80 protein-coding genes and 1 pseudogene (1 of these 81 running past the window's edge) are annotated in these 87,109 nt (G+C 62.1%); 43 read left to right on the top strand and 38 right to left on the bottom strand.

Annotated features, from left to right (window positions below):
• Positions 1–116 precede the first annotated feature (116 nt).
• The 5 genes from purT to M5C71_RS18280 all read right to left on the bottom strand — a co-directional run bounded on the left by purT (position 117) and on the right by M5C71_RS18280 (position 3,313).
• The gene (gene purT, locus M5C71_RS18300; RefSeq protein WP_248768431.1) at positions 117–1,298 is read right to left on the bottom strand and encodes a formate-dependent phosphoribosylglycinamide formyltransferase; all 1,182 of its coding nucleotides are present in this window, start codon (positions 1,296–1,298) and stop codon (positions 117–119) included.
• A 116-nt stretch (positions 1,299–1,414) separates the two neighbouring features.
• Positions 1,415–1,882, bottom strand: a complete 468-nt coding sequence (locus tag M5C71_RS18295) for a VUT family protein (protein ID WP_103497017.1) — start codon at positions 1,880–1,882, stop codon at positions 1,415–1,417.
• Positions 1,883–1,945: 63 nt separating this feature from the next.
• Positions 1,946–2,152: a DUF1289 domain-containing protein gene (locus tag M5C71_RS18290; RefSeq protein ID WP_103497018.1), complete on the bottom strand. Its 207-nt coding sequence runs from the start codon at positions 2,150–2,152 to the stop codon at positions 1,946–1,948.
• Positions 2,149–2,673: a gamma carbonic anhydrase family protein gene (locus M5C71_RS18285; protein ID WP_100944707.1), complete on the bottom strand. Its 525-nt coding sequence runs from the start codon at positions 2,671–2,673 to the stop codon at positions 2,149–2,151. The genes M5C71_RS18290 and M5C71_RS18285 overlap by 4 nt, the downstream gene beginning before the upstream one ends.
• 40 nt (positions 2,674–2,713) lie before the next feature.
• Positions 2,714–3,313 (bottom strand): CoA pyrophosphatase, encoded by a 600-nt coding sequence (locus M5C71_RS18280; protein WP_103497019.1) that lies wholly within the window; start codon positions 3,311–3,313, stop codon positions 2,714–2,716.
• A 147-nt stretch (positions 3,314–3,460) separates the two neighbouring features.
• On the opposite strand from M5C71_RS18280, the gene M5C71_RS18275 reads away from it, so the two are divergent.
• The 8 genes from M5C71_RS18275 (at position 3,461) to M5C71_RS18240 (ending at position 13,242) form a co-directional block, all read left to right on the top strand.
• Positions 3,461–4,015, top strand: a complete 555-nt coding sequence (locus M5C71_RS18275; RefSeq protein WP_248745225.1) for an NUDIX hydrolase — start codon at positions 3,461–3,463, stop codon at positions 4,013–4,015.
• A gap of 42 nt (positions 4,016–4,057) precedes the next feature.
• Positions 4,058–4,561: a L,D-transpeptidase family protein gene (locus M5C71_RS18270; RefSeq protein ID WP_248745226.1), complete on the top strand. Its 504-nt coding sequence runs from the start codon at positions 4,058–4,060 to the stop codon at positions 4,559–4,561.
• A 174-nt stretch (positions 4,562–4,735) separates the two neighbouring features.
• Entirely contained in the window at positions 4,736–5,467 is a 732-nt protein-coding gene (locus M5C71_RS18265; RefSeq protein ID WP_248768430.1) for a GntR family transcriptional regulator, read from the top strand.
• A gap of 19 nt (positions 5,468–5,486) precedes the next feature.
• Complete coding sequence (gene nagA / locus M5C71_RS18260) at positions 5,487–6,593, top strand: N-acetylglucosamine-6-phosphate deacetylase (protein ID WP_103497023.1); 1,107 nt, start codon at positions 5,487–5,489, stop codon at positions 6,591–6,593.
• Positions 6,574–7,596 carry an SIS domain-containing protein gene (locus tag M5C71_RS18255; protein ID WP_248768429.1) on the top strand — a complete coding sequence of 341 codons (1,023 nt, stop codon included), beginning with the start codon at positions 6,574–6,576 and terminating at the stop codon, positions 7,594–7,596. Before nagA ends, M5C71_RS18255 begins: the two co-directional genes overlap by 20 nt.
• Positions 7,597–7,609: 13 nt before the next feature.
• Positions 7,610–10,126 carry a phosphoenolpyruvate--protein phosphotransferase gene (ptsP, locus tag M5C71_RS18250; protein WP_248768428.1) on the top strand — a complete coding sequence of 839 codons (2,517 nt, stop codon included), beginning with the start codon at positions 7,610–7,612 and terminating at the stop codon, positions 10,124–10,126.
• Positions 10,127–10,168: 42 nt separating this feature from the next.
• Positions 10,169–11,884: an N-acetylglucosamine-specific PTS transporter subunit IIBC gene (nagE, locus tag M5C71_RS18245; RefSeq protein ID WP_103497026.1), complete on the top strand. Its 1,716-nt coding sequence runs from the start codon at positions 10,169–10,171 to the stop codon at positions 11,882–11,884.
• A 284-nt stretch (positions 11,885–12,168) separates the two neighbouring features.
• The gene (locus tag M5C71_RS18240; RefSeq protein WP_248768427.1) at positions 12,169–13,242 is read left to right on the top strand and encodes a hypothetical protein; all 1,074 of its coding nucleotides are present in this window, start codon (positions 12,169–12,171) and stop codon (positions 13,240–13,242) included.
• 106 nt (positions 13,243–13,348) lie between these two features.
• On the opposite strand, the gene M5C71_RS18235 is transcribed toward M5C71_RS18240, so the two are convergent.
• Both M5C71_RS18235 and purL read right to left on the bottom strand, forming a co-directional pair.
• Complete coding sequence (locus tag M5C71_RS18235; protein WP_100944717.1) at positions 13,349–13,660, bottom strand: YqfO family protein; 312 nt, start codon at positions 13,658–13,660, stop codon at positions 13,349–13,351.
• 6 nt (positions 13,661–13,666) lie between these two features.
• Complete coding sequence (gene purL, locus M5C71_RS18230) at positions 13,667–17,563, bottom strand: phosphoribosylformylglycinamidine synthase (protein WP_248768426.1); 3,897 nt, start codon at positions 17,561–17,563, stop codon at positions 13,667–13,669.
• A 285-nt stretch (positions 17,564–17,848) separates the two neighbouring features.
• Between purL and mltF the strand changes: the two genes are divergently transcribed.
• Positions 17,849–19,309 carry a membrane-bound lytic murein transglycosylase MltF gene (gene mltF / locus M5C71_RS18225; protein ID WP_177099696.1) on the top strand — a complete coding sequence of 487 codons (1,461 nt, stop codon included), beginning with the start codon at positions 17,849–17,851 and terminating at the stop codon, positions 19,307–19,309.
• 170 nt (positions 19,310–19,479) lie between these two features.
• Here mltF and pdxJ read toward each other — a convergent pair whose 3' ends face one another.
• The 9 genes from pdxJ to lptF form a co-directional block, all read right to left on the bottom strand.
• The gene (gene pdxJ, locus M5C71_RS18220; RefSeq protein WP_177099694.1) at positions 19,480–20,226 is read right to left on the bottom strand and encodes a pyridoxine 5'-phosphate synthase; all 747 of its coding nucleotides are present in this window, start codon (positions 20,224–20,226) and stop codon (positions 19,480–19,482) included.
• A 72-nt stretch (positions 20,227–20,298) separates the two neighbouring features.
• Positions 20,299–20,988, bottom strand: a complete 690-nt coding sequence (recO, locus tag M5C71_RS18215) for a DNA repair protein RecO (RefSeq protein WP_100941843.1) — start codon at positions 20,986–20,988, stop codon at positions 20,299–20,301.
• 107 nt (positions 20,989–21,095) lie between these two features.
• A complete protein-coding gene (era, locus tag M5C71_RS18210; RefSeq protein ID WP_103497032.1) occupies positions 21,096–21,998 on the bottom strand; it encodes a GTPase Era in 903 nt (300 codons plus the stop codon).
• On the bottom strand, positions 21,991–22,680 hold the full coding sequence (gene rnc, locus M5C71_RS18205; RefSeq protein WP_103497033.1) for a ribonuclease III: 690 nt from the start codon (positions 22,678–22,680) through the stop codon (positions 21,991–21,993). The genes era and rnc overlap by 8 nt, the downstream gene beginning before the upstream one ends.
• Entirely contained in the window at positions 22,677–23,054 is a 378-nt protein-coding gene (locus M5C71_RS18200; RefSeq protein ID WP_103497046.1) for a DUF4845 domain-containing protein, read from the bottom strand. Before M5C71_RS18200 ends, rnc begins: the two co-directional genes overlap by 4 nt.
• A gap of 61 nt (positions 23,055–23,115) precedes the next feature.
• A complete protein-coding gene (lepB, locus tag M5C71_RS18195) occupies positions 23,116–23,970 on the bottom strand; it encodes a signal peptidase I (protein WP_248768425.1) in 855 nt (284 codons plus the stop codon).
• 5 nt (positions 23,971–23,975) lie between these two features.
• Positions 23,976–25,775, bottom strand: a complete 1,800-nt coding sequence (gene lepA, locus M5C71_RS18190) for a translation elongation factor 4 (protein ID WP_100941839.1) — start codon at positions 25,773–25,775, stop codon at positions 23,976–23,978.
• Positions 25,776–25,945: 170 nt separating this feature from the next.
• Entirely contained in the window at positions 25,946–27,007 is a 1,062-nt protein-coding gene (gene lptG / locus M5C71_RS18185) for an LPS export ABC transporter permease LptG (protein ID WP_178129896.1), read from the bottom strand.
• Positions 27,000–28,118: an LPS export ABC transporter permease LptF gene (gene lptF, locus M5C71_RS18180; RefSeq protein WP_152740166.1), complete on the bottom strand. Its 1,119-nt coding sequence runs from the start codon at positions 28,116–28,118 to the stop codon at positions 27,000–27,002. Before lptF ends, lptG begins: the two co-directional genes overlap by 8 nt.
• A gap of 300 nt (positions 28,119–28,418) precedes the next feature.
• Here lptF and M5C71_RS18175 point away from each other — a divergent pair, with 300 nt between their 5' ends.
• The 5 genes from M5C71_RS18175 (at position 28,419) to rlmF (ending at position 34,975) form a co-directional block, all read left to right on the top strand.
• Complete coding sequence (locus M5C71_RS18175; RefSeq protein ID WP_103497037.1) at positions 28,419–29,909, top strand: leucyl aminopeptidase; 1,491 nt, start codon at positions 28,419–28,421, stop codon at positions 29,907–29,909.
• 57 nt (positions 29,910–29,966) lie between these two features.
• A complete protein-coding gene (locus M5C71_RS18170) occupies positions 29,967–30,395 on the top strand; it encodes a DNA polymerase III subunit chi (RefSeq protein ID WP_248768424.1) in 429 nt (142 codons plus the stop codon).
• Between the two features lie 8 nt (positions 30,396–30,403).
• Positions 30,404–30,820, top strand: a complete 417-nt coding sequence (locus tag M5C71_RS18165) for a DNA polymerase III subunit chi (RefSeq protein ID WP_152740165.1) — start codon at positions 30,404–30,406, stop codon at positions 30,818–30,820.
• 151 nt (positions 30,821–30,971) lie between these two features.
• Positions 30,972–33,818: a valine--tRNA ligase gene (locus tag M5C71_RS18160; protein ID WP_248768423.1), complete on the top strand. Its 2,847-nt coding sequence runs from the start codon at positions 30,972–30,974 to the stop codon at positions 33,816–33,818.
• 119 nt (positions 33,819–33,937) lie between these two features.
• On the top strand, positions 33,938–34,975 hold the full coding sequence (rlmF, locus tag M5C71_RS18155) for a 23S rRNA (adenine(1618)-N(6))-methyltransferase RlmF (RefSeq protein WP_103497042.1): 1,038 nt from the start codon (positions 33,938–33,940) through the stop codon (positions 34,973–34,975).
• Between the two features lie 150 nt (positions 34,976–35,125).
• On the opposite strand, the gene M5C71_RS18150 is transcribed toward rlmF, so the two are convergent.
• A complete protein-coding gene (locus tag M5C71_RS18150) occupies positions 35,126–35,407 on the bottom strand; it encodes an HU family DNA-binding protein (protein WP_040064476.1) in 282 nt (93 codons plus the stop codon).
• 389 nt (positions 35,408–35,796) lie between these two features.
• Between M5C71_RS18150 and yejK the strand changes: the two genes are divergently transcribed.
• Positions 35,797–36,804, top strand: a complete 1,008-nt coding sequence (gene yejK / locus M5C71_RS18145; protein ID WP_103497043.1) for a nucleoid-associated protein YejK — start codon at positions 35,797–35,799, stop codon at positions 36,802–36,804.
• Between the two features lie 3 nt (positions 36,805–36,807).
• Entirely contained in the window at positions 36,808–37,161 is a 354-nt protein-coding gene (locus tag M5C71_RS18140; protein WP_103497044.1) for a glutaredoxin family protein, read from the top strand.
• Here M5C71_RS18140 and M5C71_RS18135 read toward each other — a convergent pair.
• On the bottom strand, positions 37,136–38,077 hold the full coding sequence (locus M5C71_RS18135; protein ID WP_248768422.1) for a glutathione S-transferase family protein: 942 nt from the start codon (positions 38,075–38,077) through the stop codon (positions 37,136–37,138). The genes M5C71_RS18140 and M5C71_RS18135 overlap by 26 nt on opposite strands.
• A 150-nt stretch (positions 38,078–38,227) precedes the next feature.
• On the opposite strand from M5C71_RS18135, the pseudogene M5C71_RS18130 reads away from it, so the two are divergent.
• Positions 38,228–38,783: pseudogene (locus M5C71_RS18130) on the top strand (hypothetical protein).
• Positions 38,784–39,012: 229 nt separating this feature from the next.
• On the opposite strand, the gene M5C71_RS18125 reads toward M5C71_RS18130, so the two are convergent.
• The 4 genes from M5C71_RS18125 to M5C71_RS18110 form a co-directional block, all read right to left on the bottom strand.
• On the bottom strand, positions 39,013–39,342 hold the full coding sequence (locus M5C71_RS18125) for a GIY-YIG nuclease family protein (protein ID WP_248745243.1): 330 nt from the start codon (positions 39,340–39,342) through the stop codon (positions 39,013–39,015).
• A 46-nt stretch (positions 39,343–39,388) separates the two neighbouring features.
• The gene (locus tag M5C71_RS18120) at positions 39,389–39,859 is read right to left on the bottom strand and encodes a nuclear transport factor 2 family protein (protein ID WP_121136941.1); all 471 of its coding nucleotides are present in this window, start codon (positions 39,857–39,859) and stop codon (positions 39,389–39,391) included.
• A 102-nt stretch (positions 39,860–39,961) separates the two neighbouring features.
• Entirely contained in the window at positions 39,962–41,269 is a 1,308-nt protein-coding gene (locus M5C71_RS18115; protein ID WP_248745244.1) for a CynX/NimT family MFS transporter, read from the bottom strand.
• Positions 41,259–41,918 (bottom strand): FadR/GntR family transcriptional regulator, encoded by a 660-nt coding sequence (locus M5C71_RS18110; RefSeq protein WP_248768421.1) that lies wholly within the window; start codon positions 41,916–41,918, stop codon positions 41,259–41,261. The genes M5C71_RS18115 and M5C71_RS18110 overlap by 11 nt, the downstream gene beginning before the upstream one ends.
• Before the next feature lie 169 nt (positions 41,919–42,087).
• On the opposite strand from M5C71_RS18110, the gene M5C71_RS18105 reads away from it, so the two are divergent.
• Together M5C71_RS18105 and M5C71_RS18100 are read left to right on the top strand one after the other, a co-directional pair.
• On the top strand, positions 42,088–42,399 hold the full coding sequence (locus M5C71_RS18105) for a type II toxin-antitoxin system MqsR family toxin (RefSeq protein ID WP_121136935.1): 312 nt from the start codon (positions 42,088–42,090) through the stop codon (positions 42,397–42,399).
• Positions 42,396–42,869 carry a type II toxin-antitoxin system MqsA family antitoxin gene (locus M5C71_RS18100; protein ID WP_152740155.1) on the top strand — a complete coding sequence of 158 codons (474 nt, stop codon included), beginning with the start codon at positions 42,396–42,398 and terminating at the stop codon, positions 42,867–42,869. The genes M5C71_RS18105 and M5C71_RS18100 overlap by 4 nt, the downstream gene beginning before the upstream one ends.
• Positions 42,870–42,933: 64 nt before the next feature.
• On the opposite strand, the gene M5C71_RS18095 is transcribed toward M5C71_RS18100, so the two are convergent.
• The 4 genes from M5C71_RS18095 to M5C71_RS18080 form a co-directional block, all read right to left on the bottom strand.
• The gene (locus M5C71_RS18095) at positions 42,934–43,698 is read right to left on the bottom strand and encodes an amino acid ABC transporter ATP-binding protein (RefSeq protein WP_103499298.1); all 765 of its coding nucleotides are present in this window, start codon (positions 43,696–43,698) and stop codon (positions 42,934–42,936) included.
• Positions 43,699–43,708: 10 nt separating this feature from the next.
• Positions 43,709–44,806, bottom strand: coding sequence for an amino acid ABC transporter permease (locus tag M5C71_RS18090; protein WP_248745247.1), 1,098 nt, complete (start codon positions 44,804–44,806; stop codon positions 43,709–43,711).
• 10 nt (positions 44,807–44,816) lie between these two features.
• Entirely contained in the window at positions 44,817–45,998 is a 1,182-nt protein-coding gene (locus M5C71_RS18085) for an amino acid ABC transporter permease (protein ID WP_103499302.1), read from the bottom strand.
• Positions 45,999–46,064: 66 nt separating this feature from the next.
• Positions 46,065–47,096, bottom strand: a complete 1,032-nt coding sequence (locus M5C71_RS18080) for an amino acid ABC transporter substrate-binding protein (protein ID WP_103499296.1) — start codon at positions 47,094–47,096, stop codon at positions 46,065–46,067.
• Between the two features lie 480 nt (positions 47,097–47,576).
• Here M5C71_RS18080 and M5C71_RS18075 point away from each other — a divergent pair, with 480 nt between their 5' ends.
• The 5 genes from M5C71_RS18075 to M5C71_RS18055 all read left to right on the top strand — a co-directional run bounded on the left by M5C71_RS18075 (position 47,577) and on the right by M5C71_RS18055 (position 52,859).
• A complete protein-coding gene (locus M5C71_RS18075) occupies positions 47,577–48,233 on the top strand; it encodes an alpha/beta fold hydrolase (protein ID WP_103499295.1) in 657 nt (218 codons plus the stop codon).
• Between the two features lie 82 nt (positions 48,234–48,315).
• Positions 48,316–49,788 (top strand): ATP-dependent RNA helicase RhlB, encoded by a 1,473-nt coding sequence (gene rhlB / locus M5C71_RS18070; protein ID WP_248764378.1) that lies wholly within the window; start codon positions 48,316–48,318, stop codon positions 49,786–49,788.
• Between the two features lie 140 nt (positions 49,789–49,928).
• On the top strand, positions 49,929–50,879 hold the full coding sequence (locus M5C71_RS18065) for an ornithine cyclodeaminase family protein (protein WP_248768420.1): 951 nt from the start codon (positions 49,929–49,931) through the stop codon (positions 50,877–50,879).
• Between the two features lie 56 nt (positions 50,880–50,935).
• Complete coding sequence (locus M5C71_RS18060) at positions 50,936–52,063, top strand: FAD-binding oxidoreductase (protein WP_248768419.1); 1,128 nt, start codon at positions 50,936–50,938, stop codon at positions 52,061–52,063.
• A 166-nt stretch (positions 52,064–52,229) separates the two neighbouring features.
• A complete protein-coding gene (locus M5C71_RS18055; protein WP_103499291.1) occupies positions 52,230–52,859 on the top strand; it encodes a PAS domain-containing protein in 630 nt (209 codons plus the stop codon).
• Positions 52,860–53,057: 198 nt separating this feature from the next.
• Here M5C71_RS18055 and M5C71_RS18050 read toward each other — a convergent pair whose 3' ends face one another.
• The 6 genes from M5C71_RS18050 to M5C71_RS18025 form a co-directional block, all read right to left on the bottom strand.
• The gene (locus M5C71_RS18050) at positions 53,058–53,834 is read right to left on the bottom strand and encodes an ABC transporter substrate-binding protein (RefSeq protein ID WP_103499842.1); all 777 of its coding nucleotides are present in this window, start codon (positions 53,832–53,834) and stop codon (positions 53,058–53,060) included.
• A 184-nt stretch (positions 53,835–54,018) separates the two neighbouring features.
• The gene (moaE, locus tag M5C71_RS18045) at positions 54,019–54,468 is read right to left on the bottom strand and encodes a molybdopterin synthase catalytic subunit MoaE (RefSeq protein WP_248768418.1); all 450 of its coding nucleotides are present in this window, start codon (positions 54,466–54,468) and stop codon (positions 54,019–54,021) included.
• A 1-nt stretch (position 54,469) separates the two neighbouring features.
• Complete coding sequence (locus M5C71_RS18040) at positions 54,470–54,712, bottom strand: MoaD/ThiS family protein (protein WP_248768417.1); 243 nt, start codon at positions 54,710–54,712, stop codon at positions 54,470–54,472.
• Positions 54,709–55,182 (bottom strand): cyclic pyranopterin monophosphate synthase MoaC, encoded by a 474-nt coding sequence (gene moaC, locus M5C71_RS18035; RefSeq protein ID WP_100941813.1) that lies wholly within the window; start codon positions 55,180–55,182, stop codon positions 54,709–54,711. The genes M5C71_RS18040 and moaC overlap by 4 nt, the downstream gene beginning before the upstream one ends.
• 107 nt (positions 55,183–55,289) lie before the next feature.
• Positions 55,290–56,684 carry a PhoH family protein gene (locus M5C71_RS18030; RefSeq protein WP_248768416.1) on the bottom strand — a complete coding sequence of 465 codons (1,395 nt, stop codon included), beginning with the start codon at positions 56,682–56,684 and terminating at the stop codon, positions 55,290–55,292.
• Between the two features lie 342 nt (positions 56,685–57,026).
• Positions 57,027–58,151 (bottom strand): polysaccharide deacetylase family protein, encoded by a 1,125-nt coding sequence (locus M5C71_RS18025; RefSeq protein WP_103498874.1) that lies wholly within the window; start codon positions 58,149–58,151, stop codon positions 57,027–57,029.
• Positions 58,152–58,278: 127 nt separating this feature from the next.
• Here M5C71_RS18025 and yaaA point away from each other — a divergent pair, with 127 nt between their 5' ends.
• The 13 genes from yaaA (at position 58,279) to M5C71_RS17960 (ending at position 76,755) form a co-directional block, all read left to right on the top strand.
• On the top strand, positions 58,279–59,058 hold the full coding sequence (gene yaaA / locus M5C71_RS18020) for a peroxide stress protein YaaA (protein ID WP_103499868.1): 780 nt from the start codon (positions 58,279–58,281) through the stop codon (positions 59,056–59,058).
• A gap of 996 nt (positions 59,059–60,054) precedes the next feature.
• Positions 60,055–61,371, top strand: coding sequence for a nucleotide sugar dehydrogenase (locus M5C71_RS18015; protein WP_177099649.1), 1,317 nt, complete (start codon positions 60,055–60,057; stop codon positions 61,369–61,371).
• 190 nt (positions 61,372–61,561) lie between these two features.
• Positions 61,562–63,046 (top strand): mannuronan synthase, encoded by a 1,485-nt coding sequence (gene alg8 / locus M5C71_RS18010; protein WP_247263319.1) that lies wholly within the window; start codon positions 61,562–61,564, stop codon positions 63,044–63,046.
• A 36-nt stretch (positions 63,047–63,082) separates the two neighbouring features.
• On the top strand, positions 63,083–64,261 hold the full coding sequence (locus M5C71_RS18005; protein WP_248768415.1) for an alginate biosynthesis protein Alg44: 1,179 nt from the start codon (positions 63,083–63,085) through the stop codon (positions 64,259–64,261).
• A gap of 165 nt (positions 64,262–64,426) precedes the next feature.
• Positions 64,427–65,803 (top strand): alginate biosynthesis TPR repeat lipoprotein AlgK, encoded by a 1,377-nt coding sequence (gene algK, locus M5C71_RS18000; protein ID WP_103499063.1) that lies wholly within the window; start codon positions 64,427–64,429, stop codon positions 65,801–65,803.
• On the top strand, positions 65,800–67,284 hold the full coding sequence (locus M5C71_RS17995; protein WP_103499058.1) for an alginate export family protein: 1,485 nt from the start codon (positions 65,800–65,802) through the stop codon (positions 67,282–67,284). Before algK ends, M5C71_RS17995 begins: the two co-directional genes overlap by 4 nt.
• A complete protein-coding gene (gene algG, locus M5C71_RS17990; protein ID WP_247263314.1) occupies positions 67,284–68,900 on the top strand; it encodes a mannuronan 5-epimerase AlgG in 1,617 nt (538 codons plus the stop codon). The genes M5C71_RS17995 and algG overlap by 1 nt, the downstream gene beginning before the upstream one ends.
• Before the next feature lie 11 nt (positions 68,901–68,911).
• Entirely contained in the window at positions 68,912–70,345 is a 1,434-nt protein-coding gene (locus tag M5C71_RS17985) for an alginate O-acetyltransferase (RefSeq protein WP_103499057.1), read from the top strand.
• Entirely contained in the window at positions 70,342–71,472 is a 1,131-nt protein-coding gene (locus M5C71_RS17980; RefSeq protein ID WP_103499056.1) for a mannuronate-specific alginate lyase, read from the top strand. Before M5C71_RS17985 ends, M5C71_RS17980 begins: the two co-directional genes overlap by 4 nt.
• 144 nt (positions 71,473–71,616) lie before the next feature.
• Entirely contained in the window at positions 71,617–73,167 is a 1,551-nt protein-coding gene (locus M5C71_RS17975; RefSeq protein WP_103499686.1) for an MBOAT family protein, read from the top strand.
• Between the two features lie 11 nt (positions 73,168–73,178).
• Positions 73,179–74,357: an alginate O-acetyltransferase gene (locus M5C71_RS17970; protein ID WP_103499685.1), complete on the top strand. Its 1,179-nt coding sequence runs from the start codon at positions 73,179–73,181 to the stop codon at positions 74,355–74,357.
• 14 nt (positions 74,358–74,371) lie between these two features.
• On the top strand, positions 74,372–75,040 hold the full coding sequence (locus M5C71_RS17965) for an alginate O-acetyltransferase AlgF (RefSeq protein WP_103499684.1): 669 nt from the start codon (positions 74,372–74,374) through the stop codon (positions 75,038–75,040).
• Between the two features lie 269 nt (positions 75,041–75,309).
• A complete protein-coding gene (locus M5C71_RS17960; protein ID WP_103499719.1) occupies positions 75,310–76,755 on the top strand; it encodes a mannose-1-phosphate guanylyltransferase/mannose-6-phosphate isomerase in 1,446 nt (481 codons plus the stop codon).
• A 132-nt stretch (positions 76,756–76,887) separates the two neighbouring features.
• On the opposite strand, the gene M5C71_RS17955 is transcribed toward M5C71_RS17960, so the two are convergent.
• A complete protein-coding gene (locus M5C71_RS17955; protein ID WP_103499718.1) occupies positions 76,888–77,691 on the bottom strand; it encodes a metallophosphoesterase in 804 nt (267 codons plus the stop codon).
• 846 nt (positions 77,692–78,537) lie between these two features.
• Here M5C71_RS17955 and M5C71_RS17950 point away from each other — a divergent pair.
• Positions 78,538–78,942: a thioredoxin domain-containing protein gene (locus M5C71_RS17950; protein ID WP_103498502.1), complete on the top strand. Its 405-nt coding sequence runs from the start codon at positions 78,538–78,540 to the stop codon at positions 78,940–78,942.
• 9 nt (positions 78,943–78,951) lie between these two features.
• Positions 78,952–79,776, top strand: a complete 825-nt coding sequence (locus M5C71_RS17945) for an SDR family oxidoreductase (protein WP_103498492.1) — start codon at positions 78,952–78,954, stop codon at positions 79,774–79,776.
• Between the two features lie 7 nt (positions 79,777–79,783).
• Here the strand turns inward: M5C71_RS17945 and M5C71_RS17940 are convergent, their stop codons facing one another.
• Positions 79,784–80,674, bottom strand: coding sequence for a LysR family transcriptional regulator (locus tag M5C71_RS17940; RefSeq protein WP_248768414.1), 891 nt, complete (start codon positions 80,672–80,674; stop codon positions 79,784–79,786).
• A 109-nt stretch (positions 80,675–80,783) separates the two neighbouring features.
• Here M5C71_RS17940 and M5C71_RS17935 point away from each other — a divergent pair, with 109 nt between their 5' ends.
• From M5C71_RS17935 to M5C71_RS17920, 4 genes are all read left to right on the top strand, one after another.
• Complete coding sequence (locus M5C71_RS17935; RefSeq protein WP_248768413.1) at positions 80,784–82,004, top strand: MFS transporter; 1,221 nt, start codon at positions 80,784–80,786, stop codon at positions 82,002–82,004.
• Positions 82,001–82,399 (top strand): DUF4440 domain-containing protein, encoded by a 399-nt coding sequence (locus M5C71_RS17930; protein WP_248768412.1) that lies wholly within the window; start codon positions 82,001–82,003, stop codon positions 82,397–82,399. Before M5C71_RS17935 ends, M5C71_RS17930 begins: the two co-directional genes overlap by 4 nt.
• Before the next feature lie 135 nt (positions 82,400–82,534).
• Positions 82,535–82,939 carry an antitoxin Xre-like helix-turn-helix domain-containing protein gene (locus M5C71_RS17925; RefSeq protein ID WP_248768434.1) on the top strand — a complete coding sequence of 135 codons (405 nt, stop codon included), beginning with the start codon at positions 82,535–82,537 and terminating at the stop codon, positions 82,937–82,939.
• Positions 82,933–83,625, top strand: a complete 693-nt coding sequence (locus M5C71_RS17920; RefSeq protein ID WP_103498497.1) for an RES family NAD+ phosphorylase — start codon at positions 82,933–82,935, stop codon at positions 83,623–83,625. The genes M5C71_RS17925 and M5C71_RS17920 overlap by 7 nt, the downstream gene beginning before the upstream one ends.
• Positions 83,626–83,680: 55 nt before the next feature.
• Here the strand turns inward: M5C71_RS17920 and M5C71_RS17915 are convergent, their stop codons facing one another.
• The 4 genes in view from M5C71_RS17915 to M5C71_RS17900 are tightly spaced (at most 10 nt apart) and all read right to left on the bottom strand, a layout consistent with a single transcriptional unit that may run on beyond the window.
• A complete protein-coding gene (locus M5C71_RS17915) occupies positions 83,681–84,541 on the bottom strand; it encodes an HlyD family secretion protein (protein WP_248746805.1) in 861 nt (286 codons plus the stop codon).
• A gap of 10 nt (positions 84,542–84,551) precedes the next feature.
• Entirely contained in the window at positions 84,552–84,752 is a 201-nt protein-coding gene (locus M5C71_RS17910) for a DUF1656 domain-containing protein (protein ID WP_040064387.1), read from the bottom strand.
• The gene (locus M5C71_RS17905; protein ID WP_248768411.1) at positions 84,742–86,916 is read right to left on the bottom strand and encodes an FUSC family protein; all 2,175 of its coding nucleotides are present in this window, start codon (positions 86,914–86,916) and stop codon (positions 84,742–84,744) included. The genes M5C71_RS17910 and M5C71_RS17905 overlap by 11 nt, the downstream gene beginning before the upstream one ends.
• Before the next feature lie 10 nt (positions 86,917–86,926).
• Positions 86,927–87,109, bottom strand: the 3' portion of a protein-coding gene (locus M5C71_RS17900; protein ID WP_103498500.1) for an efflux transporter outer membrane subunit. Its footprint extends 1,329 nt past the window's final position; 183 of the gene's 1,512 nt are visible here — the last part of the coding sequence; its start codon lies beyond the right edge, outside the window; it ends in the stop codon at positions 86,927–86,929.

Raw genomic sequence — 87,109 nt, 5'->3', positions numbered from 1 at the left:
GCATCCTTGAGATCAATGCAGCACTCAAGGGCCTCTTCGCGGGCAAGCCCTGCTCCTACAGTTCAGTGGTGAACGCGGATTTTGCGCAGGGCACAAATCCGCGCTCGTCAGCGTGCTTACAGCTCTACCACAACCGCCTGAGCAGCACGGGTCGCCTTGGCCCGCGCCGCTTCGATCGACTCGTCCCGCGCCAACGCCACGCCCATGCGGCGCTGGCCGTTGACTTCCGGCTTGCCGAACAGGCGCAAGGCGGTATCCGGCTCGCTCAACGCCGCACCGAGGTTGGCGAACGCGGTCTGGGTCGACTGCCCTTCCACCAGGATCACCGCCGACGCCGACGGGCCGAACTGACGGATCAACGGGATCGGCAAGCCGAGAATCGCCCGGGCATGCAGCGCAAACTGCGACAGGTCCTGGGAAATCATGGTCACCATGCCGGTGTCATGAGGACGCGGCGAGACTTCGCTGAACCACACCTGGTCGCCCTTGATAAACAACTCGACGCCAAACATCCCGCGCCCACCCAGGGCCTCGGTCACCGCCTTGGCGACCCGCTCCGACTCGGCCAGGGCCAACGGGCTCATGACCTGCGGCTGCCAGGACTCCTGATAGTCACCCTTCTCCTGACGGTGGCCGACCGGCGCGCAGAAGGTAGTGCCACCCACATGACGAACGGTCAGCAGGGTGATTTCGTAGTCGAAGTCGATAAAGCCCTCGACAATCACCCGGCCCTTACCGGCACGCCCGCCTTCCTGGGCATAGTCCCAGGCCTTCTGCACGTCGTCGACGCTGCGCAGCAGGCTCTGGCCCTTGCCCGAAGAACTCATCACCGGCTTGACCACGCAAGGGAAGCCCAGGTCCGTAACGGCCTGGCTGTAGGCCTCGAAGGTGTCGGCGAAGTGGTACGGCGAGGTCGGCAGCTGCAACTCTTCGGCGGCCAGGCGACGGATGCCTTCACGGTTCATGGTCAGTTGCGCGGCACGGGCGGTCGGAACCACGGTGAAGCCTTCGGCTTCCAGTTCCATCAGGGTGGCGGTGGCGATGGCTTCGATTTCCGGAACGATGAAATGCGGCTTCTCGGCCTCGATCACCGCCCGCAGGGCCGCGCCGTCGAGCATATTGATCACGTGGCTGCGATGGGCCACCTGCATGGCCGGCGCATCGGCGTAACGGTCAACGGCGATCACTTCGACGCCCAGGCGCTGCAACTCGATCACCACTTCCTTGCCCAGCTCACCACAGCCACAGAGCAATACGCGGGTCGCGGTCGACGACAGTGGAGTTCCGATACGGGTCATTTCAGGTCCTCAAGGAAGCAGATCAACGACGGCGCCTGGACAATCAGGCACCTGTCGGGAAGAAAGGCCGGCATTTTACATGAACTGAGCGGGACATGAACCGAACGGGCCTGACTTCAGCTGGAAAGCGCCGCCTTGCGCATCCGCCAGGCCATGGCCAGCCAGACGCAGGTCACCCCGGCGAATTTCGAACCCAGGGCGGTGAGGATCACCCCCGGGGTCAGCGCGCCGATCAGGCCGAAGAAGATAAAGGTGTCCAGCGGGATGCTGAGGGCCGAACTTATCCACAGGCGATCGTGCAGCGGGCGCTTGGTGATGCTGAAGACCAGCCAGTCGATGCATTCGGAGATGGCGAAGGCGGTGGCGCTCGCCAGGGCGATGGCCGGCTCGGAGGTGAAGTAGGACAGCAGCAGCGCTGCGATCATCGCGACAATCGCGCCGTGACCGAAGCGGGTCTGGACCATGTCCCGCAGGATAAATACCAGTCCGCCCCAGGCGGACCAGATAATGTCCAGGTGCGGCGCCGCGGAGAAGGCGAAATTGATCAGTACGACGCTGGCGATGTAGGCGAGAAGAAAGAGCATGGAGTGCAGACGACCTTGTCTATGAGCCCTACAGGGTACTTCAGCCACCGCACGGGGCCAAGCTCAAGACTTTGTCGGGATCCACAGCAAGCCGCTGGCCTTGGCCCGCCCATGACAACGCGCCAGCACCTCGCGGCGCTCGTTGTTGTCCATGCGGCTCCAACGGGTGATCTCCTCGACCGTACGCTGGCAACCAATGCAGATGTCCTGTTCGTCCAGCGCGCAGACACTCACACAAGGCGAGGCCACCGGACGTTCCGGCGTGCTCATGCTTCGTCAACCGCCAGGTCGCGGGCATAACGCTGGGCGTTGTGCACATAGTGGGCGGCGCTGGCTTCGAGCATTTTCTTCTGCGCCTCGGTCAACTCGCGGACCACCTTGCCCGGCGAGCCCATCACCAGCGAACCGTCGGGGATTTCCTTGTTCTCACCGATCAACGCATTGGCGCCGATGATGCAGTGCTTGCCGATCTTCGCGCCGTTGAGGATCACCGCGTTGATACCGATCAGGCTGTAGTCGTCCACCGTGCAGCCATGGAGCATGGCGTTATGACCGATGGTCACCCCGGTGCCGATGGTCAGCGGATAGCCCATGTCGGTATGCATCACCGTGCCATCCTGGACATTGCTGTTGCGGCCGATCAGGATCAGTTCGTTGTCGCCGCGCAACACCGCGTTGAACCAGACACTGGCGCCCTCCTCCAGCCGGACCTTGCCGACCAGGGTCGCATTGGGCGCTACCCAGCTCTGCGGATGCGTCTCGACCCGGGCATCGCCCAGACGGTATTTCATAGGGTTGTCCTCAAGGCTCACGACCACCTGAACGGCGGCTCTAGATGTTGATAAAACGTTCCGGGGGATTGTGCAGGCTGATCCGGGCGTCATACAACAGGTTGACCAGTTCGACGATCATGATCGCCGTCAGCCCCCAGATCTTGTACTCGCCAAAACGATAGCTGGGCACGTACCAGCTGCGGCCCTGGTAGTCGATACGATGGGTATGCTCACGCGGGTCCTGGCGGAAAAACTCCAGCGGTACATTGAACACCGCGGCGATCTCGGCGTCATTGGCCCGATAGTCGACAAAATCCGGCACCACCCCGACGTAAGGCGTGACCTTGATCCCGTGCAGGGAGATCAACGGGCTGAGGGGCCCGATGATTTCCACCAGACCCGGCGGCAGGCCGATTTCTTCTTCGGCTTCGCGCAGGGCGGTGAAAATCAGGTCCGGGTCCTCCGGATCGCGGCGCCCGCCGGGAAAGGCCACCTCGCCGCCGTGGGTCGACAGACCGCTGGCGCGCAGGGTCAGCACCAACTCCGGCTCGTCACTGCGGGTAATAGGCACCAGTACCGCCGCCTCGGGAAAACGACGGTCCGTTTCCAGGGGGCGGGGCGTATGGCTGCTTATCCGTCGAAGTAACTCATCCAGCATGGCTGATCTCGATTTGCGGCTTACCCGGCATCATGCACCAAAAGAAGTGACTGGCCCAAGTCCCGGACGTTGCCATGTCGCGAAAGCACAACTTGCCGACAGACCGCCACCCACGCGAAGATAGGCGCATTGCCAAGAGAATCCAGCATGAAGTTCTGTAGCCAGTGCGGCAAACCGGTGAGTCAACGCATACCCGAGGGCGACACGCGCCTGCGCTTCGTCTGCGACCACTGCGACACCATTCATTACCAGAACCCCAATATCGTCGCCGGCTGCCTGCCGGTCTGGGGCACCCAGGTCCTGCTCTGCCGCCGTGCCATCGAGCCGCGCCGGGGTTACTGGACCCTGCCCGCCGGTTTTATGGAAAACGGCGAGACCGTGGAACAGGCCGCTCGCCGGGAAACCCTGGAAGAGGCTTGCGCGCAGGTGCGCAACCTGAGCATCTATACGTTGATCGACGTGCCGCATATCAACCAGGTACATGTGTTCTACCGTGCCGAACTGGTGGACCTGGAATTTGCCGCCGGCGAAGAAAGCCTGGAAGTACGGCTGTTCGAAGAACACGAGATCCCCTGGTCCGAACTGGCGTTCAGGACCGTCGGACGGACCCTGGAATGCTTCTTCGCCGACCGCCCGAACCAGCAATACCCGGTTCGCAGCGAAGCCGTGCCGCCCATGGCGCCACGCGGCAACGACCAATAACCCGATAATCAGAAACGCTTCACCTTCAGGGATACCGTTTTAATGCGCTGGTTGTTAGTAGTCTTCTGCCTGTCGTTCGCTGCTCTGTCCCAGGCCTCCGCCGCCGACCCGCTGGCCGGCAAAATCATCGAGAAAGTCCTGGTCCTCAAGTCCGCCCATCAGTTGCAACTGATCAGTGATGGCAAGCCACTGAAGACCTACCGCATTTCCCTGGGTCGAAATCCCAAGGGCCAGAAACTCATCGCCGGCGACCGGCGCACGCCCGAAGGCTTCTATTGGGTGGACTGGCGCAAGACCAGCGACAAATACAACCTGTCGATGCACCTGTCCTACCCCAATATCAGCGACTCGGCCCGAGCCCGCCGCGAAGGCGTGGACCCCGGCGATATGATCATGATCCACGGCACCCCGGATTCCGAGGACTACCCGGAACAGCTGTTCCACACCCTGGACTGGACCGACGGCTGCGTAGCCATGCGTAACGTCGACATGCGCGAGGTCTGGAACCTGGTCAAGGACGGCACCCTGGTGGAAATCCGTCCCTGAGCCGAACCACCCTGATACCACTGATTTATCCGACGCCCGTCATGCCTCCCATGACGGGCGTTTTTATTGCACTCGTACGAAACCACTGGCATTGACATGGTATTCAAGTGGTATTACTTTCATCACCACTATCCGAGTGCAACATTTCCAACAAACGCACAGGAAAAATCTTACATGAGCGACATCCTCGCCCTGCGACCCGACGAGTCCCAGCCGACACCGCTTTACCTGCAACTGGCGCGCAACCTGGAAGCGGCGATCCATGCCGGCCAGTGGAAAGCCGAACAGGCATTGCCCTCGGAGCGCAACCTGAGCGAGCTGTTGAGCATTTCCCGGGTCACCGCGCGCAAGGCCCTGGAGGTCCTCCTGGAACAAGGGCTGATCCGCCGCAGCCAGGGCTCCGGGACCTTTATCACCCCACGCCTGGAACAACCCCTTTCCCGCCTGTCGAGTTTCAGCGAACGGCTGCGGGCCAAGGGTTTTGTCCCCGGCTCGCGCTGGCTGGAACGCGAGATCGCCCTGCCGAGCCATGAGGAACTGATCCGCCTGGCCCTGTCGCCACGGGACCAGGTCACCCGGCTCAAGCGCCTGCGCACCGCCGACGATACCGTCATGGCCATCGAGATGAGCACCCTGCCCGCCGCCCTGCTGCCCGACCCCGAGGCCGTCGGCGATTCGCTCTACGCCTTCCTCGACAGCATCGGCCGTCCGGTGGTGCGGGCCCTGCAACATATTCGCGCGATCAACGCCTCGACCGAATTCGCCGCGCTGGTGGGCATCGAGCCCGGTACCGCGATGCTGCTGATGACCCGGGTCGGCTACCTCGAGGACAACACCCCCATCGAGCTGACCGACACCTACTGCCGTAACGATTACTACGACTTCGTCGCCGAACTGCGGCGTTAGCCTGTTCAGAGAGCCTGCCATGTCCGAAGACAACATTCTCACCCCGCAAGGCTGGATTCGCGGCCGCCTGCTGCACCAGCACGGCAAGGTCACGCAGATCGAGGGCACGCCCTGCGATCCGAGTGAAAACGACCTGCCGTACCTGCTGCCCGGTTTTATCGACCTGCACGTCCACGGCGGCGGCGGCAAGGACATCATGCAGGGTGGCGACGCCTTCGAGACCATCGCCCGCACCCACCTGCGCTTCGGCACCACCTCGCTGCTGGCCACCACCATGACCGCGCCGCCCGAGGAAATCAGCGCGATCCTCGGCCAACTCGGGGTCTATTGCGAACAGCGCCAGCCCGGTACCGCCCGGGTCCTCGGTGTGCATCTGGAAGGTCCGTTCATCAACCCCGGCAAGCTGGGGGCGCAGCCGAACTTCGCCCATACGGCGGTCAGCGCCGAAATCGAGGACTACCTGCGCCTGGCACCGATCCGGGTGATAACCATCGCCCCGGAAATCGCCGGCCACGCACCGTTGATCCGCGACCTCAGCTCACGGGGCATCCGCATGCAGATCGGCCATACCCTGGGCAGCTACGAAGAAGGTGTCGCCGCCCTCGAGGCCGGGGCCACCAGCTTCACCCACCTGTATAACGCCATGAGCCCGCTGCATCACCGCGAGCCCGGCATCGTCGGCGCCGCCCTGGCCCACGCCCGCTACGCCGAACTGATCCCGGACCTGCTGCATGTGCACCCCGGGGCCATGCGCGTGGCCCTGCGCTCGATTCCCTGCCTGTATTGCGTCACCGACTCCACGGCGGCGGCCGGCATGCCGGACGGCGAGTACAAGCTGGGCAGCCACACCGTGACCAAATGCCTGGGCGGCGTACGCCTGGCCGATGGCACCCTGGCCGGCAGCACCCTGACCATGGACCAGGCCCTGCGCAACCTGGTGAAGATCGGCCTGCCCCTGGCCGAAGCCTCGCAACGCCTGTCGCAATTCCCCGCCGACTACCTTGGCCTGCCCGAGCGCGGACGCCTGCAAACCGGCAGTTGGGCCGACTGCGTGCGCCTGGACCGTTCACTGACACTGACCTCGATCATGGTCGAAGGAGAAGTCCATGACTTCCAGAATGCTTGAAGAGGCACTGTCGGCCCACGAGGCGGTCAGCCGCCAGTTGCAGCAGCTCGATACCCGGCTGATGGCCCTCGGCACCCGGCTGCGCGAGCAACCGCCACAGGTGGTGATGACCGTCGCCCGTGGCAGTTCCGACCACGCCGCCAGCTACTTTGCCTATATCGCCATGCAGCAGACCGGGGTCCCGGTGGCCTCCCTGCCGATGTCGTTGGTGACCCTGCAACACTCACCGTTGCAGGTCAGCGGCCAGGCGGTACTGGCCTTTTCCCAGTCCGGCCAGAGCCCTGATCTGGTGGACAGCCTGTGCCTGCTGCGCGAACGCGGTGCCTTGACGGTGGCCCTGGTCAACGCAGCGGACTCGCCGCTGGAAGCCGCCTGCGAATATACGATCCCGCTGCTGGCCGGACCGGAACAAAGCGTGGCCGCGACCAAGAGTTTTATCGCCACCCTCAGCGCCAGCGCACGGCTGCTCGGCCATTGGCACCAGGACCCGGAATTGCTCGCCGCCACGGAGGCCCTGCCGGAAGGCCTGCGCCAGGCAGCAACCCGCGACTGGAGCAAGGCCATCGAGACCCTGCGCGATTGCGAACGGCTGATGGTGATCGGCCGTGGCGCCGGTTTCGCCATCGCCCAGGAAGCGGCGCTGAAATTCAAGGAAACCTCGGCGATCCAGGCCGAAGCCTTCAGCAGCGCGGAAGTCCGCCACGGCCCCATGGCCCTGATCGACGCCGGCTACCCGTTGCTGGTCTTCGCCCCACGCGGTGCGGAACAGGCCGGGCTGCTCAAGCTCGCCGCCGAGATGCGCCAGCGCGGGGCCCGGGTGCTGCTGGCCGCACCGCCAGACGTGGCCGAACGCGACCTGGACCTGTGTTGCGCCGAACACCCGGCCCTCGATCCGATCCTCGCGATCCAGAGTTTCTACGTGATGGCCGCCCACCTGGCCGTGGCCCGTGGCATGGACCCCGACCAACCGCGCCACCTGAGCAAAGTCACCCGTACCCACTGACGAGTACAGCGCCATGCATAACAAGAACAACATTACCCTCAGCGCCCCGCTGAGCGGCCCCGTGTTCCCGCTTGCCGAGGTCGACGATGCGGTATTCGCCAGCGGCGCCATGGGTCCGGGACTGGCCATCGACCCGCTCAACGATTGCCTGCATGCGCCCTGTGCCGGCGAGATCATTCATATCGCCCGAACGCGGCACGCCCTGACCTTGCGCGCCGACAACGGCGCCGAACTGCTGTTGCACCTGGGCCTGGACACGGTCGAACTGCAAGGCGAAGGTTTTGCCCTGCTGGTCGAGACCGGCGCCCGGGTGCAGGACGGCCAGGCCTTGCTGCGGATCGACCTGGATCGGGTCGCGCGCCAGTGCAAAAGCCTGGTGAGCCTGGTGGTCCTGACCAACGCCGAGCATTACGACCAGCAGCCCTTGGCCCAGGGCCAGGTCAAGGTCGGTGAGCCCTTGCTGCGGATCGTCCCGCGCCAGAACGCCGAACAGCAGGCCCCTACCCCGATGACGGACACCGACGAAGTCCGCGGCAGCGCCCGGGTCGCCCATCACGGCGGCCTGCATGCACGTCCGGCGGCCTTGCTGCGCCAGACCGCGCAGGGCTTCAATTGCAGCGCGCGCCTGCATCTGGGCGATAAATCCGCCGCCCTCGATAGCCTGATCGGCATCATGGGCCTCAGCGTCGGCGAACAGCAGGAAGTGCAGATCAGTTGCCAGGGCCCGGACCGCGAAGCGGCACTGCTGGCCCTGCTGAAGGTGCTGCGCACGCCTTTGAACGATGCACACCATTCGGCACCACCAACGCTGCAGACGGCGGCGCCGCAACCGAACGAAGACGGCGTTCTCCAGGGCGTGTGCGCCTCGCCCGGCCTGGTCAGCGGTCCGCTGGTACGCCTGGCCGCCATCAGCCTGGCGCCGGACGCCGGCCAGCACAACGCCGATGAACAACTGCAAGCGCTGGACGCCGCCCTGGAAAAGGTCCGCTCGGATATCCACGGCACGCTGTTACAGGCCCGCCAGCGCAAGGCCGTCGAAGAAGAAGCGATCTTCAACGCCCATCTCGCCCTGCTCGAAGACCCCGCGCTACTGGATGCCGCCAGCCATGCCATCGAAGCCGGCCAGGCGGCCAGCCACGCCTGGGACCAGTCGATCGAAGCGCAATGCCAGGTCCTGCTCAATCTCGGCAATCCACTGCTGGCCGAGCGCACCAACGACCTGCGCGACCTCCGGCAACAGGTGTTGCGGGCCCTGCTGGGTGAAGCCGCGCACTACGACCTGCCGCCCGGCGCTATCGTCGCCGCGCAGGAACTGACCCCCTCGGACCTGCTGCTGCTCAGCCAGCAACAGGTCGCCGGGCTGTGCATGGCCGCCGGCGGTGCGACCTCCCACGTGGCGATCCTCGCCCGCAGCAAGGGCCTGCCCTGCCTGGTCGCGCTAGGGAGCGGGCTGCTGGACATAGCGCCCGGCCAGGTGGTGGTCCTCGACGCCGGCCAGGGCCGCCTCGAACTAACCCCCGATGCGGCCCGCCGCGAAGGCGTCGCCCTGGCCCACGGGCAACAGCAACTGCGCCGCCAGCAACAACACTCCCAGGCCCAGTTACCGGCCGATACCCGCGATGGCCTGCGCATCGAGGTCGCGGCCAATGTCGCCTCGGCCGCCGAAGCCGGCGAGGCCCATTCACACGGTGCCGATGGCGTCGGTCTGTTGCGCACCGAGTTCCTCTTCGTCGACCGTCGCAGCGCGCCGGATCAGGAGGAACAACGCAGTGCCTACCAGGGCGTCCTCGATGCCATGGGCTACCGACCGGTGATCATTCGCACCATCGATGTCGGTGGCGACAAGCAGCTCGACTACTTGCCGCTGCCGATGGAAACCAATCCGGTGCTGGGCCTGCGGGGCATCCGCCTGGGCCAGGCCCAGCCGGAACTGCTCGACCAGCAACTGCGCGCCCTGCTGCAGGTCAGCCCGCTGCAACGCTGCCGGATCCTGTTGCCGATGATCAGCGAAGTCGACGAACTGCTGCAGGTGCGCCAGCGTCTGGATGAGCTGGCCACTGAGATGGGACTCAACCTGCGCCCGGAACTGGGGGTGATGATCGAAGTGCCTTCCGCCGCCCTGCTGGCCGAACAACTGGCCGAGCACGCGGACTTCCTATCCATCGGCACCAACGACCTGTCGCAATACACCCTGGCCATGGACCGCGACCACGCCGGCCTCGCCGCCCGGGTCGATGCCCTGCACCCGGCCCTGCTGCGGCTGATGGCCCAGACCTGCGCCGGGGCCGCCCTGCATCAGCGCTGGGTCGGGGTCTGCGGCGCGCTGGCCTCCGATCCGCTGGCAACCCCGGTGCTGATCGGCCTGGGGGTCACCGAGCTGTCCGTGAGTACCCCGCAAATTGGCGAAATCAAGGCGCGGGTCCGCGACCTGGATGCCGCCGAATGTCGGCGGATCGTGCCGTCGCTGCTGCAACTGGGCAGCGCCGCGAAAGTCCGTGAAGCCTGTCGCCAACACTGGCCCCTGGGCTGATTGATCCAGCGCCTGCATACAACAACAAGAAGGAGACACGTCATGTACCAGTTCTTCATCGAAGGTCTGCAACGCCTGGGACGGGCGTTGATGCTCCCCATCGCCATCCTGCCGATAGCCGGCCTGCTGTTGCGCCTGGGTGATACCGACCTGCTGAACATCGCGATCGTCCACGATGCCGGCAACACCATCTTCGCCAACCTGGCGCTGATCTTCGCCATCGGCATCGCCGTGGGTTTCGCCCGCGACAACAACGGCACCGCCGGGCTGGCCGGGGCCATCGGTTACCTGGTGCTGATCGCCACCCTCAAGGTGCTCGATGCAAGCATCAACATGGGCATGCTCGCCGGGATCATCAGCGGCCTGCTGGGCGGTGCGCTGTACAACCGCTTCAAGGACATCAAGCTGCCGGAGTACCTGGCGTTCTTCGGCGGGCGACGCTTCGTGCCGATTGTCACCGGGTTCTCAGCGGTGGGCCTGGGGGTAGTGTTCGGCTTTATCTGGCCGCCGATCCAGAGCGCCATCAACAGCCTCGGCCTGCTGATGGTCGAGAGCGGCAGCCTCGGCGCCTTTGTCTTCGGCGTCTTCAACCGGCTGCTGATCGTCACCGGCCTGCACCACATCCTCAACAATATGATGTGGTTCGTGTTCGGCAGCTACACCTCGCCCGAGACCGGGCTGGCGGTGACCGGCGACCTGGCGCGTTACTTCGCCGGCGACCCGAAGGCCGGGCAGTTCATGACCGGGATGTTTCCGGTGATGGTCTTCGGCCTGCCGGCCGCCTGCCTGGCGATGTACCGCAATGCCCTGCCGGAACGGCGCAAGCTGATGGGCGGGCTGCTGCTGTCGATGGCCCTGACCTCGTTCCTGACCGGGGTGACCGAGCCGATCGAATTCGCCTTCATGTTCCTTGCGCCGATGCTCTATGTGTTGCACGCCTTGTTGACGGGTCTGTCGATGGCGGTGACCAACGCGCTGAACATCCACCTGGGCTTTACCTTCTCCGGCGGCGCTATCGACATGGCCCTGGGCTGGGGCAAGTCGACCAACGGCTGGCTGGTGTTCCCGGTGGGGTTGGCCTATGCCCTGCTGTACTACTTCGTCTTCGATTTCTGCATCCGTCGTTTCGATTTGAAGACGCCCGGGCGCGAGAATATCGCCACTGCGACCGCCACCCGGATACTCAGCGAAAACCAGCGGGCCGCCGCTTATATCCAGGCCCTGGGCGGGGCGGCCAACCTGCTGACGGTCGGTGCCTGCACCACGCGCCTGCGGGTGGAGTTGCTGGACCGTGACAAAGCCCTGGACGCCGAACTGAAAAGCCTCGGGGCGATGGCGGTGGTCCGGCCGGGCCATGGCGGCAGCCTGCAAGTGGTGGTCGGGCCGTTGGCGGACAGCATTGCCGATGAGATTCGTTTGGCCTTGCCCGTAACCGGTTCGATCGATATCGCGGTGAGTAAGCCGGTGCGGGCCGAGTCGACAGCGATCAGTACGGAACAGCTCCAACAATGGCTGGACGCGCTAGGCGGAAAAGACAATGTGCTGGCATTGGAATGCGTGGCCCAGACTCGGCTGCGGGTGCAACTTGAGGATGGTCGACGGTTATCGGAGGCGGATCTGAAAACCCTGGGCTGCCAAGGCGTCAGTCAGGTGGAAGGTGGGACCTGGCATGTGCTGGTGGGGAATCCGGCCAGCGGAATCAGTGAAGCACTGGGGGCGCTATTGAACCGCCGGGAAACCTGTGCAGCGCCACTCTAGCTCCGCCGCTTGAGGTAGCGGCACCGCTGCGTTACCTCAAACTGCCTGGCTCCCCATGAATAGCGACTACCCAGCACCGGGACAAGAAGCGTTACAAGTCTGGGAGCCCGAAGGCAGCTATCGCACCCGTGACAATCTACACTCAACATTCACTCTGCGGATCGAGGCTCCGCTCAGCGCAGCTTTCTCCCGCGAAAGTGATGAAAGGTGTCACGTCGAAGAATGTGTAGTCATGACGTATGTGATTCGGCATGGCTTGACCGTTCTGGATGAGGCACAAAATCATGAAAAAAGATGGCGGTTTTCTTCGGACGACTGCGGTCGCGGCGGTAGTGTTGGCAGGCGCGTGGCTGCCGGGCAATGGCGCATGGGCGGCAGGAACACCCCAGGGCGACGAGGAGCCCTGGTATCAAGCCTGGCTTCAGGTCGCGGCGGATACCAGCGTACCGATCCGCGACACCCTGCCCTCCCTGCACTGGCGGACCGACATGGACACGCTCTATCGGGGCGACACCACGGATCAGGGGCTTGAGGCCTTCCAGGTCGGGCTCTTGCCCAAAGCCGTGAACTTCCCCGAGAACGAGTGGATGTACGACTGGTTCCGCCACGGGGCGGGGGCGGGAAAGTCGGTCTATAGCAGTACCACACGCAGTCAGCGGATCGCCCAGAGCTTCGCCAAGGAATGGGTGTTCGAGTTCAAGGCCCCCCATGGCATCGACCAGGAGAAATCCGGGGGAGCTATTGTCAGCGAGGAAGAGATCAGCTTCCCGGGCGGGGTCAAAGGGCGCTTTATCAAGCAGGCGTGCAAGAAGAACGACGCGGCTGATTGCGTCCCGAACCTGGCCTACCGCGAACCCACCGGCCAGGAGAGCCGATTGGAGGTCGCGGCGACGTCCATCGACTGGAGTCAGCTGACACCTCCAGAAGGTCTGGCCTGGGTAACTAGCAATCAAACCCTCTGGGCGGTCGGCTCCTCGGTCATCAACCCCGTACAAGGGGCGGAGGCGCTTGCCCATGGGTTGCGGGCCTGGAACTCGCAGGCACCGAATTTGCGATTGGGCAGCAACCCGGAGTCGCCGGTCTTCACCAACTCGATCGTTGTGGCGTTTCGCGACTATACCGCGGCCAGGAACTGGGCGGTCGCGGATGCGCAGAACGGCGGCTGGGTCTATGAAGTCAAGCCCAACAGCGTGGCGGTGGACCTTTCAGGGCCTAGTACTGGAGGGCGTGAAGGCGCCGTCGCGTTCATCGGCGGTATCAAGAGTGAGTTACTGCTAGGCGCGTGCCGATTCGAGAAAGGTGCGAGTCTGCCGGCCGAGTGCGTCGGCGAGAGAAAGATGCCCCCATCGCAAAACTAGAAGGGTTTTCCAACTCATGGAAGCTGCGGCAATCCGCTGGAAACGGCCAATGCCCAGACAAGCAAAACCCGCCGAGGTGGCGGGTTTTGTGAAAGCGCTGAAACGGTCAGAAATCCGCTAATCGCCAGACTTCATAAGCCGGTGTTTCGTAGGGATGGCTCTGTTTCAGCGCCAGCACCACCGCCTCGATCAGGGCGTCCGCCACCACCAGCTCAACCTTCCATTCCTCCACCTGCTCGACCACACCAGTCTGCCCGAGAAACGGCTGGCTGCCGTCCAACGGGCGAAACTGGCCCTGGCCCAGCACCTGCCATGCACACTGGTCGTAAGCACCGATCCGCCCGCCTCCGGCGGCGAATACGGCACTCTTGACCTGTTCCACATGGCTCGGTGGCACGAAAAAGCTGAGCTTGTACATCGTGGCTTAGTTAACCCAGACGCGGGCGTTGCGGAACATACGCATCCACGGCGCGTCTTCGTTCCAGTCTTCCGAGCGCCAGGAGTTCTGCACGGCACGGAATACCCGCTCAGGGTGCGGCATCATGATGGTGACGCGACCGTCGCGGCTGGTCAGCCCGGTGATCCCGCGCGGCGAGCCGTTCGGGTTGGCCGGGTAGGTCTGGGTGACCTTGCCGTTGTTGTCGACGAAACGCATGGCCACGCAACCCGACAGGTCGGCTTGCAGCAAGGCTTCCTCGCTTTCGAACTCGGCATGGCCTTCGCCGTGGGCGATAGCAATCGGCATGCGCGAACCGGCCATGCCCTGCAGGAAGATCGAGTTCGACTCCTGGACCTGGACCATCGCCACCCGCGCTTCGAACTGCTCGGAGCGGTTACGGACGAAGTGCGGCCAGAATTCGCTGCCCGGAATCAGCTCGTGCAGGTTGGACATCATCTGGCAACCGTTGCACACGCCCAGGGTGAAGCTGTCGGTGCGCTCGAAGAAGCCCTGGAAGGCATCGCGGGCACGGGCGTTGAACAGTGCCGACTTGGCCCAGCCTTCACCGGCGCCGAGTACGTCGCCGTAGGAGAAGCCGCCGCAGGCAACCAGGCCCTTGAACTCGTTCAGGTCAACGCGGCCGGCGAGGATATCGCTCATGTGCACGTCGATGGCGTTGAAACCGGCACGGTCGAACGCCGCGGCCATTTCCACCTGGCCGTTGACGCCCTGCTCACGCAGCACGGCGACCTGTGGGCGAATGCCCTTCTTGATGTACGGCGCGGCGATGTCCTGGTTCACATCGAAGCTGGTCTTGTAGCTCAGGCCCGGGTTGCCTTCGTCGAGCAGGACATCGAATTCCTGGTCGGCGCATTCGGCGTTGTCCCGCAGGCGCTGGATACGGTAGCTGGTTTCCGCCCACTGGCGCTGCAACAGGCGACGCTCGCCGGTGAAGACGGTGTCGCCGTCGAAGGTGATGCTGACTTCGCCATTGTTCAACGGCTGGCCGATCACCGACACGCAGTCGCCCAGGCCGGCGGCGCTGAACTGCGCCAGCACGTCCGGGGTGGAGTCCTGGCGAACCTGGATCACCGCACCGAGTTCTTCGTTGAACAGGATGGCCGCGAGGTCGGCGGAGGTTTCCGCCAGGCCGTCGAGGTTCAGGTGCAGGCCGCAGTGACCGGCAAAGGCCATTTCCAGCACGGAGGTCAGCAGACCGCCGTCGGAACGGTCGTGGTAAGCCAGCAGATGACCGTCGGCGTTGAGGCCCTGGATCACCGCGAAGAAGGCCTTCAGGTCTTCGGCGTCGTCGACGTCCGGAGCCTGCTTGCCGAGCTTGCCGTAGACCTGGGCGAGGATCGAGGCCCCCATGCGGTTCTGGCCACGGCCGAGGTCGACCAGGATCAGGTCGGTGGTGCCCTTGTCCATGCGCAGTTGCGGGGTCAGGGTCTGGCGGATATCGGTGACCGGGGCGAAACCGGTCACGATCAGCGACAGCGGCGAGGTCACGCTCTTGTCGGTGCCTTCGTCGTTCCAGCGGGTGGCCATGGACATGGAGTCCTTGCCCACCGGAATGGTCAGGCCCAATTCAGGGCAGAGTTCCATCCCGACCGCCTTGACGGTGTCGTACAGACGGGCGTCTTCACCCGGATGACCGGCAGCCGACATCCAGTTGGCCGACAGCTTGATATCGGACAGCTTGCCGATCCGCGAAGCGGCGATGTTGGTCAGGGTTTCGCCGATCGCCATGCGCCCGGAAGCCGGGGCGTTCAGCAGGGCCAGCGGCGTACGCTCGCCCATGGCCATGGCTTCACCGGTGTAGACGTCGAAGCTGGTGGCGGTCACGGCGACGTCTGCCACCGGGACCTGCCACGGGCCGACCATCTGGTCGCGGGAGACCAGGCCGGTAATGGTGCGGTCGCCGATGGTGATCAGGAAGCTCTTGCTCGCCACGGCCGGATGATGCAGAACACGCTCGACGCACTCGGCCAGGGCCAGGGTGCTCGGATCGAAATCGTCGCCCAGTTCGCTTTCGCGAACCGCCGAACGGTGCATGCGCGGGGCCTTGCCCAGCAGCACTTCCAGGGGCATGTCCACCGGGCTGTTGCCGAAGTGGCTGTCGGTGACGGTCAGTTGCGGCTCGGCAGTGGCCTCGCCGACCACGGCGAACGGGCAACGCTCACGCTCGCAGATGGCCTTGAAGCGTTCGAAGTCCGCCGCGCCGACCGCCAGGACATAACGCTCCTGGGATTCGTTCGACCAGATTTCGTGCGGGGCCATGCCCGGCTCGTCATTGGGGATATTGCGCAGTTCGAAACGACCGCCGCGGTCGCCGTCGTTGACCAGTTCCGGGAAGGCGTTGGACAGACCGCCGGCACCCACGTCGTGGATAAAGCTGATGGGGTTCTTGTCGCCCAGTTGCCAGCAACGGTCGATGACCTCCTGGCAACGGCGTTCCATTTCCGGGTTTTCGCGCTGTACCGAAGCGAAATCCAGGTCCGCCGAGCTGGTGCCGGTGGCCATCGAGGAAGCCGCACCGCCCCCCAGGCCGATCAGCATCGCCGGGCCACCGAGGACGATCAGCTTGGAGCCGACGACGATTTCGCCTTTCTGTACGTGCTCGGCGCGGATGTTGCCCATACCGCCGGCCAGCATGATCGGCTTGTGGTAACCGCGCACTTCGTCGCCACGCGGGGTGGTGATGGATTGCTCGAAGGTACGGAAGTAGCCGGTCAGGGCCGGACGACCGAATTCGTTGTTGAACGCGGCGCCACCCAGTGGGCCTTCGATCATGATGTCCAGCGCGGTGACGATGCGCTCAGGCTTGCCGTACGGTACTTCCCACGGCTGTTCGAAGCCCGGGATCTGCAGGTTGGACACGGTGAAACCGGTGAGGCCGGCTTTCGGCTTGGCGCCACGACCGGTAGCACCCTCGTCGCGGATCTCGCCGCCGGAACCGGTGGCTGCGCCCGGGAAAGGGGCAATCGCGGTCGGGTGGTTGTGGGTCTCGACCTTCATCAGGATGTGCACCGGCTCCTGCACCGCGCCGTACTGGCGGGTTTCAGGGTCCGGGAAGAAACGTCCGGCCACGCTGCCGACGATCACCGAGGCGTTGTCCTTGTAAGCCGACAGAACGCCTTCGCTGTGCATCTGGTAGGTGTTCTTGATCATGCCGAACAGGCTTTTTTCCTGGCTCTGGCCGTCGATATCCCAACTGGCGTTGAAGATCTTGTGCCGGCAATGCTCGGAGTTGGCCTGGGCGAACATCATCAGTTCGATGTCGTGGGGGTTGCGCTTGAGGCCGTTGAACGCATCGACCAGGTAGTCGATCTCGTCTTCCGCCAGGGCCAGGCCCAGCTCGACGTTGGCTTTCTCCAGCGCGGCGCGACCGCCGCCCAGCAGATCGATGGCCGTCAGCGGCTTGGGCGCGGCATGGCTGAACAGACCGGCGGCCTCTTCCAGCTTGCCCAGCACGATCTGGGTCATGCGGTCATGCAGGACCGCGGCGATCAGCTCGGCTTCGGCTTCGCTGAACTGGCCGGCCACGTAGAAGGCAATACCGCGCTCCAGGCGCTGGACGTTCCCCAGGCCGCAGTTGCGGGCAATGTCGCTGGCCTTGCTCGACCAGGGCGAAATGGTGCCGAAACGCGGCAACACCAGAAACAGACGACCGGTCGGCTCCTGGACCGGCACGCTCGGGCCGTATTTCAGCAGGCGGGCCAGCACTTGCTGTTCGTCGCCAGTCAGCACGCCAGTCACTTCGGCGAAATGGGCGAACTCGGCATACAAACCACTGACAGCTGGAACTTTTTGGCTCAGTTGTTCAAGCAGTTTGCTGTGGCGAAAGGCGGAAAGGGCAGGAGCGCCGCGCAGGATCAACATCTTCGGGACAGCCTCGGGAAGGGGTGTGCTTTGAGGCCGTGCATTCTAGCCTAAACCGCCCGCGACGGCACCCGAAACGGCACGCTTGCCTCACAGCACATGCCCTCGAGGTCTAATAACCCATTCCTACAGATCATTAGCATTATTCATCGCCACTATTTTATAAAGTTCATACGCTCTCAAAAGCCCATTCCTACAGCCTCCAGCCATTCCCGGGGATCGCTAGCAGACCGGCGCGATTCTGTCGAGATATGGCGGCCGGGGTCCTTTGCGTATACTGCGCAGATGTTCTCCCCAACTGCTTTCCGCCCGCGCTGTGCCAGGTGGCTCATCGCAACCGGACTCTTCCTGATGCTCGGCGCCTGTGTTGATAAACCCAGCACACTCGAGCGCGTAAAGGAGGACGGCGTACTGCGGGTGATTACCCGCAACAGTCCGGCCACCTATTTCCAGGATCGCAACGGCGAAACCGGCTTCGAGTACGAGCTGGTCAAGCGCTTTGCCGATGACCTGGGGGTCAAGCTCGAGATCGAAACCGCGGACAACCTCGACGATCTGTTCAATCAGTTGGGCAAACCCAACGGTCCGGTGCTGGCGGCCGCCGGCCTGGTGAGCAGCGACCAGCGCAAGCTGCAGGCGCGCTTTTCCCACCCGTACCTGGAAGTCACCCCGCAGATCGTCTATCGCAATGGCCAGTCCCGCCCCACCACACCGGCCGACCTGGTGGGCAAACGCATCACGGTGCTCAAGGGCAGCAGCCATGCCGAACAACTCGCCGAGCTGAAAAAGCAGAATCCTGCGATTGAATACGAAGAGTCCGACGCGGTTGAAGTGGTCGACCTGCTGCGCATGGTCGACGAAGGTCAGATCGACCTGACCCTGGTGGATTCCAACGAAGTGGCGATGAACCAGGTTTACTTCCCCAACGTGCGGGTCGCGTTTGACCTCGGCGATGCCCGCAGCCAGCGCTGGGCGGTGGCCCCTGGCGAAGACAACAGCCTGCTCAACGAGATCAACGCCTACCTCGACAAAGTGCAGCAGAACGGCACCCTGCAACGCCTGAAAGATCGCTATTACGGGCATGTCGATGTACTGGGTTACGTCGGCGCCTATACCTTTGCCCAGCACCTGCAGCAGCGGCTGCCCAAGTACGAGAAACATTTCCGCGCGTCGGCCAAGGAAGAAAAAGTCGACTGGCGGTTGTTGGCGGCCATCGGTTATCAGGAATCGCTGTGGCAGCCGGGGGTCACCTCCAAGACCGGCGTGCGCGGCCTGATGATGCTGACCCAGAGCACGGCCCAGGCCATGGGCGTGTCCAATCGTCTGGATGCGCGACAGAGCATCAGCGGCGGGGCCAAGTACCTGGTGTATATGAAGGATCAGTTGGACGAGCAGATCGAAGAGCCGGACCGCACCTGGTTTGCCCTGGCGGCGTATAACGTCGGCAGCGGTCATCTGGACGATGCGCGCAAGCTCGCCGAGAAGGAAGGCCTGAACCCGAACAAGTGGCTGGACGTGAAGAAGATGCTGCCGCGCCTGGCGCAGAAGCAGTGGTACAGCAAGACCCGCTACGGTTATGCGCGGGGCGGCGAGCCGGTGCATTTCGTCGCCAACATCCGCCGTTACTACGACATCCTGACCTGGGTAACCCAGCCGCAGCTGGAAGGCAGCCAGGTGGTGGACAGCAACCTGCATGTGCCGGGCGTGGACAAGACCAAGCCGACCGAGCAGCCGTCACAGCTCTAGCCAGCTGCCAGCCTGTGCTATTTGTAGCGCGCTCACGGGCCTCTTCGCGGGCAAGCTCCGCTCCCACAGTTTGACCGCGCCCCCCCTGTGGGAGCGGAGCTTGCCCGCGAAGAGGCCGGAACAGGCGCAACAAAACTCCAGGTTGCGCCGCGATATGAAGTGCCCAGCCCTCAAGCCTTGGGCGCAGCCGCCAGAATCAGCTCTTTCATCTCCACCACCGCGGCCTTGAATCCGACGAACAGCGCGTGCGCCACCAGCGCATGGCCGATGTTCAGCTCATTGATCCCCGGAATCGCCGCCACCGCCTCGACGTTGTGGTAATGCAGGCCATGCCCGGCATTGACGATCAGGCCCTGGGCCACGCCAAACGCCACGCCATCGGCAATCCGCTTCAGCTCTTCGGCAACTTCGGCCGGCGTATGGGCATCGGCATAACGTCCGGTGTGCAACTCGATGGCCGGTGCCCCGACACGCTTGGCCGCGGCAATCTGACGCTCGTCGGCATCGATGAACAGCGATACTTCGCTGCCGATCTTGCCCAGGCGCTCCACCGCCGCCCTGATCCGCTCCTCCTGCCCCGCCACGTCCAGGCCACCTTCGGTGGTCAGCTCCTGGCGGGTTTCCGGCACCAGGCAAATATGTGCCGGCCGAATGCGCTCGGCAAACGCCATCATCTCTTCGGTCACGCCCATCTCGAAGTTCATCCGCGTCTGCAACACATCCTTGAGCAGCAGCACATCGCGCTCCTGGATATGCCGGCGGTCTTCACGCAGGTGCACGGTGATGCCGTCGGCGCCCGCCTCTTCGGCATCCAGCGCAGCCTTGACCGGATCGGGATAACGCGTGCCCCGGGCCTGGCGCAGGGTGGCGACGTGGTCGATGTTCACGCCGAGAAGGATACGAGTGCTGGTGCTCACGGAAAGACTCCTGAAGAGTGGAAGATTCGGTGCACAGCATACACGTCAGCCGCAGGTTTATGGCCAAGGCGCTCAGGGCTTGCGAAACAACTCGCGACTGACCAGCGGCTTGCCGCCCAGGTGCACTGCCAGAGCCTGGCGCATCAGGCGCTTGGCCGCCGACAAGGCGCCCACCGCCGTCCAGTCGGCCTCGGCCATGGCCAGCAACTCGGTGCCCTGGAACAAGCCCGGTTGCAACAGGTAGACCCGCTCCAGGCCGGCATCGACCTGCAGGCGGTACAAGCCGTCCGCTGCCAGCGGTTCGCCGTGAATATCCTGGTCCAGGGAAAAACCATAACCGAGGTCGTCCAGCAGCCGCCATTCAAAGGAGCGCAACAGCGGTTCGAGGGGTCGGCCTTCGGCCAGGGCGAGCAAGGTCGCGGCGTAGTGATCGAAGACCGCGGGGTGCGGGTCTTCGGCGGGAAGCAGGCGGATCAACAGCTCGTTGAGGTAGAGACCGCTGAACAGCGCCTCGCCAACCAGCCAGGTGGCGACACCGGCGCTTTCCATCCGGCCGACGTTCTTCAGTTCGCCGCGACCGCGAAATTCCACTTCGAGGGGCACGAAGGGCCGCGCCAGGGTCCCGGCCTTGCCCCGCGCACTGCGCAGCACGGCACGCAGCCGACCTTGCGGGGTGATGAAGTCCACCAACGCGCTGTTTTCGCGATAGGCACGGGAGTGCAGGACGTAGGCCGGTTGGCCGGGAGGTGGCTGGGTGGACATTGGCTTATGAATGTCTCTGAAGGAATACTACTTCTGGCGGGCAAACTTATTGTGGCGAACGGGCTTGCCCGCTCGCCACAAGACCGCGTTAGCCACAAGATCGCGTGTTACAGGTCGCCGTAACCCAACGAACGCAGTGCACGCTCGTCATCGGACCAACCGCCCTTCACCTTGACCCACAGGTTGAGCATGATCTTCGAATCGAACAGCAGCTCCATATCCTTGCGCGCCTCGGTGCCGATGCGCTTGATGCGCTCGCCCTTGTCGCCAATGATGATCTTCTTCTGGCCGTCACGTTCGACGAGGATCAGCGCATGGATATGCAGGGTCTTGCCCTGCTGCTTGAATTCTTCGATTTCCACGGTGATCTGGTAAGGCAGCTCGGCGCCCATCTGCCGCATGATTTTCTCACGCACCAGCTCCGCCGCCAGGAATCGGCTGCTGCGGTCGGTGATCTGGTCTTCCGGGAAAAAGTGCTCGTTTTCCGGCAGGTGCGTGGCGATCAGGCTTTCCAGGTGCTCGAGGTTGTGTCCGTGCTGCGCCGAGATCGGCACGATCTGCGCCTTGGGCAACTGTTCCTGCAACCAGGTCAGGTGCGGCATCAGCTCGGCCTTGTCTTCGATCCGGTCGGTCTTGTTCAAGGCCACGATCACCGGGCCTTCGACGTACTGGATGCGTTCCAGGACCATCTGGTCCTCGTCGGTCCAGCGGGTCCGGTCAACCACGAAGATCACCACGTCGACGTCTTTCAACGCCGCCGAAGCGGTCTTGTTCATGTAGCGGTTCAGGGCCTTTTCGCCGCCCTTGTGCATACCGGGGGTATCCACGTAGACCGCCTGCACGGTGCCTTCGGTCTTGATCCCGAGCATGTTGTGACGAGTGGTCTGGGGCTTGCGCGAGGTGATCGCCAGTTTCTGCCCGAGGATATGGTTCAGCAGCGTGGACTTGCCCACGTTCGGCCGGCCGACGATGGCGACGTAGCCGCAGCGTGTTGCCGTTGAATCAGTCATTACCATTCTCCACGCCCAGGGCAATCAGTGCCGATGCCGCCGCTACCTGTTCGGCAATACGACGGCTCACGCCCTGTCCTCGGCTTTTTTCATTCAATAGGGTGATCTCGCACTCGACGAAGAACGTCCGGCAATGCGGTTCACCCTGGATATCCACCACTTCGTAACGCGGCAGGTCGCAGGCCCGGGACTGGAGAAACTCCTGCAGCCGGGTCTTGGGGTCCTTGTTGGTGTCCACCAGCGTCAGGCTGTCGAACTCCGAGGTCAGCCAGGCCAACACCCGGTCCCGTGCCGCTTCCATGCCGGCATCCAGGTAAATGGCGCCGATCAGGGCCTCCAGGGCGTCGGCGAGAATCGACTCACGGCGGAAACCACCGCTTTTCAATTCGCCGGAACCCAGGCGCAGGTACTCGCCCAACTCGAAACCACGAGCCAGTACCGCCAGTGTTTCACCTTTCACCAGGCGCGCGCGCAAACGCGACAACTGGCCTTCGCGAGCCTGGGGGAAACGCTCGAACAACGCCTCGCCGGCCACGAAATTGAGAATGGCATCACCGAGGAATTCCAGGCGCTCATTGTTGCGCCCGGCAAAACTGCGGTGAGTCAGGGCCAGGAGCATCAGCTCCTGATCCTTGAAGGTATAGCCGAGCTGGCGCTCGAGACGACTTAAAGACACGCTCACGGTTTGGCCACGCTGAATTCGTGGTCGAACTTGACCACCAGATCGATGTTCTGAATCAGCGGATCGCGCTGCTCATATTTCAAGTGCGCGAGGAACTTGTTGTTCTCCAACGTCACGCTTAACACCTTGTTCAAATCCAAATCCTGAATACTGTTGACCTGCATGCCGCGGGTAACGTGGGTATAGAAGTCGTTGACGGTGGTGATATCCGCCGCCTTGTCGGTTTCCACCGACATGATGATTCTCTTCATCGACATATAGTCGAGGTAATGCGGGACCACCTTCAGCGCCACACTGGCGGCAAAGGCCACCAACGCCAGGGTCAGCAACCAGCCAAAAAACGACAGGCCTTTTTGCGAGCGAGCAGAAGTCATCTTCATGGTACTGCGGCACCTGAAAAAGCACTCGGCGCTGTGTTCACAGCGCCGGGTTTGGTTACTTGATCAGACCGACCCGGGAAAAATTCGGGAAGTGGCTGAGTTTCGGTTCGGGCCAGCTCATCCAGACCGCGAAGGCCTTGCCGACGATGTTCTCGTCGGGAACCATGCCCAGCAGCTCCTTGGGAATATTCGGATCATCCCAGTAGCGGCTGTCGTTGGAGTTGTCGCGGTTGTCGCCCATCATGAAGTAGTGGCCCGCGGGGACCGTCCACTCGTGATCAGGCGGCGCGCGGTAGCGCCCCATCTCCTTGCGGATCAGGTGCTCGGCAGCGCCCAGTTGCTCTTTGTAGAGCTCGGCACTGCCCAACATGCCCGGCTCGGCGCCGACCAGCTGTTCAGCCACCGGCTGGCCGTTGACGAACAGCTTCTTGTCACTGGTGTAACGCACCACGTCGCCCGGCAGGCCGACTACACGCTTGATGTAGTTGACGTTGGGGTCGCTCGGGTAGCGGAATACCATCACATCGCCGCGCTGCGGATCACTCACCTGGATGACCTTCTGGTCGATCACCGGCAAGCGAATCCCGTAGGAAAACTTGTTCACCAGGATGAAGTCGCCGACATCCAGGGTCGGCTTCATCGAGCCGGATGGAATCTGGAACGGTTCCACCAGGAACGAACGCAGCACCAGCACGATGAACAACACCGGGAAGAAGGACTTGCCGTATTCAACCAGCAAAGGCTCCTTGTTCAGCTTTTCGACCACTTCGCCATCAGGCTGCGCCACGCTGCCCTGATAGGCAGCGATGGCGGAACGCCGACGAGGCGCCAGAAAGATCAGATCGAACAACGCCAACACACCACAGACGGCGACGGCGATGACCAGCAACAGCGGGAAATTTAGTGACATAGGACCTAACTATCCAACCTGAGCACTGCAAGGAAGGCTTCCTGTGGAATTTCCACGTTACCCACTTGCTTCATGCGTTTCTTACCGGCCTTTTGCTTTTCCAACAGCTTGCGCTTACGGCTGACGTCGCCGCCATAGCACTTGGCCAGTACGTTCTTTCTGAGGGCCTTGACGGTTGTCCGCGCCACGATCTGCCCGCCAATGGCGGCCTGGATGGCAACGTCGAACATCTGACGAGGAATCAGTTCTTTCATCTTCTCGGTCAACGCACGACCTTTGTAATGCGCGTTATCACGATGCACGATCAGCGCCAGGGCGTCGACCTTTTCACCGTTGATCAGTACATCCAGCTTAACCAGGTTGGCCGACTGGTAACGATCAAAATGGTAGTCCAGCGAAGCATAGCCGCGACTGGTGGATTTGAGACGGTCAAAGAAGTCCAGGACCACTTCGTTCATCGGCAAATCGTAGGTCACTTGCACCTGGGAACCGAGGAACAGCATGTCGTGCTGGATGCCACGCTTCTCGATACACAGGGTAATGACGTTGCCCAGGTGCTCCTGCGGTACAAGGATATTGGCCCGCACGATCGGTTCGCGCATATCCTCGATGGCCGACAGGTCCGGCAGCTTGGACGGGTTGTCGACGTAGATGGTTTCGCCGTTCTTGAGCAGCAGCTCGAAGATTACCGTCGGCGCGGTGGTGATCAGGTCCAGGTCGTACTCGCGCTCAAGGCGCTCCTGGATGATCTCCATGTGCAGCATGCCGAGGAACCCGCAACGGAAGCCGAAGCCCAGGGCGTCGGAGCTTTCCGGGGTGTACTGCAGCGAGGAGTCGTTCAGCGTGAGCTTTTGCAGGGCTTCGCGGAAGTCTTCGAAATCGTCGGAGCTGACCGGGAACAGACCGGCGTAGACCTGCGGCTGGATGCGTTTGAAGCCCGGCAGCACGTCGACGTCAGGGGTGGTGCTCAGGGTCAGGGTGTCACCCACCGGCGCACCGTGGATGTCCTTGATACCGGCGATGATAAAGCCCACTTCGCCGGCCTTCAGGTCGACGGTGGCGGTGTGTTTCGGGTTGAACACACCGACGCTGTCCACCAGGTGCATCTTGCCGGTGGACTTGACCAGGATCTTGTCGCCCTTGCGCACACGGCCGTGGCGCACGCGCACCAGGGACACGACACCCAGGTAGTTGTCGAACCAGGAGTCGATGATCAACGCTTGCAGCGGATCTTCGATATTGCCGGTCGGCGCGGGGATGGTGGTCACCAGGCGCTCGAGCACTTCGTCGACACCCAGGCCGGTCTTGGCGCTGCAGGTGACGGCGTCGGTGGCGTCGATACCGATGATTTTCTCGATTTCTTCCTTCACGCGGTCCGGATCGGCCTGGGGCAGGTCGATCTTGTTCAGCACCGGCATGACTTCCAGGCCCTGCTCGATGGCGGTGTAGCAGTTGGCAACGGACTGGGCTTCGACGCCCTGGCCAGCGTCCACCACCAGCAACGCACCTTCACAGGCCGCCAGGGAACGGCTGACTTCATAGGTGAAGTCGACGTGGCCGGGGGTGTCGATGAAGTTCAACTGATAGGTGATGCCGTCGCGAGCCTTGTAGTACAGGGTAACGCTATGGGCCTTGATGGTGATCCCGCGCTCGCGCTCGAGGTCCATGGAATCCAGCACCTGCGCTTCCATCTCGCGCTCGGCAAGGCCGCCGCACATCTGGATGAAGCGATCGGCCAGAGTCGACTTGCCATGGTCAATGTGGGCGATGATGGAGAAATTGCGGATATGACTCAAATCACTCACGGATCAACACTCAAAAAGGTTGCAGGCAGACTGCCCGCCGAAAAATAGCCGGGAATTGTACCTGATGCGCGACCAAGGCGTCACGTGAACAGGCCGGGCGGCACGGACAAAAAAGCCCCGGTCACGGGACAGGGGCTTTTTCCAGGATCATTTACCGCTCAATCGCTTCATCATCCGGCCCGACGCAACAGCCAGACACCGGCCACCGCGCAGATCGCCGCCGGCACCACCACCGCCAGCAGCGGCGGGAAACCGAACACCAGGCTCGAAGGCCCGAGCAGGTCCTGGGCGATGCGGAAGGTGAAGCCCACCAGCACGCCGGTGAACACCCGTTGCCCCAGGGTAACCGAACGCAGCGGGCCGAAGATAAAGGAAATCGCCATCAATACCAGCGCCGCGGTCACCAGCGGTTGCAGGACCTTGACCCAGAACGCCAGCCAGTAACGACCGTTCGCCAGCCCCTGGTCCGCCAGGTAGTGGATATAGCTCCACAGGCCACTGATCGACAGGGCCTCGGGCACCATCACCACGGTACTCAGCAGGTTCGGGCTCAAGGCCACGTCCCAGCGCTCTTCCGGCACATTGATCACTTCGGTGCGACCGTCGCGGAAATAGGTGGTGGTGACGTCCGTCAGTGTCCAGAGGTCCTTGTCGAAGTGGGCCTTCTTGGCAAAGCTCGACGACAGCATATGGCGCTCGCTGTCGAAGTGATAACGGGTCACACCGTAAAGCAGGCCGTTGGGCTGCACGGCGTTGATATGAATGAATTCGTCACCCTGGCGATGCCACAGGCCGTTGCGCGAGCTCTGCGCATCCCCCGAGCCCTGGGCCAGGGCCTTGTCCGCCTGGGCCTTGCTCTCGGTGGCCGGGGCAACGTACTCGCCGACCAGCACGCCGATCAGCATCAACACCAGCATGGGCTTCATCACCGCCCAGACGATACGCCCGACGGAGACGCCCGCCGCGCGCATGATGGTCAGCTCGCTGTTGCTGGCCAGGCTGCCAAGGCCGATCAGGCAGCCGATCAGGCCGGCCATCGGCAACATGTCATAGACCCGGCGCGGCGCCGTCAGCACCACGAAGCTCAGCACATCGCCCAGGGTGTAGGTATCGGAGAGGCTGCCCATCTCGTCGATAAAGGCAAACAGCGAGGCCAGCCCGAGGATGATCCCCAGTACGGCAAGGATCGCCATGAACACACTGCTACCAATGTAGCGATCGAGCTTAACCACGAGCCATCTCCTTCACAGTGCGACGACTCGCCAGTTTCAAACGCAGGGGTTCCCAATACAGCAGCGCCAGGCCGATGGCCAGGAACAGGCCATGCACCCACCACATGCCCAGTACCGGTGACAAGTTGCCTTTCTCCAGCGCGCCACGGGCGGAAATCAGCATGGTCAGGTAGGCCATATAAAGAAGGATCGCCGGCAGCAGCTTGAGGAAACGGCCCTGGCGCGGGTTGACCCGCGACAGCGGCACGGCCATCAACGTCACGATAAACACCAGCAGGGGCAGCGAAAGCCGCCATTGCAATTCGGCGACCGCCTTCAGGTCCGGGTTGCCGAACAGGGTCGAGGTCATCATCGCATCGCGGTCGGTGACTTCTTCGCTGATCTCGGGCTTGGGCAGCATGACGCCGTAGGTCTCGTACTTGATCGCCCGGTAATCGGCCATGCCTGGACTGCCGTCATAGCGATAGCCGTTTTCCAGGATCAGGTAGCGATTGCCGTCCTTGCGCACTTCCTGACGGCCTTTTTCGGCCACCAGCACGGAAATGCCGCGGTCCTTCTTGTTCACGCCGAAGCGTTTTTCCGAAATGAACACACCGCCCAGGTTCGCCCGGTCATCGGAGAGTTGCTCGGTATAGGTCACCCGCGAGCCATCGTTGAGCTCCTGGAAGCGGCCGGGCACCAGGGTGTCGAATTCGGTCATGGCGTCCTGCTGGTTGAGCAGCAGCTGGAATTGCAGGGCGCCCTTGGGCGCCAGGCTCAGGCTGATCCAGGCCACCAGCAGGGCCACCAGCAGCGCCGGCGCCATGGTCATGCCGAGCAGGCGCTGCTGGCTCATGCCGGTGGCGGACAGCACGGTCATTTCGCTTTCGAGATAGAGCCGTCCGTAGGCCAGCAGAATCCCGAGGAACAGGCCCAGGGGCAGGATCAGCTGGAGGAAACCGGGCAGGCGAAAGCCCATGATCAGGAACAGCGAGCCCGGGTCCAGTTGACCCGAGGCGGCCTGGGCAAGGAACTTGACGAAGCGTCCGCTCATGGTGATGACCAGCAATACGGCGCTGACCGCACTCAAGGTGATCAAGACTTCGCGGGACAGATAACGAAAAACAATCAAACCAGACACTCCAGGGTTGTCAGGCTAAGGTGGCCGAACAAGCAAACATAGGCACCGACAGAGGGCTCACCGCAGCGGGCCGTCTAAAAAGAGGCGCATTATCCTGTGATTGCTCCCGGCTGTCACTGCGCACTTGTCCACAGTGCCGACAGAGCCGTAACGGATCGGTATTGGGACTTGCCCCCGGCCAGCGCCGGGGTTCAAACTGCGGCCTTTGCCGAAAGCCACGCCATTGCGTCGCTTCGCCCCGGTGCAGAGCTGTCTCTGCGCCCTTTGACCTTAATATTCAGGGACCCGGACATGGAACTGGTTGTAAAAAGCGTCAGCCCAGAAACGTTGAAAACCGCCACCCTGGTACTCGCCGTCGGCGAAGGCCGCACACTCGGCGCGGTCGCCAGCAAAGTCGATGAACTCAGCGGCGGCGCCCTCAGCGCCATCCTCAAGCGCGGCGACCTGGCCGGCAAGGTCGGCCAGACCCTGCTGCTGCAAAGCCTGCCCAACCTCAAGGCCGAACGCGTACTGCTGGTGGGCGTGGGCAAGGACGCCGAACTCGGCGACCGTCCGTTCCGCAAAGCCGTGGCCTCGATCCTCGCCACCCTCAAGGGCCTGGGCGGCAGCGACGCCGTGCTCGCCCTCGACGAAGTCGTGGTCAAGGGCCGCGACAGCTACGGCAAGACCCGCCTGCTGGCCGAAAGCCTGCTGGACGGTGAATACAGCTTCGACCAGTTCAAGAGCCAGAAAGCCGAACCCCGCGCCCTGAAGAAAATCACCCTGGTGACCATCAAGGCCGCGCAAGCCGAAGTCGAACGTGCCGTCAGCCACGCCCGCGCCATCGCCGGCGGCATGGCCTTCACCCGCGACCTGGGCAACCTGCCGCCGAACATCTGCCACCCGAGCTACCTCGCCGAGCAGGCAAAGAACCTTGGCAAGGCCAACAAAGGCCTGAAGGTCGAGATCCTTGACGAGAAGAAGATCAAGGAACTGGGCATGGGCTCGTTCTACGCCGTGGGCCAGGGCAGCGACCAGCCGCCACGCCTGATCGTCATGCAATACAACGGCGGCAAGAAATCCGAGAAGCCATTTGCCCTGGTCGGCAAGGGCATCACCTTCGACACCGGCGGCATCAGCCTCAAGCCGGGCCTGGGCATGGATGAAATGAAGTACGACATGGGCGGTGCCGCCAGCGTGTTCGGCACCCTGCACGCCGTGCTTGCCCTGCAACTGCCGATCAACCTGGTGTGCATCCTGGCCTGTGCCGAGAACATGCCGAGCGGCGGCGCGACCCGTCCGGGCGACATTGTCACCACCCTCAGCGGCCAGACCGTGGAAATCCTCAACACCGACGCCGAAGGCCGCCTGGTGCTGTGCGATGCCCTGACCTACGCCGAACGCTTCAAGCCCCAGGCGGTGATCGACATCGCCACCCTGACCGGCGCCTGCGTGGTCGCCCTCGGCGCCCACACCTCCGGCCTGCTGGGCAACAACGACGAACTGATCGAGCAACTGCTCAGCGCCGGCCGTCAAGCCGATGACCGCGCCTGGCAACTGCCGCTGTTCGATGAGTACCAGGAACAACTGGACAGCCCGTTCGCCGACATCGCCAACATCGGCGGGCCGAAAGCCGGGACCATCACCGCGGCGTGCTTCCTGTCGCGCTTCGCCAAACAGTTCAACTGGGCCCACCTGGACATCGCCGGCACCGCCTGGACCAGCGGCGGCAAGGACAAGGGCGCCACCGGCCGTCCGGTGCCCCTGCTGACCCAGTACCTGCTGGACCGCGCCAAGGCCTGAACCTGAGCCTGCCGGGCGGCGTCGGTCAATGACGTCGCCCGGCATCCGGAACCCCCTATGACCCAAGTCGACTTCTATATCCTTCCCAGCGCGGATCCTTCGGCACGCCTGGACTTTGCCTGCAAGCTGACCGAAAAGGCCTGGCGCCTGGGACACAAGGTCTACCTGCATTGCAGCGACAGCGCCCAGCGCGATGACCTGGATGCCCGCCTGTGGCAGTTCAAGGGCGAAAGTTTCGTGCCCCATGGCCCAGCGGAAAGCGAGCCGGAAGGCACCGTGGTGCTGGGGCTGGGTGAAGACCCCGGCCTCCATCAGGACCTGCTGGTGAACCTTGATATGAAGGTGCCGCCCTTTGCTTCGCGCTTTGCCCGCGTGGCGGAAGTGGTGGTGGAAGACCCGGCAATCCGTCAAGCGGCGCGGGAGAGTTTCCGCTTCTACCGCGAACAGGGCTATCCTCTGCAAGATCACCGTCTACAGCGACTTTGAGCACCCCGATGGACACTCCAAAACAACCGCAAAAAGCCGCGCCCCTGCTGGACGAGCTTGAATCGATCCGAAAGCTGTTGGGCGATGACACCCTGCAACCGCCGCTGCTGACCGAAACAGTCGCCAGCGAAGGGCAGATCCCCCTGTTGTTCGACATGGTGGGTAATAAAACCAAGGTCGAGGTTCAGCCCGAGGTTGTCGCCGCGCCTGTGGCCGAGCCGAAACCGGCACCGGTAGTCGTCGCAGCGGAACCCGCCAAACAGAAGAACCAGGACGCCTTACTGCACCTGGACAGCGAACTGCGCGCCGCCGCGCAATTGATCATGCAGGACGTGATCGACGACTTCGCCCCACATATCGAAACCGAGATCAAGCGCCGCCTGGACGCCCGTATGGAACGCCTGCTCAGCCAGTATCCTTCCTGACCTGCACGCCCTCCGTGTAGAAGCAGGGCCTGCCCGCTGGCGCCAGCGGGCATTTTTGTGCCATCAGCGCTCACCTCGCTCTACGCCCCGCGCCATATCCCCGTTATACTTGCCGGCTTTCCTGAATTAATGCCTAAGGGTCCCGCCGCGCATGGATAAGACCTACCAGCCGCACGCCATTGAAACTTCCTGGTACCAGACTTGGGAGTCCGAGAATTACTTCGCCCCGCAAGGCACCGGCGACGCCTACACCATCATGATCCCGCCGCCGAACGTCACCGGCAGCCTGCACATGGGCCACGGTTTCAATAACGCGATCATGGACGCCCTGATCCGTTTCCGTCGCATGCAGGGTCGCAACACCCTGTGGCAGCCGGGCACCGACCACGCCGGGATCGCTACGCAAATGCTGGTGGAGCGTCAGCTCGAAGCCCAAGGGCAGAACCGTCACGACCTGGGCCGCGAGAAATTCCTGGAAAAGGTCTGGGAATGGAAGGATCAGTCCGGCGGCAATATCAGCCGGCAGATCCGGCGCCTGGGCTCGTCCGTGGACTGGAGCCGCGAGCGCTTCACCATGGACGACGGCCTCTCGGAAGCGGTGAAGGAAGCTTTTGTGCGCCTGCACGAAGATGGCCTGATCTATCGCGGCAAGCGCCTGGTCAACTGGGACACCAAGCTGCACACGGCGATCTCCGACCTCGAAGTGGAAAACCACGACGAGAAAGGCTCCCTCTGGAACCTGCGTTATCCACTGGCTGACGGCGCCAAGACTGCCGACGGCCTGGATTACCTGATCGTCGCCACCACCCGCCCGGAAACCATGCTCGGCGACTCGGCCGTGGCGGTCAACCCGGAAGACGAGCGCTACAAGGCCCTGATCGGCAAATTTATCGAGCTGCCCCTGGTCGGCCGCCGTATCCCGATCATCGCCGACGATTATTGCGACCCTGAATTCGGCACCGGCTGCGTGAAAATCACCCCGGCCCACGATTTCAACGACTATGAAGTCGGCAAGCGCCACAACCTGCCACTGCTGAATATCTTCGACAAGAACGCCGCCGTCCTGCCAGCCTGCCAGGTGTTCAACCTCGACGGCACGCTGAACGACAGCATCGACGGCAAGATCCCGGCCGAATACGCCGGCCTCGACCGTTTCGAAGCGCGCAAGCAGATCGTTGCCGCCTTCGACGCCGCCGGCCTGCTGGTCAGCGTTGACGACCACGGCCTGAAAGTGCCGAAGGGCGACCGCTCCGGGACCATCATCGAGCCGTGGCTGACCGACCAGTGGTACGTGTCGACCAAGCCCCTGGCCGAGCCGGCCATTGCCGCCGTGGAAGACGGCCGCATCGCCTTCGTGCCCAAGCAATACGAAAACATGTACTTCTCCTGGATGCGCGATATCCAGGACTGGTGCATCAGCCGCCAGCTGTGGTGGGGCCACCGGATTCCGGCCTGGTACGACGAGTCGGGCAAGGTCTATGTCGGTCGCGACGAAGCCGAAGTACGGGCCAAGCACAACCTCGGCCCGGACGTTGCGCTGCAACAGGACAACGACGTTCTCGACACCTGGTTCAGTTCAGGCCTGTGGACCTTCTCCACCCTCGGCTGGCCGGAGCAGACCGACTTCCTCAAGACCTTCCACCCCACCGACGTGCTGGTGACCGGTTTCGACATCATTTTCTTCTGGGTCGCCCGGATGATCATGCTGACCATGCACCTGGTGAAGAACGAGGACGGTACCCCGCAGGTACCGTTCAAGACCGTCTACGTCCATGGCCTGGTGCGTGATGGCCAGGGCCAGAAGATGTCCAAGTCCAAGGGCAACGTCCTCGACCCGCTGGATATCATCGACGGCATCGAACTCGAAGACCTGGTGCAGAAACGCACCACCGGCCTGATGCAGCCCAAGCTGCAGAAAGCCATCGAGAAGCAGACCCGCGCCGAATTCGCCGAAGGCATCGCCAGCTACGGCACCGACGCCCTGCGCTTCACCTTCTGCTCGCTGGCCTCCACCGGTCGTGACATCAAGTTCGACATGGGCCGCGTCGAAGGCTATCGCAACTTCTGCAACAAGATCTGGAACGCCGCGCGCTACGTGCTCGACAAGGGCGAAGACTGCGGCCAGAACGGCGAAGCCTTCGAGCTGTCCCTGGCCGATCGCTGGATCATCTCGCAGTTGCAGCGCACCGAAGCCGAAGTGACCCGCCAGCTCGACCAGTTCCGTTTCGACCTGGCCGCCCAGGCCTTGTACGAGTTCATCTGGAACCAGTATTGCGACTGGTACCTGGAACTGTCCAAGCCGGTGCTGTGGGACGAGAACGCGCCGGTCGAACGCCAGCGCGGCACCCGTCGCACCCTGGTGCGCGTGCTGGAAGTGGCGCTGCGCCTGGCGCATCCGTTCATGCCGTTCATCACCGAGGAAATCTGGCAGCGCCTGGCGCCGCTGGTCGGGGCTGAAGGCAAGACCATCATGCTGCAACCGTGGCCGGTGGCCAACGAAGCACGCATCGACGAGGCGGCCGAAAGCGATATCGAATGGCTCAAGACCCTCATGCTCGGCACGCGCAACATCCGCGCCGAGATGAACATCGGTCCGGGCAAGCCGCTGGCCGTGTTCGTGAAGAACGCCAGTGGCGAGGACCAGCGTCGCCTCACCGAGAACGACGCACTGCTCAAGAAGCTGGCGAAGCTGGAGTCGATCACTGTATTGGCCGCAGGCGCCGAAGCACCGCTGTCCGCTACTGCTCTGGTGGGCGAGATGGAAGTGCTGGTGCCGATGGCCGGGCTGATCGACAAGGGCGCCGAACTGGCGCGCCTGGACAAGGAAATCCAGCGTCTGCAAGGTGAAGTGCAGCGGGTCGGCGGCAAGCTGTCGAATGCCGCGTTCGTCGACAAGGCTCCGGCCGAAGTCATCGAGAAGGAACGCGCCAAGCTGGCCGAGGCCGAACAGGCCCTGGGCAAGCTGGCCGAGCAACATGCGCGGATCGCCAGCCTGTAAGCGTGACGATTGACTGAAAAAGGGAGGCCCTCGGGCCTCCCTTTTTCATGCCCGCCGCAGCCCCGATGAATATGGGACAATGTCCGCCATTCCAAGCCCTGCCCGAATCGACCCAGCCCATGACCGCCCCGAGCAAACCCAAAGCCCCACGCAAGAAGCCCAAGCCCGCCACCCCGGCCAAGGCCGTCGAGCCGCGGGAAAAAGCCAGCCTGCACCCGCGTAACCGCCATCAGGGCCGCTACGACTTCCCGCAGCTGATCAAGAGCAGCCCCGAACTGGGCCAGTTCGTGGTCCTCAACCCTTATGGCAAGGAAAGCATCGACTTCGCCGACCCGGCCGCCGTGCGCGTGTTCAACCGTGCCCTGCTCAAGTCCTTCTACGGCATCGCCCACTGGGACATCCCGGCGGACTTCCTCTGCCCGCCGGTACCGGGTCGTGCCGACTATGTGCACTTCCTCGCCGACCTGTTGGGCGAAAACAACGAGGGCAATATCCCTCGTGGAGCGGCCATACGCGTGCTGGATATCGGCGTCGGCGCCAACTGCATCTACCCACTGATCGGCCACAGCGACTACCGCTGGCGGTTTCTCGGTTCAGACATCGACAAGACCGCGCTGGCCGCGGCCAAGGCCATCGTCCAGTCCAACGGCCTGAACAAGGCCATCAGCCTGCGCCTGCAAGCCAATCCGAAGCACATCCTCAGCGGTCTGCTGGAAAGCACCGAACATTTTGACCTGACCATGTGCAACCCGCCGTTTCACGCCTCCCTGGACGAAGCCCAAAACGGCAGCCGGCGCAAATGGCGCGCCCTGGGCAAGGCCGATCCCAAGCGCAAACTGCCCGTGCTGAACTTCGGCGGCCAGGCGTCGGAATTGTGGTGTGAAGGGGGCGAAGCACGCTTCGTGAGCCAACTGATCAGCGAAAGCCCGTCGTTGTCGAAGCAAGTGCTGTGGTTCAGCACACTGGTCTCGAAAGCCTCGAACCTGCCGGCCATCGAAGCGGCCCTGAAGAAGGCCGGCGCCCTGGAGAGCAAGGTCGTGGAGATGTCCCAGGGCCAGAAGCAGAGTCGTTTTGTCGCCTGGACGTTCCACGACAAGGCCCAGCAACAGGCCTGGGCGCAACAGCATTGGAGCGCGGCGCAGATAGCCCAGGGATGACAGGCCGTTCATTCAGCACACTGGACGAATTACCCGTGGCACTGATCGGCCAGGTCGGCCTCACACCCGGACCGGAGTAGCCGGGCGGCATAACCTACAGGCGAAAAAAAACCGTGCCCGGATCGCTCCGAGGCACGGTTTCAATGCATCTTACTTGTTTACAGCGTCGGTCAGAACCTTGGCCACAACCAGTTTGATCACTTTCTTGGCAGGGATTTCGATGGCAGCGCCAGTCGACGGGTTACGGCCGGTACGGGCAGGACGCTCGGTCACTTTCAGTTTGCCAACGCCTGGCAGAGTGATTTCGCCGCCGTTTTCCAATTGATCAGCAACGATCTGGGCCAGTTGGTCCAGAGCGGCACGCGCGGTGGTTTTCGGCGCGTCGATAGCTTCGGCGATATCGGCGATCAGTTGGTCTTTGGTAATAGCCATTGAGATGTTCCTTCCCTATCAAATTCATTTGGATTGCAGAGTGCAGTGTCAGCCATCGAGCCAGCCTTGTGCCCCCCCGCTAGTAACCACGACGGATCGCAGATGTAGATAGCAGAATTGGGGTTTGGTTCGACGTGACACCTGCTGAATGCACGCTTTGCGCCGTTACCGAGCGCAAGACCGGGCAAAACTAGCACAGAGACGGGGAAATATCCGCCTCTACCTAGCCATTTGGTCAGCTTTTGCGCTCGTTTTCGAAAAAAAAGCTGTCTGAAACCGCTCAAACCGCCCGAACGACCGTGCAAAGGCGGATTCAACCCGTGGGTGCGGTACACTGGGCGCTTTTCCGGGGAACCCGTCTTCCCCCTGACAAATCAGCCGAGATACCTATGCCGATCCGTCATTGCATCGTCCACCTGATCGACAAAAAACCCGACGGCAGCCCTGCGGTCCTGCATGCCCGTGACTCCGAACTGGCCGAATCCCAGGCCATCGAGCACATGCTTGCCGACCTCAACGAAAGCTACAACGCCAAGCAGGGCAAAGCCTGGGGCTTTTTCCATGCCGAGTCCGGCGCGCATCCGTTCAGCGGCTGGCTGAAGGAGTACCTGGACGGCGGCAAGGACTTCACCGCCTTCAGCCGGATTGCCGTCGAACATCTGCAAAAGCTGATGGAGGAGTCCAACCTCTCGGTGGGCGGCCATGTGCTGTTCGCGCACTACCAGCAAGGCATGACCGACTACCTGGCGATCGCCCTGCTGCACCACAGTGAAGGCGTGGCGGTGAACGCCGAGCTGGACGTGACCCCGTCGCGCCACCTGGACCTGGGCCAGTTGCATCTGGCGGCGCGGATCAACGTCTCCGAGTGGCAGAACAACAAGCAGTCCAAACAGTACATATCCTTTATCAAAGGCAAGAACGGGAAAAAGGTTTCGGAGTATTTCCGCGACTTTATCGGCTGCCAGGAAGGCGTCGACGGCCCGGGCGAGACCCGCACCCTGCTCAAGGCCTTCAGCGACTTCGTCGAAAGCGAAGACCTGCCCGAGGAGGACGCTCGGGAAAAAACCAAGACCCTGGTGGATTACGCCAGCAGCCAGGCCAAAATGGGCGAGCCGATGGGCCTGGAAGAGCTTTCCGGGCTGATTGACGAGGACCGTCCACGGGCGTTCTACGAACATATCCGCAACAAGGACTACGGCCTGTCGCCGGAGATCCCGGCCGACAAACGCACCCTGAACCAGTTCCGCCGCTTCACCGGTCGCGCCGAAGGCCTGTCCATCAGCTTCGAGGCGCACTTGCTGGGCTCGAAGATCGAGTATGACGAAGAGGCCGGGACCCTGATCATCAAGGGGCTGCCGACTCAACTGACCGACCAGCTCAAGCGACGCAAGGACTGAGCCGTGCTCACAGGCATGCTGAAGAAGGTCCTGCTGATCCTGCTGGTGGTGGTGGTCTATCAGAACTGGGGCAAGATCGAGCGGGTGTTCAACCCGGGGCAGATGGTCTCGGAACAGACCCGGGCCAAGGCCCGGGTGGTGCTCTACGCCACCGACTGGTGCGGCTACTGCAAGCAGACCCGGCGTTTCCTCGACCAGAAAGGCATTCCCTACCAGGAATTCGATATCGAGAAAAACGCCGAGGCACGCAAGGCCTACCAGGCCCTGGGCGGCGGCGGGATTCCAATGCTGGACGTAAATGGCACCTTGATCCGTGGGTATGAGCCAGAGGCTATTCTGGCCGCGCTTCGATCCTGAAGCCGAGCCGTGGGAAGTGCACATGCACCCGCCCACCGCGCTCATCTTCACGGCTCACGATCAACTCTTCGCGACCGGCAAACACCAACTCGCCCGCTACCGGATCAACGCCATAGTCGGTCGCCGCGACGATTACCGACTGACCGGAGACAAAACCGTTCGGGTCAGTGAACGCCTCATCAGGCAGCGCGGCCGGCGTCGACTCGCGTGCCACCTGCAAGGCCTCCTCCGCCGTCATCTCACTCGGAGCACCATGCCCGAACGCCATGACCCGGGCGAACCAGGCGGCCACCGCCGGATAGGCATCCACCAGCGGCGCGGTCACCGGCGTCGCCTTGAGGAACCACAGCGGATGGGCCATGGCAATATCGGCAATCGATGGCTCACCGAACAGGAAGTCGCCCTCCTCGTGCTGCAGTTGCTGCTCCAGCCGCGCCATGAATACCGGCCACTGGTGCTTGGCGATGTCCAACGGAACCTTCGAGGCCGAGCCGCCGCTGAACAGGCCGGCGCGGTCGATCATGAAGCCCTTGATCTGCTCCGGGGACAAGCGGGCAAAGCGCACCGCCACCGACTCGGGCTGGAATACCAGACTGACCGCATGACTGAACACCACTGAGTCGGCCCAGGCGGCAAAGGTCGCCGCGACCAGTTCCCGGCCCTCGGGGAACAGTCGCGGGGTGGCCTTTTCCTGCTCCAGGCGGCGAGCGATCAAGGCAGTGTCACAGTAGATATCGGCACCGATCTGCAACACCGGGGTTTTCCGGTAGCCACCGGTCAGCGCGGTCAGGTCGGGTTTTGGCATGACCGGCGAGATATGTACCGAGCGCCAGGACAGGCCCTTGAAGCCCAGCAGCAAGCGGGCCTTTTCGGCAAAGGGAGAGGTCGGGTAGTGATGAAGAATCAACTCAGACATGCTGGAGTCCGCCGGGCAAATAAGAACCCGAAGCTTAGCCTGCAAATCGTGAGCAGCCTACCCAGCCAGCCTGATGCCCTCTCATCAACGGTATCAATTGCCAGGGAGTCGAAAGGCAGCGTGACAGGGTAAGCTGGCAGTTTGACCGGAATGGAGGCCGAAGTGACCGCCTATTTTCCAGCGCTGGCCATTGGCGGTCAGACGTACGATTTTACTCACCTTGAGCCATTCACCTTCACGATTTCAAGCCAGTTGGCCAAACGTGATTTGCGCGTGCATGTAACCTTCTCCAATCACTGTTTTACCCAGGGATACGACGCAGTAACGCATCCGGCTGGAGAGCCGATCATTCCTGACGGTAAGCGGCAACGGACATTCTGCCCCCATTCGTTATCGGCTATCTCAGAACCTACCGGCCGTTATTTTGCAAAGACTGACGCATCCAAAAGCCAAGGTATGGGAAACGTCGGCCGAGCGTAATTGGTGCTTTTCCATCACCGTTGAGGACCCGAGTGGACCTTATCATGTCTTTTTTGAGGTAAGACGCGCTGCGCACGAAAAGCGCCAATGGCAGGAGTTGAATCTGGTAGTGGAGAGTGCGTATCACGAAGGAAAAGGCGGCGGTCCAAACCTTAAAGGATCAATGGCCTTTGCACTACTGTGCGGTAAGGTCTACTTGCGTCAACCAACCGCAACCAAACGTTAGAGGGAGAAACGAAAAAAGACGCCATGAGCGTCTTTTTCGTATTCGATAAAACAGATCCGGACACCACTTTCGAACCGCCTTGCGCGATTACGGCTTTCACCGCTGGGAAGCGCTCAATCTCATCCGGTCAGTCGCTTCGATGAACCAATCATATTCGAGCATGACAGTGTCGTCAATTGCAGCCACGGTCAGGCGTAGCCTGCGATGAGACGCGGAAAAACGCCCCAGCTCATTTCCGCCCGGCAACAAAGGCTTCCAGACTGAACCCCGCCGCCAGGGTTTCCTTGGCGCTCTTGCGCAATTTCTTGATCAGGCGTTCCTGGCGCAGGGCCTCGCCCTTGTCGCGGCAGGCCTCCACATACACCAGCGCGACCGCCGGGCTGGAATAGAAGAAGCGCGCGCCCTTGCCACTTTGATGGGAGGCAAACCGCCGCTGCGGGTCATCGCTGATCCCGCAATACAGCGAGCCATTGGCGGCCCGCACCAGATAGACAAACCAGGGTTTGACCGCAGGCGCCGCCGGCTCGGTCTCGGCACTGAGCGTTTCGCTGATGTTCACGTGACAAAGGGCTTGATCGCTATTGAGGCCGCGATCTTAGCAGAACCTAGCGGCTCGCCTGGAAGGCCTTCAAACCTTTCAGGGCCTGGGCACGCACGGCGTTCCTGACCAAGGGCGTCCAACCCAGCAACAAGCCCTTGGTCCCCAATGCCTGACGCGACCAGCGCCACAGGTCGAAGTGGTCATGGTGCTCGCAGATCTTGCCGTCGCGGAACACAAAACGCGCATTGATATCGTTGACCACGGTGTTACCGGTCTGGCTGAACAGATAGGTCGCGACCCAATGCGCGCCGCCGCTGCGCTCGTCGGCACGGACATTGTCGAAAGTCAGGGAGAAGTCCTTGGCCCGGGTGGTCAGCATGCGCCACATATCGCCGGCATCACGGCCGCGCAACTCGCCGAACGCCGGATCACTGAACACCACATCCTCGGTGTAGCAGGCACTCATGGCCTCGGCATCCAGCCGCTGGAAGGCTTTATAGAACTCAGTAATCAACGCGCTGTGGGCATCACTCATGAACGGGCTCCGTGCAGGTAAAAGGATCGCCTGCACGATAGTCTGCAAATGCCCGGCTGACTATCGGCATTCGCGATCCGAATACCGGGAGTGTGGAGTGATTCAGAGTTTTTCGCAGGTGACCTGGACATAACGTGCCCGACCGGCACCGAGCCCGAAGACGATGGCGCCCAGGCCGATCACGCCGAAGATCCAGCCCAGTGCCTCCCACCCCCCGGTGAGGTCATGCACCAACCCCACCGCGAACGGCCCCATGGACGCCAGGGTGTAACCGATGCCCTGGGCCATGCCCGAGAGGTTCGCCGCCACATGGGCATCGCGCGAGCGCAATACAATCAGGGTCAGCGCCAGGCTGAAGGTCCCGCCCTGCCCCAAACCGAGCAGGATCGCCCAGCCCCAGAGCCCTTCGAGCGGTGCATACAGGCAACCGAACAGGCCGCCCAACGTCAGCACCATGACCACGACAATCGCCAGCCGCTGATCCTTGCCCCGCGTCGCCAGCCAGGGCGTCGCCAATGAACTGATCAGTTGGATCAGAATCGAGCCGGACAGCACGATGCCCGCCTGGGTGGCGCTCAGGCCACGTCCGATCAGCACCGAAGGCAACCAGCCGAAGACGATATAGGCCAGGGACGATTGCAACCCCATATACAGGGTGACCTGCCAGGCCAGCGGATCGCGCAGTAAACCGCGCACACGGTAGGCCACGTGATGGGCACCGTGTTTCTGCCCCACCTGCGGCAACCAGAAAATCGCCGCGACCAATGCGGGCACGACCCAGAACCCCAGGCCGATCGACCAGCTTTCGGCAAAGTACTGGCTCAGCGGCACCGTGGTCCCCGCCGCCAACGCCGCGCCCAGGCACAGGGCCATGGTGTAGACACCGGTCATGGTCCCGGCCTGCTTCGCGAAGTCGCGTTTGACGATGCCGGGCAACAGCACACCGATCACCCCGATGCTCGCACCGGCCAGCACACTGCCGGCAAACAGACCGAACTCACCCAGGGAACTGCGCAGGATGATCCCGCCGGCCAGGGTCAGCAGAATCCCCAGCACCACCCGCTCGCTGCCGAAACGCCGGGCCAGCAACGGTGCCAGAGGTGCAGCCAAACCGAGGCATAGCACCGGCAAGGTGGTCAACAGACCGGCCTTGGCCGCCGACAGACCCAGGCTGCGAGACACCTCGCCGAGCAACGGCGCCATGCTCGACAACGCCGGGCGCAGATTCAGGGCCACCAGCACCAGGCCCAGCAGCAACAGCCAGGGCCGGCGCAATACGGGTTGTTGCTGCTGGACCAGATCGTCATCGGCCTCGGCATCGATCAGCAGTCGATCAAGCTCGACCGGCCGCGAGTCGGCACCGGGTTCTACAGGAGCACGGGACAGGGGGCTCTCGTTTTCAAGGTTCATTGATCAAGCTCCGGCACAAGGCCTTGGCGCGCTCGGGGTCCTGTTGCTCCACCGCTTCGAGCAGGGCGATATGCAGGTCGAACACCGATTGGCGACGGGGGGAGATATCCAGGGTCTGGCGCAGGGCGCCGGCGATCACGCTGGAAAAGTAGCGATACAACTCGCTGAGCATCGGGTTGTGCGCGGCGTCGATCAGGCGTTGGTGAAACACCAGGTCACAGCTGATGTAGCTGTCGAGATCGCCGTGATAGTGGTCGCCACAGACATGCAGGGCCTCGCGCAGCCCCTTGAGGTCGTCCTCGGTCCGCCGCAGCGCCGCCAGGCCGACGGCCTCGACCTCAAAGCTGTGCCGGGTCTCGCGGGCCTGGTGGAGGGAACAACGCGACAACGCCTGCATGGTCGCCAGCGGATCGATGGTCGCCCGCAGGTAGCTGCCGTCGCCCTGGCGGATCTCGATCAATCCGGAAAACGCCAGTACCCGCAGGGCTTCACGCATGGTGTTGCGGCTGATGCCCAGCTCCGCGGCCAATTCCGGTTCAGTGGGCAACCGCTCACCCACGGCCCAGGTGCCACGGCTAATGCGTTCGCGCAATTGCTCCAGGGCCTGGTCGACCAGGGAGCGCTTGATAAGAGGAATGCTTTGAGACATGGAAACTCGCCCTAACATCCAGTCATAGGATGAATTAGCCAAAAGGTTACTCCAAACCTGACTGCGAGTTCAAGAACCAACGTTTCCTACAGGAGATGGAGAATCCACCGCCTATCTAAAAATTACCCTTTAAGGGTAATTTTAAGCTCTACTACATCAAAGGTGTCTTATGGAAAAGAAAACACCTCATTACGATCTGGCGGCGATCAAGACGGACGTGACAAGACTTGGCGCCACAGCATTTACGCTAAGTGCCAGGGATGGCGGCAGAAAAATGGGGTTCACCCTCGCCGATATGCTGCAAATCATTAAATCGTTGGAAAGAAGGATGCTTTATAAATCAATGACCACCTACGCCGATCACAGAATCTGGCAGGACGTTTACCACTATCCGCTCCCAGGCAAATTGATTTATATAAAAGTGAGCTACCGCCCTGCTGGCGGACCTCCGGTGATCTCCTTCAAGGAGAGTGAGTCATGAAACGACAGGACTGCGTCAGCTGTGGCATGCACAACGCCATGCATTGGTTTGAAGATCGGAACTTCGAGGTCGACTTCAAAGCGTTGAAAAAATCGGTTCCCCGGCTGTCCGGCTGGCAGTGCGAGGCCTGCTCGGAGATCGAGCTTGATCCTGAAAGCGCCCAGCGTTATTCAGACGCAAGCGACGAGCTTGTCTATCAGTCGAGGCGAGAAGTCGCCAACGAGATGAAGCGAATCCGCCGCAAACTTCACTTCACTCAACGCGCGGCAGTGGAGCTGCTATCAGGTGGTGGGCACAATGCGTTCTCACGCTATGAAAGGGCAGAAATCGATCCACCAAAGCCTCTATTCGTACTGATGCATCTCCTGGACCGACACCCTGAACTGGTCGAAGACATCAAGAGCATCAGCGAAGGCAAGGCGCCTTGGCATCCACCCAGCCCCAGAGAAGGGAAACATTCACTCACCTGATCAACAAAACCCAGGCAAAAAAAAACCCGGACCAGGTCCGGGTTTTTCATTCAACGTCAGCCGATCAATGCAGGATCTGGCTCAGGAACAGCTTGGTCCGATCATTCTGCGGGTTGTCGAAGAAGTCGTTCGGTGCAGCCTGTTCGACGATTTCACCCTTGTCCATGAAGATCACGCGGTTCGCCACGGTACGGGCGAAACCCATTTCGTGGGTAACGCAGAGCATGGTCATGCCGTCTTCGGCCAGGCCGATCATGGTGTCCAGAACCTCTTTCACCATTTCCGGGTCGAGTGCCGAAGTCGGTTCGTCGAACAGCATGATTTTCGGCTTCATGCACAAGGCACGGGCAATCGCCACACGCTGCTGCTGACCACCGGACAACTGGCCCGGGAACTTGTGGGCCTGCTCCGGGATACGCACGCGCTCCAGGTAATGCATGGCGATTTCTTCCGCCTGGCGCTTGGGCATCTTGCGCACCCACATCGGTGCCAGGGTGCAGTTCTGCAGGATGGTCAGGTGCGGGAACAGGTTGAAGTGCTGGAACACCATGCCGACTTCACGACGGATCGCTTCGATCTGCTTGAGGTCGTTGGTCAGTTCCACGCCATCGACCACGATGCGGCCCTGCTGGTGCTCTTCCAGACGGTTGAGGCAGCGGATGGTGGTCGACTTGCCCGAGCCCGACGGGCCGCAGAGGACGATACGTTCGCCCTGCTTGACGTTCAGGTTGATGTCTTTCAACACGTGGAACTGGCCGTACCACTTGTTCACGCCCTGCATCTGAATAATGCCTTCAGGACCCACAGGCTGTTTGATCGCTTCACTCATGACAAAACTCCTAACGCTTGTGGCCTGTGTCCAGCTTGCGTTCCAAATGCATGGAATAGCGGGACATACCAAAACAGAAAATCCAGAACACCAGGGCGGCGAACACGTAGCCTTCGGTGGCCATGCCCAGCCATTTCGGGTCGGCAGCGGCTTGCTTGACGCTGTTGAGCAGGTCGAACAGACCGATGATGATCACCAGGCTGGTGTCCTTGAACAGCGCAATCAAGGTGTTGACGATCCCCGGGATCACCAGCTTCAAGGCTTGCGGCAGAATCACCAGGCCCATGGCGCGCCAGTAACCCAGGCCCATGGCGGCAGCGGCTTCGTACTGGCCCTTGGGAATGGCTTGCAGGCCACCGCGAACCACTTCGGCGACATAGGCCGACTGGAACAGGATCACGCCGATCAACGCCCGCAGCAGCTTGTCGAAGTTCATGCCTTCAGGCAGGAACAGCGGCAGCATCACCGAGGACATGAACAGTACGGTGATCAACGGCACACCACGCCAGAACTCGATGAATGTCACGCAGACCACCTTCACCGCCGGCATGTTCGAACGCCGTCCCAGCGCCAGCATGATCCCCAGCGGCAAGGCCCCGGCGATACCGACGGTGGCGATGACCAGGGTCAGCATCAGGCCGCCCCACTCGGTGGTGGCAACGCTGGGCAAGCCCAGGTAACCGCCGCGCAGCAGGGTGAAGGCGATGATCGGGTACAGCACCAGGAAACTCAGGCCGTAGATCGCCTTGCGCGGGAAGCGCGGGATGAACAACGGCGCCACGCCGATGATCGCCAGCAACACGGTCAGATCCACGCGCCAGCGCATCACGGGCGGGTAGTAACCATACATGAACTGGCCGAAACGCTGCTCGATAAACACCCAGCAGGCGCCGCTCTTGGTGCAGTCGGCGCGGGTGGTGCCGACCCAGTTGGCGTCCAGGATGGCCCAGTGCAGCAGCGGCGGGACGATCAGGTAGATCAGGTAGAAGGCGAACAGGGTCAGCAGCGTGTTGAGCCAGCTGGAGAACATGTTCGCCCGCATCCACGCCACCACGCCGATACTGTTGCTCGGTGGTGGCATGTCGGGTTTGAAAGTATGCGAACTCATGGGCGTTTCCTCACCGCTCGATCAGCGCAATGCGCTTGTTGTACCAGTTCATCAGCAGGGAAATGCTGATACTGATCGCCAGGTACACGCTCATGGTGATGGCAATGACTTCGATGGCCTGCCCGGTCTGGTTCAGCACCGTACCGGCAAACAGCGAAACCATTTCCGGGTAACCGATACCGGCGGCCAGGGACGAGTTCTTCGCCAGGTTCAGGTATTGGCTGGTCAGCGGTGGAATGATCACGCGCAGGGCTTGCGGGATGATCACCTTGCGCAGGGTCGGACCGTTACGCAGGCCCAGGGAGCGCGCCGCCTCGGTCTGGCCGTGGCTGACCGACTTGATGCCCGAGCGTACGATCTCGGCGATAAACGCCGCGGTGTACACCGTCAGGGCCAGGGTCAAGGCCAGCAGCTCTGGGATCAATACCCAACCGCCGACAAAGTTGAACCCTTGCAGCTGGGGCATCTCCCAATGCACGGGGGCACCGAAGACCAGGGCACACAACGCCGGGATCACCAGGAACAAGGCCAGGCCGGCCCAGAACTTGTGGAACGGCACGCCGGTTTCTTCGAAGCGCTTGGTCGCCCAGCGGCTCATCAGCACGATGGCCACGATGGCCAACACGACGCTGATCACGAACGGCCAGAACCCCGCGGAAGCAATAGCCGCTGGCATATTCAGGCCACGGCTGCTGACGAAGAACATATCCCAGAAGTTATGGCTGTTGCGCGGTCCCGGCATGGTCAGGAATACCGCGAAGTACCAGAACAGGATCTGCAGCAACGGCGGGATGTTACGGAACACCTCGATATAGACGGTGGCCAGCTTGTTGATCACCCAGTTCGACGACAGTCGCGAGACGCCGATGATGAACCCCAGCAGGGTCGCCAGGATAACGCCGATCACGGTCACCAGCAGGGTGTTGAGCAGGCCGATGACAAACACCCGGGCATAGCTGTCCGATTCGGTGTAGTCGATCAGGTGCTGAGCGATGCCGAAACCGGCACTGCGCTCAAGAAAGCCGAACCCCGAGGTAATGCCTCGGTGTTGCAGGTTGGTCTGGGTATTGTGAAACAGGTACCAGCCCAACGAGACCACCGCGACAATCGTGATGATCTGAAATAGCCACGCACGCACTTTGGGGTCGCTGAGACTGAGTCTCTGCTTGGGTGCGCCGATTTTATTTTGCATGAAGTGCCCCAGGAAAAACGGAACAAGAACATCGCCCGGCAGTTGGCCTGCCGGGCGATAGGTCAATCAGCGCACAGGTGGTGCGTATTGAATGCCGCCCTTGGTCCACAGAGCGTTCAGGCCACGGTCGATTTCCAGAGGAGTGCTCTTGCCGAGGTTTTTCTCGAAGATCTCGCCGTAGTTACCGACCTGGGAAACGATCTTGACGACCCAATCCTTCGGCAGTTTCAGGTCCTTGCCGTACTCGCCGTCGGCGCCCAGCAGACGAGCAACGTCCGGGTTCTTGGTCGACTTGGCTTCTTCCAGGACGTTTTTCGAAGTGATACCGGCTTCTTCGGTGTTGAGCAGCGCATAGCCGACCCAACGAACGATCTTGGTCCACTCTTCGTCGCCGTTACGCACCACTGGGCCCAGAGGCTCCTTGGAGATGGTTTCAGGCAGAACCACGTAGTCCTTCGGCGAGGCCAGCTTGCTGCGCTGGGCGAACAGCTGGGATTTGTCCGAGGTCAGTACGTCGCAACGACCGGATTCCAGCGACTTGGCGCTTTCGTCGGAGGTGTCGAAGGTGATCGGGGTGTACTTCAGGCCATTGGCGCGGAAGTAGTCGGACACGTTCAGCTCGGTGGTGGTACCGGCCTGGATGCAGATGGTCGCGCCATCCAGTTCCTTGGCACTTTTCACGCCCAGTTTGGTGTTGGCCAGGAAGCCGACGCCATCGTAGTAGGTGATGAAGCCCGGGAAGATCAGGCCCATGCCGGCGTCGCGGGAGCTGGTCATGGTGGTATTACGCGACAGGATGTCGATTTCGCCGGATTGCAGCGCGGTGAAGCGCTCCTTGGCGTTCAACTGGCTGAACTTGACCTTGGTCGCGTCGCCGAAAACGGCAGCGGCCACGGCACGGCAGACGTCAGCGTCAATACCGACGATCTTGCCGGAAGCATCAGGCACCGAGAAGCCCGGCAAGCCGTCACTCACGCCACATTGAACAAAACCCTTCTTCTGTACGGCATCCAGGGTAGCGCCCGCTTGCGCGAAACCGCTGACGCCCAGTACGACGGCTGCAGTCACGACTGCCAGGGTGGATTTCAACATCTTCATTCAAACCTCCAGTTGCTCTTGTTGTGTCGGAGCTAGAGTCTAGCCGCACCCTTATGAGGCGTTGTTAACCCGTGCTGGCTTTTTTTTGGGTCAAGCGGCTAAAGACTTGAGCTATGAGTTTAGTAGGAGAAAGTCTCCCGTCTGTAAAACTCACCGCCCACCAAATTGGCCGAACGGGCCTCAGCCCTTTCCAGATTCGCTAAAGCCCTGCCGGCCCTCGGCGAACGTGAATCAGAACCCGCCGAGACGGATTCATTTGCTATCCCACGGCCAGCGGTAGACTGATAGTGTTACCGCCAGGGGTGAATGCATTCACTCGGTTCTCCCATAGCAAAGCCCGTACCATAGTGGCGGCTAAAGCGATTCAGCCACAGGTCAATAGAAAAACATTCAACAACGCGACATTTTATTAACAAATCAACTCTTTACGCACCATCACCGCGCACACATCTGGAGCGCACGCACACTAATGGAGCACACATGACTGAGCCGCTGATCATTCACCCCGCCAAGACCGCAGACGCCTGTGTTATCTGGCTTCACGGCCTGGGGGCCGACCGTTACGACTTCCTGCCGGTGGCCGAGACGCTGCAGGAGAGCCTGACGAGCACGCGCTTCGTCCTGCCCCAGGCGCCGACCCGCGCCGTGACCATCAATGGCGGCTACGCCATGCCCAGCTGGTATGACATCAAGGCCATGAGCCCGGCGCGTTCGATCAGTTTTGAAGAGCTTGAAGAATCCGCAGCGACCGTCATCGAATTGCTGGAAGCCCAGCGGGCTGCGGGTATCGACCCTTCGCGGATCTTCCTCGCTGGCTTTTCCCAGGGTGGCGCCGTGGTGCTGCACACCGCCTACCTGAGGTGGCAAGGCGCCCTCGGCGGCGTGCTGGCGCTCTCGACCTATGCCCCGACCTTCAGCGACTCCCTGCAACTTTCCGCCAGCCAACAGCGAATTCCGGCCCTCTGCCTGCATGGCCACTATGACGAGGTGGTCCAGAACGCCATGGGTCGAACCGCCTATGAGCACCTGAAGCGCCTTGATGTCACCGTGACATGGCAGGAATACCCAATGGGCCACGAAGTGTTACCCGAGGAAATCCAGGACATCGGTACCTGGCTGGCCGCTCGTTTGCGCTGATATCGGTAACGCACTACGCCGCGCCCGATTCTTGCATTACACTGGCCGGCGTACATTCCTTAACCAAATTAACGAGATGACCGTGCTCAAAGCACTCAAAAAAATATTCGGTAAAAGCGAGGCTGAGCAGCTCGCACCAGGCTCCAGCGCCCCTGTTCCCAACTCCGATAGCCGCCACCACGGCCAACCTGCGGAGCGCGCCGAGCCTGTCGCCAAACCGAAAGCCCCGGCCGCCATCCCGGAACAGCCCGCTGCGGCGGTTGAGGCGCCACGCGTCGAACAGCCGAAAGCCGAGCAACCGCGCCGTGAACGAGCGCCGAAGCCTCCCGTCAAACCCTGGAAACTCGAGGACTTCGTCGTCGAGCCCCAGGAAGGCAAGACCCGCTTCCACGATTTCAAGCTGGCGCCCGAGTTGATGCACGCCATCCAGGACCTCGGTTTCCCTTATTGCACGCCGATCCAGGCGCAGGTCCTGGGCTTTACCCTGGCCGGCAAGGACGCCATCGGTCGCGCCCAGACCGGTACCGGCAAGACCGCCGCGTTCCTGATCTCGATCATCACCCAGCTGTTGCAGACCCCACCGCCGAAAGAACGCTACATGGGTGAGCCGCGGGCGCTGATCATCGCGCCGACCCGCGAGCTGGTGGTGCAGATCGCCAAGGACGCCGCCGACCTGACCAAGTACACCGGCCTCAACGTCATGCAGTTCGTCGGTGGCATGGACTTCGACAAACAGCTCAAGCTGCTCGAAGCCCGGCACTGCGACATCCTGGTCGCCACGCCTGGCCGCCTGCTGGACTTCAACCAGCGCGGCGAAGTGCACCTGGACATGGTCGAAGTGATGGTCCTGGACGAAGCCGACCGCATGCTCGACATGGGTTTTATCCCCCAGGTCCGGCAGATCATCCGCCAGACCCCGCCGAAGAACGAACGCCAGACCCTGCTGTTCTCGGCCACCTTCACCGAAGACGTGATGAACCTGGCCAAGCAATGGACCACCGACCCGTCCATTGTCGAGATCGAAGCGCTGAGCCCGGCCAACGCCAACGTCGAACAGCACGTCTACGCCGTGGCCGGTGCCGACAAGTACAAGCTGCTCTACAACCTGGTCACCGACAATGGTTGGGAGCGGGTGATGGTCTTCGCCAACCGCAAGGACGAAGTGCGGCGGATCGAGGAACGCCTGGTACGCGACGGCGTCAATGCCGCGCAATTGTCCGGCGACGTACCGCAGCACAAGCGCATCAAGACCCTGGAAGGTTTCCGCGAAGGCAAGATCCGCGTGCTGGTGGCCACCGATGTGGCTGGGCGGGGGATTCATATCGACGGCATCAGCCACGTGATCAACTTCACCCTGCCGGAAGTGCCGGACGACTACGTCCACCGCATCGGCCGGACCGGGCGAGCGGGCGCCGACGGCGTGTCCATCAGCTTCGCCGGTGAAGACGACTCCTACCAGCTGCCAGCGATCGAGACCCTCCTCGGGCACAAGATCAGCTGCGAAATGCCACCCACCGAGCTGTTGCGGCCGGTGGTACGCCAGCGTCCGGCCTGATCGCCCAGGCCGAAAGGCACGCTGCACGACAAAACGTCGCCCGATACCCGGCGGCGTTTTTTTTCGTCCGGAGATTGCCGAATTAAACTAAAAGTCCATAATAGACAAATTAGTTTATAAAAATCATTCGGGAGCACCCCATGTCCGGCCACACCCCCTACGTGATCGACAGCCAGCAGGCCCATCGACTCCTGCAGCAGATCGACGTGCCGCAGATCCTGCGCAAACTGTTCCGCGACCTGGCGGCCGGGCAGGCGGTGCAACCGGCGCAGCAGCTGGTGGAGTTCCCACAGGGTGCCGGCGACTTTATCAACTACCTCGGTGTGCTGGCCGACGACCAGGTCTATGGCGTCAAGACCTCGCCCTATATCGTCCGCGAGCAGGGTCCGCTGGTGACCGCCTGGACCCTGCTGATGTCCATGCAGACCGGCCAGCCGCTGCTGCTCTGCGATGCCGGCGAACTGACCACCGCGCGCACTGCGGCGACCACCGCCGTGGCCGTGGACGCCCTGGCTCCGCTGGACGCCAAACGCCTGGCCATCGTCGGCAGCGGTCCGGTGGCCCAGGCCCATCTGCACTACGCCAAGGGGCTGCGCGATTGGCAGGACATCAGCCTCTACTCGCCCAATGTGAGTGCCGACAAGCGCGCACGCCTGAACGACATCGAGCCCCGTCTGCGGATCGTCGAACACCTGGAGCAAGCCCTGGACGACGCCGACGTCATCCTGCTCTGCACCTCCTCGGCGACCCCGGTCATGGACCCGAGCCAGCTGCGCAAGCCGGCGCTGATCACCTCCATCAGTACCAATGCCGTGCGCGCCCACGAGGTGCCGCCGCAGGCACTGAGCGACATGCAGGTCTACTGCGACTATCGCAAGACCACACCGGGTTCGGCTGGAGAAATGTTGATTGCCGCCAGCCAGCACGGCTGGGACGCCGGGCAGATCCATGGCGACCTGGCCGAATTGCTGAGCGAGCAGACACCCCGGCCGACCTACGAACGCCATGTGTTCTTCCGCTCCATCGGCCTGGGCCTGGAAGACATCGCCCTGGCCAATGCGCTTTATCATCTGCATCACAAGGCAAGCTGAACACCAGCTCCCACAGGTTACGCATACAGCCTTTAGACCCCAGCAGGAGGCCTTGAATGAATCAGGCAGACTTCATCATCATCGGCGGCGGCATTGCCGGCGCCTCCACCGGTTTCTGGCTGGCCCGGCATGGCCGGGTGATCGTGCTCGAACGGGAATCGCACCCGGGCTATCACTCCACCGGACGTTCCGCCGCCCTCTACACCGCTGCCTACGGCACACCCCAGGTGCGCGCCCTGACCCTCGCCAGCCGGGCTTTCTTCGACGCCCCGCCGCCCGGCTTCGCCGAACACCCGTTGCTCACCCCACGGGGCGAAATGACCGTGGACTTCAGCGGCGACCCGGACGAACTGCAACAGCAATACCTCAGCGCCAAGGCCAGCGTGCCCGAGATGCAGTTGCTCAGCGCCGACGAGGCCTGCGCCCGCCTGCCGATCCTGCGCCGGGAAAAGGTCCACGGGGCGATCTACGACCCCAGCGCCAGCGACATCGACACCGACGCCCTGCACCAGGGCTACCTGCGCGGTATCCGCCGCCAGCAAGGCGAAATCCACACCGACAGTGAAGTCCTCGGCCTTGAGCGCGATGCCGACGGCCTGTGGCAGGTCCGGACCGCCGGGCAAACCTTCAGCGCCAAGGTGCTGATCAACGCCGCCGGCGCCTGGGCCGACCAGATCGGTGAACTGGCCGGTGCCCGTCCCCTGGGCCTGCAGCCCAAGCGCCGCGCGGCCTTTATCTTCGCCCCGCCCGAAGGCCTGGATAACCACGACTGGCCGATGCTGGTCAGCCTCGACGAATCCTTCTATATGAAGCCGGATGCCGGCATGTTCCTCGGCTCGCCGGCCAACGCCGACCCGGTCGAGCCCCACGACGTGCAGCCCGAAGAACTGGATATCGCCATGGGCATCTACCAGATCGAGGAAGCCACTACCCTGACCATCCGCCGCCCGACCCGCACCTGGGCCGGCCTGCGCAGTTTTGTCAGCGACGGCAATCTGGTCTCCGGTTTCGATCCCCTGGTCCCCGACCTGTTCTGGGTCGCGGCCCAGGGCGGCTACGGCATCCAGACTTCACCAGCGATGGGCCAGGCCAGCGCGGCGCTCGTGCGTGGCAAAGCCTTGCCCGAGCAGCTCGCGCAGTTCGGACTCGACGCCGCGATGCTTTCCCCTGCCCGTCTCGGATGACGACTGGCGCTGATTGCGGCACACTCGTTAGTACGCCCGTACCCGGGGCGCTACCCTTTCGCCGCTCGGTGATCAGGCCAACCTCCTGCGAGGCGACCGGATCACCGCACCAGCTGTTTTCCTTCGGCTCCCCCCCAAGGATGCTGAAGTTGCCTGGAGAATCACCATGACAGCCAAACAGGCTCCCGCCCTGGATAACTTCCGGGCGATCGCCGATGCCATCGCCACGTTATTCTTCCCCCATGCCGAAGTGGTGCTGCACGACTTGCACACGCAACGGATCGACTACATCGCCAACAATATCTCCAAACGCGAGATCGGCGATGACGCGGCGCTGGAAGACATGCTTGAGGAAGGCATCAACGAGCGCAATATCGGTCCTTACGAGAAACTCAACTGGGACGGCCAGAAGATTCGCAGCGTCAGCACCATACTGCACGACGCCCAGGGCACGCCGTTGGCGGTGCTGTGCATCAACCTGAATATTTCCCTGTTCGAAAGCGCCAGGGCGGCGCTGGATCTGTTCCTCTCACCGAACAAACTGATCCCGCAGCCCGATGCGCTGTTTCGCGATGACTGGCAGGAGCGGATCAATACCTTCCTGCACAGCTGGCTGCGTCAGCGGCAGTTGGGACTGAACCTGCTGACCCGCGACCACAAGCGCGAACTGGTGCTGGCGTTGCACGCCGAGGGCGCGTTCAAGGGCAAGAGCGCGGCCAACTATGTGGCCAATGTGCTGAATATGGGGCGGGCGACGGTGTACAAACACCTGAAGGAGTTGAAGGCGGAGGTTTGAGGCCCCCCCATCGTCAATGTGATGTGAATAGCCGATATTGATGCCAACAAACCTTGTAGGAGCAGGGCTTGCCCGCGAAGCTTTTGGCGGCCTCAGGGGCCCCTTCGCGGGCAAGCCGGGACGCCGGACCGCCTGCTCCTACAGGACCGTATTCAGCCTTAAGTAACGGATATTGAAATTACGCCACGGTGCTACCCATCAGTCGCCGTAGATATCCGTCTTGAAGTACTTGCCCTCGATCTTCTGGTACTCGCCGCTGGTGCGCAGCCCGTCGATGGCCTTGTTCAGTTTGCTCACCAGCTCGGTGTTACCTTTGCGCACCGCGATCCCGGCACCCTCGCCCACATACTTTGGATCTTTCAGCTCCGGCCCGACAAAGGCGTAACCGGCGCCGCGCGGCATCGAGAGGAAATCGTCCAGCGGAATGGTGTCGGCAAAGATCGCGTCCAGACGCCCGGATGCCAGGTCCATGTAGATTTCTTCGTTGTTGCTGTAGCGCATCACCTTGATGCCCAACGGCTCGAAGACTTCCGTGGCGTAACGGTCGGTGGTGGTGGAACGCTGCACACCGACGGTCTTGCCCTTCAGGCTGGCGTACTTGTCATCCACCACCGCGCCCTTCTTCATCACCAGGCGCGAGGACGTGAAGTAGTACTTGTGGGTGAAATCCACCGACTTCTTGCGCTCATCGGTGATGGTCATGGACGACAGCGCCGCGTCGATCTTCTTGACCTTCAAGGCCGGGATCAGGCCGTCGAACTCGCCTTCGATCCACTCGCACTTGACCTTCATCTGCGCGCACAGGGCATTGCCGATGTCGTAGTCGAAACCGACGATGGTGCCTTCGGCGGTCTTCGAAGCAAAGGGCGGGTAGGCCGCCTCGATACCGATACGCAAGGTCGGCTCGGCGGCAAACGCCGTGCTGCTGGCCAGCAGGCCCAATGCCAGGCCGCCGATCAGGGTGAACTTCTTCATGCTGGAACTCCCGCTCTTTATTTGAGGTGTTGTGGCAAGACAGTAGAAGGAAGACGATAACGCTATTTTGTACTTATAAATCCATCGTGGACTTATTAGTACAAATCGTCAACGAACAAATGCGTGCACTCTGTCAGAAAGCCATGCACCGATGAATTGAGGGGGTGTCGCAAAGCGCCAGCCGTTACTTCCAGCGCTCTGCCGCTGCCTGGTCGCTGACGCGACCCTCGACCCAGCGCGGGCCGTCGGCGGTGTTTTCCTTTTTCCAGAACGGTGCCTGGGTTTTCAGGTAGTCCATGACGAAATTGCAGGCATCGAACGCGGCCTGACGATGGGCACTGGTGACCCCGACAAACACGATCGGCTCACCCGGCTCCAGGGCGCCGACCCGGTGCAGCACTTCCAGCCCGAGCAATGGCCAGCGCTCACGGGCTTGCGTGACGATCTTGCCCAGGGCCTTTTCGGTCATCCCCGGATAATGTTCGAGGAACATCCCCGCCACTTCACGCCCGTCGTTGAAGTCGCGCACGTAGCCGACAAAACTCACCACCGCGCCGATCCCCAGGTTGGCGGCATGCAGGGCATTGACCTCAGCCCCCGGATCGAACGCCTGCACCTGCACCCGAATCGCCATTTCAGCCTCCGGTCACCGTGGGAAAAAACGCCACTTCGTCGCCATCGGCCAACGGCTCGGCGAGGGAGCACAGGTCCTCGTTGCGCGCGCACATCAGGTTCTGTTCGCCAAGGACCTGTGTGTCCTCTCGTAACAGCAGGAACCGGCGGACATCATCGACGCTGGCGAAGTCCCCCTCCACCGCCAACTCATCCATCCCGAGCACTTCACGATAACGGGCAAAGAACTTCACCACGATCTTCATGGCGCATCCGCCAGGTAGTGCCCGCTCTTGCCGCCGAGCTTTTCCAGCAGGCAGACGTTTTCGATGATCATGCCGCGGTCCACCGCCTTGCACATGTCATAGATCGTCAGCGCCGCGACACTCGCCGCCGTCAGCGCTTCCATCTCCACGCCAGTCTGCCCGGACAGCTTGCAGCGCGCGACGATGCGCACGGCATCCTCGCCGTCGGCACTCAGCTCGACCTTGACGCTGGTGAGCATCAGCGGATGACAGAGGGGAATCAGCTCGGAAGTTTTCTTCGCCGCCTGGATACCGGCGATCCGCGCCACGGCGAACACATCGCCCTTGGGGTGGCCGCCGCTGACGATCATTTGCAGGGTCTCGGGCAACATGCGCACACGGGCCTGGGCCACCGCCTCGCGGAAGGTCACGGCCTTGTCGGTGACGTCGACCATATTGGCGCGACCTTGGGAATCGAGATGAGTCAGCACAGCGATACTCCTGATCAGGAGCGTCGATTGTAAACCTGCGGGTCAGCTTTGCGCGACAGGGCTAATAAAAAGGGCGGCCGCTTGGCCGCCCCTGGGTGTGGATGGGATTACAGGTGGGATTCGGCGTATTCGGCCAGGATCGAACGCGGCACGCCCTGCAGGGTGATGTGCACGCCGTTCGGGAAGTCCTTGAAGCGTTCGGTCAGGTAGGTCAGCCCGGAGCTGGTCGCGGACAGGTAAGGGGTGTCGATCTGTGCCAGGTTGCCCAGGCACACCACTTTGGAACCGGCGCCGGCACGGGTGATGATGGTTTTCATCTGGTGCGGCGTAAGGTTCTGGCATTCATCGATCAGGATCAGGCTCTGCTGGAAGCTGCGCCCGCGGATGTAGTTCAGGGACTTGAACTGCAACGGCACCTTGCTGAGGATGTAGTCGACGCTGCCATGGGTGCTTTCGTCATCCATGTGCAAGGCTTCGAGGTTGTCGGTGATCGCCCCCAGCCAAGGCTCCATCTTCTCCGCCTCGGTGCCGGGCAGAAAACCGATTTCCTGGTCCAGGCCCTGCACGCTACGGGTCGCGATAATGCGCCGATAGCGCTTGCTGACCATGGTCTGCTCGATGGCGGCGGCCAGGGCCAGGATGGTTTTCCCGGAACCGGCGGCACCCGTCAGGTTGACCAGGTGGATGTCCGGATCGAGCAAGGCGAACAGCGCCAGGCTCTGGTAGATGTCACGCGGTTTCAGGCCCCAGGCTTCCTGGTGCAACAGGGGTTCCTGATGCAGATCGAGAATCACCAGCACATCGGCGCGGATCTCCTTGACCCAACCGACAAAGCCTTGTTCGTCGATGATGAATTCGTTGACGTGCACCGCCGGCAGGTTGTCGGTCAGTTGCACCTGGTGCCAGGTGCGGCCATGGTCCTGGCGGGTCTCGACCTTGCTGACGCGATCCCAGAACGAGCCTTTGACGTCGTGATAACCGTTGGGCAGCAAGGACACGTCGTCGACCAACTGGTCGGTGCTGTAGTCCTCGGCCGCGATCCCGCAGGCGCGCGCCTTGAGGCGCATGTTGATGTCCTTGGTCACCAGGACCAGGCGCAGGTCCTTGTCCCGCGCATGCAGATCGATCAACTGATTGATGATGATGTTGTCGTTCAGGTGCTCCGGCAGCACCAGGTTCGGTTCGCTGCGCTTGCTCATCAGGATCGACAGCAGGCCCTTGGGACCGTTCTTGCCACGCTGGATCGGGACGCCCAGCTCGACGTCCTCGGGGCAGGCGTCGCCCAGGGTCTTGTCGATGAGGCGGATCGCCTGCCGGCATTCGGCGGCGACGCTGTGATGCCCGCCCTTGAGCTTGTCGAGCTCCTCGAGCACGGTCATCGGGATGGCGACATGGTGTTCTTCGAAATTGAGCAGGGCGTTTGGATCGTGGATCAGTACGTTGGTATCGAGCACGTAAAGGATAGGCTGGTTGGAAGAAGGAGTGCGTCCGTGATCATCCATACTCGGTCACCTTTGTGGGAGCCAGTCGACGCAATACCTTGACGGTGATGCGCCTCGAAGTGACCGCCGAATTCGCCTGTGAAGGGGCAGGCGTTCTGTGCACAAGTAGGGTCTTGTAAGACGCCACCTGTGTCGCAGGTTTCGGCGGTCTGACTCCGTAATACCGCAAAAGACATGACAGGAAAAAGCACTTTGACGTTTTTTTGAAGTTTATTTTTCAAGCTGACGAATAGCCCTTGGCGAGGCGCCCGGACACCGTTACAGTCGGAAGTCTGCCCGCACTGAAATCATCGCCTGTTTTTTCCCCGGCCCAACAAATACGGGCACTTGGGTTTTCCCTCTCTAACGAAACGCTTCCTTGCACTCCTGCCAGCCGATCCCGCTTTCGGCGGTCTGCTTGAGCAGCCAGGGCAACGCCGTGCGCGCTTTGTCCTGGGTGTCATGAAACACGATGACGCCGCGACGCCAGAGCAGCATCAAGGTCATCACCCGCTGGGCGGACTGCTCGGCGCTGAGCTTGCCGGTGGCGTCCGCCGAATCGATGTCCCACAAGGCGACCTGCAAGTGCTGGGCCTTGAAAAACGCCGCGCCGTCGGCCCGCCGCTGCCCGTAAGGCGGGCGGAACAGCGCGGCATAGTTGTTCGGCAAGGCGCTCTGCACCAACGAGATGCTGCGCAGGATCGAATCCTCCCAGTCCTGCCATTGACTGTGGGAACGGTACTGCCAGCCTTCCACACCCACGCATTGCTGGCGGTAAAGCTCGCGCACCGCCGGCATCGAGGTCTTGTCCAGGCGGGCCTGCAAGGCATTGCCGAGGACAAAGAACAGGCCGCTCATCTTCTGTTTGCGCAGGTAGTCGGCCAACTCGTCGGTATTGCCCTGGGCTATGGTCGGCCCACCGTCGAAGGTCAGCAGGAACAGGCGGTCGTTGAAGCCCTCGCCATTGCGCTCGTGGTCGCCCATCAACTGGATTTCGCTACTGGTCTGCGGCAACAGCGCGGCCAGGCGCAGTTGCTCGTCCAGGTAACGTTCATTGAATGCCCGGGCCGGGTCGGCCCAGCGGGCATAAAAGGAATCATCGGCGACCCGGAACTTGCCGGCGGCTTTTTGCAGGCTGTCCATGTCCTCGACGTAGAAACAGAAGGAGGCATCCTCCTCGCAGCTCTGCTGGGCGGCGTTGTAGCTGGTCAGCAGGCGCTGCCACATGCGCTGGCGCACGGCGTCGATGGCGGTCATGTTGATCTGCTTGAGCCCCAGGCGCTTTTTCAGGGCCGGCTCGTCGAGCAGTTCGCTGACCAGCAGCAGATGGGCGAACATCAGGATTTGCGCGCGCGAGGCGACATCGAACAGCGCCGGGCTGCTCAGTTGTTCGGGCCAGGTGCTGCGGTCCAGGGTCGCGGGGTCGTTAGGCGCGGCAACGGCGGCGAAGCAGGCCAGCAGGGCCGAGAAGAAAAGAACGATACGCAAAAGGGTGCCTCCATTTCAGAACCCGCCGCGCACTATAGCCGATCCTGTGTCGCCCCTATCGCCATCATAGGTGGAGTCAAACCGCCCAACCCCCTAGAATCCCCCGACGATTAAAGGAGACGACTTCATGCTGATGGTGATTTCCCCCGCCAAGACCCTCGATTTCGAAACACCGGCGGTGACCCAGCGCTTCACCCAACCGCAGTACCTGGACCACTCCCAGGAGTTGATCGAGCAACTGCGCACCCTCAGCCCGGCGCAGATCAGCGAGCTGATGCACGTCTCCGACAAGATCGGCGGCCTCAATGCCGCGCGTTTCGGCAGCTGGAACCCTGCCTTTACCCCCGACAACGCCAAACAGGCGCTGCTGGCGTTCAAGGGTGACGTCTACACCGGCCTCCACGCCGAAGACTTCAGCGACGCCGACTTCGACTACGCCCAGACCCACCTGCGCATGCTCTCCGGCCTCTACGGCCTGTTGCGCCCGCTGGACCTGATGCAGCCCTATCGCCTGGAAATGGGCACCAAATTCGCCAATGCCCGGGGCAAGGACCTCTATGCCTTCTGGGGCACGCGCATCAGCGAATGGCTCAATGATGCCCTGGCCGCACAAGGGGACGAGGTGCTGCTGAACCTGGCGTCGAACGAGTACTTCTCGGCGGTCAAACGCTCAGCCCTGAACGCGCGGATCATCAACACCGAGTTCCGCGACGAGAAGAACGGCCAGTACAAGATCATCAGTTTCTACGCGAAGAAGGCCCGGGGGATGATGGCGCGGTTTGTGATCCGGGAACGTATCCAGAATCCCGAGCAATTGAAGACCTTTGACGAACAGGGCTACCGGTTCAGTGCGGAACTGTCCAAGGCGGACAATCTGGTGTTTTTGCGCGATCGGGCGCCGGAGTAACGCAGTTCGTCGTAGTACCGCGTTACCGTTCTTCGCGGGCAAGCCCTGCTCCTACAAGTTTATGTCGTACACAAAATTTATGGACGACTGATAACTGTAGGAGCAGGGCTTGTCGGGACGCCGCACCGCCGCGAAGAGGCCAGCACAAACACCACAATCCCCCCAGACCAACACATCTGATGCCCTGCCCCACTCGGCGCACTACACGCAACGTGTAACCCCGACGATTCACCTCCACATCCCTCCTGCAACACCCCAAAAACCCAATTAATTGACGCCAATAAACCGCCCGTTACAACCATGAAAATTCTTTCACTCGACATTTCAAATTTTTCTGAGTAGTGGCACAAAGTTTTTTCTCCATAGTGGCAAACCACCATCTCGGCATTTTCAATCCCCATAACTAAAGGGCGAAACGGAAAGTGCTACCAATATGAAGCCGTGCCATCTTTCATCCTGTTTCCAGGTTTCTCAGGAAACAGGATGAGCGGACTGGAACTTATGTTCCGAAACATTGCTCATACCACCCGTAACGATTCTCACAGAGCTTGTAAGAGAAGACTTACATGGAGGCGAGATGAAATGTTTAAGTTGCCAACAGCGACTTACAACCGCGCCCCACACTTTCAACCGACAGTAAAGGACAGGAGATACGCACCCATGATATCCCCTACAAAGGCCAAGGCAGGCCCTCAGACAAAGCCGTTGCGCGGCGGCCACAACCTGTTGATCCACAATAATTTTTCCGTGGATACAAGCAGGCACTAGGCACGCTGGCAAAGGCCTTCCCGTGGAAGGCCGGCCGTATTCAAGGGCATGCCCCTAATAACAAGGCCACGCTGCGCACAACTTGAGTGCAATTATTTAGCCACTCGACACTTATATGCCTGCATTCGCAGCTGCGACCTCTTTGGGCCGCCCTGCGAGTGCGCCACGCTGACTGACTAACATCAACTTCGGCCATTTAATGGCGTGATCAAGATAGAGGTAAATACAATGCGCATCAGCATATTCGGTTTGGGTTACGTCGGTGCAGTCTGCGCCGGTTGCCTGTCTGCACGGGGCCATGATGTGGTTGGCGTCGATATCTCCCAGGACAAGATCGACCTGATCAACAACGGCAAATCGCCGATTGTCGAACCCGGCCTGGAAGCCCTGTTGGCCCAGGGTATTGCCACCGGCCGACTGCGCGGCACCACCGACTTCGCCGAAGCGATTCGCGCCACCGACCTGTCGATGCTCTGCGTCGGCACGCCGAGCAAGAAGAACGGCGACCTGGAACTCAACTACATCGAGTCGGTGTGCCGCGAAATCGGTTTTGTCCTGCGTGACAAGACCAGCCGCCACACCATCGTGGTCCGCAGCACCGTGCTGCCGGGCACGGTGAAAAACGTGGTGATCCCGATCCTCGAAGACTGCTCGGGGAAAAAGGCCGGGGTCGACTTCGGTATCGCGGTCAACCCCGAGTTCCTGCGCGAAAGCACCGCGATCAAGGACTACGATTTCCCGCCGATGACCGTGATCGGCGAATTCGACAGTGCCTCCGGTGACGTCCTGCAAGCCCTCTACGAAGAACTCGACGCGCCGATCATCCGCAAGGACATCGAAGTGGCCGAGATGATCAAGTACAGCTGCAACGTCTGGCACGCCACCAAAGTAACCTTCGCCAACGAGATCGGCAATATCGCCAAGGCGGTCGGGGTCGACGGTCGCGAAGTGATGGACGTGGTCTGCCAGGACAAGACCCTCAACCTGTCCCAGTACTACATGCGCCCCGGTTTTGCCTTCGGCGGCTCCTGCCTGCCCAAGGATGTGCGCGCCCTGACCTACCGCGCCGGTTCCCTGGACGTCGACTCACCGCTGCTCAACTCGCTGATGCGCAGCAACGAAAGCCAGGTGCAGAACGCCTTCGACCTCGTCGCCAGCCATGACAAACGGCGCATCGCCCTGCTCGGCCTGAGCTTCAAGGCCGGCACCGACGACCTGCGCGAAAGCCCGCTGGTGCAACTGGCGGAAATGCTTATCGGCAAGGGTTTCGACCTGAGCATCTACGACAAGAACGTCGAGTACGCCCGTGTCCACGGCGCGAACAAGGACTACATCGAATCGAAGATTCCCCATGTGTCGTCCCTGCTCAACGCCGACTTCGACGAGGTGATCGACAACAGCGACGTGATCATCCTCGGCAACCGTGACGAGCGTTTCCGCGCCCTGGCCGAGAACGCCCCCCACGGCAAACAGGTCATCGACCTGGTGGGCTTCATGTCCAAGGCCACCAGCGCGAGTGGCCGGACCGAAGGTATCTGTTGGTAAACCAACCCAACCGCTGCGCGGTTGATCGCCAGCAAGCCGGCTCCTACAGGACGGGGCCGAACACAGGCATTACGTACGACTCCGCACTGTAGGAGCCGGCTTGCCGGCGATGGCGTCCGAAAGGGCGCCTCGCCTGCCTTAACCCCATCGAGCCCGCCGACAGGCGCGCCCGAGACAGAGACGGATGCAGATTATGCACAGGCTAAAACACGGCCTCCTCCAGGCCGCCGGTTGGCTGTTCTACTTGAGTTTGCTGATGGGCCTGGCCTTGTTGCTGCCCACCTCGACCTTCGACGCCGACTCCAAGGACTTTATCTTCCTGATCGGGGCCGTGGGCATCTGGCGCTACTCCATGGGCGCCACCCATTTCGTGCGCGGGATGATTTTCCTCTACATCGTCTACCCGCACCTGCGTCGCAAAGTACGCAAGCTGGGCAAGGCCGCGGACCCGTCCCAAGTGTTCCTGATGGTCACCAGCTTTCGCATCGACGCCCTGACCACTGCCCAGGTCTACAGCTCGGTGATCCGCGAAGCCATCGACTGTGGCTTCCCCACCACCGTGGTCTGCTCCCTGGTGGAAATGTCCGATGAGCTGCTGGTCAAGAGCCTCTGGGCGAAGATGAACCCGCCGGAACGGGTCAAGCTCGACTTCGTGCGCATCGCCGGTACCGGCAAGCGCGACGGCCTGGCCTTCGGTTTCCGCGCCATCTCCCGCCACCTGCCGGACGACCGCGCGGTAGTGGCGGTGATCGATGGCGACACCGTGCTCAGTGAAGGCGTGGTGCGCAAGACCGTGCCCTGGTTCCAGCTGTTCGGCAATGTCGGCGGCCTGACCACCAACGAGTTCTGCGAAGTGCGCGGCGGCTACATCATGAGCGAATGGCACAAGCTGCGCTTCGCCCAACGCCATATCAACATGTGCTCCATGGCCCTGTCCAAGCGCGTGCTGACCATGACCGGGCGCATGTCGGTGTTCCGCGCCAGTGTGGTCACCGACCCCGGCTTTATCGCCGACGTCGAAAACGACTCGCTGCAACACTGGCGCCTGGGCCGTTTCAAGTTCCTCACCGGCGACGACAAATCCAGCTGGTTCAGCCTGATGCGCCTGGGCTACGACACTTTCTACGTGCCCGACGCGGCGATCCACACCGTGGAACACCCGCCGGAAAAAAGCTTTATCAAATCCAGCCGCAAGCTGATGTACCGCTGGTACGGCAACAACCTGCGGCAGAACTCCCGGGCCCTGGGCCTGGGCCTGCGCCGCCTCGGCCTGTTCACCAGCGTCGTGCTGTTCGACCAGCGCGTGTCGATGTGGACCTCGCTGCTGGGGCTGACCGTGGCGCTGATCGCCAGCTTCAAGTACGGCATCGCCTTCATCCTCGCCTACCTGCTGTGGATCGGCCTGACCCGGTTGATTCTGACCCTGCTGCTGGCCTGTTCCGGGCACAGCATCGGCCCGGCCTACCCGGTGATTCTCTATTACAACCAGATCGTCGGCGCCCTGATGAAGATCTACGTGTTCTTCCGCCTCGACCGTCAATCCTGGACCCGCCAGGACACCAAACTGAGCCGCGACCTCGCCAGCTTCCAAGGCTGGTTCAACACCTGGTCGTCCCGAACCATGACCTTCTCCGCCGGCAGCATTTTCGTCGCCGTGCTGATGACGATGGTTTGACCCGACCCGCCAGAACTCGCTAATGGAGCTATACCCATGAATCCCCAAGTCAATGCCAACGTCGTCCACGAATCCGAAGCCCAGCGCCAGCATGCGCGGGTGAAAATCCCGGCCAAGCTGCGCTTCCTCGGCAGCGAGAGCCAGCCCCTGGAAGTCCGGGTCCATGACCTGTCCGCCGGCGGCCTGAGCTTCAATGTCCCACCGCAACAGGCCCTGAGCCTGAAGCTCGGCGAGGTGTACAAGGGCCGCCTGCAATTTGTCATCGACAACCTCGGCCTGGCCATGGACGTCGAGCTGCAGGTGCGCTCCTACGACCGCCAGAGCGGCCGGGTCGGTTGCCAGTTCCAGAACCTGGAGCAGCAGGACATCGGCACCCTGCGCCACCTGATCACCTCGCACCTGTCCGGTGACATCGTCAACATCGGCGACGTGCTCGCCACCCTGCAGCGCGATAACTTCACCAAGGCGCGCAAGAAAAAGGACGACGGCAGCGGCATGAGCCCGTTCGGTCGCCTGCGCGCCGTGACCTTCAGCCTCGGTGTGTTCGTGGTCGGCCTCGCGGCTTTCGGTTTTGTCCTGAAATCGGTGTATGGCCTGTACTTCGTCAGCCATGCCCAGGCAGGGCTGGTCAGCGTGCCGGGTATGAGCATCACCATGCCCCGCGACGGCACCGTGCAAAGCCTGATCCAGGAAGACGGCGTCGCCGCCAAGGGCGCACCGCTGGCGACCTTCAGCACCAGCATGCTCGACGTGCTCAAGGGCCATCTCGACGACAACCAGCTGGAGCCGGCCAAGGTCGAGGAGCTATTCGGCAAACAGATGACCGGCACCCTGACCTCGCCGTGCGATTGCACGGTGGCGCAGCAACTGGTCGCCAACGGCCAATACGCCAGCAAGGGCGATGTGATCTTCCAACTGGTGCCGAAAGGGAGCGAGGCGAATGTCGAGGCACGCTTCTCCTATCGCCAGTTCGGCGACGTGCGTCCAGGGACCCGGGTGAACTTCCAGATCGCCGGCGAAGAGCAGGTGCGCCAGGGCAAGATCGTCAGCAGCACCAGCCTGAAAAGCACCGACCTGTCCTCCGATATCCGCGTTTTGATCAAGCCTGACGAACGCCTCGACAGCACCCTCGCCGGGCGTCCGGTGGAAGTCAGCAGCGACCGCGGGCCAAGCATGAACTGGCTGATCGACAAAGCCATGGCCGCCGGTCTGTAAGCGGAGGACATGCCTGTGAACCATCGCCCCCCTTACGAGTGCCCTGCACTCGGTCGCGAGCAATGCTCCTACGATGAGCCGGTTTTCCGTGCTCTTGGCCGCGCCACGATCGCCTGTAGGAGCAAGCTTGCTCGCGATCGATCTCACGGCCAGCGCCGTCTCGCCCTGGGCACCCTGACCTTGGCCATCGCCCTGGCCGGTTGCGCCGGCCTGCCGGACCAGCGCCTGGCCAATGAAGCGCTCAAGCGCGGCGACACCGCCCTGGCCGAGCAGAATTACCGCCAGCTGGCGGACCTGGGCTACAGCGACGCACAGGTTGGCCTGGCCGATATCCAGGTGGAAAGCCGCGACCCGACCCAGCTCAAACTGGCGGAAGCGACCTACCGCGCCGCCGCCGACACCTCGCCCCGGGCCCAGGCCCGCCTGGGCCGCCTGCTGGTGGCCAAGCCCGGCGCCAGCGAAGCCGAACACCGCGAAGCCGAAGGCCTGCTGAAAAAGGCCTTCGCCAATGGTGAAGGCAACACCCTGATCGCCCTGGCGATGCTCTACCTGCAATTCCCGCAAAGCTTCCCCGAGGTCAACGCCCAGCAACAGATCAGCCAATGGCGCAGCGCCGGCTACCCGGAAGCGGGCCTGGCGCAAGTGCTGCTCTACCGGACCCAGGACAGCTACGACCAGCATCTGGACGAGGTGGAAAAGATCTGCAAGACCGCGCTCAACAGCAGCGACATCTGCTACGTCGAACTGGCCACCGTGTACCAGAAACGCGCCCAGCCGGACCAGCAGGCCGCCCTGCTCAAGCAACTGCAGGCCGCCTACAGCCGTGGCACCGTCGGTGCCCAACGGGTCGACAGCGTGGCCCGCGTGCTCAGCGATGCGAGCCTCGGCCAGCCGGATGAAAAGACCGCGCAAGCGCTGCTCGAGCAGATCGCCCCCGGCTACCCGGCGTCCTGGGTCAGCCTGGCGCAATTGCTCTACGACTTCCCCGCCCTGGGCGACGTCAAGCAGATGATGGAATACCTGGACAACGGCCGCGCCGCCGACCAGCCCCGCGCCGAACTGCTGCTGGGCAAGCTCTACTACGAAGGCAAATGGGTGCCGGCCGATGCCAAGCAGGCCGAGGCGCACTTCCAGAAAGCCGTCGGCAAGGAAGTCGCCGCCGATTACTACCTGGGGCAGATCTATCGCCGTGGCTACCTCGGCCAGGTCTACTCGCAAAAGGCCCTCGACCACCTGCTCAAGGCCGCCCGCAACGGCCAGAACAGCGCCGACTTCGCCATCGCCCAACTGTTTTCCCAGGGCCGTGGGACCAAGCCCGACCCGCTCAATGCCTACGTGTTCAGTCAACTGGCCAAAGCCCAGGACACCCCACTGGCCAATGAGCTGGCCCAACAACTCGACGCACAGCTGCCGCCTGCCCAACGCCCCGATGCCCAGCGCCTGTTGCAACAGGAACAGCGCCTGCGCGGGACCCTGAGCCGCAACCCGCTGGACCTGCAACAAGTCCTGCAGGAAGGCGACCGCGAGGAAAAAACCTTATGACTCTCAATCCTTTCGTCAAGGCCGGTATCGGCCTGAGCTTTGCCCTGCTCTGGTCCTGCCCGAGCCTGGCGGCGATCACCGAGACCAAGAACTTCGGCCTCGAAGTGAAAATCACCGGTCAATCCGAAGACGACCGCGACCTCGGCACCCTCAAGGGTGGCGACGTCAACGGCATCGGCCTGGACCTGCGGCCGTGGGTCTACGGCGAGCGCGGCAACTGGAGCGCCTACGCCATGGGCCAGGCCGTGACCGCCAGCGACATCATTGAAACCGACACCCTGCAACAGGCCGATGCCAGCCAGGAAACCTCGAGCAACGACGCCCGCAAGCCGGACAAAAGCTACCTGGCCCTGCGGGAATTCTGGGTCGGCTACAAGGGCCTGACCCCTTATCCGGGCGAGATGCTGAAACTCGGTCGCCAGCGCCTGCGCAATGACGACGGGCAATGGCGCGACACCAATATCGAGGCGCTGAACTGGACCTTCGACACCACCCTGCTGCGGGCCAACCTGGGCGCCGCCGAGCGCTTCAGCGAATACCGCACCGACCTCACCGAACTCGCGCCCCAGGACAAGGACCGCCTGCATGTCTACGGCGACGTCGCCTACCAGTGGACACCCGGCCAGTGGCTCGGCGTACGCGCCCACCACACCCATGACGACGGCAAGCTCGACTACCCGACACCCGGCGTCGTCGCCGACCCGCTGGACAAGAAGGCCAACGGCGACCTGACCTGGCTCGGTCTGGAAGCCGACAGCGATGCCTACAACTTCAAAAACACCAACACCGTCAACTACTGGGCCAGCCTGACCGGCATGAGCGGCCACCGCGACAGCGTCAACCTGCTCAACGCCGACGGCAGCCGCCCCGTGGATGCCAGCCAGGGCAGCCATATCAACGGCTGGGCCACCGACCTCGGCGTGCGCCTGCGCCTCGACCCGAACTGGCAGGTCGGCGCCGCCTATGCCCGCGCCAGCGGCGACTACGAACAGAACGGCCTGGAAAGCAACCGCTCGAACTTCACCGGCACCCGTTCGCGGACCCACCGTTTCGGCGAAGCCTTCCGTGGCGAAATGAACAACCTGCAGACCGCCACCCTGTTCGGCTCCTGGCAGCTGCGCGAGGACTACGACGCGAGCCTGATCTACCACAAGTTCTGGCGCGTCGACGGGCAGAAGGACGTCGGCAGCAACGGCATCAACGCCGTACAGGGCAACTACGACGACGCCACCGGCGCCCTGCTCTCCAGCGCCTCGCTGCCGTTGCAGGACGGCAAGAAAGACCTCGGCCAGGAAGTCGACCTGGTGCTGACCAAGTACTTCAAGCAAGGCCTGCTGCCGGCGGCCCTGAGCCAATCCATCGACGAACCTTCGGCGCTGGTGCGCTTTCGCGGCGGCGTGTTCAAGCCCGGCGATGCCTACGGCAAGAACGTCGATTCCTATATGCACCGCGCGTTTGTCGACGTGATCTGGCGCTTCTGATGCAGACCGCCAAGGGAGTGACCGAGATGAACCACAGCGCCCTGCAAGGCTCGCTCAGCGTATGGGCCGGCGCCCTGCTGCTGGCCAGTAGCGCGGCCTTTGCCAGCGTCGACGTGCCGCCGGTTAAAACCGGGCACGCACCGATCCTGGCCAAGGAACTGCAACAGGCCAAGACCTACACCATTGGCAGCGCGCCGACCGCGCCGCTGCACCTGGAAAAACCCAAGCTTCCGGACCTGCGCGGCTACACCGCCGAGGCCGTCGCGGCGAAGATCGTGCGCAGCCAACCGGGCAAGATCAGCGTGCGCCGGATGATGCAGGAAGATGCCCTCAAGGACTTTATCGGCGGTGACAACAAGATGGCCGAATGGGTGGTCCGCCAGCATGGCATTCCCCAGGCGATCTTTATCGACGACGGCTATATCAACCTCAAGGACCTGAGCAAGAAACTGCCCAAGCAATACATCAGCGAAACCTCGCCGGGGGTGTTCCTGGCCAGGCTGCCGATCGTGGTCGGACGCAAGGGCATCCTTGAAATCGACAAACAGACCCAGGAACTGCGCCTGTCCCAGGAAGGCGGTGCGTTCCTGATCAACGACGGCCAGCTATTTATCCACGACACCAGGGTCACCGGCTGGCGCGAAGCGGACAACGGCCCGGCGACCTTCCGTTCGCCCCAGGAATTCCGGCCTTTCCTGCTGGCCTGGGGCGGCACCGAGACCTATATCGTCAACAGCCGGATGGCCAGCTTCGGCTACGCCAACAGCAAGTCCTATGGCGTGAGTATTTCCCAGTACACGCCGAACATGGCCCAGGTGCTCAAGCGGCCCGAGCCGACCGGCTGGATCATCGGTTCCGAGTTCTCGGACATGTGGTACGGCTTCTACTGCTACGAGACCCGTGACTTCGTGCTCAAGGGCAACACCTACCGCGACAACATCGTCTACGGCATCGACCCCCACGACCGTTCCCATGGGCTGATCATCGCCGACAACACGGTGCACGGGACCAGGAAGAAGCACGGCATCATCATTTCCCGGGAGGTGAACAACAGCTTCATCTTCAACAACCGCAGCTACGACAACCACCTCTCGGGCCTGGTGATCGACCGTAACAGCGTCAACAACCTGGTCGCCTACAACCAGATCTACACGAACCATAGCGACGGCATCACCCTCTACGAGAGCGCCGACAACCTGATCTACGGCAACAAGGTGATCGGCAACAAGCGTCACGGCATCCGCATCCGCAACAGCGTGAATATCCGCCTGTACGAGAACGTCGCCATGGCCAACGGCCTGACCGGGGTCTACGGCCATATCAAGGACCTGAGCGACACCGACCGCGACATCGAGCTCGACCCGTTCGACACCGAGGTTTCGCTGATCGTGGTCGGTGGCGAACTGGCCGGCAACGGCAGCGGCCCGCTGTCCATCGACTCGCCGTTGAGTGTCGAGTTGTACCGGGTCTCCATGCTCGCCCCGACAAAAAACAGCGGCATCAGCTTCAGCGGGATTCTCGGCGAGCGCCAGGATGAAATTCTCGACCTGCTGGTGCGCCAGCAGAAAGCCGTGCTGATCGACCCCGTCGAACGCCAGACACCCCTGCGGGATTGAGGACGACCTTTATGAACCCACACCTGATCAAACTGCTCGGCCTGTCGGGCCTGGCCGCGGCGATCTTCGCCGCCAGCGGCAACCTCATGGCCGAGGAAGTCCAGGCGCCGAATTTTACCGCCGAGCCCTGCTGCAGCCTGTGCCCGGCAGCCCATGACGCGAAAAACTACGTCAGCCGCTACCAGCAGAACTTCACCACCCTGGTCCAGGCCCAGGGCGACTGGCTGTTCCGGACCCAGGAAGACCTGCGCACCGAGTTCGACACCAGCCCCGCCGGTTACCGGCGCCTGCAACAGCTCCACGATGCCTTCAAGAGCAAGGGCGTGGAGTTGGTGGTGGTCTATCAGCCGACCCGTGGCCTGGTGGATCGCAACAAACTGTTCCCGGCCGAGCGCGCCAAGTTCGACTATGAAAAAGCCCTGGGCAACTACCAGGCGATGCTCGGGCGCTTCGCCAAGATGGGCTACCACGTGCCGGATCTGTCACCGCTGACCAACGAGCAGCAGGCCCACGATTTCTACTTCCGTGGCGACCAGCACTGGACTCCGTACGGCGCCGAGCGCACCGCGAAGATCGTTGCCGAGACGGTGAAAAAGATGCCGGGCTTTGCCGACATTCCCCACCGTGAATTCGAGACCAAGGTCTCCGGGCGCATGGGCAAGACCGGCACCCTGCACAACATGGCCGGCCAGCTCTGCGGCACCAGCTACGCGATCCAGTACATGGAACAGTTCAGCACCGAGCCCAAGGGCGAAGCGGCGGACGGCGACCTGTTCGGCGATGCCGGCAACCCGCAGATCACCCTGGTGGGCACCAGCCACAGCGGCAAGAACTACAACTTCGCCGGCTTCCTGCAGCAGTACATCGGCGCCGACATCCTCAACGTCGCCTTCCCCGGTGGAGGCCTGGAAGGCTCGATGCTGCAGTACCTGGGCAGCGAGGCGTTCCAGAAGACCCCGCCGAAGGTGCTGATCTGGGAATTCTCGCCGCTGTATCGCCTCGACCAGGAAACCATCTACCGGCAGATGATGGCCCTGCTCGACAACGGCTGTGAAGGCAAGACCGCCGAGATGAGCGCCAGCAGCACGCTCAAGACGGGCAAGAACGAACTGCTGGTCAACAGCAACAACCGCGACCTGCGCAACAGCGGGCACCAGGTCGATATCCGCTTCGCCGACACCTCGGTGAAAACCCTGCACGCCACCCTCTGGTACATGAACGGTCGCCACGAGGACATCAAGATCGAGAAACCGCAAACCTCCGACACGGATGGACGTTTCGCCTTTGAACTGCGCACCGACGAAGACTGGGCCAACCAGAACCTGCTGGCCGTCGAAGTCCAGGGCCCGGAAGCGGGCACCGCGCCGCAGCAAGTCGAGGCGAAGATCTGCAAACGCAACGTATTCCCCAGCGCCGAGCCCCATGTGGCACAGGCCGGGTTATGAGGAGCCTACCGATGAAACTGCGCACACTGCTTGCCCCTTCGCTGCTCGGCCTGGCGATCATCGCCGGCTCGGCCCAGGCCGCCGCGCCACTGCGTCCGCCCCAGGGTTACCTGGCCGCCATCGACAAGATCAAGACCGGCGACAACAGCGACGGCTGCGACAGCATGCCCCCGCCCTACACCGGTTCGTTGCAGTTCCGCAGTAAATACGAAGGCTCCGACAAGGCCCGCTCGACGCTGAATGTGCAGTCGGAAAAGGCCTTTCGCGACACCACCTCCGACATCACCAAAATGGAGCGCGGCACCAGCAAGCGGGTGATGCAGTTTATGCGTGACGGTCGCCCGGACCAGTTGAGCTGCACCCTGAACTGGCTGACCGCCTGGGCCCAGGCCGATGCGCTGATGTCCAAGGACTTCAACCACACCGGCAAGTCCATGCGCAAATGGGCGTTGGGCAGCATGGCCTCGGCCTATATCCGCCTGAAGTTCTCCGACTCCCGTCCGCTGGCCACCCACCAGAAGGAAGCGCAGTTGATCGAGGCCTGGTTCAGCAAGATGGCCGACCAGGTGGTCAGCGACTGGGACAACCTGCCGCTGGAAAAAACCAACAACCACTCGTACTGGGCGGCCTGGTCGGTGATGGCGACCGCGATCGCCACCGACCGTCGCGACCTGTTCGACTGGTCGGTGAAGGAATACAAGATCGGCGCCAACCAGGTCGATCCCCAGGGGTTCCTGCCCAATGAGCTCAAGCGTCAACAGCGGGCCTTGGCTTATCACAACTATGCGTTGCCGCCGCTGGCGATGATCGCCAGTTTTGCCCTGGCCAATGGCGTGGACCTGCGCCAGGAAAACAATGGTGCGCTCAAACGTCTGGGTGACCGGGTGCTGGCCGGGGTCAAGGATCCTGGGGAATTCCAGGCCAGGAACGGCAAGGAACAGGACATGACTGACCTCAAGGTCGACTCGAAATTCGCCTGGCTGGAACCCTACTGCACGCTCTACACCTGCGCGCCGGAGGTGCTTGAACACAAACATGCGATGCAACCGTTCAAGACCTTCCGCCTGGGCGGCGACCTGACCAAGGTCTACGACCCTACCCATGAGAAGGGCAACAAAAGCAATTAGAAGAACACCACCGACCTGTAGGAGCGGCCGGTCGACGCTCCTACAGATCGCGGTGGATTCGGATGTGATGCACCCCCCCATTTCCATGGGGGGTTTGGGGGGGCTTTCGGCCCTTGACCGTTGATGAAACAAGGAGAGCTCGGGATGGTCTTTTCATCCAACGTATTCCTGTTCCTGTTCCTGCCGATCTTTCTCGGCCTGTACTACTTGAGCGGGCAACGCTATCGCAACCTGCTGTTGCTGATCGCCAGCTACGTGTTCTACGCCTGGTGGCGGGTCGACTTCCTGGCGCTGTTCGCCGGCGTCACCCTGTGGAACTACTGGATCGGCCTCAAGGTCGGCGCCGCCGGCGTGCGCAGCAAACCGGCCCAACGCTGGCTGCTGCTGGGCGTGGCCGTCGACCTGGGCATCCTCGGCTACTTCAAGTACGCCAACTTCGGGGTCGACAGCCTCAACGCGATCATGACCTCGTTCGGTCTCGAACCCTTTATCCTGACCCACGTGCTGCTGCCGATCGGCATCTCGTTCTACATCTTCGAGTCCATCAGCTACATCATCGACGTCTACCGCGGCGACACCCCGGCGACCCGCAACCTGATCGACTTCGCCGCCTTCGTGGCGATCTTCCCGCACCTGATCGCCGGCCCCGTGCTGCGCTTTCGCGACCTCGCCGACCAATTCAACAACCGCACCCACACCCTCGACAAATTCTCCGAGGGCGCCACGCGGTTCATGCAGGGCTTTATCAAGAAAGTCTTTATCGCCGACACCCTGGCGGTGGTCGCCGATCATTGCTTCGCCCTGCAACACCCGACCACCGGCGACGCCTGGCTCGGTGCCCTGGCCTACACCGCGCAGCTGTACTTCGACTTCTCCGGCTACAGCGACATGGCCATCGGCCTGGGCCTGATGATGGGCTTCCGCTTTATGGAGAACTTCAAGCAGCCCTACATCAGCCAGTCGATCACCGAGTTCTGGCGGCGCTGGCATATCAGCCTGTCGACCTGGCTGCGGGACTACCTCTACATCACCCTGGGCGGCAACCGCAAAGGCACGCTGACCACCTACCGCAACCTGTTCCTGACCATGTTGCTCGGCGGCCTGTGGCACGGTGCCAACCTCACCTACATCGTCTGGGGTGCCTGGCACGGCCTGTGGCTGGCGCTTGAAAAAGCCCTGGGCATCGACACCTCGCCACGCCGTTTCAACCCAATCCGCTGGGCCCTGACCTTCCTGCTGGTGATCATGGGCTGGGTGATCTTCCGCGCGGAAAGCCTCCATGTCGCCGCCCGCATGTACGGCGCCATGTTCAGCTTCGGCGAGTGGTCGCTGTCGGAACTCAACCGCGCCAGCCTCACCGGCCTGCAAGTGGCGACCCTGGTGCTGGCCTACGCGACCCTGGCGTTCTTCGGCCTGCGGGACTTCTACAGCAACCCGCCCGCCGCCAAGGCCAAACCCGCCGATGGCCCGGCCAGCGCACAACCCGGCCTGATCAAGGCCGTCCCCGGCGAAGCGGCCAGCAGCATCCACGAACACGGCTACAGCGTCGGCAGCGAGGCTCAAGTGCAACCGGCCTACTGGGTCGCCGAATGGCCGCGTTATGTGATGCGCACCCTGGTGCTGCTGCTGTTTATCGCCTCGATTCTCAAACTCTCGGCGCAAAGCTTTTCGCCGTTTCTCTACTTCCAATTCTGAGGGAGCCGACCATGACCCGCTCATTACGCATCCTCTACATCGCCCTGTTCCTCGCCACCTTGCTGGCGCTGGGGCTGTGGTCGCTGCGCAGCTTTATCGGCTTCAGCACCAACGCCGACGCCACCCTGCTCGACGGGCGCTGGACCAAGGCGGTGGAAACCCGTTACGACGGCGAATTCCCGATCAAGCGCCTGGGCACCAACCTCTGGGCCGCGCTGGACTTCAAGCTGTTCAACGAAGGCCGTCCCGGCGTGGTGCTGGGCCGTGACCAGTGGCTCTACAGCGACGAGGAATTCAACCCCATCGCCGGCGAGCAGCAGAACCTGCAAGACAACTACGCCCTGGTCGAAGGCGTGCGCCAGACCCTCAAGGCCAAGGGCGTGAAGCTGGTGATGGCGATCGTTCCGGCCAAGGTCCGCCTGTACCCGGAACACCTGGGCGATGTCCGTCCGGCGAGCATCCACGCCAACCTCTACCAGGACTTCCACGCCCGGGTCGCCGCCGACCGGATCCTCGCCCCCGACCTGCTCGGCCCGCTGCAACAGGCCAAGGACCAAGGCCGGCAAGTATTCCTGCGCACCGACACCCACTGGACCCCGGACGGCGCGCAAATCGCCGCGACCCAACTGGCCGACGCCATCGGCAAGCACGCTCCACTCAGTGGCGAGCCGCAACGCTTTGTCACCGAAGCCGAGAAGATCGAACAGCACAAGGGCGACCTGACCCTGTTCCTGCCGCTGGACCCGCTGTTCAGCAACCTGATGCCGCCCCAGGAGCCCCTGGAAAAGCGCACCACCCGCGCGGTGGACGATCAGCCGGCCGGCGAAGACGCATTGTTCGCCAACACCGAAGTCCCGGTGGCGCTGATCGGCACCAGCTACAGCGCCAACCCGAACTGGAACTTCGTCGGCGCGCTGAAACAGGCCCTGCACCGCGACGTGGTGAATTACGCCGAAGACGGCCACGGCCCGATCCTGCCGATGCTTGCCTACCTGGAAAGCGACGCCTTCAAGAACAGCCCGCCGCAGTTGCTGATCTGGGAATTCCCGGAGCGCTACCTGCCGGTCAACAACGAAATCGGCGATGCCGACCCGCAGTGGGTCGCGCAATTGAAAGCCGCTGGAATCCGTCAACAGAACCTGGTCCAGAACACATCTAAATCCGAGTCGCCTATACGGGCGCAAAACTGAAAGAGGTACTTACCATGACCTTCAACATCACTCGTAAAAACACTCAACCGCGCATGGTCAAAACCCTGGCCCTGACTGCCGGCCTGAGCCTGCTGTCCCTGCCGGTCTGGGCGGGTGGAGATGCCGCGCTGTACGGCCCGGTCGCGCCGAAAGGCTCGAGCTTTGTGCGTATCTACAACGCCAGCAACCAGGAAGTCAGCGCCACCATCGGCGCCACCGCGATCAATGACGTCGCCCCGCTGGCCAGCAGTGATTTCAGCTTTATGCCCGGCGGCGACTACAGCGCCAAGGTCGGTAGCCAGGCCCTGCCGCTGAAACTGGCCGCCGACCACTATTACACCCTGGTCAACAACGCTGGCGGCCAGCCGCAACTGATCGAAGAGCCGCCGTTCAAGAACAAGCAGAAGTCCTTGGTGCGGGTGCAGAACCTGAGTGACAAGGCCCTGACCCTGAAGACCGCCGACGGCAAGACCGACGTGGTCCAGGCGGTGGCGGCCAAAGGTCGCGGAGAGCGTGAGATCAACCCGGTGAAAGTCAGCTTTGCGCTGTACGACGGCGGCACCAAGGTCAGCGACCTCAAGCCGGTGGCCCTGGAGCGCGGCGAAGCGGCGGTGCTCTACGTCACGGGAAACGGCAGCAACCTGTCGCCGGTGTGGGTCAAGCGCCCGGTTTCGACCCGCTAATGAATTCGCCGGACGAAAACAGGCCCCACGAACACCACCGACCCATTCGCCGAACAACCACAGGAGCCACGAACACCGCCGACCTGTAGGAGCAGGGCTTGCCCGCGAAGGCGTCCTTGAGGGCGCCAAAAGCTTCGCGGGCAAGCCCAGCTCCTACAGATACGGGTGTTCTCAGGATCAGTGACCGTCCGGCCCGAAACAACAACAACAAGAGTGAAACGACAGAACGCAGTAGCTCTAACCCATAGATCGCTTAAAGGAGTAACACCATGATTCCAGTAATCCTCTCAGGTGGTAGCGGCTCACGTCTTTGGCCGCTTTCGCGCAAGCAGTTTCCCAAGCAATTCCTCGCCCTTACCGGCAAGGAAACGCTGTTCCAGCAAACCCTGGAACGCCTGGTATTCGACGGCATGGAAAGCCCCATCGTGGTCTGCAACCTGGACCACCGTTTTATCGTCAACGAACAACTGAGCAGCCGTCAGCTCACCACCCAGCGCATCCTGATGGAGCCCTTCGGCCGCAACACCGCCCCGGCCGTGGCCCTGACCGCCATGCTGCTGGTCAACGAGGGCCGCGACGAACTGATGCTCGTCCTCCCCGCCGACCACGTGCTCGAAGACCAGAAAGCCCTGCAACGCGCCCTGGCCCTGGCCACGGTAGCCGCCGAGCGCGGTGAAATGGTGCTGTTCGGTGTCCCGGCAACCAAACCGGAAACCGGCTACGGCTACATCAAGTCGAGCAACGACGCGCTACTGCCGGAAGGCGTCAGCCGAGTCTCGCAATTCGTCGAAAAGCCCGATGAAAAACGCGCCATCGAGTTCGTCGAAGCCGGCGGTTACTTCTGGAACAGCGGCATGTTCCTGTTCCGCGCCAGCCGCTTCCTCGAAGAGCTGAAAAAGCACGACCCGGACATCTACGACACCTGCCTGCTGACCCTGGAGCGCAGCACCCAGGACGGCGACGGCGTGATCCTCGACGAAGCCACCTTCGCCCAGTGCCCGGACAACTCCATCGACTACGCGGTAATGGAAAAAACCCAGCGTGCCTGCGTGGTGCCATTGAGCGCCGGCTGGAGTGACGTGGGTTGCTGGTCATCGTTGTGGGACGTGCATGAAAAGGACGAAAACGGCAACGTCAGCAAGGGCGACGTGGTGATCCAGGACAGCCACAACTGCATGATCCACGGCAACGGCAAGCTGGTCTCGGTGATCGGCCTGGAAGACATAGTCGTGGTCGAAACCAAGGACGCCATGATGATCGCCCACAAGGACAAGGTTCAGGGCGTGAAACAGATGGTCAACACCCTCAACGAACAGGGCCGCAGCGAAACCCAGAACCACTGCGAGGTCTACCGGCCCTGGGGTTCCTATGACTCGGTGGACATGGGCGGGCGTTTCCAGGTCAAGCACATCTCGGTCAAGCCGGGGGCCTGCCTGTCGTTGCAGATGCACCACCACCGCGCCGAACACTGGATCGTGGTCAGCGGCACGGCCGAGGTGACCTGCGACGAGAAGGTGTTCCTGCTGTGCGAGAACCAGTCGACCTACATCCCGATTGCTTCGGTGCACCGCCTGCGTAATCCGGGGAAGATTCCGCTGGAGATTATCGAGGTGCAGTCCGGTAGCTACCTGGGTGAGGACGATATCGAGCGGTTTGAAGATGTGTACGGGCGTTCGACGGCGCCGGAGCAGGAGGTGAAAACCATCGCCCAGTAACCTACAGTGTTCCACTCACCCCCGCCTCGCTGGCTGCGTACCCCCTATCCGCAGCCAGGGAGTCGGGGGTGTTTTTTGCCCACTTACTCACACCGAAAACGTATTTCCTCGCGGTGAGTTGTATCCGGTGGCTCAGATCTCGACGACCTTGTTCCATGTGAACAACGGGTTTTCAGGTGCCCTCGAACGTTGATCGCTATATCCACGCGGATTACAGATCACACGTGTTCCTTCTGCGAAATAATCGAATGCGGTATGGGTGTGACCATGGACCCACAGCGCAACCGGCGCGCGCACGAGGGAAGGCAGATCGCTCACATAACCCGCCGAGGCGCGATCCGTCGCGAACTTCTCCGCCAGGCTTGGCCTGAGCGGCGCATGGTGCGTGACCACAATCGTCTGGCCATCGAAGGGTTTTACCAGCTCATCTTCCAGCCATGCTCGCGCTTGCTTGTGGAGCGCCAGCGAGTCGCGGGGAGTAAACGAACGTAGCGGGGCTTCGAGTTCGGGCGATGAGACCTGAATCACACCCTGGTAGTCGAGTATGACCCGCTCGGCCTCTGCAATGGACTCGCGCAGCGCCACATCGCCAGCGCCGAACAACGAGAAGTCTGTCCACAACGTAGTACCGAGGACCCGCCATTGGCCATTTCGCTCCGTGAACGTTGTGTTGTTCAGGAAATGCACATTGGGCAAGCTGCGCGCGGCGGCTTGCATCGCGCTTTCGAGTGCAGCGAATTCACCACCGTAATACTCGTGGTTGCCCGGCACATAAATAACCGGCACCTGTGAATCGAAGTTTTCCGCCGCCCAACGCAGGCCTTTCGCATGGTTGTGGATATCACCGGCCAGCACGACGAGATCGGCCTCCACGTGCGGGATGGCAAGCGGTTCGTCGTACTCAAGATGCAGGTCGGACAGAACGCGAATCTTCACGACGTGGTTCTCCTCAATGCTGTTCCCGATGCATCTAAGTATGAATGCCACCGATCAAACCGACCTGACTCAGGTTCTGCTGGGATACCGGATCTAGTAATCACCTGATCCACGCTGCCGGCTACTGTCAGAAATGACAGGCCCGATAAATGGTATTGAGCTGCCCACGGTCCAATGTCAGGCAGTCAAGAAAATGGGATATTGAAAACACTACGCAACTTGTAGGAGCAGGTCTTGCCCGCGAAGCTTTTAGCGATCTCACGGGCCTCTTCGCTGGCAAGCCAAGCTCCTACAGGGACCGTGTTCGCCTTAACGGGTAGGTATTTGCTCATAGCCGGAGGCTTTCCGAAAATGAGTTCGGATCTGAGCCGGTAGGATATTCACGAAGACTATTCCCTTTCGCCGCCCTTGGGCAGCGACGGCGGCGTGATGCTGAAGTTCTCTTGTGGGTCCATCGCCGGGCTCCAGGCAGATCTGCTGGGAGCTAATGTGGGCGCAATCCGGGGGCCTCATCTACTGTCAGAAATGACAGTTTTTTAGTGATTAACGAAATAAGAAAGCGCCAAACAGGGCATATGCCGGCCGGCCCAGGCGATAACGTGACCCCATGACTCACTATTAACGACCAAGATCGAGCATAAAACGACCCATCCATTACAACGCAGCCCCCCGATTTCTGACCACAACCCCTTGATTTTATGGAAGTACACCTGCGGTAACACTCTTTCAGCCGACTCGCTCAGCAATGATGGCGCTTTGACACCCGTCATTTCTGACAGGTTACATTGGATCACATTTGACGTTGAATACTCCCCAACACCGAAACAGGGCGGCAGGGCATCGAGCATGAAAGGGACGAACACGGTCATCGAGATAAAAACTCGACAAGCGTTCAGGGCAGAGCTGGGCAGCCTGGAGGTGCCATTGATCCGGCCCCGACCCGCCGTGGTGCTGGTCTATAGACGTAACTGTCCACCGTGCGACAAGCTCAAGCCCTTGCTTGAGGCCCTGGCCGCGGGCCCCTACCGGGATCGGGTGGCGTTCTATCAGATCAGTTACCCGATTTTCAAACTGTTCCAGCCGGAGATCAAACTGGAGTACCTCCCGGCCCTGTTTTTTCTGGATGGTCATGGCAACCAGACACACATGTATGGCACGCAAAAGGACGAGGTAAAGAAGGGCCTCGATTCGCTCATTTTTGTCTCGGACGGGGTATTCTCAGAGATCTTCGACTCTCGACAAGCCCACTAAGGAAGTGCCATGCCCGTTGCCCTGATTACCGGATGTTCCAGCGGCATCGGCCGCGCGTTGGCGGATGTGTTCAAGCACGCGGGTTACCAGGTCTGGGCTTCGGCGCGTCGGGCCGATGATGTGGCGGCGCTCGCGGCAGCCGGGTTCACCGCCGTGCAGTTGGACGTCAATGATGGCAATGCCCTGCAGCGACTCGGCGAACGGCTCAACACCGAGTGCGGCGGCCTTGATGTGCTGATCAACAATGCCGGTTACGGCGCCATGGGACCGCTGCTCGATGGCGGGGTTGAAGCGATGCGTCGGCAATTCGAAACCAATGTGTTCTCCATTGTCGGGGTGACCCGGGCGATGCTCCCGGTGTTGCGCCGCGGCCGAGGGCTGGTGGTGAATATCGGCAGCGTGTCCGGGGTGCTGGTGACGCCGTTCGCCGGGGCTTATTGCGCCTCGAAGGCGGCGGTGCATGCCTTGAGCGATGCCTTGCGCATGGAGTTGGCGCCGTTCGGGATCCGGGTGATGGAAGTGCAGCCCGGGGCTATCGATACCAGCTTTGCCAAGAATGCCGGGCATGAGGCTGAACAGTTGATTGGCGAGCAATCGCCCTGGTGGCCGCTGCGCGAGGGGATTCGCGCGCGGGCCAATGCCTCGCAAAACAATCCGACCCCGGCCACCAGCGTGGCCGCCGACTTGCTCAAGGCCGTGCAGCAGGACCGACCACCACGGCTGTTGCGCCTGGGCAATGGCAGCCGGGCCTTGCCGTTGATGGCCTGGTTGCTGCCCAAGGGGCTGCTGGAAAAGGTGTTGATGAAGCGCTTTGGTTTGGGGGTACGGCTGTAACGACCGCTCAGGCGTGCTCTTTCATGAAGTCGATAAACACCCGGACCTTCAACGGCAAATGCCGAGTGTCCGGGTACAGGGCATAAATCCCTTGTTCGACAAAGCGATAGCCGTTCAACAAGCGGCACAGGCGCCCTGCCTCCAGATCCTCACGTACCAACCAATCCGGCAAAATCGCCACGCCCTGCCCCGCCAGGGCAAAACCGCGCAGCACCGAGGAATTGTCCGCGACAATCCGTGACTGCTCGGCCGCCGGCCGGAAGAAAAACGGCTCGCCGCTCTGCACATGGGTCAGGCCCAGATCGCCCAGGCGCCGATGCACCAGGCTCTGCACCTGTTGCAAGTCCTCGAAGGTGTGCAACTCGCCGCCGGGTAGCCCGGCAACAAACTCCGGCGAGGCCACGGCAAAGATCTTGAACGTGGCGAGCTGCGTGGCCCGGTGATTGGAATCCGAGACCTGGCCGAGCCGGATCGCCACGTCGAAACGTTCCGAGATCAGGTCGGCGTGGGTCGAGGAGGTCGACAGATGCACCTTCAACTCCGGGTGAATCCGCCGGAACAGCTCCAGCGCCGGAACCACCTTGGCCAGGGCATATTCGACCGTGGTGGTGATCCGCAGCGTGCCGCGCAGTTGCGTATGTTCCGAACGCGCCTCGTCGATCGCCAGCCGGGCCTGTTCCAGCATGCTCAGACAGCGCCCGTAAAAGCGCTCGCCGGCCTCGGTCAGGGCCAGGCGCCGGGTGTTGCGGGTCAACAGGGTCACCCCCAGTTCGGCCTCCAGGCGCTTGAGGGTAAAGCTGACCACGGCCCGGGTCTGCCCCAGGCGTTCGGCGGCGGCGGTCAGCGAACCGGCCTCTACCACGGTCTTGAAGGTCTCGAAACGATCCAGGCTGACCATGGGTCAAGGCCTCCATTGTCAAAATATTTTTGACAAACTAGCAGTCAATGCGCGGTTTCCCAAGCCTTGCCGGCGACCTAACCTGTCGCCTTATCCGATGGAGACCGTCATGAGCTATCGCTCGAAAATCGCCCTGGTGTATCTGCTGGGGTTTTCCCTGGACCTGGTGAACATGTTTGTCGCCAATGTCGCCTACCCGGAAATCGGCCATGAGCTGCGGGCCACGGTGACGCAACTGGCCTGGGTCGGGAACGCCTATATGCTTGGGCTGACGGCGATCATTCCCCTGAGTGTCTGGCTGGCGGCGCTGGTCGGCGAGCGACGCTTGATCGCGGCCTCGCTGGTGCTGTTCGCCGTGGCCTCCTGGTGCGTGGCCCAGGCCGGCTCCATTGAGGCGCTGATCGGTTGGCGGTTGGTGCAGGGCCTGGGCGGCGGTTTGCTGATCCCGGTCGGACAGGCCATGGCCTACCGCAACTACCCGGTGAACGAACGCGCCGGTCTGACCTCGCGGATGATGCTGGTGGCCCTGTTGATCCCGGCCTTGTCCCCGGCGCTGGGCGGGCTGATTGTCGACCATGCGTCGTGGCGCTGGATCTTCTACGCCAATATCCCGCTGGCACTGCTGCCTCTGCTGCTGACCGGGTTGTGGTTCAAGCCGGACGTGCGCCCGGCCCAGCGGCCAGGGTTCAGCCATCGCGGCCTGTGGAGTGCAGCCCAGGTGGCACGTATTCCGCTGTTGCGCCTGGCGATGCTGGTGTACCTGTTCGTCCCCGGGGTGTTTATCGGCACCCAGTTGGTGGCAATTCTCTATCTGCGTGGCCTGGGGGCGAGCGCGGCGCAGACCGGTGCCCTGATGCTGCCCTGGGCACTGGCCTCGGGGGTGGCGATTGTGTTCGGCAAGCGCCATTTCAACCGACTCGGCCCCAAGCCCTTGTTGCTGGCGGGCATGTTCGCCCAGGCACTGGGCATCCTGTTGTTGGTATTGATCATTGATCCCCACGGACCGCTGCCGATCATCGCCTATGCGCTGATGGGCCTCGGCGGCAGCCTGTGCAGCAGTACCGCGCACAACTGCGCGTTTCTCGATGTCGAGTTACCACGCATGGGCCACGCCAGCTCGGTGTGGAATATCAATCGGCAACTGAGCTTCTGCCTCGGCGCGGCGCTACTGATGGGACTGCTGGATCAGTTGGGTAGCACGCCGTTCGGGTTTCACGGGTGCTTTCTGATTGCCGCGGCGTTGACCCTGGTGCCGCTGTTCGCCGTCTTTCGTCTCGATACGCCAGCGGTGCTGGCACTGTTAACCCCCAAACAAGGAGAACCTGCATGAGCGATAAAGCGCTGTACCTCAATGAAGTGCTCGAAGCCCATAAAGTCATCGAGCAATGGTTTGCCGGAGCCCTGGAGAACGACGCGTTGGCGCCGCTGCTGGCGCGGTTCTCGGAAGCCTTTTCAATGGTCACGCCGACGGGCAGGCCATTGGACAAGTCGGGATTGGGCGAGCTGTTTGCCGGTGCGGGCGGACGTCGACCGGGTTGCACCATCACCCTGGGCGAGCTTGAAGTGTTTGCGTTGCACGAAGCCGGCGCCATCGTTCGTTATCGCGAATGGCAGGCCGATGACACGGGCACGCGTACAGACCGGCTATCGACGGCGGTGTTTGAGAAACAGTCGGATGGGCCGGTGCTGTGGCGGCATCTGCATGAGACCTTCACTCAGGCCTGAGAAATCAGTACATGTTTTTTTGGGGCAGTCATAAGGCAGCCTGTGGCACTGTCAGCCTTGGAAGAGTAGGATTAAAATCTACAGACTCAATTTTAATATTATTGAGTCCACAGATTATACTTCAAGGATATGATCATGACAGTCACCTCACCCGCTCCAGGACTGACCAAAGCGCATGGCGTGACAGGTCTGAGAGCCGCCGTGGGCGTACTCGAAAAATGGCAGGCCTCGAGTGACCAGGCCTGTCGTATCTTGCGTATTTCCCGCAGCACCTACACCCGCGCCAAACAACGTGATCCCGAGTGGTCCGTTGCCCTGGATGCCGACCAGATGCAACGGATCAGCTTCGTTTTGAACATCCACGCGGCCTTGCGCGGCATTTTCGATAATCCCGAGAACGCCTATGGTTTTCCGGCGATGGCGAACGATAACGAGTTTTTCAACGGACGTGCCCCGCTGGACATCATGGCGCAGGGCGACATGATCTCGCTGTACGAAACGTTTCGGCGGATTGACGCCCTGCGGGGCGCGCAATGGTGAAAACAGGCGATTTGCCGACGTTGCCCGGTGAGCGCTTGCAAGCTTACCGATTGGTCAATTCCAAGTTCCCACCGATTGCCTTGTTCGATGACGTGGCGGACGCGGATGAGTTCGAGGTGCTTTACCAGATTCAGGCCCTCACCAATCCAAGGCTGCAGAATGAGCTGGGTCGATTGGAACTGATCTCACGCGATGAGATCCCCTTCGGCATTCCCGGATGCGCGTACGCGACGGCGCCCTTCACTCACGTCAATCCGGCGGGGTCGCGGTTCAGCGATGGCAGTTTTGGCGTGCTGTATCTGGCCGATACGATGGAAACGGCACTGGCCGAGGTGCGGCATCACCAGAACCATTACTGGTCGAAGGTGCAGGGCCTCAACTACGAACGTTTTGTTTTCCGGGGGCTTTCTTGTCAGTTCACTGACGCGGCAATGAAAGATGCCATGTCCATCCCTCTGGCAGACCCCATTTATGATCCGGATGACTACACCCATTCCCACGCATTGGGGAAGGCGGCCAAGAGTGAACGGTGCCCCGGCCTGCGCTACCGATCCGTGCGCCATCCGGGCAACCACTGCTGGGCGCTGATGACCCCACGCCCGGTCTTATCGATCATTCAAACCGCTCATTACGAAATGATCTGGAACGGCAAAATCACCGGTGTCAACCAGATCACCGGCGCCTGATCGTGATGGTGCGAGAAGCGGGTGTTTGTGGAGCCCCTTAAGCTCTTGGCGATCGTCAGGCCCCCGCCGGCTTGACAATCACCGTGCAGGTAATCCCCGCCGCCAACAGCACCCCGTCCGGCACCTCGTCGATATGAATCCGCACCGGCACCCGCTGGGCCAGGCGCACCCAGTTGAACGTCGGGTTCACATCCGCAATCAGCTCACGACTCTCGGGATTGTCACGGTCATAGATCCCCCGCGAGATACTCTCCACATGCCCCTTGAGTACCTGGCCGCTCATCAGTTGCATATCCGCCGGATCACCCACCTGGAGATGCGGCAACTTGGTCTCTTCGAAGAAGCCATACACCCAGAACGAGTTCATATCGACCACCGCCATCTTCGCCTCGCCGATCCGCGCATAGTCGCCACGGTGCACATTGAGGTTGGTGACGTAACCGTCCACCGCCGCCCGCACTTCAGTGCGCGCAAGGTTCAACTGCGCCGCCTCCAGCTGCGCCTGGGCCTGCTGATAGTCGGCCAGGGCCGCGTCGGCGGTGTTGCTGGCGTCGTCGCGGCTTTCCTTGGAGATCACCAGGTTGTCCAGGTCGGCGCGGCGATGGGCATTGAGCTTGCGCATCTCCCAGGTGGCCTTGCGCGAGTCCACCAGCGACTGCGCCTGCTTGACCGCAATCCGATAATGCTCAGGGTCGATGCGCATCAGCAGGTCGCCCTTTTTCACCACCTGGTTATCCCGCACCGGCACCTCCACCACTTCACCGGTGACGTCCGCCGCGACATTGATAATGTCGGCGCGTACCCGGCCATCGCGGGTCCAGGGGGTTTCCATGTACTGGACCCACAGGACCCGGCCGATCCAGATCGCCAGGGCCAGGACCAGCAAGGTGGCGATCAGGCTGAAAAGCTTTTTCATCAGGTCGTTCTCAACGGTAGACAGTGAGCGCCAAGGCGCCGAACAAGCAGCAGAACAGGCTCAGGCGCAACAGCGCCGGATGCCAGAAAAAACGGTACAGGTCATGGCTGGCGATAAAGCGGTCCAGCGCCCAGCCCAACCCCGCCGCAATCAGGAACATCAGGGTCATGGTCGGCATATAGACGCCGTGGAAAGCTATTTCACGGGGCATGAGAGAGTCTCAGGTCGGCCAACGGGGATTGCGGGTCCAGCAACGAGGTGCGGATAAAGTGCAGGTAGCTCTGCACCCGGCGCAGCGCCGAGGTGTCGAAGTGCCGGGCAAAAGGTTCGTCGGTGGACTGGACCCGGCTGATAGCATGGTCCACCGCCACCAGGGCGCGCTCCAGGTTGCTCGCGTTGGGCTGGATAAACAGGCGCATCAGCGCCCGCCCCATGACCCGGATCGACTGGCGCCACGGCTGCGATTCGGCATAGGCCGGGTGCACCGGCAGGATCGCCTGTTCCTTGCGCAACTCGATAATGGCGTGGCCGACTTCCAGCACCACGAACATCCAGCGCAACAGTTGGCTCTGCACTTTCGGCTGCCGGACGGCCAGGCCATAGGCCTGGTGCAGCAGGTCGCGGGTGCCGCTTTCAAAGGTCGAGCCGAGGCCCTTGAGCTTGCCGCTGATGGCGAACACCACCTGTTCGCGCAGGTCCTGCTCCAGCCGCCGCCATAGCCAGCGGCTGTTGGGCGGCAGGATGATCGCCCCCGCCGCCGCGCACACCAGCATGCCAATGACCATGCCGATGTAGTCGTTGATAAAGGCATAGGGGTTGTAGATCGTCAGGTTGTCCGGCACCGAACCGATGCTGAAAAAGATCAGCAGACCCAGGCCGACGCCCGCGTACGCCGGACGCGAGGCCAGGAAGGCGCCGAGCACGATCACCGGCGCGAGCGTCAGGCACAACAGCGCGAAGCCGTCGATATAGGGGAAGACGAAGAACATCTCGACAAAACCGATCAACGCCCCAAGCAAGGTGCCGCACGCCATCTGGAACGCCATGCGCTTGGGGTTCGGCGTGGCCGCCGCCAGGCCGACCGTGGCCGCGGCGACCAGGGTCATGGTCGCCCCGCTCGGCCAGGCGGTTGCCACCCAGTAGCTGCCGAGCACGATCAGCACGAAGGCAGCGCGAATCCCCGAGGCCGAGGCCGCCAGCCAGTTGGTTTTCGGCACATAAGGCTCGTCCCACTGTTCGCGTTCGTGGTGGTGATCAGCCAGGGAGGCGTGGGTCAGGGCGTAGCTGTGCAGTTCCTCGACGAAGCGATAAAGCAGTTCGTAGGCGGTGTGGAAATCCAGCAGGTCGGCTTCGCTCGGTTCGCTTTGCAGGAAACTCGCCCGCAGGCTGCGTACCTGCTCCGGCAACCCCAGTTTGTAGTCGGCCAGGCGGCTCGCCAGGCGCTGGGCATCGGCGTCGGTCAGGGCGCGTCCGGCAAAATCGTCGAGCAGTTCGCCCAGTCCCGGAAAACCCGGTTCGATGGCTGCCAGCACCTGCGTCCGATCCCGGCTGCGCAGGCGTTCGAGCAACTGGTGCAGGGCGTTGAAGCGGGTGGTCAGGGTCATGAATTCGCTGTTCAGGCGATTGAGCCGACCATTGCGTCGACGCATATGCGGGTCTTCGAACACGGTGACGCTGCGCAGTCCTTCGAGGCCCACCGCCTGGGCGATAAAGCCGACGTTGGCGGCCTCGAACGCGGTCTGCGGATGACTGCCGCGCAAGCCGGCGCTGACAAATCCGGCAAACACGCCGAAGCGTTGATAGAGCGCGTTGCGCATGGCCGCACTGGAGGTCTGCGGCAGGATCGCGGCGCTGACGAAGGTCGAGCAGACAATCCCCAGGGAGATTTCCAGTACCCGCCATACCGCCGCCATAAAGGCCCCTTCCGGATGGGCCAGGGCCGGCAGGCCGACCATCGCGGCGGTGTAGCCGGCCAGGACAAAACCGTAGGCGCGGAAGTTGCGGTTGCGTTGCGCGCCGGCCGAGCAAAGCCCGACCCAGATCGCCAGCGCGCCGAGAAACAGTTCGGTGTACTGGGCGAACAGGGCGATCAACGCGACCATCACCGCCGACCCGGCCAGGGTGCCGAGGAAACGGTAAAAGCTCTTGGCAAACACATGGCCGCTCTGCGGCTGCATCACGATAAACACGGTGATCATCGCGGTCCGCGGCTGCGGCAGTTCCAGGCGCATCGCCAGCCACAGGGTGAGGAAGGCGGCGGCCAGGACCTTGAAGATATAGATCCAGGTCACGCCGTCGCTACGGGCCCAGTCAAAGAAGCCGCGACGCCATTCCAGGGAGTACAGCCAGCGCACCGGGGCGGGCAAGGGAGTCATGACGCGGTTCTCAGTGATCGAAGGCAGCCAGCACGGCCGGAGGTTTGTTCGCCACGGTGCGGTTCTCGGCCGGTACGTCGTTGCCCGCGCCCAATCCGCCACCCAGTTCGGTGACCAGTTCGGCATGGGCACTCAGGCGCGCCGCCTGGACCTGCTGTTCGACCTGCTGCTGGTGGAACAGCAGGGTCTGGGC

Source organism: Pseudomonas sp. MWU12-2345, from assembly GCF_023242385.1.
GTDB lineage: Bacteria > Pseudomonadota > Gammaproteobacteria > Pseudomonadales > Pseudomonadaceae > Aquipseudomonas > Aquipseudomonas gingeri_D.
This window is presented reverse-complemented; position numbering and strand designations above follow the sequence as displayed.

Coding starts and splice junctions, on each gene's coding strand:
- purT (WP_248768431.1), bottom strand. CDS start 1,298: ATGACCCGTATCGGAACTCCACTGTCGTCGACCGCGACCCGCGTATTG.
- M5C71_RS18295 (WP_103497017.1), bottom strand. CDS start 1,882: ATGCTCTTTCTTCTCGCCTACATCGCCAGCGTCGTACTGATCAATTTC.
- M5C71_RS18290 (WP_103497018.1), bottom strand. CDS start 2,152: ATGAGCACGCCGGAACGTCCGGTGGCCTCGCCTTGTGTGAGTGTCTGC.
- M5C71_RS18285 (WP_100944707.1), bottom strand. CDS start 2,673: ATGAAATACCGTCTGGGCGATGCCCGGGTCGAGACGCATCCGCAGAGC.
- M5C71_RS18280 (WP_103497019.1), bottom strand. CDS start 3,313: ATGCTGGATGAGTTACTTCGACGGATAAGCAGCCATACGCCCCGCCCC.
- M5C71_RS18275 (WP_248745225.1), top strand. CDS start 3,461: ATGAAGTTCTGTAGCCAGTGCGGCAAACCGGTGAGTCAACGCATACCC.
- M5C71_RS18270 (WP_248745226.1), top strand. CDS start 4,058: ATGCGCTGGTTGTTAGTAGTCTTCTGCCTGTCGTTCGCTGCTCTGTCC.
- M5C71_RS18265 (WP_248768430.1), top strand. CDS start 4,736: ATGAGCGACATCCTCGCCCTGCGACCCGACGAGTCCCAGCCGACACCG.
- nagA (WP_103497023.1), top strand. CDS start 5,487: ATGTCCGAAGACAACATTCTCACCCCGCAAGGCTGGATTCGCGGCCGC.
- M5C71_RS18255 (WP_248768429.1), top strand. CDS start 6,574: ATGACTTCCAGAATGCTTGAAGAGGCACTGTCGGCCCACGAGGCGGTC.
- ptsP (WP_248768428.1), top strand. CDS start 7,610: ATGCATAACAAGAACAACATTACCCTCAGCGCCCCGCTGAGCGGCCCC.
- nagE (WP_103497026.1), top strand. CDS start 10,169: ATGTACCAGTTCTTCATCGAAGGTCTGCAACGCCTGGGACGGGCGTTG.
- M5C71_RS18240 (WP_248768427.1), top strand. CDS start 12,169: ATGAAAAAAGATGGCGGTTTTCTTCGGACGACTGCGGTCGCGGCGGTA.
- M5C71_RS18235 (WP_100944717.1), bottom strand. CDS start 13,660: ATGTACAAGCTCAGCTTTTTCGTGCCACCGAGCCATGTGGAACAGGTC.
- purL (WP_248768426.1), bottom strand. CDS start 17,563: ATGTTGATCCTGCGCGGCGCTCCTGCCCTTTCCGCCTTTCGCCACAGC.
- mltF (WP_177099696.1), top strand. CDS start 17,849: ATGTTCTCCCCAACTGCTTTCCGCCCGCGCTGTGCCAGGTGGCTCATC.
- recO (WP_100941843.1), bottom strand. CDS start 20,988: ATGTCCACCCAGCCACCTCCCGGCCAACCGGCCTACGTCCTGCACTCC.
- era (WP_103497032.1), bottom strand. CDS start 21,998: ATGACTGATTCAACGGCAACACGCTGCGGCTACGTCGCCATCGTCGGC.
- M5C71_RS18200 (WP_103497046.1), bottom strand. CDS start 23,054: ATGACTTCTGCTCGCTCGCAAAAAGGCCTGTCGTTTTTTGGCTGGTTG.
- lepB (WP_248768425.1), bottom strand. CDS start 23,970: ATGTCACTAAATTTCCCGCTGTTGCTGGTCATCGCCGTCGCCGTCTGT.
- M5C71_RS18175 (WP_103497037.1), top strand. CDS start 28,419: ATGGAACTGGTTGTAAAAAGCGTCAGCCCAGAAACGTTGAAAACCGCC.
- M5C71_RS18170 (WP_248768424.1), top strand. CDS start 29,967: ATGACCCAAGTCGACTTCTATATCCTTCCCAGCGCGGATCCTTCGGCA.
- M5C71_RS18165 (WP_152740165.1), top strand. CDS start 30,404: ATGGACACTCCAAAACAACCGCAAAAAGCCGCGCCCCTGCTGGACGAG.
- M5C71_RS18160 (WP_248768423.1), top strand. CDS start 30,972: ATGGATAAGACCTACCAGCCGCACGCCATTGAAACTTCCTGGTACCAG.
- rlmF (WP_103497042.1), top strand. CDS start 33,938: ATGACCGCCCCGAGCAAACCCAAAGCCCCACGCAAGAAGCCCAAGCCC.
- M5C71_RS18150 (WP_040064476.1), bottom strand. CDS start 35,407: ATGGCTATTACCAAAGACCAACTGATCGCCGATATCGCCGAAGCTATC.
- yejK (WP_103497043.1), top strand. CDS start 35,797: ATGCCGATCCGTCATTGCATCGTCCACCTGATCGACAAAAAACCCGAC.
- M5C71_RS18135 (WP_248768422.1), bottom strand. CDS start 38,077: ATGTCTGAGTTGATTCTTCATCACTACCCGACCTCTCCCTTTGCCGAA.
- M5C71_RS18120 (WP_121136941.1), bottom strand. CDS start 39,859: ATGAGTGATGCCCACAGCGCGTTGATTACTGAGTTCTATAAAGCCTTC.
- M5C71_RS18115 (WP_248745244.1), bottom strand. CDS start 41,269: ATGAACCTTGAAAACGAGAGCCCCCTGTCCCGTGCTCCTGTAGAACCC.
- M5C71_RS18110 (WP_248768421.1), bottom strand. CDS start 41,918: ATGTCTCAAAGCATTCCTCTTATCAAGCGCTCCCTGGTCGACCAGGCC.
- M5C71_RS18105 (WP_121136935.1), top strand. CDS start 42,088: ATGGAAAAGAAAACACCTCATTACGATCTGGCGGCGATCAAGACGGAC.
- M5C71_RS18100 (WP_152740155.1), top strand. CDS start 42,396: ATGAAACGACAGGACTGCGTCAGCTGTGGCATGCACAACGCCATGCAT.
- M5C71_RS18095 (WP_103499298.1), bottom strand. CDS start 43,698: ATGAGTGAAGCGATCAAACAGCCTGTGGGTCCTGAAGGCATTATTCAG.
- M5C71_RS18090 (WP_248745247.1), bottom strand. CDS start 44,806: ATGAGTTCGCATACTTTCAAACCCGACATGCCACCACCGAGCAACAGT.
- M5C71_RS18085 (WP_103499302.1), bottom strand. CDS start 45,998: ATGCAAAATAAAATCGGCGCACCCAAGCAGAGACTCAGTCTCAGCGAC.
- M5C71_RS18080 (WP_103499296.1), bottom strand. CDS start 47,096: ATGAAGATGTTGAAATCCACCCTGGCAGTCGTGACTGCAGCCGTCGTA.
- M5C71_RS18075 (WP_103499295.1), top strand. CDS start 47,577: ATGACTGAGCCGCTGATCATTCACCCCGCCAAGACCGCAGACGCCTGT.
- M5C71_RS18065 (WP_248768420.1), top strand. CDS start 49,929: ATGTCCGGCCACACCCCCTACGTGATCGACAGCCAGCAGGCCCATCGA.
- M5C71_RS18060 (WP_248768419.1), top strand. CDS start 50,936: ATGAATCAGGCAGACTTCATCATCATCGGCGGCGGCATTGCCGGCGCC.
- M5C71_RS18055 (WP_103499291.1), top strand. CDS start 52,230: ATGACAGCCAAACAGGCTCCCGCCCTGGATAACTTCCGGGCGATCGCC.
- M5C71_RS18050 (WP_103499842.1), bottom strand. CDS start 53,834: ATGAAGAAGTTCACCCTGATCGGCGGCCTGGCATTGGGCCTGCTGGCC.
- moaE (WP_248768418.1), bottom strand. CDS start 54,468: ATGGCGATTCGGGTGCAGGTGCAGGCGTTCGATCCGGGGGCTGAGGTC.
- M5C71_RS18040 (WP_248768417.1), bottom strand. CDS start 54,712: ATGAAGATCGTGGTGAAGTTCTTTGCCCGTTATCGTGAAGTGCTCGGG.
- M5C71_RS18030 (WP_248768416.1), bottom strand. CDS start 56,684: ATGGATGATCACGGACGCACTCCTTCTTCCAACCAGCCTATCCTTTAC.
- yaaA (WP_103499868.1), top strand. CDS start 58,279: ATGCTGATGGTGATTTCCCCCGCCAAGACCCTCGATTTCGAAACACCG.
- M5C71_RS18015 (WP_177099649.1), top strand. CDS start 60,055: ATGCGCATCAGCATATTCGGTTTGGGTTACGTCGGTGCAGTCTGCGCC.
- M5C71_RS18005 (WP_248768415.1), top strand. CDS start 63,083: ATGAATCCCCAAGTCAATGCCAACGTCGTCCACGAATCCGAAGCCCAG.
- M5C71_RS17995 (WP_103499058.1), top strand. CDS start 65,800: ATGACTCTCAATCCTTTCGTCAAGGCCGGTATCGGCCTGAGCTTTGCC.
- algG (WP_247263314.1), top strand. CDS start 67,284: ATGCAGACCGCCAAGGGAGTGACCGAGATGAACCACAGCGCCCTGCAA.
- M5C71_RS17985 (WP_103499057.1), top strand. CDS start 68,912: ATGAACCCACACCTGATCAAACTGCTCGGCCTGTCGGGCCTGGCCGCG.
- M5C71_RS17980 (WP_103499056.1), top strand. CDS start 70,342: ATGAGGAGCCTACCGATGAAACTGCGCACACTGCTTGCCCCTTCGCTG.
- M5C71_RS17975 (WP_103499686.1), top strand. CDS start 71,617: ATGGTCTTTTCATCCAACGTATTCCTGTTCCTGTTCCTGCCGATCTTT.
- M5C71_RS17970 (WP_103499685.1), top strand. CDS start 73,179: ATGACCCGCTCATTACGCATCCTCTACATCGCCCTGTTCCTCGCCACC.
- M5C71_RS17965 (WP_103499684.1), top strand. CDS start 74,372: ATGACCTTCAACATCACTCGTAAAAACACTCAACCGCGCATGGTCAAA.
- M5C71_RS17960 (WP_103499719.1), top strand. CDS start 75,310: ATGATTCCAGTAATCCTCTCAGGTGGTAGCGGCTCACGTCTTTGGCCG.
- M5C71_RS17950 (WP_103498502.1), top strand. CDS start 78,538: ATGAAAGGGACGAACACGGTCATCGAGATAAAAACTCGACAAGCGTTC.
- M5C71_RS17945 (WP_103498492.1), top strand. CDS start 78,952: ATGCCCGTTGCCCTGATTACCGGATGTTCCAGCGGCATCGGCCGCGCG.
- M5C71_RS17940 (WP_248768414.1), bottom strand. CDS start 80,674: ATGGTCAGCCTGGATCGTTTCGAGACCTTCAAGACCGTGGTAGAGGCC.
- M5C71_RS17935 (WP_248768413.1), top strand. CDS start 80,784: ATGAGCTATCGCTCGAAAATCGCCCTGGTGTATCTGCTGGGGTTTTCC.
- M5C71_RS17930 (WP_248768412.1), top strand. CDS start 82,001: ATGAGCGATAAAGCGCTGTACCTCAATGAAGTGCTCGAAGCCCATAAA.
- M5C71_RS17925 (WP_248768434.1), top strand. CDS start 82,535: ATGACAGTCACCTCACCCGCTCCAGGACTGACCAAAGCGCATGGCGTG.
- M5C71_RS17920 (WP_103498497.1), top strand. CDS start 82,933: ATGGTGAAAACAGGCGATTTGCCGACGTTGCCCGGTGAGCGCTTGCAA.
- M5C71_RS17915 (WP_248746805.1), bottom strand. CDS start 84,541: ATGAAAAAGCTTTTCAGCCTGATCGCCACCTTGCTGGTCCTGGCCCTG.
- M5C71_RS17910 (WP_040064387.1), bottom strand. CDS start 84,752: ATGCCCCGTGAAATAGCTTTCCACGGCGTCTATATGCCGACCATGACC.
- M5C71_RS17905 (WP_248768411.1), bottom strand. CDS start 86,916: ATGACTCCCTTGCCCGCCCCGGTGCGCTGGCTGTACTCCCTGGAATGG.